105 protein-coding genes, 4 tRNA genes, 2 rRNA genes, 1 other RNA gene, 22 pseudogenes and 1 riboswitch (1 of these 135 running past the window's edge) are annotated in these 115343 nt (G+C 34.3%); of the genes and pseudogenes, 45 read left to right on the forward strand and 89 right to left on the reverse strand.

Going from position 1 to position 115343, the window contains the following annotated elements:
* Nucleotides 1–2082 (forward strand): annotated as a pseudogene (topA, locus tag wTKK_RS00005) (type I DNA topoisomerase); the annotation flags it as partial.
* A gap of 23 nt (nucleotides 2083–2105) precedes the next feature.
* Here topA and wTKK_RS00010 read toward each other — a convergent pair.
* The 6 genes and pseudogenes from wTKK_RS00010 to wTKK_RS00035 form a co-directional block, all read right to left on the reverse strand.
* Nucleotides 2106–3194, reverse strand: a pseudogene (locus tag wTKK_RS00010) (IS481 family transposase).
* A gap of 92 nt (nucleotides 3195–3286) precedes the next feature.
* On the reverse strand, nucleotides 3287–3844 hold the full coding sequence (locus wTKK_RS00015; RefSeq protein ID WP_407511445.1) for a hypothetical protein: 558 nt from the start codon (nucleotides 3842–3844) through the stop codon (nucleotides 3287–3289).
* 190 nt (nucleotides 3845–4034) lie between these two features.
* Nucleotides 4035–6143 (reverse strand): DNA translocase FtsK, encoded by a 2109-nt coding sequence (locus wTKK_RS00020; RefSeq protein ID WP_407511446.1) that lies wholly within the window; start codon nucleotides 6141–6143, stop codon nucleotides 4035–4037.
* Entirely contained in the window at nucleotides 6144–6422 is a 279-nt protein-coding gene (locus tag wTKK_RS00025; protein ID WP_407511447.1) for a YggT family protein, read from the reverse strand.
* 306 nt (nucleotides 6423–6728) lie between these two features.
* On the reverse strand, nucleotides 6729–7028 hold the full coding sequence (locus tag wTKK_RS00030; protein ID WP_407511448.1) for a hypothetical protein: 300 nt from the start codon (nucleotides 7026–7028) through the stop codon (nucleotides 6729–6731).
* Between the two features lie 218 nt (nucleotides 7029–7246).
* Entirely contained in the window at nucleotides 7247–7630 is a 384-nt protein-coding gene (locus wTKK_RS00035) for a hypothetical protein (RefSeq protein WP_407511449.1), read from the reverse strand.
* Between the two features lie 185 nt (nucleotides 7631–7815).
* Here wTKK_RS00035 and wTKK_RS00040 point away from each other — a divergent pair, with 185 nt between their 5' ends.
* Nucleotides 7816–7986 carry a hypothetical protein gene (locus wTKK_RS00040; RefSeq protein WP_407511450.1) on the forward strand — a complete coding sequence of 57 codons (171 nt, stop codon included), beginning with the start codon at nucleotides 7816–7818 and terminating at the stop codon, nucleotides 7984–7986.
* A 192-nt stretch (nucleotides 7987–8178) separates the two neighbouring features.
* On the opposite strand, the gene wTKK_RS00045 is transcribed toward wTKK_RS00040, so the two are convergent.
* The 11 genes and pseudogenes from wTKK_RS00045 to wTKK_RS00095 all read right to left on the reverse strand — a co-directional run bounded on the left by wTKK_RS00045 (nucleotide 8179) and on the right by wTKK_RS00095 (nucleotide 15287).
* Complete coding sequence (locus wTKK_RS00045) at nucleotides 8179–8607, reverse strand: ClpXP protease specificity-enhancing factor SspB (RefSeq protein ID WP_407511451.1); 429 nt, start codon at nucleotides 8605–8607, stop codon at nucleotides 8179–8181.
* A 16-nt stretch (nucleotides 8608–8623) separates the two neighbouring features.
* Nucleotides 8624–8958: a transfer-messenger RNA gene (ssrA, locus tag wTKK_RS00050) on the reverse strand.
* A 450-nt stretch (nucleotides 8959–9408) separates the two neighbouring features.
* A complete protein-coding gene (gene cgtA, locus wTKK_RS00055) occupies nucleotides 9409–10422 on the reverse strand; it encodes an Obg family GTPase CgtA (RefSeq protein WP_407511452.1) in 1014 nt (337 codons plus the stop codon).
* Nucleotides 10410–11684 carry a phosphopyruvate hydratase gene (gene eno / locus wTKK_RS00060; RefSeq protein WP_407511453.1) on the reverse strand — a complete coding sequence of 425 codons (1275 nt, stop codon included), beginning with the start codon at nucleotides 11682–11684 and terminating at the stop codon, nucleotides 10410–10412. Before eno ends, cgtA begins: the two co-directional genes overlap by 13 nt.
* 69 nt (nucleotides 11685–11753) lie before the next feature.
* Nucleotides 11754–11899: pseudogene (locus tag wTKK_RS06190) on the reverse strand (WPE palindromic element domain-containing protein); the annotation flags it as partial.
* Nucleotides 11900–12019: 120 nt separating this feature from the next.
* Nucleotides 12020–12604: pseudogene (locus wTKK_RS00070) on the reverse strand (glutamate ligase domain-containing protein); the annotation flags it as partial.
* A 249-nt stretch (nucleotides 12605–12853) separates the two neighbouring features.
* Nucleotides 12854–12988, reverse strand: a pseudogene (locus wTKK_RS00075) (recombinase zinc ribbon domain-containing protein); the annotation flags it as partial.
* A 41-nt stretch (nucleotides 12989–13029) separates the two neighbouring features.
* Nucleotides 13030–13641, reverse strand: a complete 612-nt coding sequence (locus wTKK_RS00080; RefSeq protein WP_407511455.1) for an SURF1 family protein — start codon at nucleotides 13639–13641, stop codon at nucleotides 13030–13032.
* 1 nt (nucleotide 13642) lies between these two features.
* Nucleotides 13643–14119 carry a bacterioferritin gene (gene bfr / locus wTKK_RS00085; RefSeq protein WP_407511456.1) on the reverse strand — a complete coding sequence of 159 codons (477 nt, stop codon included), beginning with the start codon at nucleotides 14117–14119 and terminating at the stop codon, nucleotides 13643–13645.
* A 53-nt stretch (nucleotides 14120–14172) separates the two neighbouring features.
* Nucleotides 14173–14646 (reverse strand): RDD family protein, encoded by a 474-nt coding sequence (locus tag wTKK_RS00090; protein WP_407511457.1) that lies wholly within the window; start codon nucleotides 14644–14646, stop codon nucleotides 14173–14175.
* A complete protein-coding gene (locus wTKK_RS00095) occupies nucleotides 14646–15287 on the reverse strand; it encodes an HAD family hydrolase (RefSeq protein WP_407511458.1) in 642 nt (213 codons plus the stop codon). The genes wTKK_RS00090 and wTKK_RS00095 overlap by 1 nt, the downstream gene beginning before the upstream one ends.
* A 142-nt stretch (nucleotides 15288–15429) precedes the next feature.
* Here wTKK_RS00095 and wTKK_RS00100 point away from each other — a divergent pair, with 142 nt between their 5' ends.
* From wTKK_RS00100 to wTKK_RS00110, 3 genes are all read left to right on the forward strand, one after another.
* The gene (locus tag wTKK_RS00100) at nucleotides 15430–15855 is read left to right on the forward strand and encodes a hypothetical protein (protein ID WP_407511459.1); all 426 of its coding nucleotides are present in this window, start codon (nucleotides 15430–15432) and stop codon (nucleotides 15853–15855) included.
* Nucleotides 15856–15869: 14 nt separating this feature from the next.
* Complete coding sequence (locus wTKK_RS00105; protein ID WP_407511460.1) at nucleotides 15870–16187, forward strand: hypothetical protein; 318 nt, start codon at nucleotides 15870–15872, stop codon at nucleotides 16185–16187.
* A 142-nt stretch (nucleotides 16188–16329) separates the two neighbouring features.
* A complete protein-coding gene (locus wTKK_RS00110) occupies nucleotides 16330–16713 on the forward strand; it encodes a hypothetical protein (RefSeq protein WP_407511461.1) in 384 nt (127 codons plus the stop codon).
* A 20-nt stretch (nucleotides 16714–16733) separates the two neighbouring features.
* Here wTKK_RS00110 and fumC read toward each other — a convergent pair whose 3' ends face one another.
* The 5 genes and pseudogenes from fumC to wTKK_RS00135 all read right to left on the reverse strand — a co-directional run bounded on the left by fumC (nucleotide 16734) and on the right by wTKK_RS00135 (nucleotide 22037).
* On the reverse strand, nucleotides 16734–18122 hold the full coding sequence (fumC, locus tag wTKK_RS00115) for a class II fumarate hydratase (RefSeq protein WP_407511462.1): 1389 nt from the start codon (nucleotides 18120–18122) through the stop codon (nucleotides 16734–16736).
* Nucleotides 18123–18311: 189 nt separating this feature from the next.
* Nucleotides 18312–18533: a hypothetical protein gene (locus wTKK_RS00120; RefSeq protein ID WP_407511463.1), complete on the reverse strand. Its 222-nt coding sequence runs from the start codon at nucleotides 18531–18533 to the stop codon at nucleotides 18312–18314.
* A gap of 6 nt (nucleotides 18534–18539) precedes the next feature.
* A pseudogene (locus tag wTKK_RS00125) lies at nucleotides 18540–18791 on the reverse strand (ankyrin repeat domain-containing protein); the annotation flags it as partial.
* Nucleotides 18792–18803: 12 nt separating this feature from the next.
* Nucleotides 18804–19034, reverse strand: a complete 231-nt coding sequence (locus tag wTKK_RS00130; protein WP_407511464.1) for a hypothetical protein — start codon at nucleotides 19032–19034, stop codon at nucleotides 18804–18806.
* Nucleotides 19035–19118: 84 nt separating this feature from the next.
* Nucleotides 19119–22037, reverse strand: a complete 2919-nt coding sequence (locus wTKK_RS00135; protein WP_407511465.1) for a PD-(D/E)XK nuclease family protein — start codon at nucleotides 22035–22037, stop codon at nucleotides 19119–19121.
* 108 nt (nucleotides 22038–22145) lie between these two features.
* Here wTKK_RS00135 and wTKK_RS00140 point away from each other — a divergent pair, with 108 nt between their 5' ends.
* Nucleotides 22146–25232 (forward strand): phosphoribosylformylglycinamidine synthase subunit PurL, encoded by a 3087-nt coding sequence (locus tag wTKK_RS00140; protein ID WP_407511466.1) that lies wholly within the window; start codon nucleotides 22146–22148, stop codon nucleotides 25230–25232.
* Between the two features lie 279 nt (nucleotides 25233–25511).
* Here wTKK_RS00140 and wTKK_RS00145 read toward each other — a convergent pair whose 3' ends face one another.
* The gene (locus wTKK_RS00145; protein WP_407511467.1) at nucleotides 25512–25727 is read right to left on the reverse strand and encodes a hypothetical protein; all 216 of its coding nucleotides are present in this window, start codon (nucleotides 25725–25727) and stop codon (nucleotides 25512–25514) included.
* A gap of 356 nt (nucleotides 25728–26083) precedes the next feature.
* Between wTKK_RS00145 and wTKK_RS00150 the strand changes: the two genes are divergently transcribed.
* The 4 genes from wTKK_RS00150 to wTKK_RS00165 all read left to right on the forward strand — a co-directional run bounded on the left by wTKK_RS00150 (nucleotide 26084) and on the right by wTKK_RS00165 (nucleotide 30870).
* A tRNA-Arg gene (locus wTKK_RS00150) sits at nucleotides 26084–26161 on the forward strand.
* Nucleotides 26162–26243: 82 nt separating this feature from the next.
* Nucleotides 26244–27362: a molecular chaperone DnaJ gene (gene dnaJ / locus wTKK_RS00155; RefSeq protein WP_407511468.1), complete on the forward strand. Its 1119-nt coding sequence runs from the start codon at nucleotides 26244–26246 to the stop codon at nucleotides 27360–27362.
* Nucleotides 27363–27532: 170 nt separating this feature from the next.
* Entirely contained in the window at nucleotides 27533–29167 is a 1635-nt protein-coding gene (locus tag wTKK_RS00160) for a ribonuclease J (protein WP_407511469.1), read from the forward strand.
* Between the two features lie 446 nt (nucleotides 29168–29613).
* Nucleotides 29614–30870, forward strand: coding sequence for a protein TolB (locus wTKK_RS00165; protein WP_407511566.1), 1257 nt, complete (start codon nucleotides 29614–29616; stop codon nucleotides 30868–30870).
* A gap of 38 nt (nucleotides 30871–30908) precedes the next feature.
* Here the strand turns inward: wTKK_RS00165 and gatC are convergent, their stop codons facing one another.
* The 3 genes from gatC to tkt all read right to left on the reverse strand — a co-directional run bounded on the left by gatC (nucleotide 30909) and on the right by tkt (nucleotide 34282).
* Entirely contained in the window at nucleotides 30909–31262 is a 354-nt protein-coding gene (gene gatC, locus wTKK_RS00170) for an Asp-tRNA(Asn)/Glu-tRNA(Gln) amidotransferase subunit GatC (protein WP_407511470.1), read from the reverse strand.
* Complete coding sequence (locus wTKK_RS00175; RefSeq protein ID WP_407511471.1) at nucleotides 31252–32172, reverse strand: ribose-phosphate diphosphokinase; 921 nt, start codon at nucleotides 32170–32172, stop codon at nucleotides 31252–31254. The genes gatC and wTKK_RS00175 overlap by 11 nt, the downstream gene beginning before the upstream one ends.
* A 145-nt stretch (nucleotides 32173–32317) precedes the next feature.
* Nucleotides 32318–34282, reverse strand: a complete 1965-nt coding sequence (tkt, locus tag wTKK_RS00180) for a transketolase (protein ID WP_407511472.1) — start codon at nucleotides 34280–34282, stop codon at nucleotides 32318–32320.
* Nucleotides 34283–34395: 113 nt separating this feature from the next.
* On the opposite strand from tkt, the gene rpsD reads away from it, so the two are divergent.
* The 8 genes and pseudogenes from rpsD to wTKK_RS00220 form a co-directional block, all read left to right on the forward strand.
* Nucleotides 34396–35010, forward strand: coding sequence for a 30S ribosomal protein S4 (gene rpsD / locus wTKK_RS00185; protein WP_407511473.1), 615 nt, complete (start codon nucleotides 34396–34398; stop codon nucleotides 35008–35010).
* Between the two features lie 5 nt (nucleotides 35011–35015).
* Nucleotides 35016–35102, forward strand: a tRNA-Leu gene (locus wTKK_RS00190).
* A gap of 20 nt (nucleotides 35103–35122) precedes the next feature.
* The gene (gene iscX, locus wTKK_RS00195; protein WP_407511474.1) at nucleotides 35123–35317 is read left to right on the forward strand and encodes a Fe-S cluster assembly protein IscX; all 195 of its coding nucleotides are present in this window, start codon (nucleotides 35123–35125) and stop codon (nucleotides 35315–35317) included.
* 266 nt (nucleotides 35318–35583) lie between these two features.
* Nucleotides 35584–35907, forward strand: coding sequence for a DUF721 domain-containing protein (locus wTKK_RS00200; RefSeq protein ID WP_143689050.1), 324 nt, complete (start codon nucleotides 35584–35586; stop codon nucleotides 35905–35907).
* 54 nt (nucleotides 35908–35961) lie between these two features.
* Nucleotides 35962–36276 (forward strand): 50S ribosomal protein L28, encoded by a 315-nt coding sequence (gene rpmB, locus wTKK_RS00205; RefSeq protein WP_407511475.1) that lies wholly within the window; start codon nucleotides 35962–35964, stop codon nucleotides 36274–36276.
* Nucleotides 36269–37141 carry a lipoyl synthase gene (lipA, locus tag wTKK_RS00210; RefSeq protein WP_407511476.1) on the forward strand — a complete coding sequence of 291 codons (873 nt, stop codon included), beginning with the start codon at nucleotides 36269–36271 and terminating at the stop codon, nucleotides 37139–37141. The genes rpmB and lipA overlap by 8 nt, the downstream gene beginning before the upstream one ends.
* A gap of 613 nt (nucleotides 37142–37754) precedes the next feature.
* Nucleotides 37755–40406, forward strand: coding sequence for a preprotein translocase subunit SecA (secA, locus tag wTKK_RS00215; protein ID WP_407511477.1), 2652 nt, complete (start codon nucleotides 37755–37757; stop codon nucleotides 40404–40406).
* 535 nt (nucleotides 40407–40941) lie between these two features.
* Nucleotides 40942–41222: pseudogene (locus wTKK_RS00220) on the forward strand (IS110 family transposase); the annotation flags it as partial.
* Here wTKK_RS00220 and wTKK_RS06195 read toward each other — a convergent pair.
* From wTKK_RS06195 to wTKK_RS00250, 5 pseudogenes are all read right to left on the reverse strand, one after another.
* Nucleotides 41223–41854, reverse strand: a pseudogene (locus wTKK_RS06195) (phage tail tape measure protein); the annotation flags it as partial.
* A gap of 109 nt (nucleotides 41855–41963) precedes the next feature.
* Nucleotides 41964–42220: pseudogene (locus wTKK_RS00235) on the reverse strand (phage tail assembly protein).
* Between the two features lie 132 nt (nucleotides 42221–42352).
* Nucleotides 42353–42883: pseudogene (locus tag wTKK_RS00240) on the reverse strand (Rpn family recombination-promoting nuclease/putative transposase); the annotation flags it as partial.
* A pseudogene (locus wTKK_RS00245) lies at nucleotides 42882–43289 on the reverse strand (phage major tail tube protein); the annotation flags it as partial. The pseudogenes wTKK_RS00240 and wTKK_RS00245, both read right to left, overlap by 2 nt.
* An 11-nt stretch (nucleotides 43290–43300) precedes the next feature.
* Nucleotides 43301–43585, reverse strand: a pseudogene (locus wTKK_RS00250) (phage tail sheath C-terminal domain-containing protein); the annotation flags it as partial.
* Nucleotides 43586–43628: 43 nt separating this feature from the next.
* On the opposite strand from wTKK_RS00250, the pseudogene wTKK_RS00255 reads away from it, so the two are divergent.
* A pseudogene (locus wTKK_RS00255) lies at nucleotides 43629–44586 on the forward strand (integrase core domain-containing protein); the annotation flags it as partial.
* A gap of 89 nt (nucleotides 44587–44675) precedes the next feature.
* Here wTKK_RS00255 and wTKK_RS00260 read toward each other — a convergent pair.
* Nucleotides 44676–44894 (reverse strand): annotated as a pseudogene (locus wTKK_RS00260) (transposase); the annotation flags it as partial.
* 49 nt (nucleotides 44895–44943) lie between these two features.
* Nucleotides 44944–45492 (reverse strand): hypothetical protein, encoded by a 549-nt coding sequence (locus wTKK_RS00265; protein ID WP_407511479.1) that lies wholly within the window; start codon nucleotides 45490–45492, stop codon nucleotides 44944–44946.
* A 196-nt stretch (nucleotides 45493–45688) separates the two neighbouring features.
* On the opposite strand from wTKK_RS00265, the gene recO reads away from it, so the two are divergent.
* Nucleotides 45689–46417 (forward strand): DNA repair protein RecO, encoded by a 729-nt coding sequence (recO, locus tag wTKK_RS00270; protein WP_407511480.1) that lies wholly within the window; start codon nucleotides 45689–45691, stop codon nucleotides 46415–46417.
* A gap of 22 nt (nucleotides 46418–46439) precedes the next feature.
* On the opposite strand, the gene wTKK_RS00275 is transcribed toward recO, so the two are convergent.
* Genes wTKK_RS00275 through clpB form a run of 4 tightly spaced genes read right to left on the reverse strand, consistent with a single transcriptional unit; the run spans nucleotide 46440 to nucleotide 55343 of the window.
* Nucleotides 46440–47816 carry a PleD family two-component system response regulator gene (locus tag wTKK_RS00275; RefSeq protein WP_407511481.1) on the reverse strand — a complete coding sequence of 459 codons (1377 nt, stop codon included), beginning with the start codon at nucleotides 47814–47816 and terminating at the stop codon, nucleotides 46440–46442.
* Complete coding sequence (gene tatB, locus wTKK_RS00280; protein WP_407511482.1) at nucleotides 47788–48078, reverse strand: Sec-independent protein translocase subunit TatB; 291 nt, start codon at nucleotides 48076–48078, stop codon at nucleotides 47788–47790. Before tatB ends, wTKK_RS00275 begins: the two co-directional genes overlap by 29 nt.
* Nucleotides 48079–48083: 5 nt before the next feature.
* Nucleotides 48084–52754: an NAD-glutamate dehydrogenase gene (locus wTKK_RS00285; protein ID WP_407511483.1), complete on the reverse strand. Its 4671-nt coding sequence runs from the start codon at nucleotides 52752–52754 to the stop codon at nucleotides 48084–48086.
* 27 nt (nucleotides 52755–52781) lie between these two features.
* Entirely contained in the window at nucleotides 52782–55343 is a 2562-nt protein-coding gene (gene clpB, locus wTKK_RS00290) for an ATP-dependent chaperone ClpB (protein WP_407511484.1), read from the reverse strand.
* A gap of 77 nt (nucleotides 55344–55420) precedes the next feature.
* Here clpB and wTKK_RS00295 point away from each other — a divergent pair.
* A pseudogene (locus wTKK_RS00295) lies at nucleotides 55421–56488 on the forward strand (IS481 family transposase).
* A gap of 236 nt (nucleotides 56489–56724) precedes the next feature.
* Here the strand turns inward: wTKK_RS00295 and wTKK_RS00300 are convergent.
* On the reverse strand, nucleotides 56725–56934 hold the full coding sequence (locus tag wTKK_RS00300) for a hypothetical protein (protein ID WP_407511485.1): 210 nt from the start codon (nucleotides 56932–56934) through the stop codon (nucleotides 56725–56727).
* Nucleotides 56935–56956: 22 nt separating this feature from the next.
* Here wTKK_RS00300 and wTKK_RS00305 point away from each other — a divergent pair, with 22 nt between their 5' ends.
* On the forward strand, nucleotides 56957–57151 hold the full coding sequence (locus wTKK_RS00305) for a hypothetical protein (RefSeq protein WP_407511486.1): 195 nt from the start codon (nucleotides 56957–56959) through the stop codon (nucleotides 57149–57151).
* Nucleotides 57152–57282: 131 nt separating this feature from the next.
* A pseudogene (locus wTKK_RS00310) lies at nucleotides 57283–58611 on the forward strand (IS4 family transposase).
* A gap of 675 nt (nucleotides 58612–59286) precedes the next feature.
* Here the strand turns inward: wTKK_RS00310 and grxD are convergent.
* The 3 genes from grxD to wTKK_RS00325 are packed head-to-tail and all read right to left on the reverse strand — an operon-like array spanning nucleotide 59287 to nucleotide 61203.
* The gene (gene grxD, locus wTKK_RS00315) at nucleotides 59287–59610 is read right to left on the reverse strand and encodes a Grx4 family monothiol glutaredoxin (protein ID WP_407511487.1); all 324 of its coding nucleotides are present in this window, start codon (nucleotides 59608–59610) and stop codon (nucleotides 59287–59289) included.
* A gap of 16 nt (nucleotides 59611–59626) precedes the next feature.
* Complete coding sequence (locus wTKK_RS00320; RefSeq protein WP_407511488.1) at nucleotides 59627–59845, reverse strand: BolA/IbaG family iron-sulfur metabolism protein; 219 nt, start codon at nucleotides 59843–59845, stop codon at nucleotides 59627–59629.
* Nucleotides 59846–59883: 38 nt separating this feature from the next.
* Entirely contained in the window at nucleotides 59884–61203 is a 1320-nt protein-coding gene (locus tag wTKK_RS00325; protein ID WP_407511489.1) for a malic enzyme-like NAD(P)-binding protein, read from the reverse strand.
* A gap of 119 nt (nucleotides 61204–61322) precedes the next feature.
* On the opposite strand from wTKK_RS00325, the gene pgsA reads away from it, so the two are divergent.
* The 10 genes from pgsA to wTKK_RS00375 all read left to right on the forward strand — a co-directional run bounded on the left by pgsA (nucleotide 61323) and on the right by wTKK_RS00375 (nucleotide 68435).
* Entirely contained in the window at nucleotides 61323–61865 is a 543-nt protein-coding gene (pgsA, locus tag wTKK_RS00330; protein WP_407511490.1) for a CDP-diacylglycerol--glycerol-3-phosphate 3-phosphatidyltransferase, read from the forward strand.
* A gap of 103 nt (nucleotides 61866–61968) precedes the next feature.
* Complete coding sequence (locus tag wTKK_RS00335) at nucleotides 61969–62964, forward strand: hypothetical protein (protein ID WP_407511491.1); 996 nt, start codon at nucleotides 61969–61971, stop codon at nucleotides 62962–62964.
* Nucleotides 62965–63005: 41 nt separating this feature from the next.
* On the forward strand, nucleotides 63006–63692 hold the full coding sequence (locus wTKK_RS00340) for an outer membrane protein assembly factor BamD (protein WP_407511492.1): 687 nt from the start codon (nucleotides 63006–63008) through the stop codon (nucleotides 63690–63692).
* Between the two features lie 7 nt (nucleotides 63693–63699).
* A complete protein-coding gene (locus wTKK_RS00345; RefSeq protein ID WP_407511493.1) occupies nucleotides 63700–64440 on the forward strand; it encodes a YebC/PmpR family DNA-binding transcriptional regulator in 741 nt (246 codons plus the stop codon).
* A complete protein-coding gene (locus wTKK_RS00350; RefSeq protein ID WP_407511494.1) occupies nucleotides 64437–65495 on the forward strand; it encodes a M23 family metallopeptidase in 1059 nt (352 codons plus the stop codon). The genes wTKK_RS00345 and wTKK_RS00350 overlap by 4 nt, the downstream gene beginning before the upstream one ends.
* Nucleotides 65479–66348 (forward strand): SPFH domain-containing protein, encoded by an 870-nt coding sequence (locus wTKK_RS00355; RefSeq protein WP_407511495.1) that lies wholly within the window; start codon nucleotides 65479–65481, stop codon nucleotides 66346–66348. The genes wTKK_RS00350 and wTKK_RS00355 overlap by 17 nt, the downstream gene beginning before the upstream one ends.
* A 76-nt stretch (nucleotides 66349–66424) precedes the next feature.
* Nucleotides 66425–66524: riboswitch (TPP riboswitch) on the forward strand.
* A gap of 21 nt (nucleotides 66525–66545) precedes the next feature.
* A complete protein-coding gene (locus wTKK_RS00360) occupies nucleotides 66546–66797 on the forward strand; it encodes a SemiSWEET family sugar transporter (protein WP_407511567.1) in 252 nt (83 codons plus the stop codon).
* Nucleotides 66798–66801: 4 nt separating this feature from the next.
* Nucleotides 66802–67155, forward strand: a complete 354-nt coding sequence (locus wTKK_RS00365) for a thiamine diphosphokinase (RefSeq protein WP_407511496.1) — start codon at nucleotides 66802–66804, stop codon at nucleotides 67153–67155.
* 667 nt (nucleotides 67156–67822) lie between these two features.
* Nucleotides 67823–67957, forward strand: coding sequence for a hypothetical protein (locus wTKK_RS00370; RefSeq protein ID WP_407511497.1), 135 nt, complete (start codon nucleotides 67823–67825; stop codon nucleotides 67955–67957).
* A gap of 190 nt (nucleotides 67958–68147) precedes the next feature.
* Entirely contained in the window at nucleotides 68148–68435 is a 288-nt protein-coding gene (locus wTKK_RS00375) for a hypothetical protein (protein WP_407511498.1), read from the forward strand.
* On the opposite strand, the pseudogene wTKK_RS00380 reads toward wTKK_RS00375, so the two are convergent.
* Both wTKK_RS00380 and wTKK_RS00385 read right to left on the reverse strand, forming a co-directional pair.
* A pseudogene (locus wTKK_RS00380) lies at nucleotides 68329–68628 on the reverse strand (ankyrin repeat domain-containing protein); the annotation flags it as partial. The gene wTKK_RS00375 and the pseudogene wTKK_RS00380 overlap by 107 nt on opposite strands.
* A 919-nt stretch (nucleotides 68629–69547) precedes the next feature.
* Nucleotides 69548–70699 (reverse strand): Bcr/CflA family efflux MFS transporter, encoded by a 1152-nt coding sequence (locus wTKK_RS00385; protein ID WP_407511499.1) that lies wholly within the window; start codon nucleotides 70697–70699, stop codon nucleotides 69548–69550.
* Nucleotides 70700–70824: 125 nt separating this feature from the next.
* On the opposite strand from wTKK_RS00385, the gene ubiE reads away from it, so the two are divergent.
* The 3 genes and pseudogenes from ubiE to wTKK_RS00400 all read left to right on the forward strand — a co-directional run bounded on the left by ubiE (nucleotide 70825) and on the right by wTKK_RS00400 (nucleotide 75015).
* Nucleotides 70825–71523, forward strand: coding sequence for a bifunctional demethylmenaquinone methyltransferase/2-methoxy-6-polyprenyl-1,4-benzoquinol methylase UbiE (ubiE, locus tag wTKK_RS00390; RefSeq protein ID WP_407511500.1), 699 nt, complete (start codon nucleotides 70825–70827; stop codon nucleotides 71521–71523).
* A gap of 182 nt (nucleotides 71524–71705) precedes the next feature.
* Nucleotides 71706–73403, forward strand: a complete 1698-nt coding sequence (locus wTKK_RS00395; RefSeq protein WP_407511501.1) for an ABC transporter ATP-binding protein — start codon at nucleotides 71706–71708, stop codon at nucleotides 73401–73403.
* Nucleotides 73404–73674: 271 nt separating this feature from the next.
* Nucleotides 73675–75015 (forward strand): annotated as a pseudogene (locus wTKK_RS00400) (IS4 family transposase).
* 100 nt (nucleotides 75016–75115) lie between these two features.
* On the opposite strand, the pseudogene wTKK_RS00405 reads toward wTKK_RS00400, so the two are convergent.
* The 4 genes and pseudogenes from wTKK_RS00405 to wTKK_RS00420 form a co-directional block, all read right to left on the reverse strand.
* Nucleotides 75116–76199 (reverse strand): annotated as a pseudogene (locus tag wTKK_RS00405) (efflux RND transporter periplasmic adaptor subunit).
* A 995-nt stretch (nucleotides 76200–77194) separates the two neighbouring features.
* Nucleotides 77195–78583 (reverse strand): hypothetical protein, encoded by a 1389-nt coding sequence (locus wTKK_RS00410; RefSeq protein ID WP_407511502.1) that lies wholly within the window; start codon nucleotides 78581–78583, stop codon nucleotides 77195–77197.
* 156 nt (nucleotides 78584–78739) lie between these two features.
* Nucleotides 78740–81382 (reverse strand): pyruvate, phosphate dikinase, encoded by a 2643-nt coding sequence (ppdK, locus tag wTKK_RS00415; protein WP_407511503.1) that lies wholly within the window; start codon nucleotides 81380–81382, stop codon nucleotides 78740–78742.
* A 90-nt stretch (nucleotides 81383–81472) separates the two neighbouring features.
* A complete protein-coding gene (locus wTKK_RS00420; RefSeq protein ID WP_407511504.1) occupies nucleotides 81473–81604 on the reverse strand; it encodes a hypothetical protein in 132 nt (43 codons plus the stop codon).
* Nucleotides 81605–82118: 514 nt separating this feature from the next.
* On the opposite strand from wTKK_RS00420, the gene fabG reads away from it, so the two are divergent.
* Nucleotides 82119–82853, forward strand: a complete 735-nt coding sequence (gene fabG, locus wTKK_RS00425) for a 3-oxoacyl-[acyl-carrier-protein] reductase (RefSeq protein WP_407511505.1) — start codon at nucleotides 82119–82121, stop codon at nucleotides 82851–82853.
* Nucleotides 82854–82946: 93 nt separating this feature from the next.
* Nucleotides 82947–83282: a TrbC/VirB2 family protein gene (locus tag wTKK_RS06200; protein ID WP_458695406.1), complete on the forward strand. Its 336-nt coding sequence runs from the start codon at nucleotides 82947–82949 to the stop codon at nucleotides 83280–83282.
* Nucleotides 83283–83285: 3 nt separating this feature from the next.
* On the opposite strand, the pseudogene wTKK_RS00435 reads toward wTKK_RS06200, so the two are convergent.
* The 36 genes and pseudogenes from wTKK_RS00435 to carA all read right to left on the reverse strand — a co-directional run.
* Nucleotides 83286–84572, reverse strand: a pseudogene (locus tag wTKK_RS00435) (M48 family metalloprotease); the annotation flags it as partial.
* A gap of 62 nt (nucleotides 84573–84634) precedes the next feature.
* Entirely contained in the window at nucleotides 84635–85288 is a 654-nt protein-coding gene (gene ribB, locus wTKK_RS00440; RefSeq protein WP_407511507.1) for a 3,4-dihydroxy-2-butanone-4-phosphate synthase, read from the reverse strand.
* A gap of 3 nt (nucleotides 85289–85291) precedes the next feature.
* Nucleotides 85292–85786, reverse strand: coding sequence for a transcription elongation factor GreA (gene greA / locus wTKK_RS00445; RefSeq protein ID WP_407511508.1), 495 nt, complete (start codon nucleotides 85784–85786; stop codon nucleotides 85292–85294).
* A gap of 9 nt (nucleotides 85787–85795) precedes the next feature.
* Entirely contained in the window at nucleotides 85796–87337 is a 1542-nt protein-coding gene (gene atpA / locus wTKK_RS00450; protein ID WP_407511509.1) for a F0F1 ATP synthase subunit alpha, read from the reverse strand.
* On the reverse strand, nucleotides 87334–87882 hold the full coding sequence (gene atpH / locus wTKK_RS00455; protein WP_407511510.1) for an ATP synthase F1 subunit delta: 549 nt from the start codon (nucleotides 87880–87882) through the stop codon (nucleotides 87334–87336). The genes atpA and atpH overlap by 4 nt, the downstream gene beginning before the upstream one ends.
* Before the next feature lie 38 nt (nucleotides 87883–87920).
* Nucleotides 87921–88274 (reverse strand): YraN family protein, encoded by a 354-nt coding sequence (locus wTKK_RS00460; protein WP_407511511.1) that lies wholly within the window; start codon nucleotides 88272–88274, stop codon nucleotides 87921–87923.
* Between the two features lie 11 nt (nucleotides 88275–88285).
* Nucleotides 88286–88714, reverse strand: a complete 429-nt coding sequence (gene rplQ, locus wTKK_RS00465; protein WP_407511512.1) for a 50S ribosomal protein L17 — start codon at nucleotides 88712–88714, stop codon at nucleotides 88286–88288.
* Nucleotides 88715–88721: 7 nt separating this feature from the next.
* Nucleotides 88722–89789: a DNA-directed RNA polymerase subunit alpha gene (locus tag wTKK_RS00470; protein WP_407511513.1), complete on the reverse strand. Its 1068-nt coding sequence runs from the start codon at nucleotides 89787–89789 to the stop codon at nucleotides 88722–88724.
* A 20-nt stretch (nucleotides 89790–89809) separates the two neighbouring features.
* Nucleotides 89810–90196, reverse strand: coding sequence for a 30S ribosomal protein S11 (gene rpsK / locus wTKK_RS00475; RefSeq protein WP_407511514.1), 387 nt, complete (start codon nucleotides 90194–90196; stop codon nucleotides 89810–89812).
* A 24-nt stretch (nucleotides 90197–90220) separates the two neighbouring features.
* Complete coding sequence (rpsM, locus tag wTKK_RS00480) at nucleotides 90221–90589, reverse strand: 30S ribosomal protein S13 (RefSeq protein ID WP_407511515.1); 369 nt, start codon at nucleotides 90587–90589, stop codon at nucleotides 90221–90223.
* A 59-nt stretch (nucleotides 90590–90648) separates the two neighbouring features.
* A complete protein-coding gene (locus wTKK_RS00485) occupies nucleotides 90649–91290 on the reverse strand; it encodes an adenylate kinase family protein (protein ID WP_407511516.1) in 642 nt (213 codons plus the stop codon).
* Nucleotides 91287–92614 (reverse strand): annotated as a pseudogene (gene secY, locus wTKK_RS00490) (preprotein translocase subunit SecY). The gene wTKK_RS00485 and the pseudogene secY overlap by 4 nt, the downstream one beginning before the upstream one ends.
* 3 nt (nucleotides 92615–92617) lie before the next feature.
* Nucleotides 92618–93088, reverse strand: coding sequence for a 50S ribosomal protein L15 (gene rplO, locus wTKK_RS00495; RefSeq protein WP_407511517.1), 471 nt, complete (start codon nucleotides 93086–93088; stop codon nucleotides 92618–92620).
* 3 nt (nucleotides 93089–93091) lie between these two features.
* Complete coding sequence (gene rpsE, locus wTKK_RS00500; protein ID WP_407511518.1) at nucleotides 93092–93604, reverse strand: 30S ribosomal protein S5; 513 nt, start codon at nucleotides 93602–93604, stop codon at nucleotides 93092–93094.
* 12 nt (nucleotides 93605–93616) lie between these two features.
* On the reverse strand, nucleotides 93617–93988 hold the full coding sequence (rplR, locus tag wTKK_RS00505; RefSeq protein ID WP_407511519.1) for a 50S ribosomal protein L18: 372 nt from the start codon (nucleotides 93986–93988) through the stop codon (nucleotides 93617–93619).
* Between the two features lie 5 nt (nucleotides 93989–93993).
* Nucleotides 93994–94539, reverse strand: a complete 546-nt coding sequence (gene rplF, locus wTKK_RS00510; protein ID WP_407511520.1) for a 50S ribosomal protein L6 — start codon at nucleotides 94537–94539, stop codon at nucleotides 93994–93996.
* A gap of 16 nt (nucleotides 94540–94555) precedes the next feature.
* Entirely contained in the window at nucleotides 94556–94951 is a 396-nt protein-coding gene (gene rpsH, locus wTKK_RS00515; protein WP_407511521.1) for a 30S ribosomal protein S8, read from the reverse strand.
* Nucleotides 94952–94973: 22 nt separating this feature from the next.
* Nucleotides 94974–95282 carry a 30S ribosomal protein S14 gene (rpsN, locus tag wTKK_RS00520; RefSeq protein ID WP_407511522.1) on the reverse strand — a complete coding sequence of 103 codons (309 nt, stop codon included), beginning with the start codon at nucleotides 95280–95282 and terminating at the stop codon, nucleotides 94974–94976.
* Between the two features lie 12 nt (nucleotides 95283–95294).
* Nucleotides 95295–95831 (reverse strand): 50S ribosomal protein L5, encoded by a 537-nt coding sequence (gene rplE, locus wTKK_RS00525; protein ID WP_211907859.1) that lies wholly within the window; start codon nucleotides 95829–95831, stop codon nucleotides 95295–95297.
* Between the two features lie 6 nt (nucleotides 95832–95837).
* A complete protein-coding gene (gene rplX, locus wTKK_RS00530) occupies nucleotides 95838–96155 on the reverse strand; it encodes a 50S ribosomal protein L24 (protein ID WP_407511523.1) in 318 nt (105 codons plus the stop codon).
* Nucleotides 96155–96514, reverse strand: coding sequence for a 50S ribosomal protein L14 (rplN, locus tag wTKK_RS00535; protein ID WP_407511524.1), 360 nt, complete (start codon nucleotides 96512–96514; stop codon nucleotides 96155–96157). The genes rplX and rplN overlap by 1 nt, the downstream gene beginning before the upstream one ends.
* Before the next feature lie 18 nt (nucleotides 96515–96532).
* Nucleotides 96533–96763 (reverse strand): 30S ribosomal protein S17, encoded by a 231-nt coding sequence (rpsQ, locus tag wTKK_RS00540; protein WP_407511525.1) that lies wholly within the window; start codon nucleotides 96761–96763, stop codon nucleotides 96533–96535.
* Nucleotides 96756–96959, reverse strand: a complete 204-nt coding sequence (rpmC, locus tag wTKK_RS00545; protein WP_407511526.1) for a 50S ribosomal protein L29 — start codon at nucleotides 96957–96959, stop codon at nucleotides 96756–96758. The genes rpsQ and rpmC overlap by 8 nt, the downstream gene beginning before the upstream one ends.
* Nucleotides 96960–96970: 11 nt before the next feature.
* A complete protein-coding gene (gene rplP, locus wTKK_RS00550; protein WP_407511527.1) occupies nucleotides 96971–97384 on the reverse strand; it encodes a 50S ribosomal protein L16 in 414 nt (137 codons plus the stop codon).
* Between the two features lie 11 nt (nucleotides 97385–97395).
* Nucleotides 97396–98016, reverse strand: a complete 621-nt coding sequence (gene rpsC / locus wTKK_RS00555; RefSeq protein ID WP_407511528.1) for a 30S ribosomal protein S3 — start codon at nucleotides 98014–98016, stop codon at nucleotides 97396–97398.
* Nucleotides 98017–98055: 39 nt separating this feature from the next.
* A complete protein-coding gene (gene rplV / locus wTKK_RS00560) occupies nucleotides 98056–98406 on the reverse strand; it encodes a 50S ribosomal protein L22 (protein ID WP_407511529.1) in 351 nt (116 codons plus the stop codon).
* A 9-nt stretch (nucleotides 98407–98415) separates the two neighbouring features.
* Nucleotides 98416–98700 (reverse strand): 30S ribosomal protein S19, encoded by a 285-nt coding sequence (gene rpsS / locus wTKK_RS00565; RefSeq protein ID WP_407511530.1) that lies wholly within the window; start codon nucleotides 98698–98700, stop codon nucleotides 98416–98418.
* 3 nt (nucleotides 98701–98703) lie between these two features.
* Complete coding sequence (gene rplB, locus wTKK_RS00570; protein ID WP_407511531.1) at nucleotides 98704–99528, reverse strand: 50S ribosomal protein L2; 825 nt, start codon at nucleotides 99526–99528, stop codon at nucleotides 98704–98706.
* 1 nt (nucleotide 99529) lies between these two features.
* A complete protein-coding gene (locus tag wTKK_RS00575) occupies nucleotides 99530–99817 on the reverse strand; it encodes a 50S ribosomal protein L23 (protein WP_407511532.1) in 288 nt (95 codons plus the stop codon).
* Nucleotides 99814–100428 (reverse strand): 50S ribosomal protein L4, encoded by a 615-nt coding sequence (gene rplD / locus wTKK_RS00580; RefSeq protein ID WP_407511533.1) that lies wholly within the window; start codon nucleotides 100426–100428, stop codon nucleotides 99814–99816. Before rplD ends, wTKK_RS00575 begins: the two co-directional genes overlap by 4 nt.
* A gap of 2 nt (nucleotides 100429–100430) precedes the next feature.
* Entirely contained in the window at nucleotides 100431–101153 is a 723-nt protein-coding gene (rplC, locus tag wTKK_RS00585) for a 50S ribosomal protein L3 (RefSeq protein WP_407511534.1), read from the reverse strand.
* A gap of 9 nt (nucleotides 101154–101162) precedes the next feature.
* Nucleotides 101163–101483, reverse strand: coding sequence for a 30S ribosomal protein S10 (gene rpsJ / locus wTKK_RS00590; protein ID WP_012482004.1), 321 nt, complete (start codon nucleotides 101481–101483; stop codon nucleotides 101163–101165).
* A 14-nt stretch (nucleotides 101484–101497) separates the two neighbouring features.
* On the reverse strand, nucleotides 101498–102670 hold the full coding sequence (gene tuf, locus wTKK_RS00595) for an elongation factor Tu (protein ID WP_407511535.1): 1173 nt from the start codon (nucleotides 102668–102670) through the stop codon (nucleotides 101498–101500).
* Nucleotides 102671–102748: 78 nt separating this feature from the next.
* Nucleotides 102749–102819: transfer RNA gene (locus wTKK_RS00600), tRNA-Gly, on the reverse strand.
* A 3-nt stretch (nucleotides 102820–102822) separates the two neighbouring features.
* Nucleotides 102823–102904: transfer RNA gene (locus wTKK_RS00605), tRNA-Tyr, on the reverse strand.
* Between the two features lie 109 nt (nucleotides 102905–103013).
* Nucleotides 103014–104102: a glutamine-hydrolyzing carbamoyl-phosphate synthase small subunit gene (carA, locus tag wTKK_RS00610; RefSeq protein WP_407511536.1), complete on the reverse strand. Its 1089-nt coding sequence runs from the start codon at nucleotides 104100–104102 to the stop codon at nucleotides 103014–103016.
* A gap of 266 nt (nucleotides 104103–104368) precedes the next feature.
* On the opposite strand from carA, the gene wTKK_RS00615 reads away from it, so the two are divergent.
* The 3 genes and pseudogenes from wTKK_RS00615 to wTKK_RS00625 all read left to right on the forward strand — a co-directional run bounded on the left by wTKK_RS00615 (nucleotide 104369) and on the right by wTKK_RS00625 (nucleotide 105620).
* Nucleotides 104369–104518: a hypothetical protein gene (locus tag wTKK_RS00615; RefSeq protein ID WP_407511537.1), complete on the forward strand. Its 150-nt coding sequence runs from the start codon at nucleotides 104369–104371 to the stop codon at nucleotides 104516–104518.
* Between the two features lie 77 nt (nucleotides 104519–104595).
* The gene (locus tag wTKK_RS00620; protein WP_407511568.1) at nucleotides 104596–105021 is read left to right on the forward strand and encodes an SDR family NAD(P)-dependent oxidoreductase; all 426 of its coding nucleotides are present in this window, start codon (nucleotides 104596–104598) and stop codon (nucleotides 105019–105021) included.
* Between the two features lie 132 nt (nucleotides 105022–105153).
* Nucleotides 105154–105620, forward strand: a pseudogene (locus wTKK_RS00625) (hypothetical protein).
* A gap of 774 nt (nucleotides 105621–106394) precedes the next feature.
* Here wTKK_RS00625 and fsa read toward each other — a convergent pair.
* Entirely contained in the window at nucleotides 106395–107036 is a 642-nt protein-coding gene (fsa, locus tag wTKK_RS00630; protein WP_407511538.1) for a fructose-6-phosphate aldolase, read from the reverse strand.
* 419 nt (nucleotides 107037–107455) lie between these two features.
* Here fsa and wTKK_RS00635 point away from each other — a divergent pair, with 419 nt between their 5' ends.
* On the forward strand, nucleotides 107456–109873 hold the full coding sequence (locus wTKK_RS00635; protein ID WP_407511539.1) for a coiled-coil domain-containing protein: 2418 nt from the start codon (nucleotides 107456–107458) through the stop codon (nucleotides 109871–109873).
* A 288-nt stretch (nucleotides 109874–110161) separates the two neighbouring features.
* On the opposite strand, the gene wTKK_RS00640 is transcribed toward wTKK_RS00635, so the two are convergent.
* The 3 genes from wTKK_RS00640 to pstC form a co-directional block, all read right to left on the reverse strand.
* Nucleotides 110162–110503: a F0F1 ATP synthase subunit epsilon gene (locus tag wTKK_RS00640; protein WP_407511540.1), complete on the reverse strand. Its 342-nt coding sequence runs from the start codon at nucleotides 110501–110503 to the stop codon at nucleotides 110162–110164.
* 5 nt (nucleotides 110504–110508) lie between these two features.
* Entirely contained in the window at nucleotides 110509–111945 is a 1437-nt protein-coding gene (atpD, locus tag wTKK_RS00645) for a F0F1 ATP synthase subunit beta (protein WP_407511541.1), read from the reverse strand.
* Between the two features lie 96 nt (nucleotides 111946–112041).
* Nucleotides 112042–113130, reverse strand: coding sequence for a phosphate ABC transporter permease subunit PstC (gene pstC / locus wTKK_RS00650; protein WP_407511542.1), 1089 nt, complete (start codon nucleotides 113128–113130; stop codon nucleotides 112042–112044).
* Nucleotides 113131–113237: 107 nt separating this feature from the next.
* On the opposite strand from pstC, the gene rpmH reads away from it, so the two are divergent.
* Genes rpmH through wTKK_RS00665 form a run of 3 tightly spaced genes read left to right on the forward strand, consistent with a single transcriptional unit; the run spans nucleotide 113238 to nucleotide 114015 of the window.
* Nucleotides 113238–113372 (forward strand): 50S ribosomal protein L34, encoded by a 135-nt coding sequence (gene rpmH, locus wTKK_RS00655; protein ID WP_010404613.1) that lies wholly within the window; start codon nucleotides 113238–113240, stop codon nucleotides 113370–113372.
* Nucleotides 113356–113733, forward strand: coding sequence for a ribonuclease P protein component (gene rnpA / locus wTKK_RS00660; RefSeq protein WP_407511569.1), 378 nt, complete (start codon nucleotides 113356–113358; stop codon nucleotides 113731–113733). The genes rpmH and rnpA overlap by 17 nt, the downstream gene beginning before the upstream one ends.
* A gap of 60 nt (nucleotides 113734–113793) precedes the next feature.
* Complete coding sequence (locus wTKK_RS00665) at nucleotides 113794–114015, forward strand: hypothetical protein (protein WP_407511543.1); 222 nt, start codon at nucleotides 113794–113796, stop codon at nucleotides 114013–114015.
* A gap of 932 nt (nucleotides 114016–114947) precedes the next feature.
* Here the strand turns inward: wTKK_RS00665 and rrf are convergent.
* Both rrf and wTKK_RS00675 read right to left on the reverse strand, forming a co-directional pair.
* A 5S ribosomal RNA gene (rrf, locus tag wTKK_RS00670) occupies nucleotides 114948–115054 on the reverse strand.
* Nucleotides 115055–115121: 67 nt separating this feature from the next.
* Nucleotides 115122–115343: ribosomal RNA gene (locus wTKK_RS00675) — 23S ribosomal RNA — on the reverse strand (it continues 2543 nt past the right edge of the window).

Genomic DNA, 115343 nt, shown 5'->3' on the forward strand with positions numbered 1-115343 from the left:
GCTATAAAAAATCCACGTGAAATTAATATGGACTTAGTGCGTGCACAGCAAGCACGCAGAGCTTTGGATTATCTAGTTGGATTTAGCTTGTCACCGCTGCTGTGGACAAAATTGTCGGGAAGCAAATCTGCAGGGCGAGTGCAGTCTGTTGCATTAAAGCTTATATGCGAACGAGAGGACGAAATCAGTAAGTTTATAACACAGGAGTATTGGAGCATAAAGGCAGAAATACAAAATAGCAAAGATGAGGCTTTTTTTGCTACGATAAGCCACTATGACAATAAAAAGCTAGAAAAATTTGATATTAAGAATGAAGAAGAGGCAAAGAACTTAGTCAGGGAGATCGAGTCAAGGCAGTATGCTGTGAGCACAGTAGAACGCAAGCAAGTTAAGAGAAACCCGCTTCCTCCATTTATCACCTCAAGTCTTCAGCAAGATGCAGTGAATAAACTGTATTTTAATGTGAAAAATGTTATGCGAGTAGCGCAAAATTTATATGAAGGTATCAATATTGGTGGTGAAACGGTAGGGTTGATAACTTACATGCGTACAGATGGGTTTCATATTGCAGATGAGGCTATAAACTCAATCAGGGGATCAATTAAGTCATTATATGGTGATAAATATTTACCGCATTCTCCTCGTCAATATGTAAAAAAGGTCAAAAATGCTCAAGAAGCACATGAAGCAATCCGGCCAACTGATATTAATAGAACACCGGGTAGTATTAAGGATTACTTAACACCAGAGCAATTTAAATTATACGATTTAATCTGGAAAAGAACCATCGCAAGTCAAATGGAATCGGCGCTTCTTGATCAAGTGGTAGTTGCAATTAGTTCTATCGACCATAAAGTGATTCTGCGAGCAAGTGGATCAAGTATATTCTTTGATGGTTTTTATAAAGTCTATCAAGATAACATAGAAGCCGAAAATGAAGGCCTGCTACCTGCCATGAAGGAAGAGGAAGCGTGCAAGTTGATTTCTGTTGATCCGAAACAGCATTTTACTCAACCGCCACCTCGTTATAGTGAAGCGAGTATAGTAAAAAAAATGGAAGAAGTCGGTATAGGTCGCCCATCAACTTACGCAACAATTATTTCGGTATTACAAGATCGTGAATATGTTTCATTGGATAACAAAAGATTTATTCCAAGCAGCCGCGGTAAGATCGTGACTATATTTTTGGAAACTTTTTTTCAGCGTTGTGTAGAGTATGACTTTACAGCACAAATGGAAGAAAGGCTTGATTCAATCTCAAATGGACATGCAGATTGGAAAAAAGAACTAGGCTATTTTTGGGTGCCATTTTTTAATCATGTAAATTCTGTTAAGCAAATGACACATGATGAGATTTTTAGTGGTATTCGTGATTTGGTAGTCAATTGGTTTTGCTCAGAGGAAGAGAAAGGAAGAAATAGGTAAAAAATGTCCTAATTGCTCTAGTGGTATATTGAAATTAAATTTTGGAAAAGCCGGTGTATTTCTTGGATGTTCTAACTATCCTGCATGCAATCATACAAAAGAAATTACGGGCAGTAATGACAATTCAGAATATCCAAAAAGTTTGGGTATAGATGATGTGACAGGCCAAGAGGTAATGATCAAAAAAGGTCCTTTTGGACTTTATCTGGAGTTTAATAGTGAGTCAGAAAAGAAAAAAAAGATTTCTGTACCAAAAGATATAAATGTTAATGATATTGATCTAAATACCGCCACTCGATTACTTTCCTTGCCGAAAGTAATCGGAGAACCCCAGAAACTGGAAAGGAAGTAAAAATAGGTCTTGGACGATTTGGGTACTATATTCTCTATGATGGTCGATACTTTTCTCTTAAGAAAAGCTCTAAGGAGGTATTAGACACACAATTAAACGAAGCTATACAAATTATAGAGAGCAGCCCACGCAAAGAGCTAAAATCTCTTGGTTTTAATGAAAAGGGAAAAGAAGTTTTTATCTGCAACGGTAGGTACGGATTCTATATAAAATGCGGTAAAACAAACGTTGCTTTGGGCAAGAATGCAGATATTGAAAGTATAGATCTGAAGAAGGCTTTAAAGTTAATTAAGAATAAAAAGTAGACTTCTTGCATACCTCTAATAATTTAGACTTGATCTGACAGAAGAATTGACGAGTTCAAAACTGATATCAGAATCTGTTTTAATGTTATCAATATTTTTTTTTGGTAAGCAATACTCATACTATCAAAAAAGGTCTGCATAGGCATAGCAATACTTACTGGAATGAGTTCTATCTCTGTTATAAGAATGCAACCAATGACGACATCTAACTGAAGCTCCTCCAAAGTACTATAAATCTTTTTCCTAAAGATAATATTGTAACATTCATCTTGCATAGTTCTATGAAACCTTTGACATATACCATTAGTTTGTGGAGAATAAGCTTTGGTTCTAGAATGATCAATATTTTCTACTCCCAAATATAACAGGTACGCATGACTACCTGGTTTACCACAATACTCTGTACCACGATCAGTTAAAATGCGTAGCAATGGAACTTTCTGTTCATCAAAAAATGGTATAACTCTATCATTGAGAAGATCTGCAGCTGTGATAGCAGTTTTCTCCGTATAAAGCTTAGCGAAGGCCACTCTAGAGTAGGTGTCAATAAAAGTTTGTTGATAAATTCTTCGAATACCTTTGATATTGCCTACATAATAGGTATCTTGACTACCTAAGTATCCAGGGTGTTGTGTCTCAATTTCGCCATTGGCTTCTTTTTGTTCCCTAGTTTTTTTCTAAAGCAGCAACTTGCTCCTCCGTTAAAATTATACCGTCTTGGACCACCTTTGCTTCCAGGGCTTTCAATCTCTTTTTAAAATTTTCGAGATCGTTTCTTTGCCATATTGACCTTATACCACTAGCAGATATTAGAATTCCTTTTTTCTTTAATTCATTAGCTGCTCTTTCTTGTCCATATGCTGGAAACTCTACTGCTATTTTAACTACTGCTTCTTTTGTATCCTTTGGTACTCTATTGGTAAGTAATGGTTTGCTTTTGTTTATCTCATATAATGCTTTTCCCCTCCTGTTTCATATAGCTCTTTGAAGCGGTAAAATGTATCCCTTGAATATCCCATTACTTTACACGCTTGGGATACATTTCCTAATTGCTTTGCAAGTTCTAGCAACCCCAACTTTGGTTCTAGTATTTTTTCTTGTGTTGTACTCATGTCTGACACTCCTTTAAAATTTATTTATATTTTTATCTTACTTTATTAATCTGTCAGATCAAATCTAAACTATTTTAGCTTCAAGAAGAGCATTACACTCTTCCTTGCTGTAAGTTATTCTTCAGTTTTTCAGTATCATTCATATTATGAAACTTTCCGCTTGGCATATCTTGAGACAAGTCGTTTTTCTTCTCTTTATCAAGCTTAACTCCCTGATAGATACAGAATGCAACAAAACTAGTTACAGCTATTACAGCAACAGCACTGACTATGGCACAAGTTAGTATTGCTTGTTCTTGTCCCCCTACCATGTCTGCAAATGTTTCTACTTTTTCTTCTAAGCCTGTAAACTTTTCTTGCAAGCCGCTTAAGTGCTCTTGCATAGCTTGAAACTGCTCAGTACCAATCTTGTCTTCTAATGCACCAAAAACTTTTTCAAACTGCTCAACATCTATCTTTTGAGCTTCTTGCCACTCCTTTAATGCACTAAATACCCCTTCAAACTGTTTAGCATCTATCTTTTGAGCTTCTTGCCATTCTTTTAATGCGCTAAATACTTCTTGAAACTTTTTAGCATCAATATTTTGACTTTCCTGCAACGCTGTTACATCCAATTTATCAAAACCGAATACAAATTTGGTTATACCCATTTTAACCCCCTAGCTAATTAATATATTACTATTGTACGTTTTTAGTAGTTAATTTAGTATTAAACACTACACAACTGGGATCTAATAAGAAATATCTGGATTCCAGCGTCATGAACTGGAACTTTTGAATTCCCATTATGCAAGAGATCTGTTGATCTTAGAAATAACTTTCCTTGGTTTAAGTTAGCGATTATTCTACCAATATCTCTCTCTTTCCTGAGCAACTCGGAGCACTGACAATACCTTCTTTCTCCATTCTTTCAACAATATTTGCAGCTCTGTTATAGCCTATTCTAAGTTGCCTTTGAATGTAACTAGTTGAAACCTTTTGATCTCTCTGAATGATGGCAACTGCTTGCTTGTATAGATCGTTCTCTTCATCTTCTGTTTCACCTTCTGATTCCACAAAAGAATTTTCATCTTCTTGAGTGATTTCTTCCATGTAGTTTGGCTCACCTTGCGTTTTTAGATGATCAACTATATTTTGCACCTCATCATCACTTACAAATGGACCGTGAACTCGAATAATCTTACCACCAGAAGCCATATAAAGCATATCACCCATACCGAGCAATTGTTCAGCCCCTTGTTCACCAAGTATTGTACGGCTATCTATCTTAGAAGTAACAGCAAAACTAATTCTCGTTGGAAAGTTTGCTTTTATCACACCTGTTATCACATCTACAGACGGACGTTGCGTTGCCATTATGATGTGTATTCCTGCAGCACGAGCCATCTGAGCTAAACGTTGAATAGAGCATTCTATATCTTTGCCAGCAACAAGCATTAAATCTGCCATTTCATCTACAATCACCACAATATACGGAAATGTCTCCATTTTAATCGGTATTTTTTCAAACAAAGGTTTACCAGTTGTTGGGTTAAAGCCAATCTGTACAACACGTTCCAATTCTATTCTGCTATTCATCGCTTCTGTAATTTTTTGATTATAGTTTATTACATTCCGCACATTTAAATATGACATCATACGATAGCGATTTTCCATCTCTTTCACAATCCACTTAAGAGCAATAACAGCTTTTTTTGGCTCTGTTACCACTGGTGTTATTAGATGCGGTATTGCATCATATATTGAAAGCTCAAGCATTTTTGGATCGATCATTATCATCTTACATTCATCAGGACTTAGCCGATAAACAAGCGACAGAATCATCGTGTTAATTGCAACCGACTTACCTGACCCTGTAGTTCCGGCAACAAGCAAGTGGGGCATTTTAGTCAGATCTGCAATAACTGGTTTTCCGCTTATTTCCTTACCAAGCGCAATTGGAAGATTTAAGTTTGCATTTTGGTATTCTGGCGATTCAAGTAAATCACGCAGCATCACAATCTCTCGCTCCTTGTTTGGCAATTCTATTCCCATGGCATTTTGTCCACGAATTATTGAAATACGTGCAGAAAGTGCACTCATTGAACGTGCAATATCATCTGCAAGACCAATCACTCTTGCAGATTTTGTACCTGCTTGTGGTTCAAGTTTGTATAAAGTCACAACCGGTCCATAACATACACTTATAATTTTTCCTTGCACGCCAAAATCACTCAGCACCTGTTCGAGCAGAGATAAATTCTTATTGCTCTCTAATGCATTCAACTGTTTTCTCTGCATAGATTCTTCTACTTTAGAAAGTAAGTGAATGCTTGGAAACTCAAACTCGCTAGAAGGTGGTTTAAAAATCTCTTCGGTAGCTTTTTTCTGTCTTTCTTTTGGTTGTTGTCTAGTGGTTCTATATTTTCCCTCTATTACTAATGGTGCTATTGAATAATCAGTAGTTTTACGTAACCTGAAAAACAGAACCTTTGTAAAAAGGGGAAATATTTTTTTACATAGGAAAAGCAAAGAATAAACCGTTCTCTTCCAACCAATCAATCCTACGATACCTATTGATGCTACTACTGTGAATATGTAAAACGGGCAGTGGCCAATTAGAGTATTGCCGACTATTCCACTGTGCATGTACCTAGTAGTGATACCGAGCAAAAGTTGCGCTAATGTAGCACATATTCCTAAATTGATTAATATTAAATAGAAAGTTTTCAGCAGCCTTTTTGATATCAAAAAGTAAACTATGGTTGTAGCTATTGTAATACTAGCGAGTCCAAAAAATTGAACTAATATATCAGCTAAATATGAACCTACTATTCCACCTAAATTTGTTACTTCCTCATTTGTAGATGTGTTTAAGGATGGATCTTTATAATTATAGCTAAAAACCGATATATATATATACATTAAGAGTAATAGGTATATCGCTGATTTTAGCTGTTTTTTTAACATCTACTTAAAGTAATAAGTAATTGTATATTTTACAAAGTGAATTGCTATTATCAATAGCATCACGGATAAATCCAACCCATTGAATGGTTGTATATACCTTCTGATAACCTTTAGTGGAGGATAAGTGAGTCTGTTGAAAGTTTGCATTATGCTGCTTACAATCTCATTATACATGTTAACCACATTCAATTTAATCAGCAAATCGAGAACAACCGAGCATATTAGAATGAAGCTGTAAAGATCTAGTAGCAGGTTAAGTAAGTATATGATTGGATGCATATTACTAATTTATACTAAAACCTATTATGTGTAGTGATAGATATAAAATCAAGCCCCACAATAATAAATAGGTGCAAACACTAACTGATTAGTCTGTTTATCAACAGAGATGTCCACTATTTGCTGCCTTGGATTACCTCTACTGTAAAATTCTTAACTTCCTGCAGCGCCAATGTTACATCTCGAAGCAAAATTAATGTGTCACAGCTATGTGGAACTTGCTCTCTAAAATATCCACTGGCTGAATAATACTAGATGGCAAGGTTTATCAAATCAAGCACATCTTTAGTTCCAATTGCGCAATGCCTATTTTAGAACAAAAACCAACCACTCCAATATTAGCGTCAAAAAATATGTACCTACTATTTCTCCCTTATATATTAGCATAGCATGCCCATCTTTAATGAGCTTTTCATCTTTATAATAATAACTGCGGCGGCAGCTAAACATTATATAATACTCTGATTTTGTGTTATCTAATGCATGCTCAAGTTGATCTTGGGAAATGGAAGCTTGTTTTTTTTGTTTTAGGATCAAAGAAAAATTTTTGTTTATTGAGCAAGATGTTGTCAGAGAAAACAAAATTTTTACTCTTTTTAGCATCATAAAAACATAAAATAGGTAAGCACTCTGATAGAACTAGTATCAAATGTAACTGCCATTCTTTTTCTTCATTGCCATTAAGGTAATCTATAATATCTTGCTCGGTTATTTTGTTATTTAGTCTATTAAAAAAGCTTAAAAAGTCTTCTCTACTTTCTAGCTTCATAGAAACAATTAAGTTACTTAATGGGTTACATAATCCGTTTCTAGGATTAAAGAGCCTAGAATTTTTTTATACCCCATCCACTCAATGTTGGCATGTTCCCTATGGCTGTGGAAATATTTCGATTTAATCCTAATTTGATACCATCTTCTCTCTTAAATTTTTGTGTATACTCTTCATAAGCCAACTTTACCTGAGTATATGATATTATTTCTGTGTAGTGATATTTCCCTTTGCTGTCTTTATAAATTCCTTTTATATTACAAGCGATGCTATTCTCTATATCTTGCGTGATAACAAAGTCTTCAGTTTCAATAGTTTGGTTTAAAAATTCTGCAATATCTCTTTTTGAGAAAGTTCGATCAAAAGTTTTTCCATTATCATTTTTGAAAAAGACTCTGACCTTGTCTTCCTTAAGAAGATGAATTTTTGATATTTGCAATCCACAAATATCGTTGGCTTACTCTTTTATATATGTTGACATTGCTGCTACCTAATATTTTAATAATATATTAAGTATGACATAAAATTTTAAAGATTTTTATTAAAATTTAATAAGATATTGTAATCTTTGATTCCACGCGGATAGAAAACTTATTGATAATTTAACGGAGAGATGTATACAATATGAGTATCTCTTCAGCAGAGTGGCAAAATAAGATAGATAAGACAATCGCAGAAATAAACGGTATCGTGCCAGTGCTCGATACCTTTGTGTTTGAGGCAAAATCTGCTATAATATTTAGCACACTGCTTTCACAAATTAAATATTCATACAATTCTGTGTCTGAGCACTGAGATGACACCATTACAAAGGAAACAGCATCGGCTACTTGCATAACAAGAAAGAAATCACTGGTTTAAACATTTGCACATTAGCCATACACCTGAATGGATATCTATATGACAAGATAAGTGTTCAGAACCATTTTCCTTATTTTAATTACCCATTACTTAATGAGATCACTTCTTTTAAGTGATATTATAAAACTACTTATCGTAAAGTTGATCTATAGATATAATACTACCATTTGATGACTTTTCAGCACATTTCTCACTTTCATATTCTTTATCATAATCAACGCTAAATACTAAAGTATCTCCTGAAATTTTATCATGAAACTCACTAATGGCAAAAAACGGTACAGTTACTTGTTCTTGTTTTCCACGAAAGCTCAAACTGACGCTAAACTTATCCTCACAAACTTTTAGACTATAAAATTGGTGCTGTAATATAATAAGCATTTGAGTAGGATATGATTCTTTCAAGTAGTCTGGTATGACAACACCATTAAATCGCGTAAAAAACAGTATCTCTAAGTGAGGAGTAAAAACATTATCTAATATAGTATCCAGAGCCTTTTTGATAACCTGAAATTTAGCACGACTAAGCGACTTCTGATAATCTGTTTTATCCATATATCCCTTACATGTTTGGGGAAACTTCTGTTACCCGGCGTTCCCTAAACCGTGCTTATAGCAATGAAGTTACAGTGCCTAAATTAAGCAGCTAATGCAACATTGTTTTCAGCAGCAAAGTTATCGTTTGCATCTAAATTGTGAACTCTTAGCGGTGGTATCTAACCGAGCAAAGCTACCATCTTTACTATGCATGTCGATCCTTACTCGCCCCCATATTAATCAAAAATATGGTGGAGGCGCCGAGTACTGCCCTCGGGTCCAATACACCTATTACAAGGTAATTTTATTGCCATAGTACAAAAAATGCACGTCTTTGTTATACAGTAGTATTGAATAAATGTCAAGTTGTTGAACGTAAAATCGGTTGTAAGCTAAAAAATTAATATAAAAATTACTTCGCCTATTTATCTAATCTTAGTATAATCAAAGTAGAGTTATTTTTAGAGCTCAAAATCTATCTTCGTCTGCAGGCTTTTTTATCAAATAATTAAACTCAGTAAAGAATGTAGCGGTATCTTCTTCAGCGCAAATGGGTGCACACATATGCTTAATCTCTGTCGTATGTGCGTTACATTTTTTCTGTTCTTTATTAATAAATATGGGGGATTCTATGCCTAATTCTTAACAAAAAACTACTCAAATGCTTTTGTAGCTATTGAATTTCTGAGTTCAAGAAAGCAAGAGACAGTGTGAGAAATGGCACAAGCCGAAAAAAAAGATAAGTTGTGGAACAAAAAATGCAGATAACTGTGGAAAATTACCCACTGGAATCCAGACTTTGATTGTCAAATAAAAAATTCACATCTTAAAAGGATCATATACACCAATTTCCTTAGTTTTCACTCTCTCGTTTAATGATCTCAAGATGGGCTGTAAATCATCGTCGATTGATAAGCACAGTACTTCTCTATCAAGAAAAACGGCTAGGTGATTCCTTTTCTCAAGGATTTCTGTTTCTTCCAATAAGTCACATTTATTTAACACTACAATTTCCTCTTTTTCAATAAGATCGCTATTGTAAAGCTTCAGTTCATTATGTGTACAATTATAAGCTGAAATAATATCATCGTGAGTTACATCAATTAAATGCAGTAAAATTCTACATCTTTCTATGTGCTTTAAAAACTTGTGTCCGAGCCCAACTCCAAGATGAGCATCAGCGATTATTCCAGGAATATCCGCTATCACAATTTCGCTATAATCCACTTTTGCTACACCTAAATGTGGTCTTATAGTAGTAAATGCATAATCGTCTACTTTCGTATCAGAATTTGAGCAGCGGGTTAAAAATTTCGATTTACCCGCATTTGGCATACCAATAATGCCAACATCAGATAAAACTTTTAGCTTCAATATTATATTTCTTTCTTCTCCAGGATGACCATGGGTAAAATGCCTTGGTGCCCTATTAGTAGCAGATTTAAAGTTAGTATTTCCAAGCCCACCTTTTCCACCTTTCACTACTTGAAATTCCGTGTCGGGTTTATCAAGATCTACTATCACTTCCTCACTTTCTTCATCGATTATTTGTGTACCAACTGGAACTCTAAGTATAATATCTTTTCCAGCTGTGCCAGATCTATCTCTACTCGCACCACTTTTTCCATTACTCGCTTTAATGTGTCTTCGACAACGAAAATTAAGCAAAGTGTTGAGATTTGCATCACTGATGAAAATTATGTCTCCTCCCCTGCCCCCATTACCACCGTTTGGACCACCAAATTCAACGAATTTTTCTCGACGAAAACTCGCGCAACCATCGCCACCATCACCTGCTTTTAAATATAATTTAACTTCGTCTATGAAATCCATGCTAACCCGCGATAATATTTAGCATTTTCTCCTAATGAACTTTCTATTCTCATCAATTCATTATACTTTGCAAGCCTATCAGAACGCGACAGCGAGCCAGTCTTTATTTGCCCACAATTCGACGCAACTGATATGTGGGATATCGTTGTATCTTCTGTTTCACCTGAGCGGTGAGAAATAATAGCCCTGTAGCCATTTAATTTTGCCATTTCAATAGCAGCAAAAGTTTCCGTAAGTGTTCCTATCTGGTTTGGCTTGATTAGTACAGCATTTGCCATTTTCTCCTCTATTCCTTTACTTATTAGTTCACAATTTGTAACAAATAAATCATCTCCAACCAATTGAACTTTATTCCCAAGTTTTATAGTAAGTAATTTCCAACCTTCATAGTCATCTTCATTCATTGCATCTTCTATAGAAATTATTGGATATTTGCCTACAAGGTCGAAATAATACTGAACCAATTCCTCTGAAGTGAGTTCTCTGTTTTCAAATTTATAAACTCCACCTTCATAAAAAGTAGATGCAGCAACATCAAGACCCAGTGCAAAGTGATTTCTCATCGAATAACCGGCAGATTCAACAGCCTGAATTATCAAATTAAGAGCTTCTTCAGTGCTTCCAATGTTTGGTGCAAAACCACCTTCATCTCCTACGTTTGTGCTATAACCTTTTTTCTTAAGAATGCTGTGCAAGTTATGAAATACCTCTGCAGATATTCTGATTGCTTCACTGAAAGTTTCAGCACCAACCGGAAGAATCATAAATTCTTGAAAATCGAGTTTATTATCCGCATGTACTCCACCATTCATTACGTTAATGAGTGGAACTGGCATCTGCTCTTCCCCTACTCCCAAATACTTATATAACGGCATTTTAAAGCTGTTTGCTGCTGCTTTTGCAACAGCAAGAGACACACCCAAAGTTGCATTTGCTCCAAGTTTAGATTTATTTTTTGTTCCATCTAGTTCAATTAAAACTTTATCAATTGCACTCTGGTTTGCTGCATCCATGCCAATGATTTTATTTGCTATCACTTCACTCACAGACTGAACAGCTTTCAGCACTCCCTTACCACAATACCTTTTTTCATCTTGATCTCTCAGCTCCAATGCTTCTAGTTTACCGGTCGAAGCCCCAGAAGGGACAGAGGCTCTACCTGTTGTTCCATCACATATTTCTATTTCTACCTCAATTGTTGGGTAACCCCTGCTATCTAAAATTTCTCTTGCAAATACACTGCTAATTGTCTTTCTCATCATGCTAAACCTCTACTAGATTCACAATTGTGTGCACGTTCGGGAAATGTCACCCCAGCACTGTAACATTCCAGTGTACGAACATTGCAACTTACAGATAAACAGATAATTTGAGTAGCAGATGGTGTCATTCCAGTGCTTGACACTGGAATCCAGTTTTTATGACACAGCCACTTATTTAAAGTTAAGTCTTCTGGATCCCAGTTTCTGGGCACTGGGATGACACCATTCTTAATGGAAGCTATCCCCATATCGCAATGTCTGTACAGTTGTTTTCCTAGACACTGGGATCCAGTTTTACTACACAATTTTATCATATAAATCACCAATGCTTAAGTTTATTTTACTAGCAGCAGCTTTGCAGCTTCTCTTGCTAGTTTAGCTATATTACTACCAGCACCAATAAATAATACTACATCTCCTGAACTTGTCGAACTACTAATAAAATGTGAAATGAGTAAAGCATCATTCATAATCTTCACATCATTAAACCCATTACTGATCAAGGCTTTTTTTATATCATCAATTCCACAGCCAGGAATAGGCTTATCTTCTGGAGGATGGACAGGAGTGAGAATTACATAATCAAACATCATGAAAATTCGTACGAACTCATCAAAAAAATTACGAATACGAGCAAAACGAAGCGGCTCGATAATTCCTGTTACCTTTCCTTTAGTGGTCAAACGTGCTGCTGCCAGGGTTGCCTGTATTTCATTTGGGTGGTGAGCATAATCCTCAATTAACTTAACACCTTTAATATCAGCAATTAAAGAAAATCTCCTTGCTACTCCTTTAAATTCCAAAAGACCTTTTTTAATCTCTTCATCACTAATTCCAAGTTTCACTGCAACTGATATTGCAGCCAGGGCGTTGCTAACTTTATGCATTCCTATTGCATTTGATAGCACTACATTCTTTATAATTCTTGTACAAGGTTGAATATCTTCTTTTTGTCTTTCGAGAGCAAGTTCTTTCAATCGAAACACCATATGTACATTATCATCATCAATTTCAATACGCTGAACTAACTTTCTAATTATATTAAATTTAGTCTCCCAATCTACCTCTGATAAATCACACTTTTCCTTCGTTATATGCTCTCTGACCATCTTAACTTCTTCCCATATTACCCCTTCTAGTATATCTGCGCGTATTGATTTGCTGTTACATTCACCAAAACGTTTTCCAGGACAACGATAGTAACTTCTTCCTCCCTTAGCATTACTCATTCCATAATAAATGGATTTACAATACTGACATACAATTAATTCTTGTAATAAGTATTTACTTCCTCTTTGTTGCATTTTTTTTCTATTTTTAGCTCTTCTTTTTCCATGCTACCTCCCTACAACTTATATCTATTTTGCCTACAGTAAAATACGCACATAATTAGACAAATAAAGGAAAGTGCAAACCAAGTAATTGCATACTCCAAATGCTTAATTGGCTGTATAGTCAATTTTCCACCAAAATTGTCTTGCCACAATATACATTTTTCTAGCTTAATACCTAGATCATTGGAGATTTCTTCTGTACTTAAGGTAAACCACGTATTTGAAGCAATATCATTTTTGATAAACCAATTTTTGCTACCATCACAATATAAAACTCCACTCAAAGCTACTTTTTCAATTTTTGCTTTTTCTTCTTTTTTTTCTCTAACTATTCCTTTATTCACCAACATGTAATGTCCAGTGGTAAGCAATATAGGAGACAGCACATGATAGCCACGTTGACCTGCGAAAACATATAGTTCTATGTCACTTAAAATTCCGTCGATTTTAACGTTTCTGTAGTTAAACTTTGAAAGATTATCACTAGGCAGTAGACGAATAACTGGAAGATCCATATTTTTGATAATATTATTCTTCCAGCTCAACCTAAATAACTGCCATAACCCTAGTGAAAAAAGAAGTAAAAAAGGTATAATGAAAATAAATACTGTTTTTCTTAACACTCTATATTTGTGTTCTCAAGTAATTTTCAATATCCATAAGCTCAATAAGGTAAATCTGTCCTTTGATCCAATGTAAGTGCTCTTCCTCATTTTTCAGTAGTCCTTCTAATAACATTACACTCACGAAATCCTTTTCTTTTTCAGCAACGGAAATTGCCTCTTTGATTCCCTTGATACCTTCTTCTTCTAAGTTAGAATTATCTTCTAAGATTTTCTGCATTGTATCTTTTGTGAACTTTCCTTCATACTTTGAGATTTTATTTGTATCTTGAAAATTTGGCATGCCCTTAAGAAGTAAAATTCTTTCTGCCAGCCTATTTGCATGCTCAAGTTCTTCATTAAGCTCCTTTCTCATCTTTTCTGCAAGTTTATTGATCCCGCTATTTTTAAGAATCGCAGAATGCAAAAGATACTGGCGTACAGAAGTCAGCTCATTTGTAAGTAATTTATTTAAATGTTCTACTATTTCTTTATTCATAACCTTTCTTTAGCTAATATACCAATGTAATCTACATAACAATCAAGGCAACATCAATTCATTTTTCTCACAACAATCGTATCAAATAGCACATCATGAAATGCCTGTTTCCTCTGAGAGAAGCAAGCAACTAAATACCAACTGAAGGTAAGCATCACTATAATCACTTCTAGTGTACTTAAAGCATTTACTGATGTTTGAAAAAGTTTGATAAAGGTGATAATTGAATTATTTAGCACAGGAAGGAAAAACTGAGAGATAGTGCGATCAAATGCTAAGCTCAAACCTATTTTAGAACTATCTAAAGTGATAGTATATATATTCATCAACTGTTGACCAGGAGTTGCTTGAGCTGTTGAAGATATAAAATATGTAAAGTAGCCACAATTTATACATATGTACGACAGGTGCAAAATTAATGGAAAATCCCCTAATGACAACACAATTAGTAAGGTTGGAATTAATAAAATCCCTACATCTATTAAATATGCGCAAAAGCGCCTGTGTACACTAGCTATCTCTGTCATTACCACCTATCTTTCAAATACTTGACTATGAATTCTGTAAGTTTATTAAAATATTGAAAATATAACAAATCCTCATAACCTCTTATTGATTGTCCATATACAATAGGTAAGCAATTTGCATTTTGTGCACATAGAATGTCTGTGATGCTGTCACCAACAAAAAACACATTTTCTCTATTTACAGGTAGCGTACTCTCCTCCAGTGCAAACAGAAGTGGAGTTGCAGATGGTTTATCTTCTGCAGCATCACATGAGCCAACTACTCTTTCAAAGTAAGAATCTAGTTTAAAATAGGCAACTTCTTGACGTAAATTAGTATTTTTCTTATTGCTAACTATCGCTAGGTAAATATTGTGGCTTTTCAGTGTCTGCAGCATTTTCTCTACTCCTTCATTCAGAGTAATACTTTGTAACAACGCATTATCTAGGTATTTTTGATATATCTGGTTCGCTTTTTTCCACTGATCACCAAACAAATTGACCATGTAGCTCTTTCTTGATTCATGAGAATTTCTATCAACAACTTTACTGCCAGATCCCATCAAGTCTAAAGTATGCTTAATGGCATTAGAAATATTATCTTGAGTATCAACTAAAGTATTATCCCAATCGAATACTACCGCTAATGGGCTATTTTTCATTTTTATATTGTTACGTATTTTAATTTAACAAGTAAATGATATTTTGATGAAAAAAGCATAAATGAGGTGCTCCTTGTGTCTTAACTATTTTTACATAATTAACTACTATACTGATTTTAGTATAAGCTTTTATTTAGTAGGTATGACACAGCTTAAAGATACACCAGATATTGAGAAGAAATTCAAGGATGTCTTTGCTGGTGCTTTTCCAGAAGGTACGTCGCTGGAAGATAAAGTGAAGATTATCAATGAGTTCCGCCAGGAACTTAAAGCTCACAAAAGGCAAGTAACCAAAGAAAATCTCGAGAAAAGGTTAAAAGATATTTCTGCAGAAGATAATTTTTCACTAGAAGATAAAATCAAGACTATTGCAAAATTAAATCGTAGTCTTAGAGATCGAATGAACCGTGCAACTAAAAAAGTAGCTAAAGATTTTGAAAAGATCGTCGAATTGAATCGGAAACTTAAAGATGTTTTTCCAGAAAATTCTTCATTGGAAGATAAAGTAAAAATTATTTTTGAATTGACCGAGAGCTTAAAGCTCAAAAAGGGCGTAAAGATGAAGTGAAGACTATTAAAAAATTGATTCATAATCTTGAAGGTCGAATGGATCATGCAGCAAAAAAAATAGCTGAAGATTTTAAAAAGATTGCTGGATTTAAACAGAAATTCGAAGAAAAAGACGTTTTTACAAGTAAAAAAGTTGCAGAGTTTGAAAGTAATAAAAAATCTCAAACTACATTAGAAGGCAAAATTTCTGATCAAAATAAACAAGAAAAGACCTCTGTACAAAAAGACAAAATCGTGACTCAGTTAGTGAGGCAGATACTTCTGAAAAAGCTGTTTCAGAAAATAAAAACTTTGAAAAAAGATTTCTTTTCAAGCAGATACACTAACTAAGTTACAACCTTCAGTAAGCAAAGATCCTATAAAAGATAAACCTATATATAGCCAAATAATTCGTTCAATAACTGGAAAACAGCGATCACAAGACTTGTGTTTTACAGCGTATAATAGTCTTACAGAATGTGAATTAGAAGAAATGTGCATAGTGGAGCCACTAGCAAAGCGCCAATGCATATCAGTACCTTCATTTGAGGGTTTTGCTGAATTCCATAATCAATTCTGCAATATGGTACCAGAAGATTCAATAGTTAATGATAGTGCAGTGCCAGAAGAACATACTAGCTTGGAAGGTAAGCTAACTTTCCTAGACTCTCAAATAAATGGCGGAGAGCCATTAACTAGTCTGCAATCCTCAAATGTGAATCCATTGCCAGAGTTCAGTTTCTCTCTAAGCTCTGTTACACTAGATGAAATGGTTAAGAGATATGGCTTTAATCACAATGACCACGCTCTAAGTGATTTAGAAGAGGTATATGTAGAGCAACCAGAAAAGTTCCATACATATTACCACAATAACTAGGGACAAAAAAAGGTGGTAGTTTAACCTACCATCTCCTCTGGTTTCACTATCCTTTCAAACTCCTCCTCAGTGAGTAGTTGAAGTTTTGCTGCTGCTTCTTTTAGAGTGATATTTTCTTTATAAGCAAGCTTCGCTATTTTTGCTGCATTGTCATATCCTATATGCGTATTTAATATAGTAACTAGCATTAACGACTGATTGAGTAAATCCTTTATTCTTTCTTCGTTTACTTTAATATCAACTACGCATTTCTCTGCAAAATTTAAACTTGCATCAGCTAAAAGTCTTATAGACTGCAAAACATTGTAAATTATCACCGGCTTAAACACGTTCAATTCAAAGTGACCATTTGAGCCACCAATTGTCACGGCAACATGATTTCCCATAACTTGAGCACATACCATAGTCACCGCTTCGCATTGAGTTGGATTCACCTTACCCGGCATGATTGAAGAGCCAGGCTCATTTTCTGGTAACATTATTTCTCCAATTCCGCATCTTGGACCAGAACCAAGTAGCCTTATATCATTTGCAATTTTCATCAAGCTTACTGCTACTGTATTGAGTGCTCCACTGAGCTCAACTAGAGCATCATTTGCTGCTAGTGCTTCAAACTTATTTTTTGCTGAAATAAATGGAAAATTAGTGATTTTTGCCACTTCTTTAGCAAAATCCTCAGCAAAACCCTTTTTAGTATTGATTCCCGTGCCAACCGCGGTGCCACCTTGTGCAAGTTCATATACATTGATCAGAGTTGACTTTACTCTCTCTATTCCCTTTTTAATCTGAACTGCATAGCCAGAAAATTCCTGCCCAAGTGTTAGAGGAGTTGCATCTTGCAGATGAGTACGCCCTACTTTTATTATATCTTTAAATTCATGAACCTTATTATTTAGCGCTTTATATAATCCTTCAAGATTGGGAATAAGCAAGAGGTTTATTTGCTCTGCTACTGCTATATGCATTGCTGTTGGAAAAGTGTCATTTGATGACTGACCACAGTTTACATGATCATTTGGATGCACTGGAGACTTACTACCTAAATCACCACCCAAAATTTCTATTGCACGATTGCTGATCACTTCATTCATATTCATGTTAGTCTGAGTTCCAGACCCGGTTTGCCAAACAACAAGTGGAAATTGATTATTAAATTTACCGTCTATTATTTCCTTTGCAGCTGAGCAGATTGCATCCCCTACTCTATTATCTATGCTACCCTGCTTCATGTTAACACGTGCTGCTGCAAGTTTTACTATTGCTAGCGCTTTAATCAGAAACTCTGGCATTTTCTCTGTACCAATTTTGAAATTTTCCAAAGAACGCTGAGTCTGCGCTCCCCAGTAATGTTCACTTGGTACTCTTACTTCTCCTAAGCTATCTGATTCTATTCTAGCTTTTTTATCCATATTCCTCATTCTAGTGTTTGATATTACCTACATATATGATTATATAAATCAAATTGTATTTCAGTGTCAAGTTGAGACATTTTTAGTGAAGACCTTAGAAAACTTTCAAGCCATATCTTTTGCTTCTATTATTTTTTATTGTTATTAAGGCAATCATGCAACCTTAAGCAATAAACCTACTTTCACCCTCTATAAGGCTATTCCACTTAGAGCTTGAATAGTGAAAACATCTTTAAGCGCAGAAGCTATACCTTTGTTTGCTTTCTCTTTTTTTTTTACTTCTACAATCATATAATCCAACATTGCACCTAACGCTAGACTAACGGTCGCTGATGCTGCACAAACTGTAATCACTGCTCCCGCAGAACATGATATTGTCATACCGGCAACATAACCTATTGCACCACTCACGCCAATTCAGACGTATTTCTTCCGCAGTTCTTTTTGTATGTAACCTTTCAGATATTCTTTTACATCTAAATGCCCGTTTCTAGTAGCATAATTCAGAGCAGTGTTTTCATAGCCATCTTTCACATTAACATTTGCTTTTGCTGTTTCTATCAGATACTTTACTGCCTCTAAATAGCCACTTCCAGCAGCCCACATTAGAGCAGTTCTTTCATAGTGATCTGTTGAATTAATATCTTCTTTCTGTTTTTCTATCAGGTATCTTACTGTTTCTCATTGACCATTTTTGGCAGCTGAAAATAATCCTGCATGATTATTAATCATTTGTGCAAATGATAATGTTTTTAGTTTAGGGAGTTGTAACTCTTGAGTATTAAAGTTTAATTGTGCTGGAACAATTTCTACTTCAAGCTCTACATGTTCTCTTGTGAAACGATCAAGATTGATTGAATCACTTTTTAGTGTTTTTTTATGGTTGTTTGAATCTAGCAAAGATGAGTCCATATCACAATCTAGTAATTCTCCTACTGCACTTAGTAAACCAGCTGTACAACCAGCTATTTTGATCTGGATGAGAGTAGATATAATTTATAACCACTCCCCTATCCTTTCTAGTTGTTTGTAGCTGTTAAATCTCAGGAATTTATCAAAATAAGGAGAGGCAATGAAGGGAGTAGTATCTCTTAAATAATTAGATAAGAAATCTGGTAGAATACTCTGAAATTCATGCATTTTTTTTCTATAATCTTTCAAAGCAATAACCTTTATTTTATCATAATCAAGTTTCCAATAAGCAAGCTCCGAGACTTCTTTTTTTGTTGTGTATTCCACTGCTAAAGCTTGTAAAATTAATTGCGGGAAAAATCCTGACATAACTTCCTCATTGGAAGGTGGTGAACCAAGTTTATAGTCTATAATTGCTAGTTGCCCACCTGGTAGATACTCAACTCTATCACATCTTGCTGTCAGTGAAATTTCTTCTGTCATTCGAGTATCTGACCAGCTCTTATTACACACTTGTCTGGTGTGTTCATTTGCAATCAAAATTTCTGGATCCAAGTAGTCAAGCACTGGGATAACACCCTTCTTCTTAGTGGAAGTTGTACAGCATCCGCGCAGTTGTGTGTCACACGCTTGAATATGAAATATCGGATAGGAAAAGCTCTTCTCCAACTCAACTTGATTGTTTCTAGTCCTATCAAACTCAACAAAAGATTGAATTATCCTCTGCAACCTTACCCACCACATATTTGAAAAGTGGAATCGATTAGACGAGAATATTTCTTGTGCAGTACTCATCAGCGACTTTTCGTTGCGTAAATATCTTGCAAAAATATTGTGTACCATAGTGCCAAACTCCAATATCGATGGCTTAAAATTTAAGTCTTTCAACTGTCTAAGGTTCAGTATGTATTCAACATAAAATGAATAAGGGTTACGAATCAGTTTTTCTACCGCACTGCAAGACATCACTTGCATTTTTTCTTCTCTGACTTTGGCTTGAGGTTTTGGCATAGGCTGAGTACATGGAACAATGCACTCAGGTGTATTTAATATTCTTAGCCAATTGCGATAAGGATATTTTGGTTCTTGTAACAGAAACTCCAAACGGCGCAATAGAATTGATTTTCTATCACTCACTAGCCTCATAATATAAACCTTGCCGGCACCAAATAAATTGCGCAAAGTATACAAAAAGTACCCTTGCTCTTCTTGCACAGAAGGAAGGTTAAATTTTTCTCTATTCAGTGCACTCAAAAACGGATTCTGAAAATTTGGTATATCATTAAATCCAGCAAGTATTACAACTTTATTTTGATATAAGCTAAATTTATCAAAGTTATTTTCTGGAGAAAAAAACTTCCTTTTTAAAAATAATATCAGGATTTGACTATATAACTCTAAGGAACACTCAATTGCTATACCGTCACATGCATTTAAGAAATCACGAGTAAAATTACCTATTTCACCATTTAGCTCTAGAAAATTCACATTAGAAAGCACATTAACACACTGTAAATGAGCTGCTGCTATATTAGAAATAGTATAATTTATAAGATTAAGTAAAAGATTAAATATAGTTTCTAATCTACTGATAATAATTAATATATCTTCTTTATATCTTAGCTTTTTACAAGTACCAATAGCGTTGATAATATCCTTAAGACCATTTATATCAAAGCTACGCAATACTTCTATCTCAAACTCAGATAAAATACGAGTGTACTCTTCTTGAGCGTAACCAAAAGTCACTAGCCTATGTTTAAGAAGAGAAAGCAATGCCACACCGTTCCATTTCGAGTTCAAAATCTCAATACTATAAAGCAGAAGCGTCACATAAGAATAGTTTTTCGATATGGGGCACACCATACGAACTGCAAGTAATTTATCAAAAACAAACAAAGAAACGTTTTCATAACCTTCATTCTCCATAATTAGTGACGTCACCTGTGCTTCTTCCTCTCTGGAATCACAAGTGATGACTTCAATATTGCCAATATATCCATTACTAACTTTGCTTAGATCGGCAGTCGTATCAAAGACATAATCTAGTTCAGGACTGCCTGTCATCCCAGCCCTCTGGTTTTTAGTGTACGAACATTGTAATTTGCAGGTAATTTGAGTAGTAGATGACGTCATTCCAGTGCTTGATACTGGAATCCAGTTTCTATTGTACAGCCACCTGGTGCACTCATTTAAAGTTAAGTTTTCTGGATCCGAGTGTCTGGGAACTGGAATGACATCAGAACACGCTTCTGGCAGAAAACTTACATCCTCTCTGCCTATACTTAAATAATCGAGCAGATCTTTCAGGCAATATTGATAATGTTTTTTATCAAGTGATTGCCAATCTTTCTCTTTAATTTTAAAATTCAGATTAGGTAAAATTATCTTTCCAAATGGCAGGTCATATACAGCTTTAATCAACAACTTATAAATCTCCCCCTTTCCAATTCCAATAAAGATTATATGCTGATCTTTCTTCAGGGAGGCTATCATATTGTTTATGTAGTCACTCTTATGCTTTAGTATATCTACTACTCCTAAATTTTTTAAAGTGTTACTCCAAGTTTTGATAAGTAAGTTTATGAAATTCTCCATTTTCTTCGAATGCTCATCAAGCTGATAACAATCCGCTATTTGGGTATATTGAAGTAATGACGGCAAACTGTAAACTAGATCTATTGGAAAACTATCATCGTGTTTTTTATTCCACTCCAATATAAATTGAATGAGTAGCAGCGTTCTCTTTGTCGGGTTAATAACTTTAACTCTATCAAGATTTAATATTAAATCTTCTTCATCAATGTTTTCTAGTGAAACTATCTCTGGCAAAATTATAGTTCTGTAATTCTTAAATGCACTCAGCAATGCTATCACATCCCTCTTGCAGGGCAGTATGATCTTTATCTCGGGAATTTTTTCTCTTTCATATTCAGAAAATATGTGCTGAACCAGAACATCAAAAAGGGACTCATTCACATCAACAGTAAAAACTCTTCCCACTAACAGTAACAATTAATACAACACTTTTATTGTATAGAAATTATTTAAAATATAAATGTGCTCGTAGTTTCTCATGCTATGATATATTAAAGTCTTTTACAATATTACATGGCAAACATCAGAATAGAAGTTTTTAATAAATGTGAACAAGTTGGACGCAGAAGGGTGGTTAATGTTTACTTGATTTACATAAACAAAGAATTACCATCAAAATTACATGAAGAAATTTGTGGGCTATTTTATAATCAAGTCATACAAGACTGCCGTTATTATTCCTACAATGAAAACCTTGAAAAAGTTCAATATAACTTCATAGAATCACAAGCAAAATGGGGCTTGGAGATAAGCTTTTTACCTGGCATGACCGATAACGTAGGAAACACGGCAAAACAAATTGTTAGAGAATATCTAATGAGCAAAGGCCACATTGATGAAAGTGTCTCTATCAAGGCAAGAAGTTCAAAATTTATTCTAAGTCAAGGAGGTTTTCCAACCGAAGATGACATAAAACAGGAATTCAATCCTATTACTGAATATTGCACACTTGTCTATAAAGAAAACGGCAATTGCCATTGGAAGTATTACAGTAAACCAAATACCCCACCTGGTGTCATTACAGCGCGTGACCAGGAAAAAAAAGAATGGATTCCAGTGTCAAGCACTGGGATGACACCAGGTAATAATGGAGCAAAATCTGTCAAACTCAATGTAAGTGACCAAGAGCTCGAAAAAATCAGCAGAGATGGAATCGATGGTAATGGCACGTTAGGGCTCTCGCTGGCAGCAATGAAAGCTATAAAGGATTACTTTGAAAAACTCGGTAGAAATCCATATGATATTGAAATTGAGTCTCTGGCACAGACTTGGTCTGAACATTGTAAACACAATATTTTTTGCTCCCCTATTGATGAAATAAAAGATGGTCTATATGCTCATTATATTAAGCGTGCAACGCGTGAGATAAATTCTAACATATGCGTGTCAGTTTTCTCCGACAACGCAGGAGGAATAATTTTTGATGACGATTACTTGATTGTAGATAAAGTTGAAACTCACAATAGTCCTTCAGCTCTCGATCCGTTCGGTGGAGCAATGACTGGAGTGCTTGGAGTTAATCGAGATATAGTCGGTTTTGGCAAAGGTGCAGAACCTATCATGAATACTTATTACTTTTGCTTTGCCAAAGAATCAAAAGGCAAACTTTATAGAGATAAAGAGCGTACTGATAAAATCTTACCACCAAAATATATAATGAAAGAAGTGATTCACGGTGTTAATGTTGCTGGTAATTGCTCCGGTATTCCAACGCAACTTGGATCGGTATACTTTGACGATAGATTCTGTGGAAAGCCATTAGTTTTTGTTGGAAGCATCGGAATTATTCCACGGAATATAAATAATGCACCTTCACACATAAAAGAACCCAAAAACGGTGATAAAATCGTCATTATTGGTGGAAGAGTTGGAAGGGACGGAATTCACGGTGCAACTTTTTCTTCAGAGGCATTGTCGGGAAATAGCCCTTCAACAATTGTGCAAATTGGTGATCCTATAACACAAAAAAAATTATCCAACGCCGTCGTAAAAGCAAGAGATCTTGGTCTTTATAATGCAATAACGGATAATGGAGCAGGCGGTCTATCATCGTCCATTGGTGAAATGGGAAAAGACGGATTTGAAGTTGATTTGAGCAAGGTTCTCCTTAAAAACGATGGTATGGCTCCGTGGGAAATATGGATATCAGAATCACAAGAGAGAATGACCTTAGCAGTGCCAGAAGAAAATCTTCCTGCGTTTAAGCAAATCATGAAAACACATGATGTGGAGGTCTGTGTAATTGGAGAATTCAACAAAAGTGGCAAAGCCGTTGTTAAATGTCCCCCAGGGGCAGTAATAATGGACATCGAAACTGAATTTCTGCATGATGGTAATCCTAAAATGCATTTACAGACAAAGCCATGGTTTGGAAAATCTAACCCATATGCTGTCATTCCAGAATTCTCTCCTGTTATCCCAGTGCTTGACACTGGAATCCAGCAGGCTTTGTCTGCAAATAAATCTAAAACTTTATGTGAAAATACGTGCGATGGCAGAGTTGAGCTTGAGATAGATTCAAGTGTCAAGCACTGGAATGACACCTTTGCACTAAAAGAAATGCTAAGCAGACCAAACATACGCAGCAAAGAGTTTATAGTGGTGCAATATGACCATGAGGTTCAAGGATCGTCAATACTGAAACCACTGCAAGGCAAGGGAAGAGTGTGCAGTGAAGCTGTTGTCTCGAGGCCAGTCCTTTCTTCAAACAAAGGTGTTGTAAAATCGCAGGGATTTGGCTCAAGTTATGGAGAAATTGACACTTATCACATGGCAGCATGTGCAATTGACACTGCAATACGCAACTACGTAGCTGCAGGAGGAAATATAAATCATCTAGCGTTGCTCGACAATTTTTGCTGGTGTGATGCTTATAATCCAGAAAGGCTGTGGCAACTAAAGAGAGCTGCAGAGGCTTGTTACGACTTTGCAACTGCATTTAAAACGCCATTTATATCCGGAAAAGATAGTATGTTTAATGACTTTAAGGGATATGATGAAAATGGCGAGAAAGTGATGATATCTGCACCACCTTCACTACTCATTTCAGCAATTGGAGTTATAGACAATATTGAAAATGCGGTATCGCTTGATGTGAAAATGCCAGGGGACTTGATATATGTGCTTGGTACAACCCACGATGAGCTTGGTAAATCTGAATATCAGTTGTATAGTGGAATAGATAATAACAACGTGCCAAAAGTTAATGCAAAGAGCGCTAGGAAGTTGTATGAACGTTACAACCAGGCAATAAAAGATGGCATAATTGTCTCTGCAATTGCACCAAACTTAGGCGGCTTAATTATTGCTCTGGCAAAATCGCTAATTGCAGGAGACCTTGGTGCTGAAATTGATCTTTCACTAGTACCAATAGGAAAAACACAAAATACAGACATAATAAACAAGATAATAATGTTTTCTGAATCGCAAAGTAGAATATTAGTAACCATTGCCCCACAAAATCAGCGGAAGTTTGAAGAATTGTTTAAAGGTATAGTTTTTTCATGTATTGGAAAAGTGACAAAGGAGAAAGCTCTCAATATAAAGGATATTATAAGAATAGATTTGAAAGACTTAGGTACTAGTTTAAATAACTTTTGATTACGCTAGACAAATTTTTCATTATGTGTAATGTCTGATTAAAATAAATGCATGTTATAAAATTTTGGTAGGTGACTATGTGCATTTTATCAATGCTCTTGCTTATCAGTCTTTCTTTACTTAGCACTTCAAATAAATTAATGATATGCGCTACCTTATTTGTGGGGGCTACTTTAGTTGTGAACTCAATGGTTGAGTGTCATGGTAGAAGCAAAGCTACTTACAGTTTAATAGTGTGTACAGTGATATGCTATCTTTTTAAATTGCAAAATTTTAGTTTTATGATATTGGCTCTATATACTGCAATTTTAATCTCTCTTCTCTCAAGCATAGTTGTTTTTGAAGAATTAAAGTCGAAATTGAATTTTCATATGGCAAATTTATCACTTTAATTACAGTATTGGTCATTGGTAGTACGATTATTTGTGTTGGATTGCTATACAGAATTTCTGCAGGTAAATGCTTACCAATATATATTGAAGATTTAATTTTCAAGTTTTCCTATGCATCGATATTGAGTATCTGCTTGTTTATAGGAATGTATTTATTCTCCTTGGCAAGCAAGAAGTATTTTAAGGTTTCTGCATAACCCGTCTTCTGATATAGCCAAAATAGCTTAGATTTAACTATAACCGTCATTCCGCTATTTGTTAGCAGCTTGGCAGTATAATGTGAAAAGCTCTTATTCGGATAGCGCTTCTAAAATCAAAGTAATTGGAAACTGTTAACTTAAGTTATCCTTTAAGAAAGCTAGTACAATTTCTTACAGGTTTCATACATGATAAGAGTTTTATTTTTAGCTAAACCAATTGAAATAAGCTATAAAATCTGTTAAAGTCAACTTTGTGCGAGCACCCTTAGCTCAGTTGGATTAGAGCATTTGACTACGGATCAAAAGGTCGGGCGTTCAAGTCGCTCAGGGTGCACCATATTTTGTAGGAAATAGAGGTCATGCTTGAAATTCATATGTGTAATACCTATCTCTAATGGTAAAATACTGAGCTATTATATATGAACAAAAAAGACTTTTATGATCTGCTAGGAGTGAGTAGAAATGCTAGTACTGACGAGATAAAAAAAGCATATAAAAAACTAGCATTAGAATATCATCCTGACAGAAATCCTGGTAATAAGGAAGCAGAGGAAAAATTTAAAGAAGTAACAGCTGCATATGAAGTTCTATCTGACTCTGAAAAAAGAGCAGGTTATGATCGTTATGGTCACGATGGTGCTTCCGGTGGATTTGATTTCAGCCAAGCTGGAGGGGATTTTAGCGATATATTTAACGATTTTTTCGGTGGAGGATTCGGCGGCAGTACAAGTAGGTCAAGGACAAAAAGAAGTACAACAGGAGTATCTGGATCAGATCTGCGCTACGATCTTAAAATTACCTTAGAAGATGCATTTAAAGGAATGCAAGCACCTATACATTATGTGACAAATATAAAATGTAATACATGCCAAGGCACAGGTAGCGAAGGAGCAATCAAACCGGTTCAGTGCAACACATGCCAGGGAAGCGGTAGAATTAGAACTCAACAGGGCTTTTTTACCATTGAAAGAACGTGTACTACATGCTGTGGGGAAGGAGAAATAATACAAAATAAATGTAAGAAATGCAGTGGAAGTGGGCGTAAAAGAGATGAAGTAAATATCTCCGTTTCAATTCCAAAAGGCATAGAAGAAGGAGCTAAGGTAAGGGTCAGTGGTAAAGGAGAAGCTGGAGCAAGAGGTGGAAAAAGCGGAGATTTATACGTATTTGTAAAAATAGCTACTCATCAGATCTTCACTCGCAATAGGGCAGATTTACACTGTAAAGTGCCTATAAGAATGACACTAGCAGTACTTGGTGGTGAAATCGATATTCAGTCAATTGATGGAGCTAAAATAAAAGTAAAGGTCCCTGAAGGCACTCAAACTGGTACCAAACTACGTTGTAGGGAAAAGGGTATGCCATATATGAACTCACATGCTCGTGGTGATTTATACGTACAGGTAATAGTTGAGACTTTAAATCCAAAGAATTTAACCCAAAAGCAGATTGAGCTATTGAAAGCGCTTGAGGAAGAGGAACATGAAAGTGTAGAGCAGAAATCTGAAGGATTCTTTGGAAAAGTAAAAAAAAAATGAGAAATTTGCTAAATGATATAAAGAGGTAGCTGTCTATACTTAATTCTTTTGACCAACTTGAAAGCCTTCTCTTTTAGTGAAAAGATTTTTTTTAAGTTATGCAAAAGTGATAAATTCCTTTATTTAAGGTAGAAGTTTTGCTATCCTCGCATTTTAATAATTTAAAATTAATGAACATAAACAAAAATGAGTTTTTATTTCTTCCTCTTGGAGGAGTAGGAAGGATTGGGATGAACGTTAGCCTATATCATTATCAAGGCAAGTGGATTATGATCGACCTTGGTATCGGTTTTGCAGATGAAACTATGCCAGGTGTTGAGCTACTCATTGCTGATGTGGATTTTATTGCTCAAAGAAAAAAAGATTTGCTTGGAATAATAATTACACATGCACATGAAGATCACTGTGGTGCAGTGCCTCATCTATGGGAAGATTTGCAATGTCCCATATATACAACAAAGTTTACAGTTAATTTTCTCAAGGAGAAACTAAAGGAGTTTAGATTGGAAGGTGTGGTACCTGTGAAAGAGGTAGACATAAATGGCAGCATAAATTTGGGTCCTTTTACCGTTGAGTTTATAAATGTAACTCACTCAATTCCTGAGGCAAATTCAATATTAATTAGCACTGAAGCAGGTAGTGCACTTCATACTGGGGACTGGAAATTTGATCCAAAACCTGTTGTTGGATTAATTTCTAATATAGAGCGTTTAAAAGAAATTGGCGATAAAGGTGATCTACTTGCAGCAATTTGTGATTCAACAAACATACTGGGCAAGCACGACCCTGAATCAGAAAGTGAAATTTATGATAATATTTACAATATAATAAAGCGGTCTAAAAAATTGATTGCTGTATCGCTATTTGCCTCAAATGTGGCGCGGATTGAGACTATCGCTAAAGCTGCACAAGCACTAAATAGAAAAGTAGCTTTACTTGGCAGATCTTTATGGAGAATAGTGAAAGTTGCTCAGGATAGTGGTTATTTAACTGATTCTCCTAAGTTTCTAGAAGAAAAGGAGGCAGTAAATTTTCCAAGGGAAAAGCTGGTGCTACTTTGCACAGGTTGTCAAGGTGAGCCACTGGCAGCAACCTCAAGGCTTGCTAATAAGAGTCATCAAGCATTTAAAATGCAGCAAGGTGATACCATAATCTTTTCATCAAAAATCATTCCTGGCAATGAAACTCGTGCACATAATATGCTCAATGCCTTTATTAAGATGGAAGTGGAAGTTATTACTGAAAAAACAGAGAATGTTCATGCTTCCGGACATCCAGTAAAAGCAGAGCTAAGGGAAATGTATTCTTTGATAAAACCTAAGATAGCTATTCCAGTTCATGGTGAGTATATTCATACGGATGCACATGTAAAGTTCGCTAAAGAGTGTGGTGTGAAAAGAGCAATAATGATTGCACCAGGTGATATTGTTAATTTGGAGAATGGAGAAAAAGTTAGTTCAATTGATGTTGACTACTTTGGTATTGATGGTACGTTGCTACGCCATCCAGAATGCAGCGTTATAAAGATGCGTGAGAGAATGAGAGATGCTGGGGTTATTGTAGTAACAGCAATTGTGAGTAAGAAAAACAAATTGCTTGCTAAGCCAAAAGTATTTGCACCTGGTGTTTTCGAAGCGCAAGAAGATGCAGCCATTATGCGAAAGATCATAGAGAAGGTTGAGTCAGCATTTAGTCCACAACCGATAAAAAAAATAAGAAATAAGATTGAAAGTTCAATATTTAGTATCTTAAAGGAATATTTACTAAAAAGACCTATAATTGAAGTCCAAATAGAACAGGTATAGAAATATACCTCTTTTTATTAACCATTATTTGAGTAAGAGGTTAACAATGTATTCTTTGATGTTATTTCAGCATGCAATACTGGAATCCGTGAAAAAAAATCAGTGTCAGATCACACAACTATACAAACATTGTGATTTTAATCTACCAGAAGGGTTCGATCTCAACGCCCAGGGAAACATTGTAGTTTTAGAGCAATCTCCACCAGTAGAGTGTCATCCCAGTGCTCTGACACTGGAATCCGGTTTTTCATACAACCTTGTCAAAGACGTTTATTTTAGAATAAAACAGCTACTTTTATGCTTGCCACCTCAGTGCACTTACTTGCAGTCAAATTTCTGGATTCCAGTGTCAAGTACTGCAGAAATTGATTTATTCTACTGTCATGCAGTTTAACTTCAAAAGTAAGCCATTTGCTGAGATGACAGGAGGTAATGCAAGAAATCTAATGAAGCTATTCGTTCAGCTGGTGTTATTTATTTCATTATTTATTCCTTATTCCACAAAAGCTGTTTTATATGTTGATATAAAAAAAAGCAATATTGGTAATATTGATCTTGTTGTATCTAAATGTGCATGCAAGACAGAAGTGGAAAGTGAGCTAAGTGAAAGCATCACAAAAGTAATTGAAACAAATCTATCTAATTGTGGCTTATTTAATGTGAAACGTAACACGAAAGTTGAGTCTTGGAAAAGCGATGCTGTAGTCACAGTAAGTTTAAGTGAAGTATCAAACAGAAATTTAGAGCTATCTTTTCGTTTATCTGAAAGCTTTACAAACAGAGAATTACTTACTCAGTCGGTTGTTTTTCTAGTAAAAGACTGGAGGAAAATTAGTCATCTTGTTTCAGATGTGATACATGACAGATTAATTGGTGAGAAAGGGCATTTCAATACAAAAATTACATATATCGCTGAAGAAAAAGATAGCAATTACAAATCCCTCCGTAAAATTGCTGTGATGAATCAAGATGGAAGTAATATAAAGTACTTAACAAATGGTGAGGAATTTGTGTCAACACCAAGATTTTCACCAAATGGAAAGGGTATTGTTTATATCTCATACACAAATGGTAAAAGTTATATAATATTAAAAAATTTAAAAGATAACACTGAATCAATAATCAGCGCATTTGAAGGAGTTATTTCTGCACCAAGATTTTCTCCTGATGGTAAATCTCTTTTTATTTCCCACTCATTGAGTGGTGAAACAAATATATTATCTCTAGACTTAAGCAGTAAACGAACAAAAAAAATTACTAAAGGTTCAGCTATAAGTACTTCTCCCTCTTTGTCTCCAGATCAAAAGTACATGGTTTTTAGTTCTGATATAAGTGGAAGTCAGCAACTATATATCATAGATTTCACTAAAAAAAGCAAAAAACCCAAGAGAATTAGTTTTGGAAATGGAAGATATGCTACACCTGTTTGGTCGCCAAAAGGAGATCTGATAGCTTTTACAAAAATTCAGTCAGGAAAATTTTATATAGGAGTTATGAAGCCAGATGGCAAAGAAGAGCGCTTGCTTTCAGAGGGACATAAAATTGAATCTCCGGCATGGCTACCAAATGGCAGAGAAATTATCTTTACTAACGCAGAATCACCAAGCAACTCTAAATTATATTTAGTAGATTTAGTAAAGAAAAATCAAAAAATGGTTTTTACTCCAACGAATGCTTCTTTACCAGATTGGTCTTATTTTTGAAAGTAGATCTACAAAATCGGTATAAATCTTGCTTTATCTTAATCGTTTATAACCTTCGGTACTACGAAATACCCATGCTCCGATTTTGTATTGGATAATATTTCTTCTTTAATGTTTTGAGAATTTATAATATCATCACGTACATGGATGTCCTTATCTATAGTTCCATAACGCATAGGAGAAATACCTTCAGTATTAACTTTCAACAAAGTATCATGTATCCAATCCAGCATTGTCAGTTCTTTTGAGTAGTATTGAATCTCATCATCGGATAACTTAATCCTCACAAGCTGTGCAGTTTTAAGCATTTCTTCTTTAGTAATTGTTATTTTTCTCTTATTTGCAAATTCTATTAACAAAGTGATAACATCTTCTGTTGATCTAGCTGGCACTTTTACCTCCTTGCACAAAGGAAATTAAAATATTTGCAATTGAAACAACCTCTATCTTATCATTTTTTTCAAATTTGTGAAATACGGTGTCCGTAATTACTAATTTATCCAGAGAAGAGGAAGAGATTTTCTCAACTGCATTTCCTGAAAGTATTCCATGTGTAATGCACGAAACTACAGACTTTGCTCCTCGGTTTTTTAAAGCAAGAGCTGCATTAAATAATGTTCCGCCAGAGTCAACTATATCATCAACAATGACGCAATTTTTGTTTGCAACTTCTCCGATTACATTCATTACCTCAGACGTACCTGCTTTTTCTCTGTATTTATCTACTACAACAATATCATTATCTAACTTGTATTTTTCCTCTAAAATCTTTGCAAAAGTACGAGCCCTTCCAATTGCTCCAACATCAGGCGCAACTACTGCCAAATTCTCCTTGTATATAGAGTTAACAAATACTTCAAAACAGCTTAAATTAGTAACTGATATATCAAAAAAACCTTCAATTTGACTTGAATGCAAATCAATAGCAGCAACGCTATTTGCACCTGCAGTTTGAATAAGATTCGCAACTAATTTAGCACTTAAAGCAGATCGCATATTATTGTTTTCAATAACCCTATCCTGCCTACTGTATACGTAATAAGGAATAATAGCTGTTATTCTCTTGGCTCCTGACCTCTTTGCTGCATCAATTGTAAGAAGAAGCTCCACAAGGTTATCATTTACAGGGGAAGAAATAGATTGTACTACGTATACCTCTTGATCACGTAGATCATTTGCTACTTCTACATTTACCTCACCATCAGCAAATCTTGACACCTGAGTAGGAAATAGCTGAGCATTTAGCCCACTTGCTATTAAATCTCCTAATTGTTTACTAGCGCTACCTATTATTATCTTCATATATATCAATTAAGTTTTGAAAATTATACAGAAACCATGGAATGATTAAAACTTTATTTTTGCCGTCAAGTAGCTCATAGAAAAAAAAGTTACTCGAAACATTTCACTAGCTTTCTTATCATAAGAACGGTACTGGCTGAGTTCATTAAGTAATTTTATGGGCAGTGGAATGATAAAAAGCGTTTTCACAAACACATTTTACTACATAATCAGCGCTAATATTAAAATGCTTATAAAGAGCTTCATAAGGTGCTGATTCTCCAAAATTTTTCATGCCAATAAATATACCGTTTGAGCCTACATATTTATGCCAACCCACTTCACTTCCAGCTTCAATTGCAACTTTGATGCTGTCATTATTTAATACCACCCCTTTATATTCATCACTTTGCTCGTCAAAAAGCCTCCAACACGGCATAGAAATGACCCTTGTACCTACACCTTTTTCCTGTAATTTTTCTCTTGCCTCAACTGCAATTTCAACTTCAGATCCGGTAGCAAATATCGTCACTTCTAGCTTCCCTGAATATTCGCATAGTATATATGCACCCAATTTTGATAGGTTGGCCAATTGGTCAGTATAAGAGTGCATGTAATTAATATTTTGCCTTGAAAGTGCAAATAGTGCAGGTGACTCTTTTTTTTCAAGTGCAATGCTAATGCACTCCAAAGTTTCAATTGCATCTGCTGGCCTAAAAACATACAGATTTGGTATAGCTCTCAGAGAAGCTAAATGCTCTATTGGCTGGTGAGTTGGACCATCCTCCCCTACTCCAATTGAGTCATGAGTCATTACATATATAACCTGCTGTTTCATCAAAGCTGAAAGACGTATAGCAGGTCGGCAGTAATCGGAAAATACTAAAAAAGTTCCACCATAAGGAATAATTCCACCATGAAGAGCCATACCATTCATACAAGCTGCCATAGCGTGCTCTCTCACTCCATAGTGTACATAAGAGCCACCATAATTATCACTATCTATTGCCTGCATGTGCTTATATTTAGTACAATTTGAACCGGTAAGATCAGCAGAGCCACCAATTAGTTCTGGCATAGACTTAGTTAATAGTTCCATTACTCTGCCGAAAGAAGATCGAGTAGCTTCGTTTGGCATGAGCCCACATATTTGTCTCTTCAGGTTAGCCAAATCACTCTCGATGTTATTCGGCAAACGTTTCTCAAGTCTTCTTTGTAGTTCTTCATTGATCAAGGATGTATAGTTTTGTTTTGCCCTCTTAACTGTTTCCATCCAAGCGTTTTTCACATCTTCTGGTACATAAAATGGTTCATAGTTCCAATTCAATTTTTCTCTCATCTGTTTTACATCTTCCTCTGTAAAGGCACCACTATGAGCAGAAGATGTGCCAGCACGGCTCGAAAATTTTCCGATAATAGTTTTGCAACAGATTAGTGTAGGTTTATCAGACTCTTGCGCCTGCTCTATTGAGAGGGATATAGCATCAAAGTCATGCTCATCGATTTTGTCAACATTCCATCCATACGCTGAAAAACGCTTTTCTACATCATCAGAGCAAGAGAGGCTAGTAGAGCCGTCTATAGAGATGTCATTGTCGTCAAAAAGTGCTATCAGCTTATTTAATTTAAGATGCCCAGCAAGGGACGCTGCTTCATGGCTTATACCTTCCATAAGACAACCATCTCCTAGCATTACGTAAGTGTAGTGACTGATTTCAAACTGCTTTGCAAGAATCGATTCAGCAAGTGCCATGCCAACAGCAGTGGCAAATCCCTGACCAAGCGGGCCTGTTGTTGCTTCTATACCGGAAGTTAAGCCAAATTCTGGGTGACCTGGAGTTTTTGATGTAAGTTGCCTAAAGTTTTTTAGTTCATCTATACTAATATAGCCTGTCAGATATAATATAGAGTATTGCAGCATCGAACCGTGACCATTTGATAGGACGAAACGATCTCTACTTATCCATTGAGAATAATCAGGGTTATGGTTTAGATATTTAGCAAATAATACAGTGGCAATATCTGCCATGCCAAGTGGCATACCTGGATGTCCAGAATTTGCTTTTTGTACCGCATCAATTGATAAAAAGCGGACAGCATTTGCCATGGATTTTAGTAGTAGATGATTCATGTGTTAATAGGAAAACTTAAAAGTGAAGTATACTATATCATAGTGGCAAAAACAAGTTGACACTTAATGTTAAAATCATTAACAATTTACAGTTAGATTATGAGAATTTTTGTATGACAACTGTTATCAATAGAAAGTATAGAATCAGTCGCAGGCTTGGTGTGAACTTATGGGGTAGAGCAAAAGATTCGGTCAATAAAAGAAAATATCCTCCAGGTCAGCATGGTATTCTTGGATTTAAGAAGTTATCTGACTTTGGTAAGCAGTTTGCTGCACATAAAAAATTTAAGTTCTACTATGCAATTTCAAGCAAACAGCTTAGGCGTACATTTTTAGATGCTTACAAAAGAAAGGGTTATACGGCTGATAATTTTATTGGTGCCTTAGAATCAAGGTTAAGTTCTGTTTTATATCACTCTGGTTTTTTGCCAACAATTTACTCGGCAAAACAGCTTATATCTCATAAACATGTTACAGTTAATGATAAGGTGGTTAACATATCAAGTTATAGAGTGAAGCCTGGTGATATAGTAAAAATAAGGGAAAGAGCAGCAAAAATTCCTATATTAATAGAGGCTGAACAAAAACAAGAACGTAAGGCTCCAGATTATTTAGAGGCAGATAGCAAAGCACTTTCAGTGAAGTATTTGAGAGCCCCTCAATATTCCGAAGTCCCATATTCAGCAGACATGGAAGTCAATTTAGTAGTAGAATTTTACTCTAGATAAATAAAGCCCGTGTGGCGGAATCGGTAGACGCAGCGGACTTAAAATCCGTGGGTTTTGCGACCTTGGGAGTTCAAGTCTCCCCATGGGCACCAGTTTAATTTACTAAAGAAGTATGAAATGGCTTGATATAGAAGATGTTGCAGAAGCTCTAGAAGAGAAATTTCCAGATGAAGATATAATTACTATTAGATTCACTGAACTTAAAAGAAAAGTCTTGGATTTAGAAGAGTTTGATGATGATGAAAAGTATTGTAATGAAAAAATATTAGAGGCTATTCAAGCAGCTTGGATTGCAGAAAGATCTTAAAAAACAATAGCTATAAGAAAATTACGGCATGCAGTAAAAAGATAATCTTCTTGGAAATACTATACTTTACTCGAATCTTACTTAGCTTCATAATAATTTAACAAATTAAAATTAAAAATGATTACAAGGTAGGAAACACAAAATTCTGGCAAATGCTAGATATACAAATACTGCTTTTTATGTGTGAGGCCGAGGGTCATGAAAACAATAAGTTAGTTTTTTGTATAAGAGAGTTGTAATATAATTTAATTTTAAGCACTGGAAGGATGTTTAAATATAGCGGGCCAAAGAAATTAAAATCTATAATAGAAAACTATGCATTAAAATGCATGAAAAATAAGATCAGCAAAAATGAAATACGTCTTATTTTAAACTGGAAAAGTATAGTTGGAGAGGAATTAGCAGAATGTACAAAACCACAAAAGATCTCATACGCACAAAACGTAAACTCTGGTGTGCTGTATCTTTTAGTAACAAATGGCAGCAAAGCATTAGAAATGCAGCATATGGTTTCTCTTGTAATAGAAAAAATTACAGTGTTTTTTGGCTATAAAGCAGTATACGGTATAAAAATCAAGCAAGGGAGTTGACTATTTAACTATATCAGGTTAACCTAGTTGCATAGGATAAATTGGTATATTGAAGTGAGTAGAATTTGTGAGTTAACAAATAGAAAAAAGTCTCTTGGTAATAAGGTATCACATTCAAATCGTAAAACAAAGCGTACTTTTCTCTTGAATTTACATAAAGTTACATTGATGAGTAATATATTAGACAAAAAGCTTAGCTTTCGTATAGCAACAAGAACTTTAAGAACTATAGACTATAAAGGTGATCTTGATGCTTTCTTGCTCAATACAAAAACAATTAAACTAAGTAAAGAAGCACAAAAGATAAAAAGAAGATTAAAGAAAGCTTTAGCAAAACAAGAGGTAGAATTAGCTGTTTCAGATGCATAGTAAGCCTATATGGCTCAGAGCGAAAGCTCCAGCTGGTAAAATATTCAATGAAACCTTAGACACTGTTAAGCTACATAACTTACATACGGTATGCGAAGAAGCTGCGTGTCCAAATATTGGTGAATGTTGGAATAAACGTCATGCTACTGTGATGATTCTCGGTTCTGTTTGTACTCGTGCTTGTGCGTTTTGCAACGTTGCAACTGGCACTCCTGATAAGCTCGATCCTCATGAACCAGAAAATTTAGCAAAAGCAATAAAAAAGTTAAATTTAAAGCACGTTGTCATTACCTCTGTTGACCGTGACGATTTACCAGATGGTGGTGCAAATCAGTTTATAGGATGTATAGAAGAAATTAGAAAGATAACTTCGGAAACAACAATAGAGATCCTCACTCCTGATTTTTTAAATAAGAAAGGAGCGTTTGAAGCAATAGCTATTGCATCACCTGATGTTTATAACCACAACATCGAAACAGTACCAAGGCTGTATGCAAAAATAAGACCAAGAGCTCGTTATTTTCATTCACTATATTTGCTAAAGATGGTGAAACAGATTAATCCTAAACTTTTTACGAAGTCAGGGCTTATGGTTGGTCTTGGAGAATCAAAAGAAGAAATCTTTCAGGTTATGGATGATTTACGTAGCGCCGAAGTTGACTTCATTACAATTGGTCAATATTTGCAACCAACTCCAAAGCATGTAAAGGTTGATAGATATGTTACCCCAGAAGAGTTTGAGCATTATAAATATATTGCTTATTCCAAAGGCTTTTTGGTAGTTGCATCAAGCCCATTAACGCGGTCATCGTACCACGCTGAAGAAGATTTTAACAGACTTGCTGCTGCTAAAACTTCAACCTAATTTAACCTATCTGTTCAAGGAAATGTGCAAGCCATTGCTTCCTTTCTTTTCATTCAAGTAGCCTCTTATCCTTTCAGTAGCCCATCAGCGTTATTTCAGTAACACCTGTTATTCGAGTAGCCTAACACTGAAATCAAGAGGACTGACCAGGCAATCAGAACTGGTCACGCGCTGGAATGACATCATTGTTTTTTGCATGCAAAGAGTGAATGATAGCTACTTTCATGATACCCACTTATTAGTTTCGTCTAATTTATTTTACCACTCTGCTGAACGGATACATTCTAACTGAGAGCAAAGCACACTTACATCATTTAATACCTTCAGTGGCTCCCCTAGACTATGTTCCACTTTTGTCTCATTTTACTTTCATAATATTGCTTAACATTGTAACTCCACTAACCGTTTTATACATGTAGCTTAACACTATTTTAATAATTTATTAAGAAAGTTTAATTATTAATTATAGTATTTAATAAAATAAATAGACTCTTTTACATTTCATCTGCAAGAATCTTTTCCTTAGTTTGTAAATAAAGATTTTCTGAATCTAATTGCCGCAGGTTACGTTTAGTAATATAATCTCATATTAAATAAAACTTTACCTAAGTTTATGCCAGACTCTACGTTAGTTTTAACAACTACTCTTATATTCTTCATCTTTACGTTGTCACTTTTTTTAAAAAAAATGATATTTGGATCAACAAACAAGAAGATAATAAAATCCTTCAGAAAAATTGCTCAGCAGATTAATGCGCTAGAGCAAGAAATGCAGAGCTTATCTGATGAGGATCTTGCTAGTAAAACTGCGGAATTAAAACAAGAACTAAAAAATGGAAAAACACTAAATGACCTTCTCGTACCTGCATTTGCGGTTGTACGAGAAGCATCACGAAGATTCCTTAACATGAGGCATTTCGACGTTCAGCTAATTGGTGGCATGGTTCTCCATAATGGCATGATATCAGAAATGAAAACAGGAGAAGGAAAAACACTAGTCGCAACTTTAGCTGCATACCTAAATTCTTTAGAAGGAAAAGGTGTGCACGTCGTAACTGTTAACGATTATCTTGCAAAACGAGATACAGAGTGGATGAGTAAATTATATAATTCTCTTGGAGTTTCTGTTGCATTTATTACAAATAATTTGAAAGATGACGAGAGAAAAAAGGCTTATAGAGCAGATATAGTATACTCAACAAATAATGAACTTGCCTTTGATTATCTACGAGATAATATGAAATTTTCTCAAGAAGATATGGTTCAGAGAGGCTTCAATTATGCAATAGTAGACGAAGTAGACTCCATACTGATTGATGAAGCGCGTACTCCGCTCATTATTTCTGGCCCACTTGAGGAAAATGATCAGATATATAAGCACATCAATAAAATAGTAATCAAATTAGTTGATTCTGACTATGAAGTCGATGAAAAGAGTAGAGCAGTGTTCCTCACTGAAAATGGCATTTCACGAGTGGAGGAATTACTAAAATCGTATAACCTCATTCCTGGAAATTCCTCGCTCTATGATACTGGCAACATTATACTGACTCATTATATAGATCAAGCACTTCGTGCACATAAGCTGTTTACTGCTGATAAAGATTATATAGTGAAAAACGGTAAGGTGGTAATTATTGATGAGTTTACTGGGCGCATGATGGAAGGTAGGAGATATTCTGATGGTCTTCACCAGGCACTGGAGGCAAAGGAGAATCTTGAAATTCAGCATGAAAGTCAAACTTTAGCATCAGTCACATTTCAGAACTACTTTCGTATGTACAACAAACTTTCTGGTATGACAGGAACAGCAGCAACAGAGGCAGAAGAATTTCGTGATATATATAGATTAAATGTAGTAAAAATTCCAACTAATGTGTCTGTTAAAAGAATAGATGTTGATGATGAAATTTATGGCACAGAAAAAGAAAAATTTAATGCTGTATTGAAGTTTATAGCGGAATGTCACAAACGTCTTCAACCAGTGCTTGTTGGCACTGTGAGTATTGAAAATTCTGAAAAACTTTCCGATCTTTTGAAAAGTCATTCCCTTAAGCATTCAGTATTGAATGCTCGTTATCATGAACAAGAAGCGTATATAATAGCGCAAGCTGGAATACCAGGCAGCATTACTATAGCAACAAACATGGCAGGACGTGGAACTGATATTCAGCTTGGTGGAAATGTTGAAATGATTGCAAAAATAGAGCTCGAGAAAATAAAAAATGCTGATGAAAGAGAAAAAAAATATCAAGAAATAGTAGAAAGAGTAAAAAAAGATAAGGAGATTGCTATAAAAGCTGGTGGCTTATGTGTTATTGGAACCGAAAGGCATGAAAGCAGGAGAATAGATGATCAATTACGTGGACGTTCTGGCCGCCAAGGTGACCCCGGACTTTCTCAGTTCTTTCTATCACTTGAAGATGATTTAATGAGGATATTTGGTTCTGATAGAATGAGGAATTTTTTGCAAAGAGTGGGACTAAAGAACAACGAGGCTATTCATCATCCATGGATTAATAAAGCACTTGAAAAAGCACAGAAGAAAGTTGAAGTTAGAAATTATGAGGTCCGGAAGTCTTTGCTAAAGTTTGATGATGTAATCAATAATCAACGTAAAGTTATTTTTAAGCAGAGAAATCATATTTTAAACAATGAAATCAATGATTTAGTTGAAGTATATAGTGAAGTAAATGAGGATATAATAGAAGGTATAGTACAAAGTGGTTATTACGAAGATTATGTTCAAGATATTGCAAAAGAATTCCACATAAGATACGGGATAACGCTTAATCTAGAAGAGTTTTTCAATAAGCAAGAAGCCTTGGATTATATAAATGACAAGATACAAGAATTTTTTACTGAGAAAGAAAAATATTTCAATAGTCAACAAACTACAGATTTATGGAATACGATAGTTAAACAAGTGATGATCATGACACTTGATCATTTATGGAGGGAGCACCTTTCGGTCTTAGAGAGCCTAAGACAAAGCATAAATTTGCGTGCCATGGGGCAAAAAGATCCACTGAATGAATTTAAACGCGAATCTTTCTTAATGTTTGAGTCGATGCTTGAAAAGTGGAGGGAGCTTACCATTCACCGCCTAGCGCACTTTAAGTTGATAGACAATCAAGAAATAGGCAATAGGTCACGCTCTACTAAAAATAGCAGACTTCCAAAAGTTTCAAGAAATGACAAGTGTCCTTGTAACTCTGGAAAAAAATACAAACACTGTCACGGTGCAGTTGCCGTAGTGAGTTAGTTGTTGCAAGCACATTATATCTGCTATAGCTAACCGAAGTAAGACCTGCTCGAGCACTCTGAAAGACAAAATAAAAATAGCCGAATTAATATTGGGCCAAAAGTTTTGTAGAGACTTTCTTATGGCGTGCTTGATCAGAACTTCTCAATCGGATTTAAATCTCACTTTTACCCACAAATAAAAAAGTGAGTAAGATGGATACCAAATAAATTTGGGATTAAAATGAGTGAAGTAAGTACAAATGTGCAATATACTGATGGCTTAGGGAATAAATGGCTGGAAAGAGAGTTAAAGCGCGTTAATTTAGAAGATTGTAAATTAAAAACATGATATAAATGAAGTAACAGGGAAGATAACTCTACCCACTATAGGAATAGAGTTATCACGGGCGTGTGGGACCGAAAACCAATTGGTATTACAACCGTTTGTATCAAGGTACACTAGCCCTATCTCTCGATACGTTTGAATAGTTGTTTGGGAAATATATATACGCCCGTTTACAATCTTAAATTAACTAAAACTATCGAGGCTTATTGTGGTTACATCTTATCAAAATTTTATTGGCATTGACATCGAAAAATTTAAAAATGTTGCTGCAGTTTACAACCAAAATAACATTATCAAGTTCGACAATAATGCTGATGGTTGGCAACTGTTGTTTAAAAAGTTTTCAGATATCTTACCTAATTCTTTGGTAACTTTAGAAATACAGGCAAATATGAGCTTGGTTTATCACATTTTCTTGTTGGTAAGAATATTGGAGTACATCAAGCAAATACTCGAAAAGTAAAAAGTTTTATCTTGTCTCACAGAACTTTTGTCAACTTCTCTTGTTTCATCGTCAAACTTTACTACTTTTTTAATATCAGCCACAGCACTTTCAAGGTCAATCGCAACTTTAACTGGAGCTGCAAGCGTTAGCCCTAGCCCAATAGTCTCTATAATTTGTGACTTAAAATGTGCTTTGCTTGCTAAAAAACTTTGGTGACTACGTATTGCATACCCAAGCTTACCATACTTACCTTTTAGCACTTCAATAGAAGAACCAAGTTTATATTGATCACTTACTAATGACTTAATATTTCTTTCACTTTTCCTTACTTCTTCATTAAATGAATGCAAAGCATCTCTCTTTTTTAAATATTCTTCTTTTGCTTTTATTGCGGAGGTTTTGGCCTTGTCAAATTCTGCTGTTAAAGTTTGCTAGGTTTCTCTATTGCCTTCATTTGTTTAGCTAAAGATTTTACTTGATCTTCAAAGCCTTTCCATGACCTCTTGCTAGTCAAAACATCATGACCCAACTTCTTAAACTTTGATACTGATTTTAAAGATGAGTCAAGCTTTCTTATATTCTCACCAAGACGAGTAAGTTGACTACTACTGCCTTTTATTACAGTACTGAAACTACCATCTAAGACTGCTCCGATTTTTATAGATAACGTTGACATTGTACCTTCCTCGCTGCTTTATTCCGTAAGATAAATTCATTAATCTCCATATCAAGTATTTGTTCAACCCCTCCTCCTATAACAGAACTGAACATTAATACTTCTAATCTCAAGTTTTTTGGATAATCGATGAAACAAAATCCTTTAATACCTCTTGAATTTTCACATAATCAGCAATACCTAACTCTTCAATTGCTTCTTTTGCAACTGATATCAAATTGGCAGTCAAAGTTACTCCTTACTTAGATCACTACCATGAATGCGTTCTATTGCCAAATAGTCTCTAACTTTTGGACGTCTAATGGTAAGTTCTGAAACAGAAATTCCATCAATTGTTATTGGGTTATTAAGTATTATAGCTTGCATACTTCTCCTGAAAAAGTTAATTAAATAAAAGTCTATATCGGCTTTTATATAACTAATTTTTTTACTATAGTTTTTGTGTTTGATTAACGATCCTTCATACTAAATTTCTCAATATAAAGATGATAGTAGGGTTTATTTTTCCTTAACTTGAATTAATTCTTGAACTTCATCGACAGAAAGACCTGTAGACTTGACAATAGTGCTAATATCAACATTATTAGTTAACATCGCTTTTGCAACTTCAATCTTTCCTTCTTTTTTGGCATCACCAAGCTTTTGAGCAAGAACAGCTTGTTCATCACGAATACGCTTGGTCTCCTGTTCATATGCTATAAACTCTTTTTCTGATCAGTTAAATCTGTTTAGCTCTTCAGACGCTCTTTTAATTATTAGATCACTTCCTATTATTCTCTCTAGCTCTTCTTCACTAGTTTCATCTGCATACCTAAAAAAGTAGACCCACTTTTCAACTATATTTGAAAGCTGATCTTCTTTAGTTTTGGAAAATTTAGGCAGTTCAATAAATACAAAATAAAAATCTTTTAGATCGCGCTCATTAGTATCTTCATCACGAATAGTGTGTTTTGATTTATACTCAGACTTATCGGAAAATAGTATACAATCTGCTATAGCAATAAAGACAATTTCCTTAAGGTCATGGTATAGTAAGTTTGTAGTAATGGGCAGCAACAGTACACTTCAGCTTTGCTTTTTCAGCAGGTTTCCAGCTACCAAAGTCAAATTCTTTGAATATGCCTCTGAGGTTGATAATTACTCCTTCAATATCATTACTTCCACTGCCTTGTAATCCGCCCCTTAGCGTCAAAGAAACTGAATTTCCATTTATCAACCCAAATAGCCGAAAGAGCTCTGTATCATATTCAGAAAGAGTGAAATCTGCTTCAAGTTTCTCCATGCCCACATCAATATTTATTGGAATATCCATACCACCAGCTCTGTATTCTTCAGTTTTTATGGTAAACTTTGGCAAGGTTATTTCATCAATTTTCCCTGCATAACCACGACCATCAACAAATACGTTAAAATTTCTCAGTATTTTCGGTAACACTTTGCTTTCTCCTAACTTATATTTACGAGATGAGATCTGAATATTATTTGTTCTGCCGGATATGGTGGTGTAAATTCGAAATTAAAATATACTTTCCCGCTTGCAATATTTGTTGGTGTATTGAGCTCTGGAGTTGCATAACATTTTCCGCTAATAATCGCTCCTTGTACTTTTAAATTGGCCAAATAAGAATTCACCCCCTCAATCACATCATCTATATAAGTTTTGGTGATATTGCGATCAACTGCCCATAAATGAGCTCGAAGTAGACTATCGTTGATTAAATCTGACAGTTTAAAAAAGTAAGTTATAAAATAATAAAAGAAAGGAGTGTTAGAAATGAATACAATACAAACAAAAATATTAAAACCAAAACTAGGTTTATTAGAGCTAGCAAAACAGCTCGGGAATGTATCTCAAGCGCAAAGTAATGGGATATTGAAGAGATACGTTTTATAGATTCAAGGAGTTATACGAAAATGGAGGAGAAGAGGCGTTACATGAAATCAGTAAGAAAAAACCGCTATTTGCAAACATAGTTTCCGAAGATATAGAAAGAGCAGTAGTAAATATTGCAACATAATTTCCAGCATATGGACAGCAAAGAGTTGCAAATGAGCTGAGAAAAGAGGTATCCGAAGGTGGTTGTATAGGCTAAGAAACGACATTAAAACGTTCAAAAAAGACTTAAAGCCCTTGAAGCGAAGGTTGCACAAGATGAAATAATTTTAACTGAAGAGCAACTTGCAGCTTTAGAGAAAGTGAAAGAATAAAGATGGTGAAATTGAAACACTGGTTATTTGGGTTCTCAAGACACTTATTATGTAGGCAATATCAAAGGTATAGGAAGGATCTACCAGCAAACTTTCATTGATACCTATTCAAGGGTTGCTATGGCAAACAGACAAAACTGCAATCACTGCTGCAGATCCTCTTAATATACCATTCTTTGATGGATAAAATGTGACATTATCACACATTTTGACTGATAGGGAATGTGGCAAACCAGAGAATCATGCTTATCAGCTTTATTTGGGAATTGAAAACATTGATCATTCAAGAACTAAGGCCAATTCTCCATAAACTAATGGAATATGCGAGAGGTTTCATAAAACTAAGCAAGATGAGTGTTACAATATTATCTTTAGAAAGAAAATCTACAGCTCTTTGAAAGATTTGCAGATTGATGTTGATCATTGGCTGCGTTCTTACAATGAGACAAGGCCTCATTAAGGCAAATATTGCTATGCCTATGCAAAATTGTCTTGATAGCAAACAAATTGCTTTTCAGAAAAATATTAGCAACATTAAACAAAAGACTGATATTAGTTTTCAATTCTTCTGTAAGTTAATTCTCACCTGTCAGATTAATTTGTGTCTAGCACATATTAACTGCACTAACTTACTAATACTTAAGTATGGGGATACAGAAACATATACATGTTGACGCAATTCTACCTCTCTACTTGATTATTTGCACATACTTCTTGTACAACTTCTTTAGCTTTCTGTCCAATATCTCCAACTAATACTGGATATCGATATTTTGTTATCCACACTATGTGATACATATACAGAGTGACTGCTTTTTCTATAACGTTCCACATTCTTTGAGATTTTTCACCTTAAAATTATATTCTTAAAAGGATGGACTTTAAGTCCAGGGTTTTTCTCCTAAATTTGGGACAATAAAATCTAACGTGACTTCGCGCCAAATGTGATGCTGCTCAGCAGGTAAGCCAATTAACGGGCTACATTTATATACTGCACGCATTGCATTATCTGCTGCTGATCTAAAAAGAGGATCATTTTGATAAGAACTACTATCTGCTACGTTGGCTACAACGATCTCGCCTTTACTAGATAATAATAAGTTAATTTTTATACTAAAACTTTCTTTATAAACTATGCCCTCAGGAATGCTCCAACACTCTGTCAGTTTATCCCTTATAGAATTAATAATTTCTGTTACAGCCAATTCATCATCTTTGTTCTCAATATTTTTCTTATCTCTTATTTCATTTTTCACCTCTTTAATGTCTTCTCTTAGTTTTCTTTCTACACCCTTTTTTCTTTTGGGAATTGGAATATCCTCATCAATTTCCTTTATTTCAATAATTTGCCTCGGTTGTACTAACTCAACTAATTCTTTTTTTCTTTGTGGTATAGGAATAACTGACGAATCATCCGTTTGGGCTTTCATTGAAAAAAGCAAAAAACAACATAGAAACAAAAGAAGAATATAATTAAAGTAGAGAGGGCGCATATGTTAAGCAGCTTATTTTACTGGTTTAAAGCTAATATTGCACATAAAGTCAATATATTTCAGTTGACTTAAACTCAAATTTGCTACATTAATTTTATCATATCTATAATATCATATGGTCAATATACTCTAAATGAGATGGAAAGATGAAGGTGTTATTATAGCTGTTAAAAAATACGGTGATAAAAATTTAATTCTTTCTCTATTTACAAAAAATCATGGAAAGTGCAGAGGATTAACTAGGTTAACAAACAATAGCAATTATAAGTTTCAAATAAGTAATCTATTACATACAGAATGGAGTGCTAAGCTACCTGAAAATCTAGGTTTTTTAAAGTGCGAATTGATTGACTCTCCATTTCATCATTTCTTTCAAGATAGGTTAAAAAGCATTGCTATTGTTTCTTTCTCGTCTATATTAGAGAAAGTGCTTCCAGAAAGTGAATCCTGCATCAAGTTGTATGATAATTTTAGACACTTCATCGATGTAATAAAACATAATAGCCAGTTTTGGCGAAGTCATTACCTTAACTTAGAGCTTCTGCTTCTTACGCAACTTGGATTTAAGTTAGACCTATCAAAATGTGCTGTAACAGGTGTGAAAGAAAATCTACAGTTTATTTCTCCAAAAACTGGTAGAGCAGTGTCAAAAAAAGTAGGTGACTGTTATGCAGATAAATTACTACCTTTTCCACAGATGTTGCATGATGTACACAATAACAACCTACAAAATAGCTACTCATATCAAGAATTCAGACTAGGGTTAAAAATTACAGGGTATTTTTTAAATAAATATCTATTTCTCCAGTTAAATGCGAAATTTCCGGAGTTGAGAAATTTTATGCTATTATTTGAATCTTAGTTACTACTTATTTGAAAGAACTTCAACCAGCAACCACTCTATTTCTACCACTGTTTTTTGCTTTATATAAATATTTGTCAGCACGTACTATAAATTTTTTAACATCATCAAGGTCAGATCTTTGCATTGCTGAAACTCCAATGCTCACAGTTACATTATGGGTTGTATTTTTACCCACAAGTATAAAAGGTTCTTTGGCAATAATTTTCCTTATTCTCTCTGCAATAGTATACGCATCTGATACATTGGTATCTGGCATTACAACAACAAATTCCTCACCACCAAACCTAGCTAATAAATCTGTCACTCTGATATTTTCAGAAATTCTTTTCTGTATTTCCTTTAAAAGTTCATCTCCAGCATTATGCCCAAAGTTATCATTCACCATCTTAAAATAATCTATATCAAGTATCATAAGAGATAAACTTCTATCTTTTTCCACAGAATCCTTAACAATATTTCTTAAGTGTGCATCAAAATATCTTCTATTATAACAGTTAGTTAATGGATCCTTTATAGACATTTCTACATTATTAAATAAATTCATTCTCAAGGCATCTTGATACCTTTTGCGTTTCACTTGCAAATTAACCCTAGCTATTAATTCACTCTCATCTAAAGGTACTGTTAAATAATCATTAGCACCTACATCAAGTGCCTTTACTAAATTGCTTTTATCATAATCTTCAGAAAGGATCAGAATTGGTGTATAACGTGTTTCTACTTTACTACGAAACTTAGAACACAACCTTAGGCCATCAGTTTTTGAAAACTGCATGTCAGAAATAATCAGGTCGTAATTATCCTTAATACCAACCTTTAATGCTTCTTTTGGATCGTGCAGTATTTTAATTGATCTGAAGCGTTGCTTTAGAACATTGTGTATCTGCTCTGCTTGAAAGGTGTCCTCATCTACAACAAGTATGTTAGCATCAAAAATCTGATTAGAATAATCCATAATACTGCTTTCTGCTACTCCACCAATCTCAGCATTAGTTTCTCCTCTCAAGCACAACTCATCTATTATCATCTTTAAGCGCACAAGAGACTTAATTCTTGCAGATAAAGCAGTTTCATCTATCGGCTTAGTTAGAAAGTCATCCGCACCAGCATTAATTCCTTCCACTCTATCATGAGTGTCATGCAGCGCAGTTACAATAATTATTGGAATATAAGTCGTTAAGGGATCATTCTTTAGCTTCTTACAAACCTCAAAACCACTCATTTTTGGCATCATGACATCAAGTAAGATAATATCTGGCTGCTGTTCCGCTACTAAATCTATCGCCTCCTCGCCATCATAAGCTACAACAACTGTATAGTACTCTGCTTTTAGCTGAGCCTCCAAAAGCTTAACATTAGATGGTATATCATCTACTACTAGGATTTTTGCTGTCATTTTTTGTGCTATCTACATTGTAAGTAGGATAAAGCTTGCCATCTTCACCAATTATGTAATTGACTTTTTCAACGTTATTCCCTTCATATAATTCTTTAATTCCGGTATCCTTCAACAATCTCCTAACTCTTGATTTTACAACCCAGAAATACCTATATATATCTTTAATAAGATTAAGAAATACGGGTACTTTACTTTTATCAAAAACAATTATACTCACTAAAGCTACAACTAAAATTTCTGAAAGACCTATATTAAACATTTTTCCTATGAAGCAAGTACTTTAACTCTCCTGATTATGAGTATTAATTTACTTAAATCAAGTTTATAAGCAACCATCTCATCTAAAAAGCTATTGTAACTCTCTATATAATCCTTATCACTAAGAGCCCAAGTTTGAACCTTATCTACATGATTATCAGTAGTTTTTATAACTTTAACAGCTATCTTATGATGATAATTGCTTAAATCATCTAATAAATCATTAATTAAGCTGCGATCCCAATAAGAAGAATGGCTTTTAATCTTGACAGCAATTGTTCTAATCATATCAAACCTTAGCAGAGACTTTAATTTAAAGTATATTCTACCAGCTTCAAAGATTGATAAAGATGTCTGTTCAGCAACAGATATAATGTCCAGCGCATAAATAAGAATACGTAAATCAGCAACCTTTTTTGCTAGATCTTTATTTATGTTAAGCTCTACCAAAGAGATCAATCTATGATTATAGATCTTTAACAGGCGATCATCTAAAACATCATGGCCTAAAGTTTCAATTGTACCCCTAAATTTTGTAACATCATCTAGTTCTGTAAGATTAAGTTGACCAAGATTTTTTACTAACCAAAATGACACCCTACCAATAAATTTTTGTACATTTCTCACTATTTGTAAATACAAATCGACATCAATTTTGCCGTCCAATTCATCAATTTCATGCCAAAGGCTATTTAAATTATATAGGTGATTCACAACAATATATATGTTAACTGCTTCATGTACTCTAATTCCAGTACTCTCAACCAAGTTATTAATAAATATACAGCCAATCTTATTTATTACATCATTTGCAATGCAAGTAGAAATAATTTCCCTGCGAAGTTGGTGTTTCAATATGTAATCCTTAAATTTTGTTACCATCTTTTTAGGAAAATAACCTAGCAAGTAGTTATGAGATATAAGATCTTTTTCAGACAGATCGGAATGTATAATTTTATTTTTTATTTCTGTTCTAGCATAAGACATTAGAACAGAGAGCTGAGGAGAACTGAAACCCTCTGCACCAGTTAACATCCTTGCTATCTCTTCTTCAGTTGGAAGAAATTCTACGCTTCGGTTTAACAGCCCAGATTTTTCTAAACTGAGTAATAATTTATGGTGCTCCTCCAACTTTTCTTTAGCTTGCAAGCACTCAAGAAGCAATGCTTTTGTTTCAATCCTGTTATGATTTTCAAGTACCTTAGATGCAACTTCGTCTATCATGCTAGCCAGTATTTCATTCCTTTTTTCCAAGGAAATTCCCCCTTCTTTCATAATTGCAACAAAAGCAATCTTGATGTTAACTTCAAGATCAGAACATATTACTCCTGCTGAATTATCAATAAAATCTGCATTGATATACCCACCTATTTTAGCGTATTCTACCCTTCCAAGCTGCGTGCAACCAAGGTTGCCACCCTCTATAAACATAGAAGCTCTAATATCATGACCGTTTACTCTTAATTCATCATTTGCTTTATCGCCAACCATGCCATGGCTTTCACTTTTTGCCTTAACAAAGGTGCCAATTCCTCCATTCCATATGAAATCCACTTTTGCTTTGAGCAAATATCGAATCAAATCATTTGGAGATAACGTATCTTCCGTTATATCAAAGCACTTTTTCATTTCTTGAGAAATTTCTACTTGTTTGCTACTACGTTCAAATATCCCGCCACCATGAGAAATCAAATCTCTATTGTAATCTATCCAAGTGGAAAACGGTAATTCAAAGAGCCGTTTACGCTCCACGAAACTCTTTTCCGCATCAGGATTTGGATCAACAAAAATATGAATATGATTAAATGCTCCAATTAAACTCATATTTCTTGAAAGCAGCATGCCGTTCCCAAATAGATCGCCAGCCATATCTCCAATTCCAATAACAGTTGTATCCTGGTAAATATCCTTATTCATTCTCCAAAAATGGCGTTGTGCTGCAACCCATGCACCTCTTGCTGTAATACCCATCTTTTTGTGGTCATAACCTGCTGATCCACCAGATGCAAATGCATCTTCGAGCCAAAAGTTATATTCAGAGGATATTTCGTTTGCATAATCAGAAAATGAAGCAGTGCCTTTATCTGCTGCAACTACCAAATATGGATCATCTTCGTCATACCTAATCACATTTTCTGGTGGAGTTATTTTGCCATCAACTACATTATCAGTAATATCAAGCATTCCTCTGATGAAATTCTTATAGCATTCAACACCTTTCTCCCTTAAAATGTTTTTGTCTTTATAAACTTGCTTTATTACAAACCCACCCTTTGCGCCAACAGGTACAATGACCGTATTTTTTGTCATCTGGGCTTTCATGAGTCCCAAAACTTCAGTGCGAAAATCTTCCGTTCTATCCGACCATCTCAAACCACCACGAGCCAACTTCCCTCCTCTTAGATGTATTCCCTCAAAAAGGTTTGAATAAACATACAATTCACGGTATGGGCGCGGGTCAGGTAAACCATTTATTTTACTTGAATCAAATTTGATAGATAAGTATGGCTTATCATCTTGATAATAACTGGTTCTCAAAATTGCCATTATCAAGTTAAATATCGAACGCAAAACGTAATCATGTGAAACGTTGCTGATCTCTTTTAGTAGTTCTTCAATTTTTTCCTGGAAAATGTTAGTAGTTTCTGCTCTATCAATATCTATATTAGGATTGAATCTTGCACGAAATAGCTGTATCAGATATTTCACTATTTTTGGGTACTCTGAGACCACTTTTTGGATATATTCTGGGTTATAGTTAAATAACGTCTGCTTTAGATAGGCACTTAGCACCCTAATAAGAAGCACTTCCTTCCATTTGAGCCCAGCAATAATGATCAAACTGTTGAAATAGTCATTTTTAATTTCCTTGTTGAACACTTTTGCAAGCGTTATTTCAAATTGCTCTTTCAGAGTAATGTCACTTATTAACTCATCGACTCTTGACAACACAAAGTGGTGTATCCATACTCCACCATTGATTTCTATCAAATAACCATTATGAGATAGAATTTTTGCTCCCAAATTCTTAGTAATTTTTAATATCTTTGATAATTCAAGACCACCATTGCTTGGAGTATAAACTTTTAACTGATAGTTAAGATTGTCACAAGTAAGTCTCAAATCAACCTCACTTACCCCTTTCTTCCTTACTATCTCCAATTTTTTCATGTCGTAATATGCATCATGAGGTTCAAAATTCTCTTGATAGCTTGCAGGAAATGCATTGGAATAGCGGATGAATACACCCTCAACAGTGCTAAAAGTATTATATAAATTGTCTATAAAACGATCTTCCCACTTTTCCGTAATGTTTCTTAATTTGTTTTCGATACGCAAAACTTCATAATCAAGAACGCTGGCATTTTTGGCCCTTAGTACTACATGTAATTTCATCAGATCATATTCATTGATAATGTGATTGTTATAAATATCTGAACTTCCTGCACTTGTTTCATCCTTCAATATATCACGTATCTTGAACATTAGCCTAGCGCTAGCATAACGCATCGGTATCAGCACTACGCAACTAATAAAGTTCCCTAGCTTTCTCAAAAATAACTTGACTCTTGGTCTAATCGCAAGAGACATGATCGAGGTGCAAGTTTCAAATAACTCGTCTTCATTTGATTGGAATAATTCATCACAAGAAAATGCCTGTAAAATGGAAATTAAAGCTTTATTGTTATGGCCACCAGGAACAAATCCTGCCTTTTTTTCTATTGTTGTAACCTTATCCTTTATTAACGGAATAGTTCGAATATCTTGCACTTCTGCTATAGAAGTAAATAGCCCAAAAAAATGCTGTTCCCTTATTACATCACCCTGATCATTAAATTCTTTCACCCCTATACAATTCATATAGGTACGCCGATGAACTATTGAGATTAGGTCTGATCTTAGTATGTACAAAGAATTCAAGCTTTCAGAAGAAATTGATGAATTTTGATATTCTTCACTTGCTCTCATTAACCCGAGGCTCTCCTTACCACTTAGAGCAAGCTTTCCTTCTTTATTAGCAATGTATTCTTGATAACCTAAAAATACAAAATTGTTATTTTTCAACCAAGCTAGAAAATCTCTGCCTCCAGCATCCAATGCCGGATGCTCAAGAAGCTTCTTGAGCATCAATTGCCAGTCCTTTACAACGCAGTTAACTGCTTTTAGCGTCTTTCGTAGAGATTCTTCTAGTGAATCAACAAAGCTACCACTTATGCCTTTAATAATTACATATATTACTGACTCTTTGATTCCATTGCTTTCTTCCAAAAGATGAATTTTATCTATTAGGCTATTTTTTCTTTGAACATTAATTATGCTGTTACTATAATAGCATATAGTTAAACCGTGTGACTTAATAGTGGAAATGACAGAATCCACTAAAAAGGGCATGTCATAATTTGTGATTTTAATTATAGTGAAATTGCCTTCTATTCCTGAAATACCATTTACATTACTTACTGCCAATTTACTTTCTTCTTTTTCTTTTTTAAGAATGAAGTTGTATGCATCTTCTGCAATGTATAAAAGAAATTTATCGTTGACTTTTAGGTCACTATTATAAACAAAATTATAAAAGTACTGTATAAACTCTTTAATTTTTTCTTTCTCTTTTTTATTCCCTTGATCAACTAGCTTAAATAAAGACTCAACATTAACATTATGGTTTATACACATTTTTCAAAACAAAAATACACAGCGAATCTAGATCTTTTTAACTAAGATTTCGTTACCGGAAGTATACACTATTAGCTCATCTCCTTCTACTATTTCCCCCGATAAAACTAACTTAGCTAGATTATTTTGAATGCATTCTTGTATTACCCTTTTCAGAGGACGCGCTCCATATTCAGGGTCATATCCAGTTTGTGCTATTAGTTCTTTAGCTTCTTGCGATAAACTAATACTCATTTTACGCTTAGCGAGCATCTTTTGTAAATAAGAGAATTGAACATCTATAATTTTATTAATGTCATCTTTGGTTAAGCTATGGAATATAACAATTTCATCCAGTCTATTTAAAAATTCTGGACGAAACGCTGACTTAACTATTTTCATCACCTCATCTTTCACAGATTCGGTAGTTCCTCTTAGCATTATCTCAGAGCCAAGGTTAGAAGTTAAAATCAGTATGGCATTGCGAAAATCAATTAATTTGCCATGGCTATCAGTGAGTCTACCTTCATCCAAAATCTGCAGTAATATATTAAATATATCTGGATTTGCCTTTTCTATCTCATCAAACAAAATTACCTGATATGGTCTTCTCCTTACTGCTTCGGTTAATCTGCCACCTTGTTCATAACCAACATATCCTGGAGGCGCACCAATTAACTTTGAAACGGAGTGTTTTTCCATATACTCTGACATATCAAAGCGTAGAAGTGCTGATTGATCATCAAACAAAAATTTGGCAAGAGATTTTGCTAACTCTGTTTTTCCAACTCCGGTTGGACCTAAGAATAAAAATGAACCAAAAGGTCGATTAGTATCCTGAACACCAGAACGGGAGCGCCTTACTGCATTACTTATCGCTTCAATTGCATCTCTCTGCCCTATTACTCTTTTTCCTATTTCATTTTCCATGTTAAGGAGCTTTTCCTTTTCACTATGCATCATGTTATCAACTGGAATTCCTGTCCATTTTGAAACAATATTTGCAATATCACTCTCAGTAACTTCTTTCTTTAGGAAACTATCAGTAACTTTTTCCTGATTTTTTAACTCATTTTCAAGTTGAGGAATTACACCATACATCAACTCCCCTGCCCTTCCTAAATTTCCATTGCGCTGAGCCAATTCTAGCTCTTTCCTCGCGTTATCCAATTTTTCAGCAGTTTCTTGTATTTTAGCTATTTTATTCTTTTCCATCTGCCATCTACTGCTTAAGTCAGCAAATTTACTGTTTAGACTCTCAATTTCCTCATTTATCTTTTTTAAACGTTGCTTAGAGTCTTCATCACTTTCTTTTTTCAAAGCCTCTGACTCAATTTTCAGCTGTATAATCTTTCTTTCAAGCTCATCAACAACCTCAGGCTTGCTGTCCATTTCAATTCTAACCCTACTTGCTGCTTCATCAATTAAATCGATCGCTTTATCAGGTAAAAACCTATCTGTTATATATCTATTAGAAAGCGTTGCAGCAGCGATTATTGCACCATCTGTGATTCTAATACCATGGTGCACCTCATACCTCTCCTTCAAACCCCTCAGTATTGAAATAGTATCAGTCTCAGTAGGTTGAGAAATAAACACAGGCTGAAAACGCCTTGCAAGCGCAGGGTCTTTCTCTATATGTTGACGATACTCATCCAAAGTTGTAGCCCCTATACAGCGAACTTCTCCACGCGCAAGAGCAGGCTTGAGCAAATTTGAAGCATCCATCGCACCACTTGTCCCTCCTGCTCCCACTAAAGTATGAAGCTCATCTATAAATAAAATAACTTTTCCCTCTGCTTTTGAAATCTCATTAATCACTGCTTTTAGTCTCTCTTCAAACTCCCCTCTAAATTTTGTTCCAGCAATTAATGAGCCAAGATCCAAAGCTAAAACTTTTGCATCACGCAAACCAAGTGGTACATCATTTGCAACAATTCTGTTTGCTAAACCTTCAACTATTGCAGTTTTTCCAACACCAGGTTCACCTATCAGTACTGGATTATTTTTTGTTCGCCTCAACGATACCTGCATAGTTCTTCTGATTTCCTCATCACGACCAATTACAGGATCAAGCTTACCTTGCATAGCAAACTCTGTAATATCTTTTGTATACCTCTTTGATGCATTTAATTTTTCCTCGCTATTTGGAGAGTCTGCACTACCACCTTTTCTCATTTCTGCAATAACTGAATTTAATTTTTGCGGTGTTACACCACTTTCTGCTAAAATTTTACCTACAATTTCATCTTTTTGTGCAGCAAGGCCTTGCAACAACCGCTCAACAGTAACAAATGTGTCTTTATTTCTCCTCGCAATACCAATTGAATCATCAAAAACTTTTGCTACCCCTCTTGAAAGCTGAAGTCCACCACTACCTGGTCCTCCAACCACCGGAAACTTTTTAATTGTACTACTCACAGCATCAGAAATATTCTTAATATTTCCACCACAAGTGCCTATCAAATCCTGAACTAAACCTGACTCATCTTCAAGCATTACTTTAAGTAAATGTTCAGGCATAAAAATCTGATGCCCAGCTCCCAATGCTTTCATTTGAGCGCTCTGGATTAGGCTTTTTGCTTTTTCGGTAAATTTATTCAAGTCCACAATGCAAATTAACTCATACTTGCTGATATATATAACAACTACTTTCTCAATTTTAAACTTAAAGTCATCAAGAAAAAATACTAGAACCAAAGTTGGGGTTGCTAGAACTTGCAAAGCAATTAGGAAATGTATCCCAAGCGTGTAAAGTAATGGGATATTCAAGGGATACATTTTACCGCTTCAAAGAGCTATATGAAACAGGAGGGGAAAAGCATTATATGAGATAAACAAAAGCAAACCATTACTTACCAATAGAGTACCAAAGGATACAAAAGAAGCAGTAGTTAAAATAGCAGTAGAGTTTCCAGCATATGGACAAGAAAGAGCAGCTAATGAATTAAAGAAAAAAGGAATTCTAATATCTGCTAGTGGTATAAGGTCAATATGGCAAAGAAACGATCTCGAAAATTTTAAAAAGAGATTGAAAGCCCTGGAAGCAAAGGTGGTCCAAGACGGTATAATTTTAACGGAGGAGCAAGTTGCTGCTTTAGAAAAAAACTAGGGAACAAAAAGAAGCCAATGGCGAAATTGAGACACAACACCCTGGATACTTAGGTAGTCAAGATACCTATTATGTAGGCAATATCAAAGGTATTCGAAGAATTTATCAACAAACTTTTATTGACACCTACTCTAGAGTGGCCTTCGCTAAGCTTTATACGGAGAAAACTGCTATCACAGCTGCAGATCTTCTCAATGATAGAGTTATACCATTTTTTGATGAACAGAAAGTTCCATTGCTACGCATTTTAACTGATCGTGGTACAGAGTATTGTGGTAAACCAGGTAGTCATGCGTACCTGTTATATTTGGGAGTAGAAAATATTGATCATTCTAGAACCAAAGCTTATTCTCCACAAACTAATGGTATATGTCAAAGGTTTCATAGAACTATGCAAGATGAATGTTACAATATTATCTTTAGGAAAAAGATTTATAGTACTTTGGAGGAGCTTCAGTTAGATGTCGTCATTGGTTGCATTCTTATAACAGAGATAGAACTCATTCCAGTAAGTATTGCTATGCCTATGCAGACCTTTTTTGATAGTATGAGTATTGCTTACCAAAAAAAAATATTGATAACATTAAAACAGATTCTGATATCAGTTTTGAACTCGTCAATTCTTCTGTCAGATCAAGTCTAAATTATTAGAGTTAAGATCTTTCTCTAGTTCATTTTTAATCTTTTCCTTCAGTTCATCCTTAGTCTTGTCATTAATCTCGTACTTAGGGTCTTTACCATCATCTAGCCTTGTATGTAAATTAATTTACAATTTATTTGAATAAGGGAAAGTGTTCTTTAACATAAAATTGCTCTATTAATAAATAAAGGTTACTAAAAAGTTAACATAAAATAGAAATGTATACACCTTCATTACTTTCATATAATATAAACAATACCTTCTGGTACTGACATTTGTTCAGGAGAAAATGCTGATTCTATGCGCGTATCTATTATAGAAGCATTTATCGCATCCATACAAGCTTTGCATTCAGGATTACTATCACATTGTCCTTTGATACGATTGTCTCGACCAATTTCAAGATTATTGTCACTTTTATCAAAAATTTCTTTACATTTTGCAAACATTAAACCACTAGATTTCTTAGTAATGGCATCTTTAATCTCTCCAGAAACTGCATCAACTACTATTGAAAGCCTTGAAAAGGCAATTGGTTTTTTAGGTTATGGACAAGCAGGACACTCAGGAAAAGGAGGTATTTTTATATCAGGAAGCTGTATATTTAATTCGAGTCCATCACGATACGGATCAAAGTGGTCATGGCAATGTGGATCAAAATTATGATGGTACCGTGGGTTAGTTGTGCAAGCCATACGTGTCAAGTTAAGAAGAAGTGAGGTAAAGTTGGTGTAAAGAAAAGAAAAAGAAGATATAAGTTCTCTTAAATTTAACAAACAAAATGGAGAACTTATACAATAAAAAGAATAGTTTGCATCTCAAAAAAGCTCAAAGAATTTTTTAATGAAAAAGCAGATAAAATCTCAACTACAACAGGATTCATAAAAAGTAAAGAGGAAGCTAAAAGGCTCATCGTTTGTAAAAGCCATAGTCTTGGGTAATATAGGGATTGATAATTGTAGTATAGATACAATTTGTCAATTATTGAATGGAGACTCGATAAATATAACAAAACAAGGTCTGGACTTTAGATTTACCAAGGAAGCAGTGGAATTTATGAAAAGAATGTATAATGAGTCTTTAGTTTTATTTAAAAATATCTTAAAGGTTGATTGCAGAATTTTGAAGCACTTTAGAAGTGTTAAGCTATTGGATAGTAGCTATATCAGCCATACCTAATGGTATGGAAAATATATATAAAGGTTATGGTACTAGCTACAGTGTTTATGAAAGTAATACTAAGTATAGAATAAAGTTACAATTAGTTTTTGACTACCTAACCCAGACATTAGAGCAGCTTAATATAACTGAGGGAATAAGGTCAGATCAGGGGTATAGAAGACATTTAAGCAATATATCGAGCAATGATTGACTAATATCTGATTTGGGTTATTTTGTGCCAAGTTCCTTTAAACAAATCAATGGAGCCGGAGCTTATTTTATAAGTCGTTATAAATCTGGTACCAACATATATGGTACAGAAACAAATCAAAAAATAGAGTTATTAGAATGTTTAGAGGATAAATTGTTTCTAGAAAATGAGGTGCTATTAGGAAAAGAAACAAAAATTAAAGTGAGAATTATATGTCACAAATTAACTGAAGAACAGTCTATAATTAGAAGAAGGGCTAATAGGTTAGCAAAATCACATGGATATACATCTTCTCAAAAGAATCAAAAATTGCTGGATTGGTCGATATTCATAACTAACGTTCCAGAAAATAAAATTAGTGCTGATCAGGTATTAATAATTTACCGAGTAAGATGGCAGATTGAATTATTATTTAGATTGTATAAGAGTCACATCAGGCTTGACGAACTTACAGGAAAACCATACAGAGTATGGTGTAAACTATACGCTAAATTGTGCGCAATTCTTATATTTCATGGAATAGTTGGTTGTACAGAACTAAAAAAGAGTACAGAACTTAGTCTAATAAAGGAATTTATTGAGCTTAAAAGGCGAGTTAGACAGCTATTCTTAACATTAAATTGTGTAGTCAGTAAGGTACAAATTTTCCTCAAAAAAACTCGTCTTAACCTGATCAAAATTCTCCTTAAAAGACAAATATAGAAAAACAAGAATATCAACTTTGAGTGCACTAAATTTCCTCATTTTCCCTTAACTTGACGCGTATGGTTGTGCAAGCTGTGCGCGTAGGAATGTATGAACCAACACGTGGAGATGAGGAAAAATTATAATTCATAAGAATACTTTAAAAAATAACCATTAGATGATTATAGGATAAAAAAAGTTAATGATTTAATAACTCTAAGGTTAAAACTAGCATATACAAACTTACAGTACATTTCAAAATACGATTTTAATATAGAAGATATTCGCATTGAAAAGCTTTGCCACAGCAAAATGCTGCTAAGATTTCAAGAAAAAGCTGTCAGTAGTCAAATTTATTGTATTTTAAAGCAAAATGTGAAGCACATGGGAGACCATGTGCTATTGGAAGTACGTATATCAAGAGTGAAAGAACGTACGTTTGTTAGTGATTTAAATCTAATCTCTTAGCAGAAAAAATCAAACGTATCACAAGGATTGTAACATGTATCATAATAGTTATGGTATGAGTTAAATTGTATAAGTTCTCCATTTTGTTTGTTAAATTTAGGAGAACTTATATCTTCTTTTTCTTTTCTTTACACCAACTTTACCTCACTTCTTCTTAACTTGACACGTATGGCTACTAAAAGGGTGTCATTCAAGTAGCTGACACTGAAATCCAGAAAAGAAGGCAGTGTCTGGACACTGACACTATGTTTTTATTTTGCCACTCTGCTGTGTAAACTTACTCGGCAATAACCTTTTTTTCTTTTAACAAATTTTGTAATTCACCGTTTTCATACATCTCACGGGTAATATCACAGCCACCAACAAATTCTCCCTTTATATATAATTGTGGAATTGTTGGCCAATCAGAAAAACTTTTTATGGACTGACGTATTTCATCATTCTCAAGTAAGTTGATGCATTTAAACTTTACATTCAATTTTTTGAGAATTGACACGACGAGCCCAGAGAATCCGCATTGAGGAAAGTCAGAGGTGCCTTTCATATACAGCACTACATCATTTTCTGCTATGTCTTTTTTTATTTGTTCAAAGTTGTTCATAAATATCACCTTAATTTTAAGTGCTAGTCTCTAGTTGCAATGCATGTATAGACTGATCTTTGAGAGCTTTATATACCATTCTATGTTGTTCTATTTTTGTCTTTCCAGAAAAAAACTTGGAAGTTATTTTTAGATGGTAATGATCATCATCTCCAGCAAGGTCCTTAATACTTATATCAGCATCAGGAAATGATTGTTTGATAATTTTCTCTAACTCGCGAATTGTAATAGCCATCAGTTTATTTTAATCATAAGTCTAAAATACGCAATTAATTATTGTGAAGACAATAGATTCAGCGTGCTCAGAGCACTAGCAAGACGAGATTTTAATTGGCTTTCATACTGATTCCAGTTCTCTATTTCCTTTCTTGCCACACCTGAAGTAACTGCAGCTTTTGCAACAGCAGGAGATACTATAGAAATTAATCTTGGATCAAATGGAGTAGGTATTATATATTCACGTCCATAGCTCATTTTACGACCGCCATAGGCTGCAGATATCTCATTTGGCACTGATTCGCGGGCAAGCTTTGCTATTGCATCTGCAGCAGCAATTTTCATTTCATCATTCATTGTCGTTGCATGTACGTCGAGTGCTCCTCTGAATATGTAAGGAAATCCCATTACGTTATTGACTTGGTTGTTATAGTCTGACCTACCAGTTGCAATTATTGCATCTGGCCTTACAAATTTTGCAAATTCAGGCCTTACTTCTGGATCAGGGTTAGCAAGAGCAAAAATGATCGGGTCTTTACCCATGCTTTTTAACATCTCTTCGCTAAGCACATCCTTTGCGGATAGTCCGATGAATATATCAGCGCCTTTTATGGCATCAAGTAGAGAACGTTCTTTAGTGTCAATTGCATATTTTTCCTTCCACTCATTCATATCCTCTTTTCTGTCTTTGTGTATTATTCCTTGTTTGTCACATAGTACTATGTTCTTAGCACCCATAGACTTCAGTATTTCCAAACACGCAATACCAGCCGCTCCAGCACCATTCATGATGATCTTGACATTCTCTAATTTCTTTCCAGCAATATCAAGGGCATTTTCTATACCAGCTGCAACAACTACTGCAGTTCCATGTTGATCATCATGAAAAACCGGAATATCCATCAATTCATTTAGACGTTTTTCTATTATGAAACAATCAGGAGATTTTATATCTTCCAAATTTATCCCCCCCCAACTTGGACCAAGATACCTTACTGCATTGATGAAATCTTCTATGTTTTCTGTGTCAACTTCTATATCAATTGCATCAATGTCAGCAAAACGCTTAAATAAAACAGCTTTGCCTTCCATGACGGGTTTTGAAGCAAGAGGACCGATATTGCCAAGTCCCAGCACTGCGGTGCCATTTGAAATAACAGCCACATAATTGCTTTTTGCCGTGTAATCATAAACAGCTTTAGGATTTTTAGCTATTGCAAGGCATGGGGCTGCAACACCAGGGGAATAAGCAAGTGATAGGTCATGCTGTGTGGATAAGGGTTTTGTTGGTATAACCGATACCTTACCAGGTTTACCACTTTTATTATGGTACTTAAGTGCTTCTTGTTTTGTGGTGTTATCTAAATCATTATTCATGCTTTGAGCTTATTGTTAGTAATTTTTAAAGTATATGTGGTTTTTATGAATGTTCAACTATTAGCTTGTGAATTCTGCTGTACTTCTGTATAAGTTTATCTACCAATAGTGTGACTTGCATGCTTAAGAAAAACTTGCCTAATTTGCTAACAATTTCTCGTGCACTCGCGATACCGGCAATAATATCAAGCTTTTATATAGAAAGTAAATATGCAAGTCTAATAACAATATTGATCTTTATGTTTGCGTGCATTACAGATTTTTTTGATGGTTATTTAGCACGTGCATGGAAAGTCCAATCGAATTTTGGCAAGTTGTTTGATCCAATTGCCGACAAGTTAGTAGTAGCTTCAACAATAATCATGCTAGTTTATAAGCACAAGATAGATGATATTACAATTATACCGTCAGTTATAATTGTTTGTAGGGAGATATTAGTTTCAGGTGCGCGGGAGTTTTTGATAGCTACAAACGTTAGCCTACCTGTGAGTAAGGCTGGAAAAATTAAAACATTTTTGCAGATGATTGCTGTGGTAGCGCTAATAATGAGTGATTATGAGAAAATTCGATATGCAGGTGTTATTTGCTTATGGGCTGCAGCTGTTATGACTATGTGTTCAGGCTATAATTACGTTCTAGCTGGCATCAAACAGATTGACTAAGTTGCTTAAGAGTATACAAAAAAAAAAGTTAATAATTTCACAATATTGACTGATTAGTTAAAATCCTGTATAATGTGCTAGTTTATAAATTAGTCAAGTTTGTATGACTGGTGTTATTATAGATAGCTTTAATACTGAGTCTTCCTTTAAGAGATTAAGTTCTGAGAAAGATATTAAAATAGAGGATTTTTTTCGAGATTTCTGGTCAACAGTTAATGAAGAAGAAAAAGAGAGAAAAAAACTTGAACAAGAATTATTAATACTTGAAGAAGAAAAAAAGCAGAAGCTGAAACAGGAGTTGTTAACTTTAAAAAAAAGAGAGCTAAATAGAAAATGTGTATCATTGGCAACAATGGTTCCATTTGCATTGCTGATGGCAATTGAGCTCGAAAAAACATGTAGCGATCAGGTATTACTTCGCCTTATAAGCGGTGCATTAGGCCATATTATATTGCCTTTGACAGTCTTATCTCTTATTTGCGCGCTATATTTAATTTATAATAATAGAAAAATAGCAGAAAAAGAACAAGAGTTGAAGAATATTGAAGATGGAGAAAAAGAAAAGAGAGATATTCCTTATACAGTTGATGATTACTGTAACTATGCTGATGCTGCTTTAGTTACATTAGTTATTGTGGCTAGCATAGTAAGCGAAGCATTGGCACAAGGAATAATAGAAGACGTAGCTTTTTCAATTTCTAGTATATTCTACTTTGTAGCGAGTGCTACTTTTTGCTATTGTGAGTACAAGAAAAATAAAAATTCTGAAGTAGAAAAAGAGCAAGGCTTTGATGAGAAATCTAAAAAAAAGACAAGCAATACGTCTACAGCTAAGTTGATGCTTGCTGGTTCTTCTTTATTACTAGTCAGGAGGATAATGTTGATTTCTGAAGTAGCATTATCTGCTGTTGGACCTGCTTTAGGTCTAGTAGGTATTGCTCTTTTGATGGTCGGAAGTGGATTGATCATACATTCTTATATTGGAAAGCTAGAGAACGTAGAAGTGAGTGGAAAAGGTGTTTCAACAGGTGCTGGTGTAGGTAATATACGGGAAGGGCAGGTTTTACTCGATGATAATGCCACAAATTTGTTTATTTAGGTAATATTTAGTCTATACTTTATTTTGATCAAAAAAATCTTATGTATAGGACTTTAATCGTATGCTTTTTTCTTCTAATTTGCCACTTTATGCAGTTATATGCGAATGACCTTGAACACACCGAAACTGAGCTATATGAGGAGGCAGTTAAGCTTTATGATCAGAAAAAATATAAGCGAGCTATTAGAGCATTTCAAAAGATAGAGGATTTGTATCCTTTATCTTATTGGGCAATGAAAGCCAAATTATTGTCTGGACTTTCTCACTATAATATGGGTAAATACAGCAGTGTTGCAAGTGATATGGATGATTATATATACGTTTATCCAAATGGTGAAGATTTGCCATATGTATATTACTTAAGAGTATTATCTTATTACATGCAAATTAACAAAGTGCAGCTTGGGCAAAAAATTGCATATAAAACTTTAGAGCTAGCTAATGAATATATTAATCTTTTTCCGAATAGCGAATATATAGAAGAGGTTAAAGAAAAAGAAAAATTAATCACAGAACATATATCAAAAAAAGAGTATTCTATTGGTGAATTTTACCTAAAGCGTGGTGAATATTTGGCAGCAATTAAGCGTTTTCAAAATATGATAAGCGATAAAGATTCTAAATATTCTTCTAGAGTTATTAGTTATTTAATAACAGCTCACTTAGCTCTTGGCCTTGACTTAGAAGCTGAGCAGTATGAAAATATGTTAGTAGAAGGGGTGAATTAGTTTTCTTATGGCTGGTCATTCACAGTTTTCAAATATAAAACATCGAAAAGGTGCTCAGGATGCAAAGCGCTCGCAAAAATTTGCGAAGCTCATTAGGGAAATAACAGTTGCTGCAAAACAAGGGCTGACTGATCCCGAACTCAATCCACGTCTTCGCTCTGCTATCTTTGCTGCGCGAAAGGAAAATCTACCAAAAGATAAAATAGAAACAGCAATAAAAAATGCAGCTGGTAACGTTGCTGGAGAAAGTTATGAAGAAATACAATATGAAGGCTGCGGACCTTCTGGTGCTGCACTTATTGTCCATGCTCTGACAAATAATCGCAACCGAACTGCTTCTGAGATACGTTATATCTTTTCTCGCAAAGGCGGTAATTTGGGAGAAACAGGATGTGTGAGTTACCTTTTCGATCATGTAGGTTTAATTATCTATAAAGCAGAGGGTATAAATTTTGAAGGTTTATTTAACTATGGAATTGAATTAGAAGTATTGAATGTTGAGAAAAATAACAAAGAAGAATTATATGTTATAACTTGTGAAGTAAAAGACTTTGGTAAAGTACGTGACGCTTTCTATACAAAATTTGGAGAACCAGAACTTGCTCGTCTTTCATGGCAACCAAAGGACCTGATTGAAGTTAGCGATAAAGAATTAATTGATAAATTATCTATATTAGTTGAAGAGCTAGAAGATAGTGATGATGTGCAGTATGTTGAAGGTAATTTTATTTTTGCTGATAAATTATGAGGCTGGTAATACTTACACTGCTTTGTATTTTACCAGCATATGCAACTGAAACATTTGCGCAGAAAGACTATTGTCATTCCAGTGACAAGACACTGGAATCTAGCAAAATTGATTATAAACAGTACGCTATACAACATTTTCGATTAAAAAGCTGGATTCCAGTGTCAAATACTGTAATGACACTAACCCACTCTCCAGTGTTATTCCAAGACGGGATCAGGAAAAAAAAAGCTGCTTTGGTGACAGAAAGTGATAGAAAGTTATCATTCATATCCAGTGACATAAAATCCTCTTTTTTTGATGCAGGAGGTTTGTCGCCAAATACAGTGATGAAATTAATCAACATATATAAAGATTTTGGTATAGATTTTAAAAAAGACATTGTGCCCAAAAGCAAGTTGGAAGTTCTGTGTGAGAGTGATCAGAAGGCTGAAGAAAAAATTTTATATACTTCACTCACAACAAGCAATAAAGCTATAAGTTTATATTATTATGAGTCACAAAACAGCAAAGAAGAGTACTTTAATAAAGAGGGGGTAAGCTTGAAGAGTAGCGAAATTTTTGTAAGTCCCTTAAAAGGAGATTTTCGTATATCTTCGAAATTTGGTAATAGAAAGCATCCTGTTCGCGGTAAAATTGCTTTTCACAAAGGAGTAGATTATGCAGCTAAGCTTGGCAGTCCCATATATACTGCTGCAGAGGGTGTGGTAGAATATATAGGAAAGAATGGTGGCTATGGAAATTACATCAAAATAAAACACAAAAATGAATATTCAACTTGTTACGCACATATAAGCAAATTTAGTAGCGATATAAAGTTAGGCTCTAAAGTAAAGCAGGGGCAGATCATTGCTTATGTCGGCAGCACTGGTGTTGCAACAGGACCTCATTTACATTATGAAGTTATATATAATGGTAAACATATTGATCCGCTTACGATAGCTCATGGCAATGAGATAAAGTTGCCTGATCGTGAATTAAGAGAGTTTAAATTATTTGTAAGTAGGGTAGATGAGATAATCAGCAGAGAGGGTGCAAGTGAAAAAGCAATCTGATAAAGACAGCACAGATAAAAATACGATAAGTGATAGAAATCTAAGTAAAATTCAGGCTTTTCCTGTACTAATAGCGCTAGGGTTAATTTTATTGGTACTTTTTGTGTATGACAGCACAATTGCACTTGGAGTTGCTGCTGTTTCAATTTTGACTTTTCTTCAGGCACTTTTCGTTAATGACCCTAATGAAGCGAGAGTGATAGAGTTTTTTGGCCATTATATTGGAACTTATTTTAAGTCTGGAATATGTGTAACGCTTCCGTTTTCGAGTAAATATAGAGTTTCTCTAAAATTTCAGAATATTAACACAGAAAAAATTAAAGTTAATGATGCTAATGGAAGTCCGATAGAGATTTCAGTAGTAATTGTTTGGAGAGTTAGCAGTCCTGCAAAGGCATATTATAATGTTAATAATTATCATGAATTCGTTTTTGTGCAAAGTGACTCGGTAATTAGAGAACTGGCAAGTAATTATCCGTATGATAGCGAAAACGATGAGGAATCTTTGCGTAAAAATTCTGATAAAATTTCAAATGAATTGAAATCAATGCTACAACAAAGATTGAATATTGCTGGAATTGAAATTGCAGAAGCGAGAATATCGCATTTGGCCTATTCATCTGAGATTGCACAAGCGATGCTGAGGCGTCAACAAGCGCATGCCATCACCTCTGCAAGAAGGCATATAGTGCAAAATGCAATAGGAATTATTGAAGAAGTAATAGCCCATTTTGAAAAAAATAAAAGCTTACAATTGGATGGAAAACAAAAGGTTCAATTGATAAACAATTTGCTAGTTGCTCTGATCTCTGAGCGGGATGCACAGCCGACTATTAGTTTGGATAATAATTAGCATAGAAGCCGATTCGGTTTCATGAATGCAAGTCACTGTTAATTTCTTGATTAATAGACTAAATGATATTATAAATTACACGCATTAGGGGTCCTAAAAAGCTGAGAGTATATAAAGTACAACCCTTTGAACCTGATCTTGTTAAAATAAACGTAGGAAAATGTATGTATATAAATATTGAATAATACTTTGGCTTCATCGCGTTCATTACATCTCTCATTGGGTTATTGCCTCAAGTATATAGATCATATATCACAAAACTTACTCGTGACGTATCGATGCTAATGTTGGTGAATTATCTTATTTGTTCATCATCTTGGCTTATTTACGGTGTTTGTCAGGGTTTAACTTTTGTGATACTCAGTAATATTGCTGGATTAGTGATCAGTATAATATCAATTGTTCAAAAATGTTACTACGATGCAAAAACTGCACGGAGCGTTTTATAACCATATGCTACATTGTAGCGTGGAGCAAGAATATCGTTCTATTGTAGTACCAAATGGAGAAATACCTGATTCATCATTTTTTAAACAAGATATACCTGTTATTGCTGTAGATGGAGTAGCAAATAAGCTTCTATCAATTGGCGTAAAACCTGATCTTGTAATAGGAGATTTGGATAGTATAAATCCGAATTTACGTGCTAATTTAAATACAGTATATCTACCTGATCAAGATTATTGCGACTTTTCTAAAGCAATGGCTCACTTAAAAACAGTAAAGTTATTGCCATCAATAGTAACGGGTATTACTGGAGGAGCAATTGATCATATACTACAAATTAACTTTTTTAAGTACAGATAGTATCTTTTATATGCCTTCGCCTCCCACGGTGGGGTACGCCTTACAAAAAGGTATTAGCTATTTTCCTCTTTGCTAAAAAATACTAAAATATCCTTACTTGGTATACCGAAAGCTCAAATATCAACTAAAGTATTACAATGGGAACTGTACCTTAGTAACCTTGCTTTTCCAGGAAAGAATTCTTGCTTTAATCGAAGTTTAGGCAATGAGTTATCTATAGAAATACACAGCGGCGTGTGTTTAGCAATGATATATTTAGAAGCAGTAAATGATGATGGTGTGTGTTGAGTTAAAACATTAAGAAAAAAAAAGTAGAAAACCGTGTTAACACTAATTCTAAAAACTACAGGCGCCTGTTATGAGCTAAAGTAAAGGTCAAATATCTGGAATTCTGGACATAAAATCCTCCTGTATAAAAAAAGATTCAGAATGTACACACAACAGATGTAGCTGAATCCTTATTGAAAAATTGGTTAAAAGGTCTGCAGACCAAGATAGATTTTGAGCTCTTTAAATATCTCTACCATCATTATAATGGCATCGTGAGTATGCGGAAGAAGTTTTTTCATACAGAGAATAAAAAGGAGTTTGCTAATTTTCATACTGATCGGATTTCACTACTCAAACCTAGAAACTTTAATTTATCAAGGCATCTGTTCAGGGGAATATGCAAGTCATTGCTCCCTTTCTTGTCATTCCAGTGTCAAGCACTGGAATGACACCATTTGCTGTGCAATTTACCTGCAAAAATGAATGTTCGTACAGCTGTGTGCTTGACGCTAAAATCCATTATACTCCATAAATTTAACTGGGTGCCAGTGTCAGCTACTTTCATAACATCAACTGATTTTTTTGCATTCCAATTATGCAAGAAATCTATTGTATAATATTATTATTACCCTCTTGATAGTTTGTTAGCTCCTCTCCTCCTGAGTTACTTGGTGCAATTATTTGATCATATTCAGTTGATGGTTCATCAGATCCAAACAACCATGAAAAAAAATCCACCCAAAAATGATCTTATTAAAGAAAAAGGTTTAATCAGTATACCAAACAAACTACTAAAAAAAGAGCTTGGCTGTTCTTCATTTATTGATGATTCACTTCGTGTACTAACAACATTTTGTGTAAGTGTTATGTCAATAGAATGTCCATTATCAGCAGCTTCAATTTTTACATCACTTTCCTCTTCTGCACTGATCTCCTGTTGTTCTTCCTTTTGGTCTTGCTCTTGTGTAACTGGTTGGACGTTACCTTCTCGTCCAGCATCTTCCTCTTGATCTCCTTCACTATCTGTCGATACTGAACTGTCATCAGTTTTTTTTCATCCTTGTCTTTTACATTGATAGCGATTCCGTCTACTGCTAATAGAATTTTTACTATGTCTATATGACCATTTTTAGCAGCATAATGTAAAGGGGTCTTTTCACTTTCATCTATTGCATTAACATCTGCCCCCTTATCTAGACATCTTCTAGCTGCTGAGAAAAACTGTCCCCAAGCTTAGCAAATAAGTGTAAGGGAGTCGCTTTATATAATTCTAGTTTAATTTCATTAATACCATTGGGTTTGTTAAAATATATTACAGAACTAAATCTTGTTTTATTATTTATATCGGTACCAATCTTTATGAAGTCTAAATCATTTTTAACAAAATCTTTTCCTGATGATTGGTAATGGTCAATTACTTGCTTTTTTATTGACTTATGAGATCTTTTAATATTTTCTATAATTTTATTTACTTCTTCTTGTGAAAAGCTGAAAGCTAAAGGTTCATTATCTTTATAATCATCAGAAATTGTCGCTTTGAAAAGGGTATAAACTTTATTGATTTATCTTGAAGATACTTCTTTTTGTGAAAAGTTGAAAGCTGGAGGATACACACTGTAATTAAAACCTTCATATTTAGACTCAAGTGGCCCAGTTCCAATAAATTTTAGATTATGATCCTTTGTTAGTTGTGATAAAAATTTTTCCATTTACTTTCATCAAAATCGTTGTAACGAGGCCATGAGCAAATTAATACTTTATCTCCAAATTGTACATGAATACTGTTTGGTTGTTTAAATATATCATTATATTCTTTTCCAAAATCATAGGTTTTAAGAACCTCAACTGACATATTATGAACATCATTGTTGATATATTTTAAGAAGATTTCCCTAACTTTGCGAGTCTTTTCAGCTAATCAAACTTTCTCACCCTGATTTAGGGAGCTGTTAAAATGTATATAATCAATAAAATTGCCACCCATCTGCACTTTTCTATAGAAATTGTATTATCATGGTACAGTTGCTAATAATCAATGAACTCTGCAGATAAAGTTCTCTGGATGCCAGAACCACATACCGAAATTACACCTTCATAAGGTTATATAAGAAATCTATTGTAATCAGCCTTCTCTGTGTTTTTCAGTATATTTAAGTAAACTATATATAAGAATTGCAATTATAGAACATGCAACTGTTAACAGTAAATTTGGTAAAATACTATAGTGAAAAAATTTTCCTACTATATATATTCCAATAGCTCCAAACATCATATTGCAGAATGAGAGGACTGCACTACCAAGACCTATACCCTTGATCGTTTCTAAAGCAGAAGTTACGTTATTGCTGATTACGAGTGCAAGCCCGATATTGCTCGGAATCCAAAGAACTTGAAGAATAAGTACACTTAACTTGTTTGCGAGATAAAAATATACCAATAAACCATCCGATATCATCGGTAATACCAAACCTATTATTAACATCTTGCTCACTCCTATTTTTGGTACGTACCTTCTATTAATTAAAGTTCCAATTATGTAAAATATAACTATGATTGATATGAGATAGCCAAAATATTGTACTTCAACGCCCATTGATTCAAATATGAACGGGTAGTTAGCAATGTATGCCCAAAGCCACATGAAAGTTAATCCATGAATGGTTGAAAATCCAAGGAAACGATAATTCTTAAATATTAATATATACTGCTTGAAGATATTAATACTGGCTTTACTTTTATTTACGGTCAGCGTTTCTTGTAGCTTCAAGTAAATAAAAATGAGCATAATAATTGCGGCAAGTGATATGATAAAAAACAAAAACTTCCAACTATAACCATGTGAAACTATATAACTGCCTACCACTGGAGCTATTCCAGGTGAAAGTGCTACTATCATATTTAGCTTTGAGATTACTCTTGAGTATTCACTACCTGAGTACATATCCCTGATTGCTGCATATCCGACAACGCCTGCAACACCAGCTCCAGCTCCTTGTATAAACCGGATTAATATTAAAAGTATAATATTACCAGCTATACAACATACAATACTTGCCAAAGTAAAAATTGTCATACCAATCAGCATTATTAGGCGCCTGCCATAATAGTCTGACAATGGGCCATAAATTAATCCAGATATTGCAACTCCTACTAAATTTAAACTGATCGTAAGCTGCGCTATATTACCTTTCACCTTAAAATAGTTGGCAATACTTGGCAATGCAACTGAGTATAAGTCTGTTGCCATATCAACAACTGCTACAGATAATATCATAATAAGAGAGATGATATTTTGTGAAAAAGCTGTCGACACTAGTGATTTACTGGATTAAATATGTTTAATTGTAGTATATTTTTCTCATTAGTATATTAATTTAACTGCTAATCTCTGTATAAAATATGGATAAATCACAATTAGTTAAAGAGGTTTTCGATTCTGTAGCGAATCGCTACGACATTATGAATGATATAATGAGCCTTGGAATGCACAGGCTATGGAAAGAGAAGATGGTAAATAGTGTGCATTTTAAAAAGAACTCCAAGGTTTTGGATATTGCTGGAGGAACCGGAGATATAGCTATAAGAATAGCAAGAGGTGAACCAAGTACTCAAGTTACAGTATGTGATATAAATCAAAACATGCTGGACAAAGGGCGTGATAAAGCAATAAATTCAAATCAGCTAAATTTCAATTGGGTATGTGCAAATGCAGAGAGTTTACCATTTGAAGATTCTGAATTTGATTATTATACAGTAGCTTTTGGTATTAGAAACTTTTCTGACCGTAAAAAGGCTTTAAGTGAAGCATATAGGGTATTGAAGCCAGATGGGAAATTTATTTGCTTGGAGTTTGCCCCTATGCATTATCAAAATGAGATATTCACCAAATTTTATGACTTATACTCATTTAAAGTAATTCCTAAAATTGGTAGCATGGTTGCTAAAGATAAGGGTTCTTACGAATACCTAGTAAGAAGCATAAGAGAATTTCCAACTCAAACTAATTTTCAAATGGAAATTGAAGAGGTAGGCTTTAAGGATGTTGAGTTCTATAATATGAGCTATGGAATAGTGGCGTTACACATTGGAATAAAATGAATATTAAACTCTGGTATGCTCATCCTTCCAACAGTTCTTTTGCTATCTTCCTTTAATTGCGCAGCGTTTTTCCTTCAGTAGAAATCAAGCTAAAGTTTCTTGAACGTATTGCTCTAACGAAGTACACTGTAAACTAATATTGTAACTTTTTCCTGAAGCTAAATACTTAACTTTAAAATAAAATGCGATCTAACATTAAGCAGCTATTTTACTATATAAAACCTAGTCTACATTATTTTAGCATAGCTTTTATTGCAGTTCTATTTTCAGCTTTAACGATTCTTCTTTTTGGTAGGGGCTTAAGCAACATAATTGATTCTGGCGCAGAGCATAACTTTACTACCAAGCTCGTAGTTTCAATACTGATAGTTTTAGGCATTTCTTTCACTGCATTTATTCGGTTATATTTCATTGGCATTGGCAGCGAGAAAGTTATCGCAATAATCAGATACGACTTATATAGCAGTATCACTGACTTGCAACCGAGTTTCTTTGAGAACACGGGCGTACAAGATGTTATCTCAGCATTAATTACTGATACCTCTGCATTGCAATCGATAATAAACAGCAGCTTACTGACAATATTGAGAAATTTTGTTGTACTGACTGGTAGTGTTGCAATGCTATTATACACAAATCTGCACCTCACTGCATATGCAGCTGCAATAATACCCATACTGCTCATTATCATGACTTCACTTGGAAAAAAAGTTCGCAATTATGCACGCTTCGCTCAGGATGAATTAAGTGAGCTTGCATCGTTTAGTGAGGAAAATTTTAGATCTATAATAACTATCAAATCGTTTGTACTCGAAGAAAATGAAAAAATTCGTTTTCAGAAACATCTAAACTCAGTATCAAAATCATACGTAAAATTAGTACTCTTACGTGCTATTTTAGTAACTCTAGTTATCACGTGTGTGATAGGTTCTCTAGTTATTTTGCTTTTTTTTGGAATAAAAGAAGTCTTAAGTAATAATATGACTATTGGAGAACTCTCCTCATTTGTGTTTTATTCAGCGCTTGCTTCAGGGGCTGTAAACAATCTAAGCGATAACATCAGTGATTTGCAACGAGGTCTTGGAATCGTAGGGCGTTTATTTGAATTTATGAACGTAAAAAGCTCTATATTAGATAGTGATAATCCTATAAGGATCAATAGTGTTCAAAAAAGAATTTCGTTTAATGATGTAACATTTTTTTATGCTGATAAGCCAGCATTAAATAACGTATCATTTTCTATAGAGGTAGGCCAATCAGTATCAATTGTTGGACCATCTGGAAGTGGCAAGAGCACCATTTTAAAGCTTTTGCTCCGTTTTCACGATCCAAGTGAAGGCAGTATTACTATTGATGGGCATGACATCAAATCAATTGCGCTAAGTGACCTCAGATCGTTGTTTGGCTTAGTGCCACAAGACCATATGATATTCTCTTGTTCAATAATGGAAAATATACTATATGGTAAACCAGATGCTGAATATGAAGAGGTGAAGCAAGCAGCTATCAGCGCTTATGCAATGGAATTTATTGATAAGCTGCCTGATAAATTTGATACATTTGTAGGAAAAAGAGGACTGAAACTTTCTGAAGGACAAAAACAACGCATCATAATAGCAAGAGCCATACTCAAAAACCCTCAGGTTTTAATATTGGATGAAGCAACCTCTGCTCTTGATTATAAAAGTGAAAACCTAGTGCAAAAAGCACTTAGCAAGTTGATGCAAAACAGAACAACAATTATAATTACGCACAGGCTATCAACCGCACTCAAAACTGACAAGATTATAGTGATTAATTGCGGGAAAGTAGAAGAAGTGGGAACTCATGATTCTCTAATGAGTAAAGATGGGCTGTATGCAAAATTGGTGAGGATATAGTAAAAACTGAAGGAAAATTTGAGTCGTACTTGTTGGTTGTTATGCTATATTGATAATGAAAGTTATTAAATATTTAACTATTTTAACTTATAATAATATCATAGTATTTTTTAAGGGTCATTATGGTTTATAATTATAGTCATTTCCCAAAATCACCTTGTACGGCTTTCGATTTGCCAACACAGGTTGTGCCAACACAAGTTTTACCAGCACCAATTTCGCACTGTGCACAAGCTTCTGCACCTGCATACGCACCTTGTACTACTAATTTATGTCACAATCATTGAAAAGAATAGTTTGCATCTCAAAAAAGCTCAAAGAATTTTTTAATGAAAAAGCAGATAAAATCTCAACTACAACAGGATTCATAAAAAGTAAAGAGGAAGCTAAAAGGCTCATCGTTTGTAAAAGCCATAGTCTTGGGTAATATAGGGATTGATAATTGTAGTATAGATACAATTTGTCAATTATTGAATGGAGACTCGATAAATATAACAAAACAAGGTCTGGACTTTAGATTTACCAAGGAAGCAGTGGAATTTATGAAAAGAATGTATAATGAGTCTTTAGTTTTATTTAAAAATATCTTAAAGGTTGATTGCAGAATTTTGAAGCACTTTAGAAGTGTTAAGCTATTGGATAGTAGCTATATCAGCCATACCTAATGGTATGGAAAATATATATAAAGGTTATGGTACTAGCTACAGTGTTTATGAAAGTAATACTAAGTATAGAATAAAGTTACAATTAGTTTTTGACTACCTAACCCAGACATTAGAGCAGCTTAATATAACTGAGGGAATAAGGTCAGATCAGGGGTATAGAAGACATTTAAGCAATATATCGAGCAATGATTGACTAATATCTGATTTGGGTTATTTTGTGCCAAGTTCCTTTAAACAAATCAATGGAGCCGGAGCTTATTTTATAAGTCGTTATAAATCTGGTACCAACATATATGGTACAGAAACAAATCAAAAAATAGAGTTATTAGAATGTTTAGAGGATAAATTGTTTCTAGAAAATGAGGTGCTATTAGGAAAAGAAACAAAAATTAAAGTGAGAATTATATGTCACAAATTAACTGAAGAACAGTCTATAATTAGAAGAAGGGCTAATAGGTTAGCAAAATCACATGGATATACATCTTCTCAAAAGAATCAAAAATTGCTGGATTGGTCGATATTCATAACTAACGTTCCAGAAAATAAAATTAGTGCTGATCAGGTATTAATAATTTACCGAGTAAGATGGCAGATTGAATTATTATTTAGATTGTATAAGAGTCACATCAGGCTTGACGAACTTACAGGAAAACCATACAGAGTATGGTGTAAACTATACGCTAAATTGTGCGCAATTCTTATATTTCATGGAATAGTTGGTTGTACAGAACTAAAAAAGAGTACAGAACTTAGTCTAATAAAGGAATTTATTGAGCTTAAAAGGCGAGTTAGACAGCTATTCTTAACATTAAATTGTGTAGTCAGTAAGGTACAAATTTTCCTCAAAAAAACTCGTCTTAACCTGATCAAAATTCTCCTTAAAAGACAAATATAGAAAAACAAGAATATCAACTTTGAGTGCACTAAATTTCCTCATTTTCCCTTAACTTGACGCGTATGGTTTTAGTAGCACACACAACTGTACAAATATTGTGATTTATACCTCAAAAATGCGAGTAGCTCATTTGGTGTCATGTTACATTCGAGTTATACCTTATCACCAGGCTTCACAAATAGATGACCCAATGTTATTAGCTTTATAGGCTTACTTTCATTATTTGCTACTACCCAAACTCCATCGTCTTCATAATCAACAATTTCTATTGCTGTAAATACTACATAATTATTATCATCAACAATCTTTATTCCAAGAATACCATCGTCATTTAAGCTTAAGGCCGAAGAAGGAATTTTATATGCAAATCTTTCACCTGAAGGGAGGCTTACACTAGCAGTCAGTCCTTGCAAAGATATAATCTCATTATCAGTTACCTTTACCTCCACTCTATAAGATCCAGTTTTAGGCTCAGCAATTTTACTAATAAAACTCACTTCACCTACTAATTCCCTTCCATCTAGCAAATTAATTTGCGCTGTGCTACCTAGCTTTATTTTATTTACTTCATTTTCTGAAACATATAACACCACAAGAACCTGATCAAAATTAACTACGTCAGTTATCTTATGTCCAAGATTAACAAAATCCCCTTCATTTATGTTGATCTTATCTATATAACCATCAATAGGAGATTTAATCGCAGTGTTTTCTAAATCCAATTCTAGCCTTTTTAGGTCAGCTTTTGCACTCTGCAATGCAGTAAAAGCTGATTCCACTCTTATCTGTGCTCCATAGCCTTTTTTATTCAATTTTCGAGAGGAATCATACTCAATTTCACGCTGATTTAATAAAGCTTTGGCTTTCTCAACTTGTGCAACTCTATCGTAATCTTCTATCTTTAAAATTACATCGCCTCTTTTTACTTTTTCACCATCAGACAAATAAATAGCAATAACTTGACCACTTGTTCTTGAGACAAGGCTTGCCCTATGCAAGGGATTTACTGTACCAGAAAAATTTAAATATACAGTGCGATTTTGTGGAGTATAATCCTGAGTTTTTACTAAAAAACTACTAATTGGATTATCACTATGAACCGCCTGATCTTTTTTTTAAAAATGTACTGTTGATAAAAAACAGTAGAATAAGAGCAATAATGGAAACGATGATTACTTTGTTTCTCATCCTTAAACAGTAAAGTTTATTGACCAATCTTGTTAGAAATAATTGCATAAATTTTCGAATCAGAATTGTAAGTATAATATATCTATTGTCACTCTATAAACAGTTTTATGTGAGGAAATTTTTCTAAAATGAAGTAAGTTTGCCAAAATGAAATTTTTAATTAAGAAACCTTATCCGAAAAGTTATAATGTCAATATAAGAATTAACATTATATTAGCATATAAGTACTAACGTGCTATTAGTTTTATAATTAAGGAGTATATTATGACAAACCCTATACTAAACCCTACATTTCAATGGAGGGCACTTCATGATTGCTATAGATAATGTGAAGAAAAGTCCCCAGGTAATAGTTGGTAGGTAACAGCAGAGCGAAATAATTGCAAGTGGTACTGTCGTCTGAAAGATACTCATGGCTTATTTAAATCTGATTCACAAGAAGAGTCGACACCTATTGATATAAGTAGTACATTCAGAGAGATTGGAAATAAATTCTATGATCTCGCAGATTCAGTGCTGTTCTATAGTAAAATAAAGGATCAAAGTTCAATTGGTAAGTCTACTTTTGTAAACTTACTCTCTCATATTGACTCAACTACAGAGCTGAAGTGCTAATGCCTGATTTTTTTACTGACTTTCCGTATTTTCATGAAGAGGAGACCCTATTAACTCCATCCTGGTCTGTTGTACCACAATGTTCGTACAGCAACTAAAAGGGTGTCATTCCAGTGCTTGACACTGGGATCTAGAAATTCTGAGTTTTTGAAAAGATTATGGATTCCAGCGTCACGCACTGGAATGACACCTATTTATTTTCGGTGCTCCCTTTCTTGTCATCCGAGTAGCCTTCGCTTGTCATTCAAGTAGCAGATACTCGAATCCATTATACTCCGTAAATTTAACTGGATGCCAGTGTCTGAGCACTGGCATGACAACAAAGGAAATACTTTCATGACACCCATTTGTCTCTATGGTTGTATTTCTCTCATCTACCTATTTTGCCACCATGATGAGTAGATATATTAGCATATATTTAATAGAGTTTACCTCTTCACTAAAAGGGTACCCAATTGTTCAACACTATCAATTTTAATTTGTAAAGTATCCTTTACAAACTTGTTAGCCTGGTCTGTACTCATAAAAGCTACCCATTTATTAGGCATTAATTTTTCCACAGCAGCTCTATCTTCATTTGGGCAATCACAAATATAGCTATACTTTTTCAAACTTAGAAGTTTAGCAAAGACATCAAGATCATTCTCATGGTGAAAAGCAACATTTATACCTACTATTTCGTCCGTTTCTTGCAGCTTTCCATCTTTGTCTATTACCTTTGCCTTAGCAAGCGCAACTGTAGGCTTATGGCCATAATTTCTTCCAATAACCCTTCTTATTGAATGTTCTATTGCTATTTTTTGCACTCCAGGATTTTTATCAAACTCTTTCAAAAAACTAAGGTGTAAGTTAATATATTCAGAGTATTTCAATCTGTGTTTTTTATGTATAGTTGGTTTGTAGGACAGTTCATTTGTAGGTGACTTATAGTTTGCAAGAAGCAATTTTTGTTCATACTGCTCATTAAATTCCTTCATCTTTTTAAAATGTCTTTCATATTGAGTCAATCCATCTTTCCCTTTTTTCTCCATCCTTTTCAAGAATTCCTCTACTGGCTCTCGTTTGGCTATAATAATTTTGCGTATAAGCGGGATTTGTTTTTTCAAGATAACCCAACATGGTAAGCAAACAACTTTCGCATCTTTCGAAAATAGACCTTCTAACTTTTTCACTGCATTGTATAAGTTTGCTGATTCTGGTTTATAATGCCCACTATCATTGTCTATATAAGTTATTTTACCATTTACCACTTTCATTAAACCAGAACATAAAACTGGCCTACCACCTGCAAGAGTTGAATGACGATAAGCCCATTCGCCTTTGTTAACATTAATATGTTCATGAGTTACTAATTTTCCATCAAGCGTGATAACATAAGCTACACAACCTCTTTTACCCTTACTAATTTTATCAGTTGTATCATATAGTTCGCCTTTAAAGCCTTTTAACTTGTTATTTTCTACTTCTGGCATTAAGTCCACGTATAATTTTCCTTCATAAGGAATTCTAGTATATTCTGCTTGGTCATCTGGAGTAAAATACTTAACCCTTGTATTAGTTCGAGGAATTTTCCTTCCTTCAACTCCAACTTCTGGAAACAAATTATATCGTGGAAAAAAATAAGTAAAATTATTCTCTATCCAACACATAATCTTATTTATGATACCAAAAACCTTTCTATTACCTAAATCAATAGAGAGTTGCTGTTCCTTTGGTACTACCAGATGATTGGACTTTGTACCAGATTTGCCAAATTCTTTGGCAGCACATTTAAACTTTTCTAGTAAATGTTCCTTACGTTCTTTTGATACTGACATTTTCACCTCGCTCACCACCATTTTATCTTATATTATTTCAAACAGAAAGTCAACTTTTCTTAAGATACTAAGAAAAAAGTAGCAGCAAAATAGCTAAACTGACTTAGATTTATCGACAATTTGAGAAATCATCATTCCGCTACTTGTTAGCGAAATCTATGTTCTTACAGTTGTGCTGCCCAACAAACTTATGCTAAGCTGTGCTGCCACTAATTTTGCAACCGGTACTCTATAGGGCGAGCATGACACATAATCAACCCCTGATTTGATGAAAAACTCTATGGACTGTGGATTCGCTCCATGCTCTCCACATATACCAAGTTTAATTTCTTTTCTGGTTTTTTTGCCCCTTTCGATAGCTATTCTGATTAATTCCCCTACCCCTTCGACATCTAGCACCTCAAAGGGATCGTTTTTGAATATGTTGCTTTCCTTATAAGAATCGAGGAAATTAACTGAATCATCTCGTGAAAGTCCCATAGTTGTTTGTGTTAAATCATTAGTGCCAAAACTAAAAAATTCTGCGTGTTTTGCGAGTTTGTCAGCAATAAGTGCTGCTCTTGGCAGTTCTATCATCGTTCCGATTGAATAATTCACATCGAAATTTTTAGCTTCTTTCTTTACTAACTCGCATATCAGAACAAACTCTTTCTCGCTCATGATAAAAGGAATCATGATTTCAGGTTTCACTTCTATCTTCTTTTCTTCCCTTAATTCACTTGCAGCACTGAGTATTGCCCTAATCTGAATTTTATATATTTCAGGATGAGAAATAGCAAGCCTACACCCTCGATGGCCAAGCATTGGATTTTTTTCTGATAACTGTACTATTTTATTTTTTACCGATTCAACTGACTTATTCAATGATCTGGCGATTTTTTCTATAATGGATTGATCATGAGGTAAAAACTCATGTAGAGGTGGATCAAGTAATCGTATAGTGACTTCCTTGCCCTCCATAATAGAAAACATTTCTTTGAAATCAGACTTTTGCATTTCTTCGAGTTTATTTAATGCATTTGCCCTTTCATTTTCATCATCAGCTATTATCAATTTTTGAATGAATTCGATCCTATCACTAGCAAAAAACATATGTTCTGTGCGACATAAGCCTATACCTTCTGCACCGAATCCTTTTGCAATTTTTGCATCTTTTGGAGTATCAGCGTTCGCTCTCACCTTCACTGTTTTGACTTTATCTACCCAGTTAATTATCGTTTTGAACTCTTGAGATAATTCAGGCAAAATTGTAGGGAGAATACCAAGCATAACCTCTCCTGTTCCTCCATTGATGGTGATTGATTCACCTTTATTTACTTTTATATCCCCCATAGAAAGAAATTTTTCATCTTTATCAATATAAAGTCCATTTAGACTACAAATACATGGTTTACCCATTCCACGAGTTACAACAGCGGCATGCGAGGTCATACCTCCTCGCGCTGTTACTATTCCACTTGCAGCATTCATTCCATTAATATCTTCAGGGCTCGTCTCTGATCTTACAAAAATTACTTTTTTACCCTGCTCTGCAGCTTTTTCAGCATCACTTGCACTGAATACTACATACCCAGAAGCAACACCTGGAGAAGCTGGCAGTCCTTTGCCTATTACTTCTTGATCGATTTTAACATCAAGAACTGGATGCAATAAGTTGTCAAAAGTTTTTGGATCAATTCTCAATATTCCTTCCTCTTTTGTAATCGCTCCTTCGTTTACCATATCAACTATTATGCGAATAGCAGCTTCGGCTGTGCGCTTGCCATACCTAGTCTGCAAAATCCATAACTTACCGTCCTGTACAGTAAATTCGATATCCTGCATGTCCTTATTATGACTTTCAAGTTTTTCACATACCGCGCATAATTCTCGGTAGACACTTGGTAGCAACTTCTCCATGGTACTTTCTTGCTCCCCTTCAATTGGCATAGGAGTATAAACACCAGAAACCACATCCTCACCCTGAGCATTAACTAAAAACTCACCAAAAAGCTTTTTTTCTCCAGTTGAAGGATTACGTGTAAATATCACGCCGGTTGCAGAATTATCATTTAAATTACCAAAAACCATTGCTTGCACGTTGACCGCTGTTCCAAGGTTTTCAGGAATATTATGTATTCTTCTATAGGAAACAGCCCTATCATTTTTCCAAGAGGCAAATACTGCATTAACTGAGTTTAACAATTGCTCTTCAACGTTCTGCGGGAAATTTTTTCCTATTTTCTCACATACTATCTCTTTAAAATCATTAACAATTTTCTTTAAAACATTAACATCAAGATCAGCTAAGCTTTTTGCTCCACTCTTTTGCTGCTCATTATCAATAACATCTTGAAATAGGTGATGATCAAGATGTAGTACAACATTGGAGTACATCATGATGAAACGGCAGTAGCTATCGTAAGCAAAACGTTCGCCACTTTTTTTTGCAAGCCCAACAACGGTTTCATCATTTAGACCAACATTTAAAATAGTATCAAGCATGCCCGGCATTGAACTAACACTACCAGAGCGTATGGAAACTAATAAGGGATTATTTAAATCCCCAAATTTACAACCGATGTCATTTTCGAGCATCGTCATGTAGTTTTTTATCTCGTTACGTAGATCACAAGACAATTCATTATCTTGACAATAGGCCTGACAAACAGCAGTGGAAATTGTAAAACCAGGTGGAACAGGAATGCCAATGTTACACATCTCTGCCAGATTTGCTCCCTTCCCTCCTAGTAGATTTCTCATTGCTGCATTGCCTTCACAGTTGCTTTGGCTAAAGTAATATATTAACTTTTCTTGCATTTTTTCGGATCTTCACTAATATACATACTATTCTAATAAATTTGTCAGGCAGTAGTAATAAATTTTGTAAAATTCAGCAGAGCTAATACATTAAGTAGTCCCTTTTCCTTTCATTCTAGTACTCTTTTCTGTCATCTCAACGACCTCTATGATGTCGTTCCAGCGCATTACGCTAGAATCTAGTTTGTCCATAATCTCAACAAAAACGCTGTGTTTTAGCATAATTTTGTGCTCAATATGCTTATTTGTAGTAAAGACTTCTGGATTCCAGCATCAAGTGCTGGAATGACACCGTCATACCTGTTGGAGTATGAATGTAGTCTTATCTCACACTCCTGTCATCCCAGTGCCCAGACACTGGGATCCAGAATACTGATCAAGTAATAAGAACTAGTCACGCGCTGGCTCTCTTAAATTACGTTAGCTATCAGTGTTAAGAAATTTACCAATCAAAAAAAAAGGCAAAAGAATCCACATGGTGCTAATTTTATTACTGTAATTGATAATGTGCTAACGCTTAAAATAAGCGCGATCTGGCCGAATGTAGAAAAATAAAAAAAGGCATTCAGCCGACATAATTTCGGCAATAAATACAAGATTTGTCAAGAAGCTTCTATTAAATGAAAATTATGAAAAAATCTATTGCAAGTCTTTTAATATTCTGTTATATGAGTCCATCAAAGCCTTTCATCAACTCACTTGCTTTCTTTAGGAGCTGGAACAAATAAAAATTATTATGTTTGGATTAGAGAATAAGAAATTTCTGATTACTGGTGCATCAGGCGGAATAGGCCAGGCAATTGTAGAAATTATGCATAAGGCCAGAGCAACTTTGTGTATTTCTAGTACAAAAAAAGAAGTACTTGAAGAAGTTGCTAAAAAATATGAAAAAAACATTCACCTACTTCCTTGTGAACTATCAAATCCTGAAGAGGTAAATCAACTAATAAATAAAGCAAGTGAGTTGATGAAAGGCTTTGATGGACTCATATGCAATGCAGGAATTACACAAGACAGCTTATTGTTGAGAATGACAGATGAAGCATGGCAAAAGGTAATTGATATTAATTTGAACTCTACATTTAAACTAAATAGAGAAGCATGCAGAAAATTAATTAAAAACAACTGGGGAAGAATTATAAATCTTTCCTCAATAGTAGGTTTAACAGGCAATGCCGGGCAAGTAAATTATGCAGCATCAAAAGCTGGAATAATAGCTATGAGCAAATCTATAGCAAAAGAAGTTGCAAGTCGCGGTGTAACAGTAAATTGCATTGCTCCTGGGTTTATAGATACTAAGATGACTGAAGTTCTAAATCAAAAACAAAAAGAAAAAATATTAGATAATGTTCCAATGCAAAGAATGGGAACAGGAGAAGAAATAGCAGCAGGAGTATTGTTTTTAGCAAGCGACGAAGCAAGATATATAACGGGGCATGTGCTTAACATCAACGGTGGGCTATTTATGTAGCAACACTTATTTATGGACAAACTATAAGTTTTACCTTAAAATAAATGTATATAAATTTAGATTCACACTACTTTGTTACTTGGAGGCAAAACAGTGAGCTATATAATAAAAAAACTTTTTAATGCTCTATGTGTAGTGATGTTTCTCTCTTTTTCAGATTACGTAAATGCTGCTGATAATATAAATGATGCAACTGCCCAAGTAATATGCAATATTATTGGTTATATTTGGGCAATAGGTGGGCCACTTATGACTATAGTCATAATAGGTGCGGCTTTACTTGCAATATTTGGTAGAATGCCATGGCCAGCTATGTTTGCCTTGGTTGTGTTTTGTGGTGTATTTTTTGGCGCCAAAACGATTATGATGAGAATTATACCCAATATAACTACTGAAGCGAAAGATATGTTGGATAAGTGCGGGAAATAACCTAAAATAAGTGTGTTTTTGTGTGTATTGTTCCTTCATGTCCTCAATTTGCAGCAAGCAAGAGCTATCTTTCGGCAAAGTTTTAATAGCTAACTCAGCGTACTTCATAAATTTCTCTAAATTACCTTCAATAAAAGCCTTTTTCGTCAAAGCAAAATAATACATTGCCATATCAGCGCTACGTTTATATGCAACACTGAAATACTTCCAGACAAGGGCGTTATTTGTTTCTACGTTTGCAACCTGCTCTAGGTAAAAAATTGCCTTCTCTATTTCACCGTGTAATAATAAAGTATGAGATAACGCAAGTTTCACTAAATAGTTATTCTTCTCAGATAAATATCTAAGTGATTCTTCATACATTTTTATTGCTTCACTTAAATTTCCAGCTTTGTATAACATCTCCGCTTTTAATTCATATAAATAAGGATCATTGAGTGACTCTTGAATCAATGAATTAACTTTAGCAATAGCTTCTTCTATCTTTCCTTGCCTATAGTGAATTACAGCATTTACATACTTAGAACTACCTTCATATTTAGTAGATAACACATGAATAGGAGCAAAGAAAGAGTCTAGCTTTGTAAGCATACGCTCAAACTTCAGCAATTTATCTGCAAGGATTGGTTTTACATTGTTTTTAACCTTATAATTCTGTACAGCAAATATACGCTTATCACTAAGCGGGTGAGTGTGGAAATACTCTTCAGTGTTTTCACGCTCAATACTCTTAAAATAGTCAAAAATCTCTTTCATACCCAAATTATCATAGCCAGATTCATCTAGGTATCTTAAAGCATAGCTATCTGCTACACTCTCTTGCTCTTGAGAATAGTTAAAAAACAACCTTGAACTAAGCGTTACACCACTAAGCAAGATTGCACTCGCAATCTGAGGGTTAATGACAATACTAGAAACTAATCCTACCATATAACTAACCATTGCTATTGATTGAAAATAACCTACAGCACTACTCATTTGTAATACATGACCAGCAGATATATGAGCAATTTCATGTGCCAATATACTAAGTAAGACATAAGGTTCAGTCGAATATTGTAAAAGCCCTAAATGAATGAAAATGCTATTATTGTTAATTACAAAAGCATTAATCGATCTATCATCAACTATAAAAACTTTTATTTTATCATTATCAATACCCGCAGCAGAAAATAAAGGTTGCGCTAGATCCTTTACTACCATTTCCACTTCACTATCTCTAATAATACTAACAGAGTAAGCGCTGTTACAGTATACGAAAAAAAATAGTAAAACAAAAAGCTTAGACATGGAAGTTCCTTGTTCGTATAACTTTAGGAATTTTACATTTTAACTATACGAATTTATAAACGCTAGTTTAAATTTTGAACGTAACTGATAAGTTTATCAATGGTAGTTAACTTAATTTTGTGTTGTTCAGCAAATTCAAGCAACTGGGGTAAGCGCATCATAGAGCCATCATCATTCACTAATTCACACCCTACAGCCGCATGACTAGATCCAACCAATTTTGCTATCTCAACACTTGCCTCAGTATGACCGTTGCGTGCTAAAACCCCACCCTCACTTGCAATAATAGGAAAAACATGACCAGGAGTAATAATATCATCCTTAGTACTTTTTCCATCAATAGCAGTAAGTATCGTATGCGTTCTATCATGAGCAGAAACACCCGTTGTAATACCATAACGAGCATCGACTGACGTAGTAAATGCAGTGTGAGGAATAAGTGCTTCATCTACATTACTTCTCTTCATAAATTCAAGGTTAAGTTTATTCATGTAAAATTTTGTCATAGCTAAAAACACAATACCAGTGCCATACCTAACCATGAAAGCAATATGTTCTGGTTTCACCTTTTCAGCTAAAATAACCAAATCACCTTCATTCTCCCTGTTTTCATCGTCAACTAAAATGAATAATTTACCAGAACTAGCGTCCCTGAGTACATCTTCCACAGAAGAAATACCGGGTAGATTAATTGAAGGATAAGTTACTTGCACCATGATCTACTTAAACTCAATCTTAACTATTTTATACAATTTCTCTCCATTTGGCACTATCACTTCCACATACTCACCAACTTTTTTGCCAATTAAAGCACTACCGAGTGGTGAATCCGTAGAGATCAACTGCTTTGAAGCATCAGCTTCATATCCACCTACAATCTTATAAACATATTCAATTTCACTGTTATCATCGTTTAACATGCTTACCGTAACAGTTGCACCAAACATTACTGTATCACCAGACAAATTTTTTACTTCTATCACTTCTGCATGTGAAAGTTTACTTTCTACCTCAATTATACGGCCTTCAATAAAACTCAATCTCTCCCGTGCTGCATGATATTCTGCATTTTCGGATAAATCGCCTTGATCACGAGCATCAGAAATAGCCTGTATGATAGAAGGTTTTTCTTCCTTTAATTTCTCAAGTTCGACTTGCATACTCTCAAAACCTTCTCTTGTAATAGGAAACCTGTTAACAATGGATGAAGTCATAATCACCGCCTAAACGCAATTAAATTGAGTGACAAAATCACTCACAATACCAATAATATCATCTTTTATATCATCATTCGTGTCACCCGACAACCTCTTTAACACTCCAGGGTGAACAGTTTGAAAATAATTGATAAGATCACACTCGAACCTATTGATGTTGCTCACCTGTACCTTATTTAATTGACCATACAGATTAGAAAAGATATACATAAGCAATACTTGCTCTTCTATTTGCATAGGTGAGTACTGTTTTTGCTTTAATAATTCAATAAGGTATTTACCTTTGTTTAAGGACAATTGAACAGTAGCATCAAGATCAGAACCAAATTTAGCAAAGTCTTCCAGTTCTCTATATTGAGCCAAACTCAGCTTTATAGAACCAGCAACTTTTTTCACAGATTTCAATTGTGCAGCAGAGCCAACCCGAGAAACCGATAAACCTATATTCACTGCAGGGCGAAATCCTTTGTGAAACAATTCAGACTCAAGAAAAATTTGTCCATCGGTAATTGAAATCACATTAGTTGGAACATATGCAGATACATCACCAGCCTGAGTCTCAATAATCGGCAAAGCAGTCAAAGATCCCTGTCCTTTTTCATCAGACATTTTGGCAGCTCTTTCAAGCAAGCGAGAGTGTACATAGAATATATCTCCAGGATAAGCTTCACGACCAGGAGGACGTCTGAGCAATAAGGACATCTGCCTATATGCCACAGCATGCTTAGATAAATCATCATATACCACCAAGCAATGCATTCCATTATCACGGAAAAATTCTCCAATAGTGCAACCGGTATAAGGTGCTAAAAATTGCATAGGCGCGCAGTCAGATGCGCTAGCCACAACTACGGTTGTATACTCTAATGCTCCACTTTCTTTTAGCTTATTCACCACTTTTGCTACCGTCGAAATTTTTTGTCCAATAGCAACATAAACACAGTAAATTTTTTGATTTTCGTTTACCTCATCATTAATCTTCTTCTGATTGATAATAGTATCAATCGCAATAGTGGTTTTACCAATTTGTCTATCGCCAATAATTAATTCACGTTGCCCTCTACCTATAGGAATCAACAAATCTATAATTTTAATTCCTGTCTGCAGAGGTTCATGCACAGATTTACGGTCAATAATACCTGGCGCTTTAGACTCTATATACATTTTGCTCTTGGCTCTAATTTCTCCTCCATCGTCTATAGGATCGCCCAATGCATTTACAACTCTCCCTAATAATTCATGACCTACAGGGACCTGTACAACATCACCACTACATTTTACAACGTCCCCTTCTTTTACATCACGGTCATTGCCAAGCACAACTATTCCAGCTGTATCATGATCTAAATCAAGAACTATTCCTTCTACACCGCTTGCAAAAGATACCTTTTCACCAAACTTTGCTTTTTCCAGCCCATAGACCAGTGCGATACCATCCGTTACTGAAATTACTTCACCTATATTTTCTCGCTTTATAGGATTATCAAATGTCTCAACCTTCTCTTTTATTATGTCTACTACTTCAGAGACATTTATGCTATTCTTCATATATAATTCCTTATTTTCAACATTTCCATTTTACTCAAATCAACCAATCTATCCAAATAACTCTTAAGCGAAGCATCAATCAAGTTAAAACCATACCTAACTACGAAGCCACCTAGTATAGAAGGATCAACTACATTACTGACTTTTACTATTTTACCAAGAAAGTTCAAAGATTCAGTAATTATTTTTATATCAGGTTTCTTTAAAACCTCTGCTGATTTTATAGTAATTTCCAATTCGTTTTCACTTTCCCTTACAAGATTTAAGAATTTTTCTAATATAAGGATTAATAAACGGGAGCGCTTGTTTGCAAGTGTAACCATAATAAATTTGACTAAGTTTTCACTCAAGTTCTCATTTATAGAAAGTATCGCTTCTTTTTTGTGCAAAAGAGAAACCATGGGATGAGATAGATACACAAAAACATCTTGATCTTTTAAAAAAGCTAACAAAAATTCTACTTCTTTTCTTATAATACCTAATCTACTCCCTGAGACATGAAACAGTGCTCTAGCATAAGATGAAACTAAATTATTGTTTTTCATATTAAATTACCCATTCTAGTAAATCTAAGTTATTTAAGCTACCATTCCTCAATCCAAGCATTTTTTATACAAATAGGTCTTCTCCTTAAGGAAAGAAAACATAAACCATATCTGACTGAATAACCTAACAAATCAAGATTTTTACTTAAGAAATATTTAGAAGAATTTATAATAGACTGACACTGAAAATGAGATATCGGTACTTCTTTTCCATATAAACTTGTTTTAGCTTCTATAAAAATCAGTTCCTTTTTTTTAGATACAATTAAGTCAATCTCACCCAACTTACAACGGAAGCGACGTTTTATAATATTATATAATTTCAGCTTTAAACATATCGAAACTAACAATTCTCCAAAGTAACCTGCAAAATAGCGTAACCTACTTACCATAAAAAAAATAACTAGCCTTGTGTAACCACTTTGTTTCCTTTTCTATTTTTACTATAAATCTCACCTTTTGCTGAAATATCTCTATCAACTAGCTCTATCACTGCCATTGGAGCGCAATCACCCTTTCGAGTACCAAATTTTATTATTCTAGAATATCCACCTTTACGGTCTTGATAACGATTAGCTAGAACACTTAATAATTTATCAACTACTAACTTACTATTATGAAGACGTGAAAGCAAAAGCCTTCTGCCATGTAAAGAATCGTTATTCTTAGCAATTGTAATAAACTTTTCCACATATGGACGAAGTGCTTTAGCCTTTGGTAAAGTAGTTACAATCTGCTCATGATTAATTAACGAGATAGATAGATTCTTTAACATTGATAACCTATGGCTGGTACAACGAGACAGTTTATTTTTCTTTATTCCATGTTTCATATACTACCTAATCCTCATCAGTATGTTGTTTAGCCAGTTCATCTATATCCTTAGGCGGCCAATTTGGTATACTCATACCCAAAGACAAACCTAAATTATTTAAAATTGCCTTGATTTCATTCAAAGACTTTCGGCCAAAATTAGCAGTTCTTAACATTTCAACTTCGGTCTTTTGCACAAGATCACCTATATAAATGATATTTTCATTTTTCAGACAGTTATGAGATCTAACAGATAATTCCATTTCATCTACTTTACGCAATAGAATAGGATCATAGCCCAAATCTTTAGCACCACTAGACAAAGAAACTTGCGATTTTTTATAATTCATATCAGAACTAATAAAAGGCTGAAGTTGCTCCTGTAATATTCTTGCAGCATAGTCAACAGCTTGACTCGGAGAGATTGTACCATCAGTTTCAATTGACAATATCAGCTTGTCTTTATCAGTAACTTGACCAACACGACTATTCTCTACTCTATACGAAACTCTCTCAATAGGACTATATAAAGCATTAACTGGAATAAAACCAATTAAATCTTGTTCATTCATAGACTTTAAAAATTCATTTTCTTTATATTTATTTACAGAAAGATAACCCTTTCCACTAGCAACATATATAGCAATGCTAAGCTCCACATCTTGACCTAGTGTACATATCACCAAATCTTTATTGACAATAGAGCATTGGTCATCAGTTTCTATCATTCCAGCCAATACTTGACAAGGACCTTTAGCGCTCAAATTTAAGCACTTATTAGACGTGTTATTTAGCTTGCATCTCAACATGCCCATATTTAATGCTATATCAGTTATATCCTCTCTAACTCCTTGGATCGAAGTAAATTCATGATTCACGCCTTCAATTTTTATTCCATAAACAGCACTACCGCGAAGAGAAGACAACATCGCGCGCCTTAATGCATGACCCAACGTTAAAGCAAAACCACTTTCTAAAGGTTCTAGAACTATATCACCTTTTTTACTTGAATCACCTGGTACTACCTTAATCGCATTAGGCTTAGTTAATCTATCTAAATCCCCACAGAAAGAAACACTATCACTATAATACATACAAAAACCTTCCAAATATCCTATACCCTTCTTTTTTTCCTCAATCTACACCCATTATGAGGTATCGCCGTTTTATCTGCAATTGAAGTAACAGTCAATCCACAATTCCGAAGTGCTTTAACTGCAGCTTCTGCACCAAAACCAGGACCACGAATTATTACAGAAACAACCTTCATACCAAATCTCTCTATTACTTTCTTCGCAGCAGAATCAGCAACCTTACCTGCAGCATAAGGTGTAGATTTTCTCGAACCAGAAAAACCACATGCACCAACAGAAGTTTGGTAAAGCGTATTACCACAAACATCAGTCACATTTACAAAGGTATTATTAAAAGTTGCACGAATATGGACAATACCAGTAATAAACCCTTTTGTATTCTTACCAACCGTTTTAACTTTTTTCATAAAAACTCACGATAATAACAAAATTTATTTTTTCCCAGCAATAGGCAATTTAGATCTGCCTTTACGAGTTTTAGCATTGGTATGGGTTCTTTGTCCCCTCACAGGCAAACCTTTTCTATGCCTTAATCCTCTGTAGCAACCGATTTCCATTAAAGATTTTATATCCATAGCCACTTTTTTTCTGAGTTCACCCTCTATGACATATTTTTGCCTAATAAAACTACTAATTCTCTCTATATCTTCATCTTGTAATTGCGAAACACGCTTGCGCTCATCAATTTTACAGCTACGACAAATTATATTTGCAGTAGTAATACCTATACCATGTATATAAGTTAATGCGAAAGGAACACACTTCTTGACTGGAACATTTATGCCTGCAATACGTGCCACTAATACCTCGATACTCTATTAATAATAACTCCTAATTTATACCATAAAACAACTTATAGTCAAATCAAATTACAAGAAATTTTACTTTCAATCTCTTGCATTACTCTATCAACACTCAAATTAGCGTTAATTGTTAACAACTTGCCCTTATAATACTCGCGCAAACCCTTCATTTGAAAATGATATTCTCTTATCCTCTTATTAATTGCAAGCATATTAGCATCATCAACTCTCTTCTCCAATCTCGTACTTTCACACTTAGCACAGGTAGTATTTTTAAAAGAAGATATACTATATATACTTTTACAATCCAAACAAGTAAGACGATCTTTTAATCTAAAAATTGCAATATTATCGTCAAGCTGCAACTCAATTACAAGATCAACATCCCTATTGCATCTTTTTTGCAAAACTTGAGTCAAAAAATGAGCTTGATTTAAATTTCTTGGAAAACCATCTAACAAAAAATCACCATCTATTAATGCAAGCTGGTCACACAATAATTTACATATAACTTCATCTTGAATTAAATTACCAGATTCAACAGTATCCTTTATTCCTTTACCTAATTTACTCCCACCAGATATAATATTCCTTAACAAATCTCCTACTGAAACTAATTTCAAATTATACTTTGCTATTAACAAACTGGACTGAGTACCCTTACCAGAGCCAGGAGGACCAAAAATTGTAATAATCACTTTAGTCTCCTTGTTTTAGACTCATATTTCTTTATCCAACTATCGTACCTATTTGAAAAAACGTAAGATTGTACTTGCGTAATAGTATCAGTAATAACGTTAACTATAATCAGCAAGCTCGTCCCACCAAAAATAAATGGTATATCATAATGGTACCTCATAATTTCAGGTATAGTACATATTACCACCAAATACGCAGAACCAATAAATGTTAATTTAAAAACTATATCTTGAAGATAATCAGAAGTATGTTTTCCAGGCCCTCTACCAGGAATAAAACCACCATTTTTCCTAAGAAAGTCAGCGTTTTCCTCTGGATTAAATATAAAATTAGTATAGAAAAAATTAAAAAGTACTATGAGTATTAAGTAAGTTATAATATACATCACTTTATTTGCCATAAAGTAGTTTAAAATAAAGTCGGCAATGGCATGACCTTTATAGAAATTTGCAATTGAAATAGGCGTTAATAAAATTGCGTTAGCAAAAATAGTTGGTATTACACCAGATAAATTGATCTTCAATGGAATGTAAGTAAAATCATCATTATGTAATTTTTTAAACTGTTTTTTGGGATATTGAACAATTACCTTTCTATAAGAAGATTCTGTAAAAATGACTAAAAGGAGCAGTAAAAAAAACAATGCTATAACAAAAAGGGTAATGAAAAACGACATACTACCATTTTTATTTAATGTTAGCAGAGATGATAAAGCATTATGTAATTCAGATGTTATGCCAGTAAAAATGATTAATGAGATACCATTGCCTATACCGCTCACACTGATCCGCTCACCAAGCCATATTAAAAATACAGTTCCACCTAAAAGGCTAAAGACACCTATAGTACGAAACATAATACCAGGTTCAACTACAACTAATACCCCTTCCCCATTCATTCTTTCTAACCCTATTAAGATCGCAATTGATTGAAAGATACAAAACACTATAGTCATATAGCGTATATAAGAGTTCATCTTTCGACGTCCTAACTCTCCTTCATTTTTAATTTCATTGATTCCTTTGACGGCAGAAGATAATAATTGCATAACTATGGATGCAACTATATATGGCATAACGTTCAACGCCAAGATCGTCATTCTAGCTAAAGCGCCACCAGAAAATAAATTAAATATTCCAAAAACACCAGAATCCTCTTTTGGAAATATATCATTGATTATATCAAGATTAACTCCAGGAATAGGAACATAAGTACCTAAACGATAACAAACTAAAGCCATTAGCGTAAAAAACACACGCTTTAGTAAATCACTTTTATATAACACGTAGAATCCAAACTATTAAATGCAAATTTACTGCTCATGATTTATGACAGTATTGCTACACTACCACCAACTGAAGCTACAGATCTTTTTGCAGCTTCTGATGCAAAATCGACATGAAACACAAATTTTTCGCTTAATTTACCCTTATTAAGAAGTTTGATTTTACTTTTAACAGATCTTATAAAACCTAATTTATGCAGTAGCTCCTTATCTATGATAGAATCCTTGACTATTTTTTTAGCTTCCATTAAGCACTGTACATCATCAACATTAAATATAGAGTATAAGTTTTTGCGTATAGGCTTAAAACCTCTTTTAGGTAAACGAGTATATATAGACTGCTGTCCACCTTCAAAACCATTTACAGAAACTCCACTTCTCGCTTTTTGCCCTTTATGCCCCCTACCGGATGTTTTACCTTTACCACAACCAATACCCCTACCTAATAATTTAGGCCTCTTTTTCTTAGATAATTTGGTAAACACAGAATTTAATTTTACAGCATCATTCATACTTTACCTATTTCCAACTATCTCACTAATCTTTTTACCCCTCTTACCTGCCACTTGGCGAGGAGATAACATAACACCAAAAGCCTTAAATACTGCACATATGATATTATGGGGATCATTTGATCTAGTAGACTTAGCTACCACATCCTTTATACCTAACACCTCAAAAACCGACCTGATTGCCCCACCAGCAATAATACCTGTTCCAGTTCTTGCAGCTCTTAAAACTATCTCACCAGAACAAAATTTAGCTTTAATATCATGATGTAAAGTTCTACCTTCACGTAAGTACACCCTAACCATCGACTTCTTTGCAGCATTTACAGCTTTCACTCTTGCTTCAGCAACCTCTGCGTGTTTACCTATCCCACATCCTACCCTACCCTTACCATCACCAACAACAACCAAAGTTGAAAATGAAAATCTCCTACCACCTTTAGTAACCGTTGTTACCCTTCGTACTGAAACCAAAAGTTCTGATAAATCGTTATTACTTTGTAAATTCTTTACAGCCATACTTCAAACCTTCTAAAATTCAAATCCAGAGCTTCTTAAAGCTTCAGCAAATTGAGAAATCAATCCTGTATACTTATATGCCCCCCGATCAAAGACGAACCGCTGCTGCAATTTTATACTAGGTAGACGCTCAATCAATAAAGAAGAAACCTGTTTTATAGTTTCAGCATTGACCCTACCTTTACATACATTCCTAATTTTATCATCCAAAGTAGAAGCAGAAGCTAGGGTTGTTCCTTTTGCATCGTTAATCAACTGAACGTAAAAATGTCTATTAGACTTAAATATGGATATACGCAAACGCCCAGCGCTCTTATCGAGCTTTGCTCTATTACGAAGCTTCCTTTTTTCATAGCCACTCAAAAAATTATACAATCTTTTCATTTTAATTACTTCTTTTTATTTACAACCTTACGCAGCATAAATCTGCCTTTTATTACAATACCCTTACCTTTATAAGGATCATATTTTCTAATTTTGCATATATCAGAAGCCACCATATAGACTTTTTGCTTATCCATACCGCGAATCACTAAATGAGTTGGCTTTATACACTTAATCTCAACGTCTTTAGGGACTTTATACTTAATATTATGACTATAACCAAGATATAAAGTCAAATACTTATCATCACATTCTGCTTTATATCCTACACCATTAATCTCAAGATCAACAGAAAAACCATTAACCATACCGTTAATCACGTTATTAATATTACTTCTATAAGTACCCCATATAGATTTTATTTTATTATAATCATCCCTGCCTTGATCAACAGAAAGTAACAATTGATTATCAACTATCTGACACAGAATACCACTACACAAGCTCAGCTCTTCTTCTGCCCTAACACTTCTTATTAACACCCTACCATCATTATATTCAACTGAAAGATCAGCAGGAATACTGATAGGCGCGGCACCTATACGAGACATACATTTCCTCTATCATTTAAAATACACGACACAAAACTTCTCCACCAACTTTTAATCTACGTGCATTATAATCGGTCATCACTCCTCTCGGCGTAGATATAATAAAAATTCCAAGACCATTATATGCTTTAGAAATGTCCTTACACTTAGAATAATAACGACAACCGGGCTTTGATACCCTAGCTATATCATTAATCACAGGTGATTTATCATAATACTTCAACTGTACAACAAGCGAAGGGACACTATCACTCTCTTGCTTTTCATAATTAAGAATATACCCTTCCTCTTTTAAGATCTTCAATATAGAAGAATTCACCTTAGAGAATAGGACTCTTGTTTCTCTATGCATTGCCAATTGAGCATTACGTATTCTTGTTAAAAAATCACCAATACCATCAGATAACGACACTATTACACTCCTTATATCACATTTACCAACTAGATTTTGTAACCCCTGGAACTTGTCCAAAAGAACACAAATCACGTAAAACAATCCTACATAAACCAAATTTTCTATATACTCCTCTCGGCCTACCAGTTAAAGCGCATCTATTCCTAATTCTGATTTTAGAAGAATCTCTAGGCAATTTTTTAATCAGCTTACTTTGAGCTGCAAATCTTTTTGCAATAGATAAATCCCTATTATTCATTATAGATTTTAGTTCTTCCCTTCTCTCCCTATACTGATCGCACAACTTTACTCTACGAAGATTCTTCTGTATCATGGATTTTTTTGCCATATATATTTTCTCTCAATTATCAAAAAAAGGGAATTTAAGAGCTAGTAATAATTCCTTTGCTTCCTTATCACTAACTGCACTTGTTATAATATTAATATCCATACCTCTAATTTTACTTATTTTATCATAGTCTATTTCTAAAAATGATATATGCTCCTTGATACCAAAGGAAAAATTACCATGACCATCAAATTGCTTCACACTAAACCCTCTAAAATCTTTTTCCCTTGGCAAAGCAATATATATTAATCTTTCTAAGAATTCATACATTTTATTTCTACGCAAAGTCACTTTACAACCTACCGTTGCACCTTTTCTAATTTTGAAACCAGAAATAGATTTTTTTGCAAAGGTTAACACAGGCTTTTGCCCAGCAATCAAATGTAGATTATCAAATGGCTCATTTATCGCTTTATTGTCCGTAGCAGCATCTCCAACGCCCATATTGATACACACCTTGACAAGTTTAGGCACTTGCATTACGTTGCCGTAATTAAACTTATCCTTTAAGGATTTTACTATATTATCTTTATACAATTGTTTAAACATACCAACCTAATCTATTACTTCTCCAGAAACCTTTGCAAAACGCACTTTTCTACCATCTACAATCTTAAATCCTACTTTAGTTGGAGTTTTACACTTAGGATCCAAAATTGCAACATTGGATACATCAATAGCTAACTCTTTATTCAATATACCACCACCACTACCAGCTCTTGGTTTAGTATGTCTCTTACACACATTTACGCCAGAAACAACTACCTTCCTCTTAGCATCACGTATTATGACTTTGATTACCTTACCAATTTTTCTCTTATCCTTACCAGTTAAAACTATAATATCATCACCACTTTTTATTTTAGCACTCATTATAAAACCTCATCAGCTAATGACATTATTTTCATAAAAGAACCAGATAGTAACTTTTTTACTGGACCAAACACCCGAGTGCCAAGTGGTTCACCTTGATCATTAATTAAAACCACAGCATTGCTAGAAAAACGAATTATAGAACCATCAGATTTCTTAACACTATTTTTTACTCTAACAACAACTGCTTTATATACTTTTCCTTTTTCAACTTTACCTTTTGGGTTAATAGACTTAGTAGATATAATAACCGTATCACCTACAGATGCAGATTTCCTACCACCCAATAAGCCAATGCAAAGTACTGCACGCGCACCAGAATTGTCAGCTACTTCTAATAATGTATTTTTTTGAATCATATAAATACCTATTCCCTTTTAGCTATTGATAACAACCCATTTTTTAGTAACAGAAATAGGCTTATGTTCCTGTATTAAAACTTTATCCCCCTTTTTGCAACTATTATCCTCATCATGTGCCGTATACTTCTTATATTTTTTAATAACTTTTCTATACAACCTATCCTTATACATTTGCAACACCGAAACCTTGACAGTCTTATCAGACTCAGCATCAGTTACGACACCACAAAAAACCTTCTTAGGCATTCTTTCCCTCTCTCTTTCTTCTATTCAATACAGTTAGACTACGAGCTATGCTCTTTTTTATCAAGCTAAAACGTGAAAAATTGTTGCACTGGCCCAGCTTTTTTTGAAAAGCCAAATTAACAAATTCTTTCCTTAAATTCACAAGGAGTTCATGTAACCCTTGTGAAGATTCTGATTCAACTTTAACTATATCCATTGCAACTCCATTCAATTATGATTAGATATAAATTTACACTTCATAGGAAGCTTAGCAGTCGCTTTTTCAAGCGCCAATCTTGCTAAATGCATGGGAACATCACTACTAATTTCAAACAAAACCCTACCGGGCTTAGCTCTAAATACCCAAAATTCAACACTACCTTTCCCTTTACCCATACGTACATCTGCTGGCTTTTTACTAACCGGAGTATCAGGAAAAATTCTTATCCACAACTTACCAGAGCGTTTTAACGTTCTAGATATTACGCGCCTTGCAGTTTCAATATGCTTAGACTGAACCTTACCGACTTCCATAGCTTTTAATCCATAATCTCCAAAGGACAGCGTGCTACCACCCTTAGCATTACCCTTGATTCTCCCCTTAAATGATTTTTTATATTTACTCTTTTTGGGAACAAACATTTCAATATACCTTAACTACCAACATAAACCCAAACTTTAACTCCTATAATACCACATATAGTCTTCGCTTCACAAAAAGCATAATCTATATTAGCACGCAAAGTGTGTAAAGGCAAACGACCTTCTTTGTACCATTCAGTACGAGCTATTTCAGCTCCACCAAGACGCCCAGAGCAACTTACTTTAATACCCTCAGCACCCATCTTCAAACAATTTTGAATAGCTTTTTTCATCGCTCTTCTACATGAAATCCTTTTTTCTAGCTGATATGTAATACTCCTTGATATTAAAACTGCATCTATTTCAGACTTTTTAACTCCTACTACATTCACTTCGACACTACTTTTTACTTTTTTAGCTATTTTTTGCTTTATCTTCTCAATATCCAAACCCTTCTTACCTATTATAACTCCAGGCTTAGAAGAATGTATTATTACAGACACTAAATTAACTGTACGCTCTACAATTACTTTAGAAATACCAGCATGCTTAAAGGATTGATTTATATAACCACGAATAAATAGATCGTGATGCAATCTCTGTTTATAATCGTCTGTAGCACACCAAACAGAATCCCAGGTATTACCATTTACCCTCAATCTAAATACTTTAGGATTAACCTTCTGTCCCATATTTTTACACTTTCCTTATTAACTTTCCATTTCTATAAATCATATAATTTCTTTCAATTTTATAGTTATATTACTATAAAATTTACTCATTCTATTAGCCCTACCCATAGCTTTTGGATATACTCTACGCAAAGTAAGGGACTTACCTATTAAAATTTCCTTTATATATAAATTATCAATGTTCAATCCATAATTATTTTGAGCATTAGAAATTGCAGAATTCAACACTTTCATTATAAAACCAGCAGCTTTTTTTTCACAAAATCTTAATTGTACATTAGCAAAAGAAACTTTTTTATTACGCACTAAATCAGCAACCAAATTCAATTTGCGAGGAGTCGATCTTAAGGTCCTAGAAGCAGCCTCAACTATTATATCGCTATTTTTCATATACATTACCTATCTTCTTGTTGCCTTTTTATCACCACCGTGCCCAGTAAATTTACGAGTAGGCGAAAATTCACCAAATTTATGACCTATCATATTCTGATTATCAACACTAACAGGAATGTAATCTTTACCATTATAAACAGCAAACTTTAAACCCAAACAATTAGGGAGAATTACAGAAGCCCTGGAACGAATTTTTATCACCTTGTTAATAGAACCCTCTTTTAAAGCTCTCTGAACTAATCTTAGAACAGATGGGTGTAAAAAAGGCGGTTTCCATACAGATCTACTCATAAATTAACCTTTCAATTTTTTTATATACTTATCACTAGATTTATTTTTTTTCCTAGTTTTCCTTCCTTTTGTTGCAATACCCCAAGGAGTAACAGGATGACGACCGCCAGAAGTTTTTCCTTCCCCACCCCCATGAGGATGGTCAATCGGATTCATCGCAACTCCACGTATAGTAGGTCTGATCCCAAGCCACCTACTTCTCCCAGCTTTACCCAACTTTCTATTCTTATGGTCAGCGTTAGATACCACACCAATAGTAGCCTTGCAAGAAGATAAAATCAACCTAATTTGACCAGACCTGAGTCGTAATAAAACATATTGGCCATCACGACCAACGATTTGTGCATAACAACCAGCAGCTCTAGCAATCGCAGCACCATTACCTGGCTTCAGCTCAACATTATGAACGAAAGAACCAACAGGTATATGCTTGAGTAGTAAACAATTCCCCGGCAAAATATCAGCATCATCTCCAGCTGTCACAACATCACCAGGCTTCATACCTTGAGGAGCTAATATATAAGACTTAGTATCATCTTCCCTATATGATACTAACGCTAGAAACCCACTTCTATTTGGATCATACTCTATTTTCTCAACTACACCCTGATCACTTCTATTACGTTTAAAATCTATAACTCTATACTTCTTCTTGTGACCACCACCCCTGTGACGAGTTGTAATTCTACCATGATTATTTCTTCCACCACTGGATTTCTTACCAAATACAAGAGACTTCTCTGGCTTATCTTTTGATAAACCAATTTTACTTATTAATACAGTCCCACGAGAAGACGGAGTAACAGGATTAAGAAATTTCATACCCATATTAAACGTTCATTATATCTAATTTTTGACCATCTATCAAAGAAAAATAAACCTTTTTTCTCTGTTTTTTACAACCAATCACACCCCTGAAACGTCTATGTTTAGGTTTAACTCTAATAACATTTATAGAAGAAATTCTGATATTAAATAAAGACTCTATTGCCGATTTTATTTGACGCTTATTTACATTTACAAAAACATACAAAGAGTATTTATTAAACTTCTCTCTTAAAAGAGAAGACTTTTCTGTGATTACAGGAGATTTTATTATATTATTATATTTAATCATAACAATCTACCTTCAAGATGCTTCAAAGTGTCTTTTGTTAACATCACGCATTCATGATTCAATATATCAAAAACATTTAACCCAATGGGTTTGATTAAATCTACATAATACAAATTTTTAGCAGCACGTAACAAATCATCTCCATAATCACCAACTATTAAAAAAGAAGAGAATTTAAAATTTTTGATATATTCACACATTTTAGATGTTTTCTTCACATCAACATTTAAACTATCAAGAACAACAACTTGATTATTTAAATATTTTAGAGACAAAGCAATTCTCAAACCAAATCTACGTACTTTTTTGTTAAGAGAATAAGCATGACTCCTCACAACAGGACCAAAAATAATTCCACCACCTCTAAATTGAGGAGATCGCAAGCTCCCCTGTCTCGCCCTACCGGTACGTTTTTGACCATACGGCTTAGCTGTTGTACCAGAAACATCACTGATACCCTTTGTTTTATGAGCACCAACTCTTCTCTTTGCTAGTTGCCATCTCACTATATCATGCAAAATACTCAATTTTTGCTTGACAGAAAATATTAAGGGATTAAGCTCAACACTACCTACATTATTATTAGATAGATCAACTAATTTACATTCCATAACTAACTCACCAAATTACTAGCATCACCACTCATATTCAACAGCAGACCTACTGGAAAAGGAACATCTTTGTGTAAAGGCTTTTTAACTGCATCTCTCACAAAAACATAAGAGTTTTTAAACCCAGGAACATTATTACCCTTTACAGCAATTATGCTATTTTCATAATCAATGGATAATATTTTCATATTCTGTACAGTTACTCTGCTACTACCTAAATGACCAGCCATTTTCTTCCCCTTGAACACTCTACCAGGATCTTGACATTGACCAGTAGAACCTTGTGATCTATGAGCAATAGAAACGCCATGAGACGCCCTAAGCCCACTGAAGTTATGCCGCTTCATCACACCGGCAAACCCTTTGCCTAAAGAATAACCGGTAATGTCAAGATATTGACCAACTACAAAATGATTAACCCCCACCTTTTTACCACATTCTATTCCGAATAAATCAGTTAATCTACTTTCGTATAACCTACACTTACTATTTATACCCTTTTTCTTTAAATACTCCAACTGAGGTTTTGCTATTTTTTTTAAATCTCCTGTGCCTAAAATGACTGAATTGTAGCCACATTTATCTTGTCCTTTTACATCAACAATATAAGTTTCGCTGAGATGCAATAAGGTTACAGCCATGCGACTATTATCAAAATACATAGCGGTATGCCCAACATTCGTCATTAACAAACCGATTCTCCTAAGCGAATTTATTCTCTCCATTTCCTTTTCCTAAATATTAACTTCCTTAACCTTTAAATCCACTTCCACACCAGCAGAAAAAGATAAATCCGCAAGCATCTTCATCATAGTAGAAGTAGGATTATGTACAATAATCAACCGCTTAGAAATTCTCATTTCAAATTGCTCACGAGATTTTTTATCAACATGAGGAGATCTATTAACAGTAAATTTAGAGTCTTTTCTTGGCAATGCAATCGGACCAGATAAATCTGCATTAAACTGCTTTAATTGATCAATAAACTCGCGAATACATTTTTCCAATAAAGAACAATCGAAAGCTTTGATTCTAATATATATATCTTGCTTCATCTTAGTTATTACACTCATTCTAAAATTTCCGAAACAACTCCAGAACCAACAGTTCTACCACCTTCTCTTATCGCAAAACGCAATCCTTTATCCATTGCTATCGGTACTTGCAACTCCACTTCTATACTTACATTGTCCCCTGGCATTACCATCTCCTTTCCTTCTAGCAATTTTATGCTCCCAGTTACATCCGTTGTCCTCAAGTAAAACTGTGGCTGATAATTTCCAAAAAATGGTGTATGTCTTCCTCCTTCTTCTTTCTTCAATATATACACCTCCGCATTAAATCTCTTATGCGGGGTTATTGTCCCTGGTTTCGCCAGTACTTGCCCTCTCTCCACTTCTTCTCTCTTTGTTCCTCTTAGTAGTATTCCCACATTGAGCCCTGCACTGCCCTTATCTAGCAACTTCTTAAACATCTCAACACCAGTACATATCGTCTTTTGTGTCCCCCTCAGACCTATTATCTCTATCTCATCCCCCGTCTTTATCTCCCCCTTCTCTATTCTTCCTGTTACTACCGTCCCTCGGCCCGATATTGAAAATACATCTTCTATTGGCAATAAAAACGGCAAATCTATAGGCCTTGGAGGTACTGCCACATACTCATCTAACTTCTCCATCAATTTATCTATTGATTTCTTTCCATACTCACTGCTATCATCCTCTAGTGCTTTTAACGCAGACCCAACTATCATAGGCACTTCATCACCTGGAAATCCATACTTACTTAGCAACTCTCTCACTTCCATTTCTACCAAACCTATCATATCAGCATCAGCAACATCAGCTTTATTTATATATACCACGATATACCCAACACCCACCTGTTTTGCCAGCAATATATGCTCTCTCGTTTGTGGCATCGGCCCATCAACCCCCGACACTACCAATATCGCTGCATCCATCTGTGCTGCACCTACTATCATATTCTTTACATAATCAGCATGTCCAGGGCAATCAACGTGTGCATAGTGTCTCTTTTCTGTTTGATATTCAACATGCGCTGTTGCTATTGTTATCCCTCTCTTTCTTTCTTCTGGCGCTTTATCTATTTGATCATATGCTACAAAATTACCATAATGCTTTGTTATCGCCGCCGTTAACGTTGTCTTCCCATGATCGACATGCCCTATCGTTCCCACGTTTACATGCGGCTTTCCAAATGCTTCTACTATCGCTGTCATAATCTTAACTCTTCTACCTAAACTACAAATACATCAATAGATGATATGTTGATTTTATATAAATACAACAAAAAAAAGAGCGGATAGTGGGAATCGAACCCACGTCACTAGCTTGGAAGGCTAGAGCTCTACCATTAAGCTATACCCGCATATGGAGGAGGTAGGATTCGAACCTACGTACGCAATGCGGACAGATTTACAGTCTGTTACCTTTAACCACTCGGTCACTCCTCCACAAAAATCTGTTAAGAGAACACTACCTTAACTTAAGCTTTATTACTCTCAATATTAAACATCCAAATCCAAAAGATCAAGTAATAAAAGCCAATCTAACTGATTTCAGTTAGATTTTACTTTTGTATAACAAAATATTGTCAATAAAATGCCCAAATAAATGATGTGAATCATGTGTACCTGGAGCTCCTTCTGGATGGTATTGAGTAGAAAAGACTGGGTAATCCTTCATCATTATCCCCTCTACACTATTGTCAAATAGAGAAATATGAGTAACTTCAACGTTACTTGGAAGAGAAGCCGAATCAACAACAAAACCATGATTTTGGCTAGTTATCTCAACTTTTTTACTCCCCAGATCATAAACTGGATGATTACTCCCTCGATGACCAATATCCATCTTGACGGTCTTTGCTCCCAAAGTAACTGCAAGTAATTGATGGCCCAGGCATATGCCAAAAACTGGTATTTTAGATTTTACAATAATTTCTATTTCTGAAATTACACTCTCTCCTATCCCTTGTGGATCACCAGGGCCATTTGAAAGCACTATACCATCTGGATTCATGCTTAATACTTTGTGAGCAAAACCTGTATCTGGTTTGACTAATTCAACCGTACAATCAAGTTCTACTAAGCGTGAGATTATACTATTTTTTACACCAAAATCAACAATTACAACCCGATATTTTGCATTAAAAGCACTTTGAAAGTTATTACTTAAACTGACTTTCTTAGTTATTTCTATTCCATTTACAGATTTGTATTTCTTCAATTCATCTAATATATGTGACTCACTTGAAGGACATATCATTCCATTTTGAGATCCATTTTTTCTCAAATATCTCGTCAAAGCTCTAGTATCAATTCCCGATATCCCAACTACATTATTTTTCTCCAACCAATCATTTAAACTAATATATGAAGAAGAGTGAGACATAAGAGAAAGTTCACGCATAACCACACCACTTGCAAAAATTTTCTCTCCTTCATTATCTTTGTGATTTATTCCAACATTACCAATATGAGGAAAAGTGAATGCTATGATTTGGTTAGCAAAAGAAGGATCGGTTATAGTATGTTGATACCCGGTCATACCAGTGATAAAACAAACCTCGCCTATACATTTGCCCTTTTTACCTACTGATCTTCCGCGAAAGCACTTGCCATCTTGTAAAACTAAAGCTGCATCCTGCATTTAATTCTCTCAACTCATTTAAGGTATTATATAAGAATTTTAAATTACAAGTAAGCAAATACTAAATTTCCCTTTAAGTTTATATAAAATTCAAAATTATAAGTAGCTTTCTTTTTTTTTATTATTTAGCAAAATTATAGCAAACTTAACTTGTGTGAATAGGCAATAGTCATTACATCCATACTTCATGTTATGTAAATTCACATGGATAGAAAACTTGTCTCACTACAGGAACATCATCTGGCATTGGAGAAAGTCTAGCATGGTTGCTCATTAAAGATGGATGGTTTGTGATTGACGTTGCAAGGCGCACTGAAAAACTGGAAAAATTAAAAGAAGAATTAGGTAGTAATTTTTTGCCTATAACGTGTGATGTAAGCAAAAGTGAAAATGTTAAAAACTCGTCTGATTTTTAAAAAAGCAAAATATTATACCAAATCTCTTTTTTCTTAATGCAGGATGTGGCAAAATAGAAGATAAGTTTCATACCAACATTCATAGAAAAACATTTAAAACCAATTATTTTGGCGTTATCAAATGGATTGAAGAATGGATTCATCATAATTCCTTGGCAACTTTTGCGGTTATATCTTCTCTTGTTGTTATGCATGCAACACCACATGCTTCTGCATACTGTGCCAGCAAAGCAGCACTAAAAAGTTGTATTCAATCACTAAAAATCCAATATACTAATAGTAGTATAAAGTTTATCACCATAATGCTAGGGCCAGTAAAAACAGATATGTTTAAGTCTAATAAACCACTTTCCTTCATATGGGAGCCAGAAAAAGCTGCAGCATATATTTTAAAAAGTATATTTAAGGGAAAGAAAGTTATAGTTTTTCCAATTTTCTGGCGGTTATTTTTTCATATTTTACAAATTCTTCCCACTAAAATGACTGCAAGAATCTTACGATAATCACCAGATCTACCATCTTGTAAAGCTAAAGCTCTTCAAAACTCAATCGCAAGCTTCTCCACACAAAAACATCTTGACTATCGCATGTTTCATATTATACGAATAAGCTGTTGGTGAAAGTGGAGGTTTGCAATGCCTAATAATACAGATCAGTCTAAAAAAATAAATGAGAGATGGTTATTTATAGGAGGTGCTTCATTGTTTCTTGTAATAATGCTACCATCAATTTTTCTCTTAGCAAAAATAGCTATGATGTTTGTTATAATCTCAACTACAGCAATAGCAATAAAAATTGCCTCAAAAGCAATATCAAACGTTTTAGAGGATAAAGAGAATCAATCAACACAAAATAAAATTATAAACTTAGCTATTGGAGAGGTGTCCATATTTGCAGGTGGGCTATCATTACTTATTACAGCAAAAGTTGGTTTCATCGCAATATGTTCAACTATAGCTATTTAGCTCTGTACGAATATATTAAAGATGAAAAAATAGGTAAGGATATAAATGATAAATTCGATGAAATAGCTAATAATACAACTGAGTTTTGCGTCAACAGCATTAAAAAACTTATTCCATCACAAAGTTGTGAAGTGTAATCTTTTGTTTATAAATTTTTAGATCCATGGCTAACGTATAAACACTAAAATCAGCACTTCCTTTCTTGTTATCCTAGTAATGGCTTCCACCATCAAAAATGGTGTATTATTTTTATACTCGTAAATCTAACTAGATTCCAGTACTGGAATGACATTACCCTGAATGGAAATCGGTGCGTGATGTACATCTGTATAGAGATTAAATATGTCATTGAGTTAGCCTCTTTGTTATCATTCTAGTACTGCCATTCTATAGGTAACAGCTGTACCTGGAACTCCTCTCTTGTCATTCCAGCACTTGATGCTGGAATCCAGAAAACTTAATTTCAAACCAGCATCCCTCTTTTCATCCCAATTTCCAAAATGTTACTCCAGCACTGAAATCTAGCCTTTTTATAACTATCGAAAACACTGTATTACTTTACAAATTTAACTAGATATAATTACTTGCATGGCACGTTCGTAAAATTACGATAAAAAATTACCTGATAAACTCTAATAGTTTTGTTATCAAGCACAGTGAAGGCGTTCTAGAGCTCGGAATCTATCTTCGTCTGCAGACCTTTTTATTCAATTAATCTATAATCTTTCAGCTAAAATATATTTTAGCTATACTTCAGTTGTAGCTGTATACATTTTCTGAATCTTTTTTGATTAATAGGAGGATCATTATGTTTAAAATTCTGAATTACGCATATCATTAACCCGCATGTCTTTAAGGAACAGATGGCACCTATGTCCTTTTTATACTATATTTTATAGCAATATCATGTATTACTTTACGCCCCAGTCTTTTTCAAATATTGCGAGCCCTTGATCAGTAAGTGGATGATTAATTAACTGTCTAAGTATTTTTGCTGGTACAGTAATTGAATGAGCACCAAGCCGTGCAGCTTCTATTACATGTGCCGGACTTCTTACTGATGCAACAAGAACTTTTGTCTTAAAATTATAATTAGAATATATAGCGCATATATCTCCTATTAGTGATAAGCCATCATAGCTTATATCATCAAGGCGACCAACAAAGGGAGAAATAAAACAAGCACCGGCCTTAGCGGCAAACAGTGCTTGTCCAGGAGAAAAACATAGTGTAACGTTAGCAGGTATTTCGTGCTCTGTCCACAACTTTTTACAAGAAATTAATCCTTCATGTGTAAGGGGTAACTTTACTACGATATTACTAGCTATTTTCGCTAACTTCAGGCCTTCCTTAACCATATCTTCATGGCTATCTGCAACAACTTCAACACTAACAGGGCCTTTTATAATAGAGCATATTTCACTTACTAAATCTTCGTATTTATCTTTATTCCCAGACTTTGCTATTAAAGAAGGATTAGTTGTTATACCATCAATGAACCCTTTTAGCTCCTTAATTTCATGTAAATCAGCACTATCAAGAAAAATTTCCATATTATTGTCCTGTTCAAAAACTATTTTTACAAAATATTGTCATCTTTGAAAAGTATTAAATAAAATCGGATTTTTAACTCAATTCAATTTTTAGTCCGTTAGGAAAGAAAATATTGCACTGAGACACAGTATAGCGCTTTCCTTAATTGGTTGCATTTTATTAACAGAATTCGCATAACCAATTTCTGAAGTTTACTAGCTTTACGTTCAATAGAAATTCTTGCATATCCTAAAATTTAGTGCTACTATTAGCATGGTAACACAAATAGGTAATGAAGAACAATGAACAAAACGACTAAGGTCGAGTTTAACGCTCGCAATTAAATTCAACTAAAAAGGTTAACATAAAAGGAGTTTTGATAGCTTAATCACTCCTAAACTAAGGATATTGTCAAAGCGATAGTAATAGGGGGTATATTATGTCAACAAATTTTCCGACGTTAAAAACCATATTAGCGGAGATGAAAAGAAAAAATAGCATTACTGTTTTAGAAGAACATTGTCAGGAAAAATGGGAGGTTTATGACTTGCTCATGGATTTAACAAATGATGAAAATTTTAGGCAAGCATATATAGATCTATCTTTCAACAAGAGCTTTAAAAAAAGCTTTATAGAATCAGCAAATCAGGCAAAAAAAGCTGTAACTAAGTATTTTAGAGACAAAGACATAGACCTTCGAGCTTTTTATGTAGAAACTAATAATTCTGATAAAGTGTTAAACATTAATCTTATTAATTACAATAGAAGTGAGCCAATAAGAATCAGTGATATCTTACAGCAAGAAAGGGATATTAGCACATTGAATATTTATTGCAATAAAAAGCATGACATATATGCTTATCGAAAAGATAAGGAAAGACATTATGAATTTAAAGAGGGTGCATATTATGAAATGACAAGCACTTGGCCTGTGCAGGACAAGGATGGGAAAGCTTTTACCTGTACTATGGTTATGAATGTAAGTAGTGCTGGTATAACTGAAGTACTAAAGTTTGATGGTAAAGATTTTGAATCCTCATCTAAGGAGTTTTTGGAATTAATAAGACAAAATGAAGAATTATATATTCAAGGTCTCTCTCTACATGACGCTCTCAAAGCATTATTGGAGAAGAATAAAGATGCTCCAGCTGTTATTAATCTGCAAAATAATGAAGATATCGTAATCAATAAAGATGAAAAGATGAAAGATCTTGAAAATGATGCTAAAAGCAATCCTATTCTTTCTTTCACTAGCAACAATGTATCAGAGGTTAATCCACAGCAGATTGCAACTCAGGCAATTGCAACTCAAACAGAAGTTAATTCACAGCACACTGAAACTCAGACAGAGGTCTCTGTACAACACGTTAAGACTCAAACAGAAATTGGCTCTCAACAGACTGAAACTCAGACAGAAGTTAACTCACAACAACTAGATCAAAAGCTTACAAAAGATGAACAAGAAATTAGAGAATTAAATGAACTGAGGAACAATTTACGATACAGGTTCGACAACGCTGAACAAGAACTTGAAGAGTTAGAAAAGCACAATAGTGATTTACAGGATAAACTTGGAGAAGAAAAGCAAAAAAATGCAAAATTACAAACTGAACTGACACAAAAAGATGAAAAACTAGCAAATATATCAACAGAGCTGCAAGAAAGAGCGCAAGAACTTGAAGGTGCATATGAAGAAAAGAAAGACCTGAAGAAAAAGCTGGAAGTTGCCAATGCAGAAAAAGAAGAGTTGATAAGTGACTTAAGCAAATTGCATAGGGAATTAAATCAACTGAAAGAAGAAAAGTATAATTTGGAAGACAAGCTTAATCAATCAGAACACTATAGCAGTAGTACAAAAAAAAGCAGTGAACAACAAATATCATATTTGAAAGAAGAGTTATTCTTACTGAAAGAAGCAAAGCAAGTAGAATCAGAACAAGAACTCGTGGAGGCTAAGCAAAAAATTGAGGAATTGAAGGAACAGTACAATAATTTACAAATTGAGTATGAAAAAAATGAACAAAGACTTGAGAAAGAAATGAGTAAAACAGATGAGCGAATAATCCAGCTCAATAAGGAGCAAGAGCAGAAAATTCAAGAAATTTATGGAAAAAGTAAGGAACTGGAAGAAAAGGTAGAAGAACTGAAGGAAAAGCTAAAAACTGCTAATGCAGAACAAGAGAAACTACAAGGTAAATTGAACCAGTTTAAAAAAAAAGAGAAAGAGATAGAGGAAGAGATAGAGGAAGCAGAACACATGATAAGTGCAAGGGATAAGCGTATAGCGAGTTATAAATCTCAAATACAAAATTTAGAAAATGAGCATAACAAACATTTGGCATTTGATGCACAAGAGACAGATCAGTTAACGTGGGAGTTTGAAGAGTTAAAAAACGAGCTGTGGCTTAAAGATGAGGAGATTAAGAGAATAAGAGAGCAGTTACGGCAGAAGATAGAAGAAGAAACAATAAATGAATATCATCCATTACTGAAATTAAAGCTTAAAGAATATGAAGATAAGATTGAGGGATTGATGCAAATAGTTGAAGATAAAGTTAGGAGAATTGAAAGAATAACAGGAAAAAGAAAACGGCTAAACGATAAAGCACAATACTTTAATAGCGAAGTAGAAATGTTAAGTCCAGTAATTGATAAAGTATTTGTTAATAAAAAGGAAATTCCTGATAATGATTTAAAAATGTTTTACCAGCTTACAGAGGAAATTGATGATTCAGAAAAAAAACCTAGGTCTTTAAGCCTTGATAGCGCATTTCATAGCGATCACTGTAGTTCACTTCTAGACTTAATCAGCAGTATATCAAAGATGTGTAGCCAAAGTCAGCGTGGAGGTGTTTAATACTGTTCAGATGCATATGAAATCAGTGCTTCTTCTTTTCACCCAACTCTTGTCATCCCAGTGCGTGACACTGGGAGCTGTACATAAAAACATTTGCAAATTATGTGATGGAGAAGAGATTCTAGGAACATATGTTAAAATCATATCCATGATGAAAATAAGATAGATCCCAGTGTCACGCACTGGGATGAATCCTTCTAATGTTCGTACAGTTGTGTGTCAGATACTTGAACGACAAACACTGAGACGACAAGAGTAGATTTATTTCTTGAACAAAAAAAAGAGCCCCTAAAGAGATTTAACATCAAGATAACTTAAATATATACTAACTCTCTTATCTTTTAGTGATTCCTCATAATGAGTCAGGTGATCAAAAACCTGAATTTGATTTGTTAGAATGCTACAATTATTATTTTTAACCTCTAATATACCATTATCAATTACAACTCTTTCCTTTGTCTGGTTACTCATTTTAACAGTAATTATACCAGGGAATAAATAAATTAAATAAGGGGAATGGCAGGCTAAAATCATCAATTCCCCTTCAAGCCCACTCACTGAAAGAGAACCCACTTCATCGAATGAAATTCGATTATCAGGAGAAAAAAATTGCACCTTAAAAGTGTTCATAATCTTTAATGTCCGGCTCCAACTTCAGCTCTTATTGATTCAGCCTTTTCTATTGCTTCACTTATACTTCCCACCATATAAAAAGCAGCTTCTGGCAGATGATCATATTTACCTTCAATAATTCCTTTAAAACTAGAAATAGTATCAGAAAGTGAAACAAATTTGCCAGACATTCCAGTAAATACCTCCGCAACATGAAAAGGTTGAGAAAGAAACTTCTGAATTTTACGAGCTCTATCAACAATAATTTTATCTTCATCAGACAGTTCATCCATACCAAGTATTGCGATAATATCCTGCAGCGACTTATAAGTTTGCAATATACGTTTCACCTCAGAAGCCACATTATAATGTTCTTCACCAATGATTTCAGCAGACAAAGACTGAGAAGTTGAGTCAAGTGGATCAACAGCAGGGTATATACCCATTTCAGCTATCTGCCTTGATAACACTGTAGTGGCATCAAGATGAGAGAATGTCGTTGCTGGAGCTGGATCGGTCAAATCGTCTGCAGGAACATATATAGCTTGTACAGAAGTAATAGAACCAGCAGTGGTTGAGGCTATTCTCTCTTGCATAGCGCCCATATCGGTCGCAAGAGTTGGCTGATAACCAACAGCCGACGGTATTCTTCCAAGCAAAGCAGAAATTTCAGAGCCAGCTTGAGTAAAACGGAAGATATTATCTACAAAAAATAGAACATCTTGATTTTCATGATCACGAAAATACTCCGCCATAGTTAGTGCTGTTAAAGCAACCCTAGCCCTTGCTCCAGGAGGTTCATTCATTTGACCATAAACCAAAACGGCTTGAGATTTTTCGTGCTCATTTATATCTATTACATTCGAAGTAATCATCTCGTTATAAAGATCATTACCTTCACGCGTTCTCTCTCCTACTCCAGCAAACACAGAAAATCCTTTATGAGCTTTTGCTATATTGTTAATCAATTCCATTATCAGAACTGTTTTACCAACACCAGCTCCACCAAATAAGCCAATTTTTCCTCCTTTAAGATAAGGAGCAAGAAGATCTATAACCTTTATTCCTGTAACTAAAACTTCTTCCTGTATCTTCTGCTCGGTAAAACTTGGAGGTGATCTATGTATAGGTTCTAAATTATACTTTCCTTTTAAGGGACCACACTCATCTATAAGCTCTCCTACAACGTTAAAAATCCTTCCTAAAGTTGAGCGTCCAACCGGAACTGATATTGTTGCACCTGTATCAACAAACTCATCACCTCTTGACATACCATCTGTGCTATCCATAGCAATGCAACGAACTATATTGTCACCTATATGTTGTGAAACCTCTAAAACTAGCTCCTTGCCCTTACATTTTAGTTTGCTTTTTAAAGCATTAAATATCTTAGGTAACTCGCCTTCAAATTTTAAATCAACAACTGCTTGAGTTATTTTAACTACTTTACCTGTACTCATCCCTTTCATTACCTAATACTACAATTCTATAAAAGAACTTCTAAAGAAAATAAATCTTATATTATGAACAGAAATTTTGCAATATTAAAACACTTACTAGTTACGTTTCATTATAAGCAATGCAAATGCATTCAATAGCCAAGTAATAACAAACAGCACCAAACTAAGCGCATAAGCAGCAAGAGTTTGCACACTATTGAAATCCTGATCTCCGGTAAGTAATGTAGCAATTTGTACAGTGATAGTAGTAACTGAATTGAGAGGATTAAAGGTCAAATTTGCATTGATTCCCACAGCCATTAGTACAATCATTGTTTCACCTATCACCCTTGAAATTGATAATAAAACTGCACTTAAAATTGTAGGCATTGCATAAGGTATTGTTACATGCCATATAGTTTCCGCTGGTGTTGCACCAAGCGCCATAAAACCATAACGTAAACTTTTTGGAACAGATCTTATAGCATCTTCAAGCAAAGAAATAATAAAAGGAAGAATCATTATTCCAATCGATAAACCAGCAATCAAAGCACTTTCTGAGTGTATACTTAGATTAAAAAATTTCGCTACCTGCTTTACAAAAAAAGACAAAAATACAACTGAGAAGTATCCATATACAACAGTGGGAATAGCAGACAAAACCTGTAAGGCTGTATTAATAACATAACGCACTTTTTCACTCGCATACTCACTAATATATATTGCAGAAAATAAACCAAGTGGCACCGCAACTAACATTGCTACAATAGTTATAAGTAATGTCCCCACTAAAAGTGGCGCTATGCCAAAACACCCCACCTCTCCTTCACCAATAATAGCTACATTATGCTTCCATTTTAAGCAAAATAAGAATTCTGAAATAGATACTTTATTAAAAAAAGAAATGGACTGAACAAAAATAGATAGCATTATGAATAAAGTGATAAAAAGTGATATTGATAAAGCCATAAATAACAAAAATTTTACCATCTTATTTCTTTTACTTTTAAAAATAAAAATCAGCATAAAAAAAAGTAACGCTATAGAAATAGAAGTTACAAAATAACCATCATAGAATGCTAACAAACAAGGTAGCATCCACATACAACTCAAATATATATAAGACTTAATTTTACTTACTGCTTGAAACTTACTCAAACAAAGTAAAAGGATTAGTAAAACAGGTACGCCTATAATTAAATTCATTTTTCCATATATCAAATTTTACTCAACAAGAATGCCATAGAAGTTGACCATTGTTTGACAATAGAGCAAAATAGTTTAAAATAAATAATCATATTAATATAAAAACAATGAAAAGAACATTTCAACCAAAAAATTTAAAAAAAAAGCACAAACATGGATTTCGTTCACGTATGTCAACAAAAGCTGGAAGAAAAATTCTTAATAAGCGCCGCTCATTAGGATGTAATAAATTATGCGCATAGTAAGCATAAAAAAAAAGAGTTTTCCTTTGCTTTTAAAAACAGATTAGCACCTTACAGCCTTTTTTATCGAGGGGTATATATATCACTATATGCTATAAAAGAAAAAGAACCTGAAAAGTATATTCATGTTATTAGGGTAGGTCTGGCTATCAGTAAAAAAGTCGGAAAAGCAGCAAAAAGAAATAAAATAAAAAGGCAATTACGAATGCTAACTAAAGTTAGCATTTCTAATATAACTAATGTAGGATACTATTATATAATACTAGCCCATAAAAACATTATGCAAGCAGGCTATAAAAATTTACAAAAAGACCTCAATATTTGCTTAAAGAAAGATAAAATAAGAAGGAATTTTCACTAAAGTATTTACAGCTATATTTTTTATGATAAGATAAGTGAAGTTTTTAAAATAAATTAACAGATGTGCGTGCTTGAGGTAGAGAGTGTAAAAAAACAAGGTAAAAAGCTCAATACAAATAATGCTGAAGAGAGTTTTTATGAATATAGAAACTCTAGCTGTCGTACACAATGGGGAATGGCATTTGAACAAAGCCGATACTTAGAACAAAATAAATATGATCCTAGAGGGAGATTGCTAAATTTTAATATAGAAGCAACTCATTACAATAAAAGAATAGTTTAATAAAAGTACCCGTTCAGGGAAGTGGTTCAAGAAACGACAGGCAGGGGATTGTATAGTTCTCTTTGTTTCCGTGTTAAGTATAATAAAATTATCCTTTCAAGTTCCTAGCTCTGATTACGTAAAACATAAGCTTTTACAGTATCGGATTTTAAAATATTTTTTCGCAACTTGAGAAGCTCCAGTTACTTCAGATAGGTAGCTTTAAGTGATAGCTTATACGTTTTGCAACTTTCTTACACTTCTGTTTCATTTTTTAATAAAGCTTTTTTAGCATAAATAATTCAGTAGATGCGTTTTTTAAGTAATAGCCCAGAATTTTAACTTCAATAGTTCAGCTATGTTTCAAAGTGCCTGTCAGCAACTATTACGACTGCAACATACACTGTCTTTTAAATCTTCTTCCCTTTAAAATTTGCAGTATTGCTTCAGCACTAACTAAGTTCACCTTTATTATAACATGTTGATGCGCAAAAGCTCACTTTTCTTATTCGATTTGCTCATAAACCTTTTTGCATTTTTAAGGAACTCTATATTCACTATTTGATACGCTTTCAATTTACATTAAAAACACCACTTATAATTCTCGCATTTTGAATTTTTATAAAATCAACCGAGTACTACAATTATCAACTAACTGTTGGAACGAATGTATCTGCTTCTTGGTAGTTTGCCACTTCTTCTTTCTCCTCATCCCCAATAAGTTAATTAGTATTCAATTATATAAAGTTTGATTTTCGGAAGATCAATTGTTTGATGATTTATTAAATGTTACTATCCCTCCTGCTAATTTGCAAATAGGGGACAAATCCTACTTTTATCTTAAAGTTTTTGCAGAGTCCTAAAAGATCAGCTATATTACCTCACAGCTACTCTATGCTTACCTTGTTTCAGCGCTCTACTGAAAAGATACAAATAAGAAGAAATTTTTATAAACTTGGCGACGACCTACTTTCCCTTTTTAAGTATCATCGGCGCTAAAAAGTTTCACTTCCGAGTTCGAAATGAGATCGGGTGGTTCATTTTTGCTATAGCCACCAAGTCAACAAAAATCTCTAACTTAACAAATTTTAATTTAATATTTAACACTGCATATACACATATAGAAAGGAAATAAATCAATCAGGCTATTAGTACCAGTTAGCTTCACATGTCACCATGCTTCTACACCTAGCCTATCAACGTGGTAGTCTCCCACGGCCTTAATTGGGAAATTTTTTTGAAGAGGGTTTCTTGCTTATATGCTTTCAGCAATTATCCCATCTATACATAGCTACCCAGCGATGCTATTGGCATAACAGCTGGTACACCAGAGGTATATACATCTCGGT

It is taken from the genome of Wolbachia endosymbiont of Trichogramma kaykai (genome assembly GCF_045765165.1).
Taxonomy (GTDB): Bacteria; Pseudomonadota; Alphaproteobacteria; order Rickettsiales; family Anaplasmataceae; genus Wolbachia.

Coding starts and splice junctions, on each gene's coding strand:
- wTKK_RS00015 (WP_407511445.1), bottom strand. CDS start 3,844: ATGGGTATAACCAAATTTGTATTCGGTTTTGATAAATTGGATGTAACA.
- wTKK_RS00020 (WP_407511446.1), bottom strand. CDS start 6,143: ATGTTAAAAAAACAGCTAAAATCAGCGATATACCTATTACTCTTAATG.
- wTKK_RS00025 (WP_407511447.1), bottom strand. CDS start 6,422: ATGCATCCAATCATATACTTACTTAACCTGCTACTAGATCTTTACAGC.
- wTKK_RS00030 (WP_407511448.1), bottom strand. CDS start 7,028: ATGATGCTAAAAAGAGTAAAAATTTTGTTTTCTCTGACAACATCTTGC.
- wTKK_RS00040 (WP_407511450.1), top strand. CDS start 7,816: ATGAGTATCTCTTCAGCAGAGTGGCAAAATAAGATAGATAAGACAATC.
- wTKK_RS00045 (WP_407511451.1), bottom strand. CDS start 8,607: ATGGATAAAACAGATTATCAGAAGTCGCTTAGTCGTGCTAAATTTCAG.
- cgtA (WP_407511452.1), bottom strand. CDS start 10,422: ATGGATTTCATAGACGAAGTTAAATTATATTTAAAAGCAGGTGATGGT.
- eno (WP_407511453.1), bottom strand. CDS start 11,684: ATGATGAGAAAGACAATTAGCAGTGTATTTGCAAGAGAAATTTTAGAT.
- bfr (WP_407511456.1), bottom strand. CDS start 14,119: ATGAATAAAGAAATAGTAGAACATTTAAATAAATTACTTACAAATGAG.
- wTKK_RS00090 (WP_407511457.1), bottom strand. CDS start 14,646: ATGACAGAGATAGCTAGTGTACACAGGCGCTTTTGCGCATATTTAATA.
- wTKK_RS00095 (WP_407511458.1), bottom strand. CDS start 15,287: ATGAAAAATAGCCCATTAGCGGTAGTATTCGATTGGGATAATACTTTA.
- wTKK_RS00100 (WP_407511459.1), top strand. CDS start 15,430: ATGACACAGCTTAAAGATACACCAGATATTGAGAAGAAATTCAAGGAT.
- wTKK_RS00110 (WP_407511461.1), top strand. CDS start 16,330: ATGTGCATAGTGGAGCCACTAGCAAAGCGCCAATGCATATCAGTACCT.
- fumC (WP_407511462.1), bottom strand. CDS start 18,122: ATGGATAAAAAAGCTAGAATAGAATCAGATAGCTTAGGAGAAGTAAGA.
- wTKK_RS00130 (WP_407511464.1), bottom strand. CDS start 19,034: ATGGACTCATCTTTGCTAGATTCAAACAACCATAAAAAAACACTAAAA.
- wTKK_RS00140 (WP_407511466.1), top strand. CDS start 22,146: ATGGCAAACATCAGAATAGAAGTTTTTAATAAATGTGAACAAGTTGGA.
- dnaJ (WP_407511468.1), top strand. CDS start 26,244: ATGAACAAAAAAGACTTTTATGATCTGCTAGGAGTGAGTAGAAATGCT.
- wTKK_RS00160 (WP_407511469.1), top strand. CDS start 27,533: ATGAACATAAACAAAAATGAGTTTTTATTTCTTCCTCTTGGAGGAGTA.
- wTKK_RS00165 (WP_407511566.1), top strand. CDS start 29,614: ATGAAGCTATTCGTTCAGCTGGTGTTATTTATTTCATTATTTATTCCT.
- wTKK_RS00175 (WP_407511471.1), bottom strand. CDS start 32,172: ATGAAGATAATAATAGGTAGCGCTAGTAAACAATTAGGAGATTTAATA.
- tkt (WP_407511472.1), bottom strand. CDS start 34,282: ATGAATCATCTACTACTAAAATCCATGGCAAATGCTGTCCGCTTTTTA.
- rpsD (WP_407511473.1), top strand. CDS start 34,396: ATGACAACTGTTATCAATAGAAAGTATAGAATCAGTCGCAGGCTTGGT.
- iscX (WP_407511474.1), top strand. CDS start 35,123: ATGAAATGGCTTGATATAGAAGATGTTGCAGAAGCTCTAGAAGAGAAA.
- wTKK_RS00200 (WP_143689050.1), top strand. CDS start 35,584: ATGTTTAAATATAGCGGGCCAAAGAAATTAAAATCTATAATAGAAAAC.
- lipA (WP_407511476.1), top strand. CDS start 36,269: ATGCATAGTAAGCCTATATGGCTCAGAGCGAAAGCTCCAGCTGGTAAA.
- secA (WP_407511477.1), top strand. CDS start 37,755: ATGCCAGACTCTACGTTAGTTTTAACAACTACTCTTATATTCTTCATC.
- wTKK_RS00265 (WP_407511479.1), bottom strand. CDS start 45,492: ATGAAAGCCCAAACGGATGATTCGTCAGTTATTCCTATACCACAAAGA.
- recO (WP_407511480.1), top strand. CDS start 45,689: ATGAGATGGAAAGATGAAGGTGTTATTATAGCTGTTAAAAAATACGGT.
- wTKK_RS00275 (WP_407511481.1), bottom strand. CDS start 47,816: ATGACAGCAAAAATCCTAGTAGTAGATGATATACCATCTAATGTTAAG.
- tatB (WP_407511482.1), bottom strand. CDS start 48,078: ATGTTTAATATAGGTCTTTCAGAAATTTTAGTTGTAGCTTTAGTGAGT.
- wTKK_RS00285 (WP_407511483.1), bottom strand. CDS start 52,754: ATGTGTATAAACCATAATGTTAATGTTGAGTCTTTATTTAAGCTAGTT.
- wTKK_RS00300 (WP_407511485.1), bottom strand. CDS start 56,934: ATGTTTGCAAAATGTAAAGAAATTTTTGATAAAAGTGACAATAATCTT.
- wTKK_RS00305 (WP_407511486.1), top strand. CDS start 56,957: ATGGCATCTTTAATCTCTCCAGAAACTGCATCAACTACTATTGAAAGC.
- grxD (WP_407511487.1), bottom strand. CDS start 59,610: ATGAACAACTTTGAACAAATAAAAAAAGACATAGCAGAAAATGATGTA.
- wTKK_RS00320 (WP_407511488.1), bottom strand. CDS start 59,845: ATGGCTATTACAATTCGCGAGTTAGAGAAAATTATCAAACAATCATTT.
- wTKK_RS00325 (WP_407511489.1), bottom strand. CDS start 61,203: ATGAATAATGATTTAGATAACACCACAAAACAAGAAGCACTTAAGTAC.
- pgsA (WP_407511490.1), top strand. CDS start 61,323: ATGCTTAAGAAAAACTTGCCTAATTTGCTAACAATTTCTCGTGCACTC.
- wTKK_RS00335 (WP_407511491.1), top strand. CDS start 61,969: ATGACTGGTGTTATTATAGATAGCTTTAATACTGAGTCTTCCTTTAAG.
- wTKK_RS00340 (WP_407511492.1), top strand. CDS start 63,006: ATGTATAGGACTTTAATCGTATGCTTTTTTCTTCTAATTTGCCACTTT.
- wTKK_RS00345 (WP_407511493.1), top strand. CDS start 63,700: ATGGCTGGTCATTCACAGTTTTCAAATATAAAACATCGAAAAGGTGCT.
- wTKK_RS00350 (WP_407511494.1), top strand. CDS start 64,437: ATGAGGCTGGTAATACTTACACTGCTTTGTATTTTACCAGCATATGCA.
- wTKK_RS00365 (WP_407511496.1), top strand. CDS start 66,802: ATGCTACATTGTAGCGTGGAGCAAGAATATCGTTCTATTGTAGTACCA.
- wTKK_RS00370 (WP_407511497.1), top strand. CDS start 67,823: ATGCAAGTCATTGCTCCCTTTCTTGTCATTCCAGTGTCAAGCACTGGA.
- wTKK_RS00375 (WP_407511498.1), top strand. CDS start 68,148: ATGAAAAAAAATCCACCCAAAAATGATCTTATTAAAGAAAAAGGTTTA.
- wTKK_RS00385 (WP_407511499.1), bottom strand. CDS start 70,699: ATGATATTATCTGTAGCAGTTGTTGATATGGCAACAGACTTATACTCA.
- ubiE (WP_407511500.1), top strand. CDS start 70,825: ATGGATAAATCACAATTAGTTAAAGAGGTTTTCGATTCTGTAGCGAAT.
- wTKK_RS00395 (WP_407511501.1), top strand. CDS start 71,706: ATGCGATCTAACATTAAGCAGCTATTTTACTATATAAAACCTAGTCTA.
- wTKK_RS00410 (WP_407511502.1), bottom strand. CDS start 78,583: ATGTCAGTATCAAAAGAACGTAAGGAACATTTACTAGAAAAGTTTAAA.
- ppdK (WP_407511503.1), bottom strand. CDS start 81,382: ATGCAAGAAAAGTTAATATATTACTTTAGCCAAAGCAACTGTGAAGGC.
- wTKK_RS00420 (WP_407511504.1), bottom strand. CDS start 81,604: ATGCTAAAACACAGCGTTTTTGTTGAGATTATGGACAAACTAGATTCT.
- fabG (WP_407511505.1), top strand. CDS start 82,119: ATGTTTGGATTAGAGAATAAGAAATTTCTGATTACTGGTGCATCAGGC.
- ribB (WP_407511507.1), bottom strand. CDS start 85,288: ATGGTGCAAGTAACTTATCCTTCAATTAATCTACCCGGTATTTCTTCT.
- greA (WP_407511508.1), bottom strand. CDS start 85,786: ATGACTTCATCCATTGTTAACAGGTTTCCTATTACAAGAGAAGGTTTT.
- atpA (WP_407511509.1), bottom strand. CDS start 87,337: ATGAAGAATAGCATAAATGTCTCTGAAGTAGTAGACATAATAAAAGAG.
- atpH (WP_407511510.1), bottom strand. CDS start 87,882: ATGAAAAACAATAATTTAGTTTCATCTTATGCTAGAGCACTGTTTCAT.
- wTKK_RS00460 (WP_407511511.1), bottom strand. CDS start 88,274: ATGGTAAGTAGGTTACGCTATTTTGCAGGTTACTTTGGAGAATTGTTA.
- rplQ (WP_407511512.1), bottom strand. CDS start 88,714: ATGAAACATGGAATAAAGAAAAATAAACTGTCTCGTTGTACCAGCCAT.
- wTKK_RS00470 (WP_407511513.1), bottom strand. CDS start 89,789: ATGTATTATAGTGATAGTGTTTCTTTCTGTGGGGATTTAGATAGATTA.
- rpsK (WP_407511514.1), bottom strand. CDS start 90,196: ATGAAAAAAGTTAAAACGGTTGGTAAGAATACAAAAGGGTTTATTACT.
- rplO (WP_407511517.1), bottom strand. CDS start 93,088: ATGAATGATGCTGTAAAATTAAATTCTGTGTTTACCAAATTATCTAAG.
- rpsE (WP_407511518.1), bottom strand. CDS start 93,604: ATGGCTGTAAAGAATTTACAAAGTAATAACGATTTATCAGAACTTTTG.
- rplR (WP_407511519.1), bottom strand. CDS start 93,988: ATGAAAAGATTGTATAATTTTTTGAGTGGCTATGAAAAAAGGAAGCTT.
- rplF (WP_407511520.1), bottom strand. CDS start 94,539: ATGTCTCGTATAGGTGCCGCGCCTATCAGTATTCCTGCTGATCTTTCA.
- rpsN (WP_407511522.1), bottom strand. CDS start 95,282: ATGGCAAAAAAATCCATGATACAGAAGAATCTTCGTAGAGTAAAGTTG.
- rplE (WP_211907859.1), bottom strand. CDS start 95,831: ATGTTTAAACAATTGTATAAAGATAATATAGTAAAATCCTTAAAGGAT.
- rplX (WP_407511523.1), bottom strand. CDS start 96,155: ATGAGTGCTAAAATAAAAAGTGGTGATGATATTATAGTTTTAACTGGT.
- rplN (WP_407511524.1), bottom strand. CDS start 96,514: ATGATTCAAAAAAATACATTATTAGAAGTAGCTGACAATTCTGGTGCG.
- rpsQ (WP_407511525.1), bottom strand. CDS start 96,763: ATGCCTAAGAAGGTTTTTTGTGGTGTCGTAACTGATGCTGAGTCTGAT.
- rpmC (WP_407511526.1), bottom strand. CDS start 96,959: ATGGATATAGTTAAAGTTGAATCAGAATCTTCACAAGGGTTACATGAA.
- rplP (WP_407511527.1), bottom strand. CDS start 97,384: ATGTTTGTTCCCAAAAAGAGTAAATATAAAAAATCATTTAAGGGGAGA.
- rpsC (WP_407511528.1), bottom strand. CDS start 98,016: ATGGGACAGAAGGTTAATCCTAAAGTATTTAGATTGAGGGTAAATGGT.
- rplV (WP_407511529.1), bottom strand. CDS start 98,406: ATGAAAAATAGCGATATAATAGTTGAGGCTGCTTCTAGGACCTTAAGA.
- rpsS (WP_407511530.1), bottom strand. CDS start 98,700: ATGAGTAGATCTGTATGGAAACCGCCTTTTTTACACCCATCTGTTCTA.
- rplB (WP_407511531.1), bottom strand. CDS start 99,528: ATGGGTATGAAATTTCTTAATCCTGTTACTCCGTCTTCTCGTGGGACT.
- wTKK_RS00575 (WP_407511532.1), bottom strand. CDS start 99,817: ATGATTAAATATAATAATATAATAAAATCTCCTGTAATCACAGAAAAG.
- rplD (WP_407511533.1), bottom strand. CDS start 100,428: ATGGAATGTAAATTAGTTGATCTATCTAATAATAATGTAGGTAGTGTT.
- rplC (WP_407511534.1), bottom strand. CDS start 101,153: ATGGAGAGAATAAATTCGCTTAGGAGAATCGGTTTGTTAATGACGAAT.
- rpsJ (WP_012482004.1), bottom strand. CDS start 101,483: ATGAAGCAAGATATATATATTAGAATCAAAGCTTTCGATTGTTCTTTA.
- tuf (WP_407511535.1), bottom strand. CDS start 102,670: ATGACAGCGATAGTAGAAGCATTTGGAAAGCCGCATGTAAACGTGGGA.
- carA (WP_407511536.1), bottom strand. CDS start 104,102: ATGCAGGATGCAGCTTTAGTTTTACAAGATGGCAAGTGCTTTCGCGGA.
- fsa (WP_407511538.1), bottom strand. CDS start 107,036: ATGGAAATTTTTCTTGATAGTGCTGATTTACATGAAATTAAGGAGCTA.
- wTKK_RS00635 (WP_407511539.1), top strand. CDS start 107,456: ATGTCAACAAATTTTCCGACGTTAAAAACCATATTAGCGGAGATGAAA.
- wTKK_RS00640 (WP_407511540.1), bottom strand. CDS start 110,503: ATGAACACTTTTAAGGTGCAATTTTTTTCTCCTGATAATCGAATTTCA.
- atpD (WP_407511541.1), bottom strand. CDS start 111,945: ATGAGTACAGGTAAAGTAGTTAAAATAACTCAAGCAGTTGTTGATTTA.
- pstC (WP_407511542.1), bottom strand. CDS start 113,130: ATGAATTTAATTATAGGCGTACCTGTTTTACTAATCCTTTTACTTTGT.
- rpmH (WP_010404613.1), top strand. CDS start 113,238: ATGAAAAGAACATTTCAACCAAAAAATTTAAAAAAAAAGCACAAACAT.
- wTKK_RS00665 (WP_407511543.1), top strand. CDS start 113,794: ATGTGCGTGCTTGAGGTAGAGAGTGTAAAAAAACAAGGTAAAAAGCTC.